This window comes from Pseudomonas sp. AC242 (genome assembly GCF_979258655.1).
This window is the reverse complement of record NZ_OZ409873.1, coordinates 2,868,354-2,983,696: the sequence shown is the minus strand read 5'-3', so window position 1 is coordinate 2,983,696 and position 115,343 is coordinate 2,868,354. Positions and strand designations below refer to the sequence as shown.

General features: G+C 60.4%; 78 protein-coding genes and 2 pseudogenes (2 of these 80 cut by a window edge). 44 read left to right on the top strand and 36 right to left on the bottom strand.

Annotated elements, in window-relative coordinates; translation table 11 throughout:
- The 5 genes from ACZZ0A_RS13295 to ACZZ0A_RS13275 form a co-directional block, all read left to right on the top strand.
- Nucleotides 1–382, top strand: the final stretch of a protein-coding gene (locus ACZZ0A_RS13295) for an amino acid adenylation domain-containing protein (protein ID WP_463543275.1). Its footprint begins 6,029 nt before the window's first position; the window shows 382 of its 6,411 coding nt (coding positions 6,030–6,411); the start codon falls outside the window, past its left edge; it ends in the stop codon at nucleotides 380–382.
- Nucleotides 383–628: 246 nt separating this feature from the next.
- On the top strand, nucleotides 629–13,645 hold the full coding sequence (locus ACZZ0A_RS13290) for an amino acid adenylation domain-containing protein (protein ID WP_463543274.1): 13,017 nt from the start codon (nucleotides 629–631) through the stop codon (nucleotides 13,643–13,645).
- The gene (locus tag ACZZ0A_RS13285) at nucleotides 13,642–31,494 is read left to right on the top strand and encodes a non-ribosomal peptide synthase/polyketide synthase (protein WP_463543273.1); all 17,853 of its coding nucleotides are present in this window, start codon (nucleotides 13,642–13,644) and stop codon (nucleotides 31,492–31,494) included. Before ACZZ0A_RS13290 ends, ACZZ0A_RS13285 begins: the two co-directional genes overlap by 4 nt.
- Before the next feature lie 66 nt (nucleotides 31,495–31,560).
- A complete protein-coding gene (gene macA, locus ACZZ0A_RS13280) occupies nucleotides 31,561–32,709 on the top strand; it encodes a macrolide transporter subunit MacA (protein ID WP_463543272.1) in 1,149 nt (382 codons plus the stop codon).
- 2 nt (nucleotides 32,710–32,711) lie between these two features.
- The gene (locus ACZZ0A_RS13275) at nucleotides 32,712–34,670 is read left to right on the top strand and encodes a MacB family efflux pump subunit (RefSeq protein ID WP_463543271.1); all 1,959 of its coding nucleotides are present in this window, start codon (nucleotides 32,712–32,714) and stop codon (nucleotides 34,668–34,670) included.
- A gap of 190 nt (nucleotides 34,671–34,860) precedes the next feature.
- Here ACZZ0A_RS13275 and ACZZ0A_RS13270 read toward each other — a convergent pair whose 3' ends face one another.
- Nucleotides 34,861–35,607 carry a response regulator transcription factor gene (locus ACZZ0A_RS13270; RefSeq protein ID WP_463543270.1) on the bottom strand — a complete coding sequence of 249 codons (747 nt, stop codon included), beginning with the start codon at nucleotides 35,605–35,607 and terminating at the stop codon, nucleotides 34,861–34,863.
- A gap of 320 nt (nucleotides 35,608–35,927) precedes the next feature.
- Here ACZZ0A_RS13270 and ycaC (ACZZ0A_RS13265) point away from each other — a divergent pair, with 320 nt between their 5' ends.
- A complete protein-coding gene (gene ycaC / locus ACZZ0A_RS13265; RefSeq protein ID WP_463543269.1) occupies nucleotides 35,928–36,560 on the top strand; it encodes an isochorismate family cysteine hydrolase YcaC in 633 nt (210 codons plus the stop codon).
- Nucleotides 36,561–36,648: 88 nt separating this feature from the next.
- On the opposite strand, the gene ACZZ0A_RS13260 is transcribed toward ycaC (ACZZ0A_RS13265), so the two are convergent.
- Entirely contained in the window at nucleotides 36,649–37,671 is a 1,023-nt protein-coding gene (locus tag ACZZ0A_RS13260; RefSeq protein ID WP_250604624.1) for an alpha/beta hydrolase, read from the bottom strand.
- A 210-nt stretch (nucleotides 37,672–37,881) separates the two neighbouring features.
- On the bottom strand, nucleotides 37,882–39,138 hold the full coding sequence (locus ACZZ0A_RS13255) for an MFS transporter (protein WP_463543268.1): 1,257 nt from the start codon (nucleotides 39,136–39,138) through the stop codon (nucleotides 37,882–37,884).
- A 265-nt stretch (nucleotides 39,139–39,403) separates the two neighbouring features.
- Here ACZZ0A_RS13255 and ACZZ0A_RS13250 point away from each other — a divergent pair, with 265 nt between their 5' ends.
- Nucleotides 39,404–40,951, top strand: a complete 1,548-nt coding sequence (locus ACZZ0A_RS13250) for a sensor domain-containing diguanylate cyclase (protein WP_095111871.1) — start codon at nucleotides 39,404–39,406, stop codon at nucleotides 40,949–40,951.
- On the opposite strand, the gene ACZZ0A_RS13245 is transcribed toward ACZZ0A_RS13250, so the two are convergent.
- From ACZZ0A_RS13245 to ACZZ0A_RS13230, 4 genes are all read right to left on the bottom strand, one after another.
- Nucleotides 40,913–43,375: a PAS domain-containing protein gene (locus ACZZ0A_RS13245; protein ID WP_463543267.1), complete on the bottom strand. Its 2,463-nt coding sequence runs from the start codon at nucleotides 43,373–43,375 to the stop codon at nucleotides 40,913–40,915. The genes ACZZ0A_RS13250 and ACZZ0A_RS13245 overlap by 39 nt on opposite strands.
- Nucleotides 43,376–43,503: 128 nt before the next feature.
- Nucleotides 43,504–45,042 carry a cryptochrome/photolyase family protein gene (locus tag ACZZ0A_RS13240; protein ID WP_463543266.1) on the bottom strand — a complete coding sequence of 513 codons (1,539 nt, stop codon included), beginning with the start codon at nucleotides 45,040–45,042 and terminating at the stop codon, nucleotides 43,504–43,506.
- Between the two features lie 277 nt (nucleotides 45,043–45,319).
- Nucleotides 45,320–46,444, bottom strand: coding sequence for an alkene reductase (locus tag ACZZ0A_RS13235; protein ID WP_463543265.1), 1,125 nt, complete (start codon nucleotides 46,442–46,444; stop codon nucleotides 45,320–45,322).
- Nucleotides 46,445–46,549: 105 nt separating this feature from the next.
- The gene (locus ACZZ0A_RS13230) at nucleotides 46,550–47,227 is read right to left on the bottom strand and encodes a type 1 glutamine amidotransferase domain-containing protein (protein ID WP_463543264.1); all 678 of its coding nucleotides are present in this window, start codon (nucleotides 47,225–47,227) and stop codon (nucleotides 46,550–46,552) included.
- Between the two features lie 212 nt (nucleotides 47,228–47,439).
- Between ACZZ0A_RS13230 and ACZZ0A_RS13225 the strand changes: the two genes are divergently transcribed.
- Together ACZZ0A_RS13225 and ACZZ0A_RS13220 are read left to right on the top strand one after the other, a co-directional pair.
- Nucleotides 47,440–48,024, top strand: coding sequence for a TetR/AcrR family transcriptional regulator (locus ACZZ0A_RS13225; protein WP_007916004.1), 585 nt, complete (start codon nucleotides 47,440–47,442; stop codon nucleotides 48,022–48,024).
- A gap of 167 nt (nucleotides 48,025–48,191) precedes the next feature.
- On the top strand, nucleotides 48,192–50,318 hold the full coding sequence (locus tag ACZZ0A_RS13220; protein ID WP_463543263.1) for a TonB-dependent siderophore receptor: 2,127 nt from the start codon (nucleotides 48,192–48,194) through the stop codon (nucleotides 50,316–50,318).
- Nucleotides 50,319–50,956: 638 nt separating this feature from the next.
- Here ACZZ0A_RS13220 and ACZZ0A_RS13215 read toward each other — a convergent pair.
- From ACZZ0A_RS13215 to ACZZ0A_RS13205, 3 genes and pseudogenes are all read right to left on the bottom strand, one after another.
- The gene (locus ACZZ0A_RS13215; protein ID WP_463543262.1) at nucleotides 50,957–51,955 is read right to left on the bottom strand and encodes an NADP-dependent oxidoreductase; all 999 of its coding nucleotides are present in this window, start codon (nucleotides 51,953–51,955) and stop codon (nucleotides 50,957–50,959) included.
- A gap of 58 nt (nucleotides 51,956–52,013) precedes the next feature.
- Nucleotides 52,014–52,151: pseudogene (locus tag ACZZ0A_RS13210) on the bottom strand (alpha/beta fold hydrolase); the annotation flags it as partial.
- A gap of 5 nt (nucleotides 52,152–52,156) precedes the next feature.
- Nucleotides 52,157–52,939: an SDR family NAD(P)-dependent oxidoreductase gene (locus ACZZ0A_RS13205; RefSeq protein ID WP_007916009.1), complete on the bottom strand. Its 783-nt coding sequence runs from the start codon at nucleotides 52,937–52,939 to the stop codon at nucleotides 52,157–52,159.
- 216 nt (nucleotides 52,940–53,155) lie between these two features.
- On the opposite strand from ACZZ0A_RS13205, the gene ACZZ0A_RS13200 reads away from it, so the two are divergent.
- The gene (locus ACZZ0A_RS13200) at nucleotides 53,156–53,752 is read left to right on the top strand and encodes a TetR family transcriptional regulator (RefSeq protein ID WP_007916010.1); all 597 of its coding nucleotides are present in this window, start codon (nucleotides 53,156–53,158) and stop codon (nucleotides 53,750–53,752) included.
- A gap of 128 nt (nucleotides 53,753–53,880) precedes the next feature.
- Entirely contained in the window at nucleotides 53,881–54,513 is a 633-nt protein-coding gene (ycaC, locus tag ACZZ0A_RS13195) for an isochorismate family cysteine hydrolase YcaC (RefSeq protein WP_007916011.1), read from the top strand.
- Between the two features lie 82 nt (nucleotides 54,514–54,595).
- Here ycaC (ACZZ0A_RS13195) and ACZZ0A_RS13190 read toward each other — a convergent pair whose 3' ends face one another.
- The 3 genes from ACZZ0A_RS13190 to ACZZ0A_RS13180 are packed head-to-tail and all read right to left on the bottom strand — an operon-like array spanning nucleotide 54,596 to nucleotide 58,139.
- A complete protein-coding gene (locus ACZZ0A_RS13190) occupies nucleotides 54,596–55,834 on the bottom strand; it encodes a nucleoside permease (RefSeq protein WP_463543261.1) in 1,239 nt (412 codons plus the stop codon).
- 42 nt (nucleotides 55,835–55,876) lie between these two features.
- Nucleotides 55,877–56,959: a sugar phosphate isomerase/epimerase family protein gene (locus tag ACZZ0A_RS13185; protein ID WP_463543260.1), complete on the bottom strand. Its 1,083-nt coding sequence runs from the start codon at nucleotides 56,957–56,959 to the stop codon at nucleotides 55,877–55,879.
- Nucleotides 56,949–58,139, bottom strand: coding sequence for a Gfo/Idh/MocA family protein (locus ACZZ0A_RS13180; RefSeq protein ID WP_414893661.1), 1,191 nt, complete (start codon nucleotides 58,137–58,139; stop codon nucleotides 56,949–56,951). Before ACZZ0A_RS13180 ends, ACZZ0A_RS13185 begins: the two co-directional genes overlap by 11 nt.
- A 177-nt stretch (nucleotides 58,140–58,316) precedes the next feature.
- Between ACZZ0A_RS13180 and ACZZ0A_RS13175 the strand changes: the two genes are divergently transcribed.
- A complete protein-coding gene (locus ACZZ0A_RS13175; RefSeq protein ID WP_463543259.1) occupies nucleotides 58,317–59,327 on the top strand; it encodes a LacI family DNA-binding transcriptional regulator in 1,011 nt (336 codons plus the stop codon).
- Between the two features lie 189 nt (nucleotides 59,328–59,516).
- Nucleotides 59,517–60,149 (top strand): isochorismate family cysteine hydrolase YcaC, encoded by a 633-nt coding sequence (gene ycaC / locus ACZZ0A_RS13170; RefSeq protein WP_007916011.1) that lies wholly within the window; start codon nucleotides 59,517–59,519, stop codon nucleotides 60,147–60,149.
- Between the two features lie 57 nt (nucleotides 60,150–60,206).
- Here the strand turns inward: ycaC (ACZZ0A_RS13170) and ACZZ0A_RS13165 are convergent, their stop codons facing one another.
- The 6 genes from ACZZ0A_RS13165 to ACZZ0A_RS13140 form a co-directional block, all read right to left on the bottom strand.
- Nucleotides 60,207–61,136 carry a LysR family transcriptional regulator gene (locus ACZZ0A_RS13165; RefSeq protein WP_463543258.1) on the bottom strand — a complete coding sequence of 310 codons (930 nt, stop codon included), beginning with the start codon at nucleotides 61,134–61,136 and terminating at the stop codon, nucleotides 60,207–60,209.
- A 93-nt stretch (nucleotides 61,137–61,229) separates the two neighbouring features.
- Nucleotides 61,230–61,940, bottom strand: a complete 711-nt coding sequence (locus tag ACZZ0A_RS13160; RefSeq protein ID WP_463543257.1) for an SDR family NAD(P)-dependent oxidoreductase — start codon at nucleotides 61,938–61,940, stop codon at nucleotides 61,230–61,232.
- A 49-nt stretch (nucleotides 61,941–61,989) separates the two neighbouring features.
- Complete coding sequence (locus ACZZ0A_RS13155) at nucleotides 61,990–62,646, bottom strand: DsbA family oxidoreductase (RefSeq protein ID WP_463543256.1); 657 nt, start codon at nucleotides 62,644–62,646, stop codon at nucleotides 61,990–61,992.
- Nucleotides 62,643–62,858, bottom strand: a complete 216-nt coding sequence (locus ACZZ0A_RS13150; RefSeq protein WP_463543255.1) for a tautomerase family protein — start codon at nucleotides 62,856–62,858, stop codon at nucleotides 62,643–62,645. Before ACZZ0A_RS13150 ends, ACZZ0A_RS13155 begins: the two co-directional genes overlap by 4 nt.
- Nucleotides 62,859–63,039: 181 nt before the next feature.
- On the bottom strand, nucleotides 63,040–63,735 hold the full coding sequence (locus ACZZ0A_RS13145) for a tRNA (adenine(22)-N(1))-methyltransferase (protein ID WP_463544094.1): 696 nt from the start codon (nucleotides 63,733–63,735) through the stop codon (nucleotides 63,040–63,042).
- Nucleotides 63,736–63,858: 123 nt separating this feature from the next.
- The gene (locus tag ACZZ0A_RS13140) at nucleotides 63,859–64,908 is read right to left on the bottom strand and encodes an NAD(P)-dependent alcohol dehydrogenase (protein ID WP_007916032.1); all 1,050 of its coding nucleotides are present in this window, start codon (nucleotides 64,906–64,908) and stop codon (nucleotides 63,859–63,861) included.
- Nucleotides 64,909–65,096: 188 nt separating this feature from the next.
- On the opposite strand from ACZZ0A_RS13140, the gene ACZZ0A_RS13135 reads away from it, so the two are divergent.
- The 3 genes from ACZZ0A_RS13135 to ACZZ0A_RS13125 all read left to right on the top strand — a co-directional run bounded on the left by ACZZ0A_RS13135 (nucleotide 65,097) and on the right by ACZZ0A_RS13125 (nucleotide 66,632).
- Nucleotides 65,097–66,023, top strand: a complete 927-nt coding sequence (locus ACZZ0A_RS13135) for a Gfo/Idh/MocA family protein (RefSeq protein ID WP_463543254.1) — start codon at nucleotides 65,097–65,099, stop codon at nucleotides 66,021–66,023.
- Nucleotides 66,024–66,190: 167 nt separating this feature from the next.
- The gene (locus ACZZ0A_RS13130; RefSeq protein ID WP_463543253.1) at nucleotides 66,191–66,391 is read left to right on the top strand and encodes a hypothetical protein; all 201 of its coding nucleotides are present in this window, start codon (nucleotides 66,191–66,193) and stop codon (nucleotides 66,389–66,391) included.
- A gap of 28 nt (nucleotides 66,392–66,419) precedes the next feature.
- Nucleotides 66,420–66,632, top strand: a complete 213-nt coding sequence (locus ACZZ0A_RS13125; RefSeq protein ID WP_095111899.1) for a hypervirulence associated TUDOR domain-containing protein — start codon at nucleotides 66,420–66,422, stop codon at nucleotides 66,630–66,632.
- 5 nt (nucleotides 66,633–66,637) lie between these two features.
- Here the strand turns inward: ACZZ0A_RS13125 and ACZZ0A_RS13120 are convergent, their stop codons facing one another.
- From ACZZ0A_RS13120 to ACZZ0A_RS13090, 7 genes are all read right to left on the bottom strand, one after another.
- Nucleotides 66,638–67,576 carry an AraC family transcriptional regulator gene (locus ACZZ0A_RS13120; RefSeq protein ID WP_463543252.1) on the bottom strand — a complete coding sequence of 313 codons (939 nt, stop codon included), beginning with the start codon at nucleotides 67,574–67,576 and terminating at the stop codon, nucleotides 66,638–66,640.
- An 11-nt stretch (nucleotides 67,577–67,587) separates the two neighbouring features.
- Nucleotides 67,588–68,421 carry an oxidoreductase gene (locus ACZZ0A_RS13115; protein WP_095111901.1) on the bottom strand — a complete coding sequence of 278 codons (834 nt, stop codon included), beginning with the start codon at nucleotides 68,419–68,421 and terminating at the stop codon, nucleotides 67,588–67,590.
- 171 nt (nucleotides 68,422–68,592) lie between these two features.
- Entirely contained in the window at nucleotides 68,593–69,855 is a 1,263-nt protein-coding gene (locus ACZZ0A_RS13110; RefSeq protein WP_007916048.1) for an NAD(P)/FAD-dependent oxidoreductase, read from the bottom strand.
- Nucleotides 69,845–71,437 carry an aldehyde dehydrogenase (NADP(+)) gene (locus ACZZ0A_RS13105; protein ID WP_463543251.1) on the bottom strand — a complete coding sequence of 531 codons (1,593 nt, stop codon included), beginning with the start codon at nucleotides 71,435–71,437 and terminating at the stop codon, nucleotides 69,845–69,847. The genes ACZZ0A_RS13110 and ACZZ0A_RS13105 overlap by 11 nt, the downstream gene beginning before the upstream one ends.
- A gap of 70 nt (nucleotides 71,438–71,507) precedes the next feature.
- Nucleotides 71,508–72,455: a dihydrodipicolinate synthase family protein gene (locus tag ACZZ0A_RS13100; RefSeq protein ID WP_007916052.1), complete on the bottom strand. Its 948-nt coding sequence runs from the start codon at nucleotides 72,453–72,455 to the stop codon at nucleotides 71,508–71,510.
- A 55-nt stretch (nucleotides 72,456–72,510) separates the two neighbouring features.
- Nucleotides 72,511–73,437 (bottom strand): 4-hydroxyproline epimerase, encoded by a 927-nt coding sequence (locus ACZZ0A_RS13095; protein WP_007916054.1) that lies wholly within the window; start codon nucleotides 73,435–73,437, stop codon nucleotides 72,511–72,513.
- A 22-nt stretch (nucleotides 73,438–73,459) separates the two neighbouring features.
- Nucleotides 73,460–75,085 carry an APC family permease gene (locus tag ACZZ0A_RS13090; protein ID WP_463543250.1) on the bottom strand — a complete coding sequence of 542 codons (1,626 nt, stop codon included), beginning with the start codon at nucleotides 75,083–75,085 and terminating at the stop codon, nucleotides 73,460–73,462.
- Between the two features lie 231 nt (nucleotides 75,086–75,316).
- Here ACZZ0A_RS13090 and ACZZ0A_RS13085 point away from each other — a divergent pair, with 231 nt between their 5' ends.
- Nucleotides 75,317–76,087 (top strand): AraC family transcriptional regulator, encoded by a 771-nt coding sequence (locus ACZZ0A_RS13085; protein ID WP_093430807.1) that lies wholly within the window; start codon nucleotides 75,317–75,319, stop codon nucleotides 76,085–76,087.
- Nucleotides 76,088–76,199: 112 nt separating this feature from the next.
- Here ACZZ0A_RS13085 and ACZZ0A_RS13080 read toward each other — a convergent pair whose 3' ends face one another.
- Entirely contained in the window at nucleotides 76,200–76,796 is a 597-nt protein-coding gene (locus tag ACZZ0A_RS13080; RefSeq protein WP_007916057.1) for a LysE family translocator, read from the bottom strand.
- Nucleotides 76,797–76,850: 54 nt separating this feature from the next.
- Entirely contained in the window at nucleotides 76,851–77,687 is an 837-nt protein-coding gene (locus ACZZ0A_RS13075; RefSeq protein WP_463543249.1) for an AraC family transcriptional regulator, read from the bottom strand.
- Between the two features lie 137 nt (nucleotides 77,688–77,824).
- Here ACZZ0A_RS13075 and ACZZ0A_RS13070 point away from each other — a divergent pair, with 137 nt between their 5' ends.
- The 20 genes from ACZZ0A_RS13070 to ACZZ0A_RS12975 all read left to right on the top strand — a co-directional run bounded on the left by ACZZ0A_RS13070 (nucleotide 77,825) and on the right by ACZZ0A_RS12975 (nucleotide 99,680).
- Entirely contained in the window at nucleotides 77,825–78,100 is a 276-nt protein-coding gene (locus tag ACZZ0A_RS13070; protein WP_123376786.1) for a hypothetical protein, read from the top strand.
- A gap of 67 nt (nucleotides 78,101–78,167) precedes the next feature.
- Nucleotides 78,168–79,091 (top strand): bifunctional helix-turn-helix transcriptional regulator/GNAT family N-acetyltransferase, encoded by a 924-nt coding sequence (locus ACZZ0A_RS13065; protein ID WP_463543248.1) that lies wholly within the window; start codon nucleotides 78,168–78,170, stop codon nucleotides 79,089–79,091.
- Between the two features lie 881 nt (nucleotides 79,092–79,972).
- Complete coding sequence (locus ACZZ0A_RS13060) at nucleotides 79,973–80,929, top strand: helix-turn-helix domain-containing protein (RefSeq protein WP_463543247.1); 957 nt, start codon at nucleotides 79,973–79,975, stop codon at nucleotides 80,927–80,929.
- Nucleotides 80,930–81,080: 151 nt separating this feature from the next.
- Entirely contained in the window at nucleotides 81,081–82,436 is a 1,356-nt protein-coding gene (benA, locus tag ACZZ0A_RS13055) for a benzoate 1,2-dioxygenase large subunit (protein ID WP_463543246.1), read from the top strand.
- Entirely contained in the window at nucleotides 82,436–82,924 is a 489-nt protein-coding gene (gene benB, locus ACZZ0A_RS13050) for a benzoate 1,2-dioxygenase small subunit (RefSeq protein ID WP_447785850.1), read from the top strand. The genes benA and benB overlap by 1 nt, the downstream gene beginning before the upstream one ends.
- A gap of 20 nt (nucleotides 82,925–82,944) precedes the next feature.
- Complete coding sequence (gene benC / locus ACZZ0A_RS13045; RefSeq protein WP_463543245.1) at nucleotides 82,945–83,958, top strand: benzoate 1,2-dioxygenase electron transfer component BenC; 1,014 nt, start codon at nucleotides 82,945–82,947, stop codon at nucleotides 83,956–83,958.
- A 20-nt stretch (nucleotides 83,959–83,978) separates the two neighbouring features.
- Entirely contained in the window at nucleotides 83,979–84,740 is a 762-nt protein-coding gene (locus ACZZ0A_RS13040; RefSeq protein ID WP_463543244.1) for a 1,6-dihydroxycyclohexa-2,4-diene-1-carboxylate dehydrogenase, read from the top strand.
- A 22-nt stretch (nucleotides 84,741–84,762) separates the two neighbouring features.
- Nucleotides 84,763–85,884, top strand: coding sequence for a muconate cycloisomerase family protein (locus ACZZ0A_RS13035; RefSeq protein ID WP_463543243.1), 1,122 nt, complete (start codon nucleotides 84,763–84,765; stop codon nucleotides 85,882–85,884).
- 15 nt (nucleotides 85,885–85,899) lie between these two features.
- Nucleotides 85,900–86,190, top strand: a complete 291-nt coding sequence (gene catC / locus ACZZ0A_RS13030) for a muconolactone Delta-isomerase (protein WP_007916075.1) — start codon at nucleotides 85,900–85,902, stop codon at nucleotides 86,188–86,190.
- Between the two features lie 182 nt (nucleotides 86,191–86,372).
- Nucleotides 86,373–87,290: a catechol 1,2-dioxygenase gene (gene catA, locus ACZZ0A_RS13025; RefSeq protein WP_463543242.1), complete on the top strand. Its 918-nt coding sequence runs from the start codon at nucleotides 86,373–86,375 to the stop codon at nucleotides 87,288–87,290.
- A 359-nt stretch (nucleotides 87,291–87,649) separates the two neighbouring features.
- Nucleotides 87,650–88,696 (top strand): isopenicillin N synthase family dioxygenase, encoded by a 1,047-nt coding sequence (locus ACZZ0A_RS13020; RefSeq protein ID WP_463543241.1) that lies wholly within the window; start codon nucleotides 87,650–87,652, stop codon nucleotides 88,694–88,696.
- A 27-nt stretch (nucleotides 88,697–88,723) separates the two neighbouring features.
- Complete coding sequence (locus ACZZ0A_RS13015; RefSeq protein ID WP_463543240.1) at nucleotides 88,724–89,533, top strand: MetQ/NlpA family ABC transporter substrate-binding protein; 810 nt, start codon at nucleotides 88,724–88,726, stop codon at nucleotides 89,531–89,533.
- Entirely contained in the window at nucleotides 89,530–90,330 is an 801-nt protein-coding gene (locus tag ACZZ0A_RS13010; protein ID WP_095111919.1) for a methionine ABC transporter ATP-binding protein, read from the top strand. The genes ACZZ0A_RS13015 and ACZZ0A_RS13010 overlap by 4 nt, the downstream gene beginning before the upstream one ends.
- Nucleotides 90,327–90,998 (top strand): methionine ABC transporter permease, encoded by a 672-nt coding sequence (locus tag ACZZ0A_RS13005; protein WP_007950374.1) that lies wholly within the window; start codon nucleotides 90,327–90,329, stop codon nucleotides 90,996–90,998. Before ACZZ0A_RS13010 ends, ACZZ0A_RS13005 begins: the two co-directional genes overlap by 4 nt.
- 8 nt (nucleotides 90,999–91,006) lie before the next feature.
- The gene (locus ACZZ0A_RS13000; protein WP_414915972.1) at nucleotides 91,007–92,563 is read left to right on the top strand and encodes a sugar ABC transporter ATP-binding protein; all 1,557 of its coding nucleotides are present in this window, start codon (nucleotides 91,007–91,009) and stop codon (nucleotides 92,561–92,563) included.
- A complete protein-coding gene (locus tag ACZZ0A_RS12995; protein ID WP_463543239.1) occupies nucleotides 92,556–93,581 on the top strand; it encodes an ABC transporter permease in 1,026 nt (341 codons plus the stop codon). Before ACZZ0A_RS13000 ends, ACZZ0A_RS12995 begins: the two co-directional genes overlap by 8 nt.
- Nucleotides 93,582–93,604: 23 nt before the next feature.
- Nucleotides 93,605–94,660: a substrate-binding domain-containing protein gene (locus ACZZ0A_RS12990; protein ID WP_447785837.1), complete on the top strand. Its 1,056-nt coding sequence runs from the start codon at nucleotides 93,605–93,607 to the stop codon at nucleotides 94,658–94,660.
- Nucleotides 94,661–94,808: 148 nt separating this feature from the next.
- Complete coding sequence (locus ACZZ0A_RS12985; RefSeq protein ID WP_463543238.1) at nucleotides 94,809–95,474, top strand: sulfite oxidase-like oxidoreductase; 666 nt, start codon at nucleotides 94,809–94,811, stop codon at nucleotides 95,472–95,474.
- A gap of 428 nt (nucleotides 95,475–95,902) precedes the next feature.
- Nucleotides 95,903–98,290 carry a TonB-dependent receptor plug domain-containing protein gene (locus ACZZ0A_RS12980; RefSeq protein WP_007916091.1) on the top strand — a complete coding sequence of 796 codons (2,388 nt, stop codon included), beginning with the start codon at nucleotides 95,903–95,905 and terminating at the stop codon, nucleotides 98,288–98,290.
- Nucleotides 98,280–99,680: an APC family permease gene (locus tag ACZZ0A_RS12975; protein WP_463543237.1), complete on the top strand. Its 1,401-nt coding sequence runs from the start codon at nucleotides 98,280–98,282 to the stop codon at nucleotides 99,678–99,680. Before ACZZ0A_RS12980 ends, ACZZ0A_RS12975 begins: the two co-directional genes overlap by 11 nt.
- Before the next feature lie 125 nt (nucleotides 99,681–99,805).
- Here ACZZ0A_RS12975 and ACZZ0A_RS12970 read toward each other — a convergent pair whose 3' ends face one another.
- From ACZZ0A_RS12970 to ACZZ0A_RS12960, 3 genes are all read right to left on the bottom strand, one after another.
- Entirely contained in the window at nucleotides 99,806–100,267 is a 462-nt protein-coding gene (locus tag ACZZ0A_RS12970; protein WP_463543236.1) for a DUF3574 domain-containing protein, read from the bottom strand.
- Between the two features lie 196 nt (nucleotides 100,268–100,463).
- Nucleotides 100,464–102,848: a DUF3772 domain-containing protein gene (locus ACZZ0A_RS12965; protein WP_463543235.1), complete on the bottom strand. Its 2,385-nt coding sequence runs from the start codon at nucleotides 102,846–102,848 to the stop codon at nucleotides 100,464–100,466.
- Nucleotides 102,849–103,016: 168 nt separating this feature from the next.
- Complete coding sequence (locus tag ACZZ0A_RS12960; protein ID WP_463543234.1) at nucleotides 103,017–103,250, bottom strand: hypothetical protein; 234 nt, start codon at nucleotides 103,248–103,250, stop codon at nucleotides 103,017–103,019.
- Between the two features lie 215 nt (nucleotides 103,251–103,465).
- On the opposite strand from ACZZ0A_RS12960, the gene ACZZ0A_RS12955 reads away from it, so the two are divergent.
- On the top strand, nucleotides 103,466–104,170 hold the full coding sequence (locus ACZZ0A_RS12955) for a class I SAM-dependent methyltransferase (RefSeq protein ID WP_463543233.1): 705 nt from the start codon (nucleotides 103,466–103,468) through the stop codon (nucleotides 104,168–104,170).
- 131 nt (nucleotides 104,171–104,301) lie between these two features.
- On the opposite strand, the gene ACZZ0A_RS12950 is transcribed toward ACZZ0A_RS12955, so the two are convergent.
- Entirely contained in the window at nucleotides 104,302–105,069 is a 768-nt protein-coding gene (locus ACZZ0A_RS12950) for a YopT-type cysteine protease domain-containing protein (protein WP_007916102.1), read from the bottom strand.
- 391 nt (nucleotides 105,070–105,460) lie between these two features.
- On the opposite strand from ACZZ0A_RS12950, the gene ACZZ0A_RS12945 reads away from it, so the two are divergent.
- From ACZZ0A_RS12945 to ACZZ0A_RS12935, 3 genes are all read left to right on the top strand, one after another.
- Nucleotides 105,461–106,306 (top strand): hypothetical protein, encoded by an 846-nt coding sequence (locus ACZZ0A_RS12945; RefSeq protein ID WP_463543232.1) that lies wholly within the window; start codon nucleotides 105,461–105,463, stop codon nucleotides 106,304–106,306.
- Nucleotides 106,307–107,419: 1,113 nt separating this feature from the next.
- Nucleotides 107,420–108,403: a hypothetical protein gene (locus ACZZ0A_RS12940; RefSeq protein WP_463543231.1), complete on the top strand. Its 984-nt coding sequence runs from the start codon at nucleotides 107,420–107,422 to the stop codon at nucleotides 108,401–108,403.
- 57 nt (nucleotides 108,404–108,460) lie between these two features.
- Nucleotides 108,461–109,486, top strand: coding sequence for a hypothetical protein (locus ACZZ0A_RS12935; RefSeq protein ID WP_463543230.1), 1,026 nt, complete (start codon nucleotides 108,461–108,463; stop codon nucleotides 109,484–109,486).
- Nucleotides 109,487–109,929: 443 nt separating this feature from the next.
- On the opposite strand, the gene ACZZ0A_RS12930 is transcribed toward ACZZ0A_RS12935, so the two are convergent.
- The 3 genes and pseudogenes from ACZZ0A_RS12930 to ACZZ0A_RS12920 form a co-directional block, all read right to left on the bottom strand.
- The gene (locus ACZZ0A_RS12930; protein WP_007916107.1) at nucleotides 109,930–110,088 is read right to left on the bottom strand and encodes a DUF2986 domain-containing protein; all 159 of its coding nucleotides are present in this window, start codon (nucleotides 110,086–110,088) and stop codon (nucleotides 109,930–109,932) included.
- Nucleotides 110,089–110,233: 145 nt separating this feature from the next.
- A pseudogene (locus tag ACZZ0A_RS12925) lies at nucleotides 110,234–110,572 on the bottom strand (alpha/beta fold hydrolase); the annotation flags it as partial.
- Nucleotides 110,573–110,768: 196 nt separating this feature from the next.
- A complete protein-coding gene (locus tag ACZZ0A_RS12920) occupies nucleotides 110,769–111,230 on the bottom strand; it encodes a VOC family protein (RefSeq protein WP_007916108.1) in 462 nt (153 codons plus the stop codon).
- Between the two features lie 126 nt (nucleotides 111,231–111,356).
- Between ACZZ0A_RS12920 and ACZZ0A_RS12915 the strand changes: the two genes are divergently transcribed.
- From ACZZ0A_RS12915 to ACZZ0A_RS12905, 3 genes are all read left to right on the top strand, one after another.
- Nucleotides 111,357–111,830, top strand: coding sequence for an anti-virulence regulator CigR family protein (locus ACZZ0A_RS12915; RefSeq protein ID WP_447787565.1), 474 nt, complete (start codon nucleotides 111,357–111,359; stop codon nucleotides 111,828–111,830).
- A 167-nt stretch (nucleotides 111,831–111,997) separates the two neighbouring features.
- Nucleotides 111,998–112,972, top strand: a complete 975-nt coding sequence (locus ACZZ0A_RS12910; RefSeq protein WP_463543229.1) for a quinone oxidoreductase family protein — start codon at nucleotides 111,998–112,000, stop codon at nucleotides 112,970–112,972.
- A complete protein-coding gene (locus tag ACZZ0A_RS12905) occupies nucleotides 112,969–113,895 on the top strand; it encodes a LysR family transcriptional regulator (RefSeq protein ID WP_463543228.1) in 927 nt (308 codons plus the stop codon). Before ACZZ0A_RS12910 ends, ACZZ0A_RS12905 begins: the two co-directional genes overlap by 4 nt.
- A 73-nt stretch (nucleotides 113,896–113,968) precedes the next feature.
- Here ACZZ0A_RS12905 and ACZZ0A_RS12900 read toward each other — a convergent pair whose 3' ends face one another.
- Nucleotides 113,969–115,343, bottom strand: the 3' portion of a protein-coding gene (locus ACZZ0A_RS12900) for a class I SAM-dependent methyltransferase (RefSeq protein WP_007916114.1). 167 nt of this gene lie beyond the right edge of the window; the window shows 1,375 of its 1,542 coding nt (coding positions 168–1,542); its start codon lies beyond the right edge, outside the window; it ends in the stop codon at nucleotides 113,969–113,971.

Genomic DNA, 115,343 nt, shown 5'->3' with positions numbered 1-115,343 from the left:
GATGCTGGCCGCATTGCCGTTGACGCCTAACGACAAAATCGACCGCAAGGCCTTGCCGGAACCGGGGGCGGAGGCGCTGCTCAGCCGTCCTTACGAGGCACCTGAGGGTGACGTGGAAACGGCCTTGGCGCAGATCTGGGCGCAGGTGCTCAAGGTCGAGCAGGTGGGCCGGCACGACAACTTCTTCGAGCTGGGCGGGCATTCGCTGTTGGCGGTCAGTCTGGTGGCGCGCATGCGTCTGGCCGGGCTGCATGTCGACGCGCGGACGCTGTTCAGCCAGCCGACGTTGGCCGCGCTGGCGGCACAGACCTCGCGGCAGGCCAAGCAGGTCGAAATCGCCCAGACCACCATCCCGAGCCTCAACCGCAAACGCCGCCTCTGACGGCGACCACAATCCCTGTAGGAGCTGCCGAAGGCTGCGATCTGTTGATCTTGTTTTTAAAAGCAAAATCAAAAGATCGCAGCCTTCGGCAGCTCCTACAGAGACGAACAGCGAGCAGGGCGGCTTGTCCCCGCTTCCCATGTCAGACACCCACGCCCCGATGTTTTAGTTTTTCCAGGCTGCGCGCCGCGTGCACGGACTCGCTGCTGCGCGCTCCTTTTTTCCGTATTTACAGCAGGTTACCTCATGCATTTCAGCGAACTGATGGCTGTTATTTCCACCCATGCGATCCGCCTTCAACAGGAAGATGAAGACCTGGTCATTCTGGGCAGCGACGACGCGCTGGATGACGCGTTGTGGGACAGCCTCGCGGCGCACAAGGCGCAATTGCTGGAATTGGTTGCCCAACACGGCGGCGACTGGCTGAGTCCTGCGTTTCGCATCACCCCGGACATGCTGCCGCTGGTGAATCTGCAGCAGGACACCCTTGACCGCATCGTCGCCACGGTGCCCGGTGGCGCGGCTAACGTACAGGACATTTATCCGTTGTCCGCGTTGCAGGAAGGCATGCTCTATCACCATCTCTCGGCTGCTGCCGGTGACCCTTACATCTCGCAAGCGCGCTTCGTGTTCGACAGCCAGCAACGGCTGGACGCTTTCGCCGACGCGCTGCGTTGGGTGGTCAAACGTCACGACATTCTGCGCACCTCGTTCGTTTGGGAATACCTCGACGAAGCGGTGCAAGTGGTCTGGCGCGAAGCGCCGCTGGTGTGTGAGGCAATCCGCGTCGACAGCGGTGCCGACGTGCTCACGCAATTACTCGCACGCCACGACCCGCAGCACTTCCGTCTCGACATGCAGCAAGCGCCGTTGCTGCGCATGGTCTATGCGCAGGATCCTGCTCAGGGTCGCGTCGTTGCGCTGTTGCTGTTTCATCACATGATCATGGATCACGTGGCGCTGGATGTACTGCGTCGGGAAATTCAGGCCTGCCTGCTCGGGCAGACCGCGCAAGTGGCCGCGCCGGTGCCGTATCGCGATCACTTGGCCAAGGCGCGCAGTGCCGGCAATGAACCGGCGCAGGAGGCGTTTTTCCGCGACATGCTCGCCGACATCGACGAGCCGACGCTGCCCTGCGGTCTGCAGGATGTGCAGGGCGACGGCCACGCCATCGAGGAAGCCGCGTTGATGCTCGACAGCCGCTTGAGCCGGCAGTTGCGCGAGCAGGCGCGGCAGTTGGGCGTGAGTGTCGCGAGCCTGACGCACCTGGCGCTGGCGCGCGTACTGGGGCAATTGTCGGGGCGCACGGCGGTGGTGTTCGGCACCGTATTGCTGGGGCGGATGGACGCGGGCGAGGGCGGTGAGCAGGCGTTGGGGATGTTCATCAACACCTTGCCGCTGCGCGTTGATGTCGGTGCACAAAGCGTGCGTGCCGGCGTGCGGGCGACCCATCAGCGCCTGACGGCGTTGCTGGCGCACGAGCAAGCTTCGCTGGCCCTGGCCCAACGCTGCAGCGCCGTCGCGGTGCCGACGCCGCTGTTCAGCGCGATTCTCAACTACCGGCACAGCAGCGTCGAAGAAGTCGCTGACGTGGTCGACATAGCCCCCGGTGTGCAGGTACTCGGCGCCCGCGAGCGCACCAACTACCCGCTGACCATCAACATCGATGACCTCGGCGTGGACTTGCGCATCACCGCGCTGGCGGATGTAGCACTGGGCGCCGAGCGCATGGCGGCTTATTTGAACACCGCGCTGGAGAGTCTGGCGGCGGCCCTGCAATCCAGTGCCGATGTGGCGCTGCAAGAGCTGAAAATCCTCCCCGCCAGCGAACGCGAACACCTGCTACACGACAGCAATTTGCCGCTGTCGCAGTGCCCCGACACCCCGCTGATCCACCAGCAATTCGAAGCCCGGGCACAGGCCCGCCCGGACGCTACGGCGCTGATCTTCGAAGGGCAAACGCTCAGTTACGGCGAACTCAATCATCGCGCCAATCAGGTCGCCCACCATTTGCTGGCGCTGAACATTCGCCCTGACGACCGTGTCGCCATCTGCGTCGAGCGCGGCCCACAAATGATCATCGGTCTGCTTGGCGTGCTCAAGGCGGGCGCCGGTTATGTGCCGATCGATCCGGCCTATCCGCTGGACCGAATCAGCTTCACCTTACAGGACAGTGCACCGGTGGCGGTGCTGATGCAGGCGGCGACACGCGATCGTGTGGCCGATCTCGAGGTGCCGCAGATCGACCTCGACAGCGCTCACCTCAAGGCCGAACTCGACAGCAATCCGCAGATCCCCGAACTGACCCCGGCGCATCTGGCGTACGTGATCTACACCTCCGGCTCCACCGGTCTGCCCAAAGGCGTGATGGTCGAGCACCGCAACGTGGCGCGGCTGTTTTCTGCCACCCACGACTGGTTCCAGTTCAACCAGCAAGACATCGGCGTGCTGTTCCATTCCTTCGCCTTCGACTTTTCGGTGTGGGAGATCTGGGCCGCGCTGGCGTTCGGCGGGCAATTGCTGTTGATCCCGCAAGCCGTCAGCCGCTCGCCGGACGACTGCTATGCATTGCTCTGCGAAACCGGCGTGACCGTGCTCAACCAGACGCCGAGCGCATTCCGCCAACTGATCGCCGCGCAGGGCCGCAGTCAGCTTCAACACTCGTTGCGGGAAGTGATTTTTGGCGGTGAAGCGCTGGAGCCGGGCTTGCTCAAGCCGTGGTATGCGCGGGTCGGCAATGCCGGCACGCGGCTGGTGAACATGTACGGCATCACCGAAACCACGGTGCACGTGACCTATCGGCCGTTGCAGGCTGCCGACGCGCAGTTGCTCGGCGTCAGCCCGATTGGCGTGCGCATTCCCGACCTGCATCTCTATGTCCTCGATGCGCAGCGCGAACCGGTCCCTGCCGGCGTGATTGGCGAGTTGTACGTCGGTGGCGCGGGTGTGGCGCGCGGTTATCTGAATCGCGAAGCACTGACCGCCGAGCGTTTTATCAATGATCCGTTCAGCGAAAACGCCCAGGCGCGGTTGTATAAAACCGGTGACCTCGCGCGCTGGGCCGCCGATGGCAGCCTCGAATACCTGGGGCGCAATGACGATCAGGTGAAGATTCGCGGTTTCCGCATCGAACTGGGCGAAATCGAAGCACGCCTGTGCGCTTGCGAAGGCGTGCGCGAAGCCGTGGTCATCGCCCGTGAGGAAAGCCCCGGTGATCAGCGTCTGGTTGCCTACTGGCTGGCCGACGAAGGCGCCGCGCCGGATGTGGCGCAATTGCGCGATCAACTGCTGGTTTCGCTGGCTGAGTACATGGTGCCGAGCGCCTTCGTGCGTCTCGAGAATTTCCCGTTGACCGCCAATGGCAAGCTCGACCGCAAAGCCTTGCCGGCACCGGACAGCGAAGCGTTTGCCCGACGGGGTTTCCAAGCGCCGGTCGGTGCCGTGGAAAATCTGATTGCCGAACTCTGGCAGACGTTACTCGGTGTCGAGCAGGTCGGTCGCCACGACAATTTCTTCGAACTTGGCGGTCATTCGCTGTTGGCGGTGAAGCTGATCGAACGCATGCGCCAACAGGATCTGCATTGCGACGTACGCGTGTTGTTCGGTCAACCGAGCGTAGCAGCGCTGGCGGCGACCTTGAGCAGCGAACGGGTCATCGTCGTTCCCGACAACCTGATCGAACCGGGTTGCACGCGCATTACTCCGGCGATGCTGCCGCTAGCCAATCTCGATCAGGCCGCGATCGATCGTGTCGTTGCAACTGTGCCGGGCGGCATCGCCAATGTGCAGGACATCTATGGGTTGGCGCCGTTGCAGGCGGGGATTCTCTATCACCATCTGGCCACCAGCGCCGGTGATCCGTATGTGTTGCAGGCGCAATTTGCCTTCGACGGTCTGGCGCAGATCAAAACCTTCGTCCGCGCCTTGAACGGCGTGATCAAACGCCATGACATTCTGCGCACCGGCATTGTCTGGGAAGGGCTGGAAGAGGCGGTACAAGTGGTCTGGCGTGAGGCACCACTGGCGCTGGAACGCGTTGATGCCGATGAACTCGACGGCGACGTGCTGGAGCAGATGCAGGCGCGTTTCGATCCACGCCACTATCGTCTGGACCTCAATCGCGCGCCGCTGATGCGCTTTGTCTACACCGAAGATCAGCCGCACAACCGTTGGATCGGCATCCTCCTGATGCACCATATCGTCCTCGACCACACCGCACTGGAAGTGCTGGTCGCGGAAATGAGCGATGTGATGCTCGGCCATAGCGTCGATCTGCCGCTGCCGGTGCAGTACCGCCACTTTGTCGCGCAGGCGCGGCTCGGCGCCGATGATCGGGTCCACGAAGCTTTCTTCCGCGAGATGCTCGCCGACATTGACGAGCCGACCGTGGCCTTCGGTTTGCAGGACGTGCACGGCGACGGCAGCGCGATCCTCGACAGTCATGCCGAGCTGGACGCAGGCCTCGGCCAGCGTCTGCGCGAGCAGGCGCGGCGGCTGGGTGTCAGCGTTGCCAGCCTGGTGCATCAGGCCTGGGCTCAGGTGTTGGCGCAGGTTTCCGGCCAGCAAGACGTGGTGTTCGGCACCGTATTACTGGGGCGCATGCAGGGCGGAGAAGGTGCAGATCGGGCGCTGGGCATGTTCATCAACACCTTGCCGTTACGCGTCAGCGTCGCTGCTGATGCGGTAGAACACGGCGTGCGTGCCACGCATGCGCGTCTGGCGCAGTTGCTCGGCCATGAGCAGGCGTCATTGGCGCTAGCCCAGCGTTGCAGCGGTGTCGGCGGTGCGCAGACGCTGTTCAGCACCTTGCTCAATTACCGCCACAGTGCGCCCGAGTCGGCCGCCGTAGCGTGGGATGGCGTGCAGATTCTCAGCTCGCGCGAGCGCAGCAATTATCCGCTGGTGGTCAGTGTCGACGACCTCGGCGAGGGGTTTCGCCTGAACGTGCAAGCCGTGCCGCAGGTGGACGGTGCGCGAGTCTGCGATTTCTTGCAAACCGCGTTGCACAGTCTGGTGACGGCGCTGGAGTACACGCCGCAGGCGCCGTTGCAGCAGCTGTCGATTGTGTCGCCGGGCGAGCGGCAACGGGTGCTGGTCGGCTTCAACATCAGCGGTCGTGACTACCCGCCCGCACAAACAGTGCCGCGTCTGTTCGAAGCACAAGTGGCGGCGCATCCCGAGGCGCTGGCGGTGGTGCAGGGCGAGCAACAGCTCAGCTACCGCGAACTGAATCAGCGCGCCAATCGCCTCGCCCATCACTTGATTGGCCTCGGCGTGCAAGTCGATGACCGTGTCGCGCTGTGCCTGCGTCGTGGCCCGGACATGCTCGTCGCACTGCTGGCGATTCTCAAGGCCGGCGCCGGTTACGTGCCGATCGATGCGGATTATCCGGCAGAGCGCATCGCTTACTTGTTGCAGGACAGCGACCCGATCGCGGTGCTGGCGCAGGCCTCAACGCGCGACCTGCTCGGCAGGGTGCCGGTGATTGATCTGGACGCCAGCGACTGGCAGAACTTGCCTGACCACAATCCGCTGCGGCCAAATCTGACCCCGGAAAATCTGGCCTACGTGATCTATACGTCGGGCTCTACCGGGCAGCCGAAAGGCGTGATGGTCGAGCACCGCACTCTGGAAAACCTCGTGCACTGGCACGCCGAAGCCTTCGATCTGCACGCCGGCAGCCACACCGCCAGCGTCGCCGGTTGCGGTTTCGATGCCATGGCCTGGGAAGTCTGGCCGGCGTTGTGCGTCGGCGCGACTTTGCACCTGCCACCGCCTTCAATCGGCAACGAACACCTCGATGAATTGCTCGAGTGGTGGCGTGCTCAGCCGTTGCAAGTGAGTTTCCTGCCGACCCCGGTGGCCGAATACGCATTCAGTCGCGAGCTGGGCCATCCGACCCTGCGCACGCTGCTGATTGGGGGCGACAAGTTGCGCCAGTTCCCATGTGAGCAGACGTTCGCTGTGATCAATAACTACGGCCCGACCGAAGCCACGGTGGTCGCGACTTCCGGGCGCATCGAACCCGGACGGGTTCTGCACATTGGCCGGCCGATTGCCAATGCCAAGATCTATCTGCTGGACCGTCAGCAACAGCCCGTGCCGACCGGTGTGCAGGGCGAGTTGTATGTCGGCGGCGCCGGGGTTGCACGCGGTTATCTGAATCGCCCGGAACTGACGGCTGCACAATTTCTCGACGACCCGTTCAGCGACGAGCCGCACGCGCGGATGTACCGCACCGGTGACCTTGCGCGCTGGCTGGACGACGGCAATATCGAATACCTGGGACGCAACGACGATCAGGTGAAACTGCGCGGCGTGCGTATAGAACTCGGGGAAATCGAAGCGGCGCTGAGTGCTCACGAGGCGGTTCGCGAATGCGTGGTGCTGGTGCGTGACGGGCGTCTGGTCGCCTGGTTCACCGAAATCAAATCGGTCGAGATCGGCGACCTGCACCGCCATCTGCAAGCGCGGCTGCCGGACACTTTGGTGCCGGCCGCCTATGTGCGACTGGACAGCCTGCCGCTCACGGCCCACGGCAAACTTGACCGTAAGGCCTTGCCCGAGCCGGATCAGGATGCGTGGCTCAGTCGTGAATACGAAGCACCGCAAGGCCCGGTCGAAACGGCGTTGGCGCAGATCTGGGCCGACGTTCTGAACATCGAACAGATCGGCCGTCACGACAACTTCTTCCAACTCGGCGGCCATTCGCTGTTGGCGGTGAGCCTGATCGAACGCATGCGTCAGGCCGGTCTGAGCGCCGATGTGCGCGTGCTGTTCAACCAGCCGAACCTGGCCGCGCTGGCGCGGGCCTTGGGCAGTGGCCGGGAAATCGCGGTGCCGGCCAATCTGATTGCGGCCGATTGCACGCACATCACTCCCGACATGCTGACCCTGACCACACTCGATCAGGCCAGCATCGAGCGCATCGTCGCCACGGTGCCGGGCGGCGCTGCAAACGTGCAGGATATCTATCCGCTGGCACCGTTGCAGGAAGGCATTCTTTATCACCATCTGAGCGCCGAACAGGGCGATCCGTACCTGCTGCAATCGCGTCTGGCTTTCGACAGTCTCGAACGTTTACAGACCTTCGCCGCACACTTGCAGCAGGTCATCGCGCGCCACGACATTCTGCGCACCAGCGTGATCTGGGAAGGCTTGCCGAGCCCGCAGCAAGTGGTCTGGCGCGAGGCGCAGATGGTTGTGCAGCAGGTGCCGCTGGATGCGCAGGACGGCGATATTCTCGAACAGTTGCACGCGCGCTTCGATGCGCGGCATTACCGCCTCGATCTGACCCTCGCGCCGCTGATCCGCATGGTCTACGCCGAGGATCCGGCGCAACAGCAAGTCGTCGCCATCGTGCTGTTCCATCACTCGATTCTCGACCACACCGCCATGGACGTGATCGGTCGGGAAATGCACGCGTTGATGTTCGATCAACTCGACACGCTAACGCCACCGATGCCTTACCGCAATTACGTGGCGCAGGCCCGCCTGGGCGCCGATGAGCAGGCGCACGAAGCGTTCTTCCGCGAGATGCTCGGCGATATCGACGAGCCGACCTTGCCGTTCGGGCTGCAGGATGTGCAGGGCGACGGGCGCGGCATCGAAGAAGCGCTGCACCCGGTGGATGCCGCGCTCAATCTGCGTTTGCGGGAACAGGCCAGGCAGTTGGGCGTCAGCCCGGCGAGCCTGATGCACATGGCCTGGGCGCAGGTGTTGGGCGTGGTCTCCGGGCGCCGCGACGTGGTGTTCGGCACGGTGTTGATGGGGCGCATGCAGGGTGGTGAGGGCGCCGACCGCACGCTCGGGGTATTCATCAACACCTTGCCGCTGCGCGTCGATCTCGCTGAAGGCGTGCGCGCCGGGGTGAAAACCACCCATGCGCGGCTGACAGCGCTGCTCGGCCATGAACACGCGTCACTGGCGCTGGCCCAGCGTTGCACTGCAATGGGCGGTTCCGCACCGCTGTTCAGCGCCTTGCTCAACTATCGACACAGTGCCGCCGAGCAGCAGCCGCACGACGGTCAGGGCATCTGGCAAGGCGTGCGCATGCTCGGTGGCGAGGAGCGCAGCAATTATCCGTTGACCTTGTCGGTGGATGATCTGGGCGAAGGTTTTGCCTTGGATGTGCTGGCGGTTGCAGAGATCGGTGCGCAACGGATTTGCAGTTACATGCACACCGCACTGGAACATCTGGTGACGGCACTGGAAGAGACGCCGCAGCGTCCGCTCAACCGTTTGCCGGTGCTTTCGGTGGCGGAATACGAACACTTGCTGGTCGGCTTCAACCAACATTCAGCGGCCTATCCACGTGGCGCGACGATTCAACGCTTGGTCGAGGTTCAGGCTGAGCAGCAGCCGAATGCACTGGCCGTGGTGCAGGGCGCGCAGCACCTGACCTACGCTGAGCTCAATCAGCGCGCCAATCGCCTGGCCCATCACTTGCTCGGGCTCGGCGTGCAGCCCGATGACCGCATTGCCGTGTGTCTGCGCCGTGGCCCGGACATGCTCGTCGCGTTGCTGGCGATCCTCAAGGCCGGCGCCGCTTATGTGCCGGTCGATCCAGCGTATCCGGCGGAACGCATCGCCTATCTGTTGCAGGACAGCGTGCCGATGGCGGTGCTGGCGCAGGCTGCGACGGTTGATTTGCTCGGCGCCGTGCCGCTGATTGATCTGGACAATCCCACCTGGCAACAGTTGTCCGAGAGCAATCCGCAACTGTCCGCGTTGATTCCGGCGCATCTTGCCTACGTGATCTACACCTCCGGCTCCACCGGCCAACCGAAGGGCGTGATGGTCGAACACGCGACGCTGGAGAACCTGGTGCACTGGCACTGCGAGGCCTTTGACCTGCGCGCCGGCAGCCACACGTCGAGTGTCGCCGGTTTCGGCTTCGACGCCATGGCGTGGGAGGTCTGGCCGGCGTTGTGCGTGGGCGCGACCCTGCACCTGCCGCCGGAGTCGGTGAACAACGAGCACCTCGATGAGTTGCTGGAATGGTGGTGCGCGCAGCCGTTACAGGTGAGTTTCCTGCCGACGCCGGTTGCCGAATATGCGTTCAGTCGCGACCTCGGCCACCCGACCTTGCGCACGCTGTTGATCGGTGGTGACAAGCTGCGCCAGTTCCCCCGCGAGCAGACCTTCGCGGTGATCAATAACTACGGCCCGACTGAAGCCACGGTGGTTGCCACCTCCGGCGCGGTCGAGGCCGGGCAGATGCTGCACATCGGTCAGCCGATGGCCAACGCGAAGATTTATTTGCTCGACGACCAGCAGCGCCCCGTACCGGTCGGTGTTGCAGGCGAGTTGTATGTCGGCGGTGCCGGTGTGGCGCGTGGTTATCTGCATCGGCCCGAGCTGACTGCCGAACGCTTCCTCGACGACCCGTTCAGCGACGAACCGCAGGCGCGTATGTATCGCACCGGCGATCTCGCACGCTGGCTCGCCGACGGCAGCATCGAATATCTGGGGCGTAACGATGATCAGATCAAACTGCGCGGCGTGCGCATCGAGCTGGGCGAAATCGAAGCGGCGTTGAGCGCTCACGCGGCCGTGCAGGATTGCGTGGTGCTGGTGCGCGACGGCCAGTTGCTGGCCTGGTTTACCGAGCGCCTGAGCGTCGACATCGAGGATTTGCGCAGTCATCTGCAAGCGCAGTTGCCGCAAGCCCTGGTGCCTGCCGCTTACGTGCGCCTGCAAGCACTGCCGCTGACCGCCAATGGCAAACTCGACCGCAAGGCGTTGCCGGAGCCTGATCAGACGGCGTGGCTGAGCCGCGAGTATGCCGCGCCACAAGGTTCGGTGGAAATCGTGCTGGCACAGATCTGGTCCGAAGTCCTCAATGTCGAGCAGGTCGGCCGTCACGACAACTTCTTCGAAATGGGCGGGCATTCCCTGCTGGCGGTGACGCTGATCGAACGCATGCGTCAGGTCGATCTGAGCACCGACGTGCGCGTGCTGTTCAGCCAACCGACTCTGGCCGCGCTGGCGGCGGCGGTGGGCAGCGGCCGCGAGGTTGCAGTGCCGGACAATCTGATTCCCGCCGATTGCACACAGATCACCCCTGACATGCTGCCATTGGTGGAACTGGATCAGGTGAGCATCGAGCGCATCGTCGCCACGGTGCCGGGTGGCGCGGCCAACGTGCAGGATATTTATCCGCTGGCGCCGTTGCAGGAAGGGATTCTCTATCACCACCTCAGCGCCGTGAAAGGCGATCCGTACCTGCTGCAATCGTGTCTGGCGTTCGACAGCGTCGAGCGTGTTCAAGCGTTCGCGGCGGCGCTGCGCCAGGTCATGACCCGCCACGACATACTGCGCACTGCGATTGTCTGGCAAGGCCTGCCGGCGCCGGTGCAAGTGGTCTGGCGGCATGCGGAGCTACCGGTCCAAGCCGTGGCGCTGGAGCCTGCGCAGGGTGAAGCCATCGATCAACTACGGGCGCGCTTCGATGCGCGGCACTGGCGTCTGGACTTGGGTCAGGCACCGCTGTTGCGTCTGGTGTATGCCCTCGATCCGGAACATCAGCGCGTCGTCGCTATGCTGTTGTTCCACCACATCGCCATGGACCACACCGCGCTGGCGGTGGTCAGCGCGGAAATGCAGGCGATTTTGCAGGGCGATGAGCAACTGCCGGTGGCCGCTGTGCCGTACCGCAATTATGTTGCGCAGACTCGTCTTGGTGTCAGCGAACAAGAGCACGAAGTGTTTTTCCGCGAAATGCTCGGCGACATCGACGAACCGACTCTGCCGTTCGGCCTGCACGATGTGCATGGCGACGGTAATGACATCGAGGAGGTCTGCCAGCCGCTGCCCGCCGTGGTGGCGCAGCGACTGCGCAGTCAGGCGCGCTTGCTCGGTGTCAGTGTCGCCAGTCTTTTTCATCTCGCCTGGGCGCGGGTGCTGGCGGCAACGTCCGGTCAGGAACGCGTGGTCTTTGGCACCGTGCTGCTTGGCCGGATGCAGGGCGGGGCGGGCGCGGATCGCGGGTTGGGCATGTTCATCAACACCTTGCCATTGCGTGTGGATGTTGACGAAAGTAACGTGCGCGCCGGGGTCAAGGCCACGCATGCGCGGCTCAGTGCGCTGTTGGCGCACGAACATGCTTCGCTGGCGCTGGCCCAGCGTTGCAGCGGTGTCGCGGCGCCGTCGCCGCTGTTCAGTGCAATGCTCAACTACCGGCATAGCGACAGTGAGGCCCGTCAGAACGCCAAGCGTGAATCCTTGCAGGGCATCGAATCCCTGGCCGGCGAGGAGCGCACCAATTACCCGTTGACCCTCAACGTCGACGATCTCGGCAGTGGCTTCCAACTGACGGTGATGACCCCGTCGCGCATCGGCGCAGCACGCATCGGCCAGTTCATGCAGAACGCGCTGGTTGCGCTGGCCAAGGCGTTGGAGCAGACACCACAGCAACCGTTGAATCGTTTGACGGTGTTGCCGGACGAGGAGCGACAGGCGTTGTTGTTCGGCCTCAACGCCACCGACGTCGATTACGATTTGCAGCAGACGCTGCACGGCTCGTTCGAGGCGCAGGTGCGACGTACGCCAGAGGCTGTGGCCGTCGTCGCCGGCGATCAGGCATTGAGCTACACGCAGCTGAACGAGCGCGCCAACCGCCTGGCCCGGTACTTGATCAGCCTCGGCGTGCAAGTGGATTCACGGGTGGCGATCTGCGTCGAACGCAGCCTGGAAATGGTCATCGGTCTGCTGGCGATCAACAAGGCCGGTGCCGCGTATGTGCCGCTGGACCCGGCCTATCCGCCGGAGCGCCTGACCTACATGCTCGAGGACAGCGCGCCAGCCGTGGTGCTGGTGCACGGCGCGACCCGCGCGTCGCTGGGTGAGACCTCGGCAGCGATGGTCGATCTCGACCAGACCACTTGGCAATCGCTGTCTGCCGACAATCCGCAAATCCCGGCGCTGACACCTCAACACAGCGCGTACGTGATCTACACCTCCGGTTCGACCGGCCAACCGAAAGGCGTGGTCAACGAACACGCCGGTGTGGTCAACCGCTTGCTATGGATGCAGGACGCCTATCAGCTGACGGCGGCCGATTCGGTGCTGCAGAAAACCCCGTTCAGTTTCGATGTGTCGGTGTGGGAGTTCTTCTGGCCGCTGATGACCGGCGCGCGACTGGTCATGGCGCAGCCCGGCGGGCACAAGGATACGCAGTATCTGAGCGAAGTGATCGAGCGCGAGCACATCACTACGCTGCACTTTGTGCCATCGATGCTCGATGTGTTTCTCGCCAACAGCGATACCACACGCTGCGACAGCGTGCGCCAGGTGATGTGCAGCGGTGAGGCGTTGCCGGGCAGTCTGGTGCGGCGCTTCAAGCTGCAACTGCCGGGCAGCGGTTTGCACAACCTGTATGGCCCGACCGAAGCGGCCGTCGACGTCACCGCGTGGGATTGCACCGGTTCCATCGAGCAGACGCCGGACAACACGCCAATCGGCAAACCGATTGCCAACACCCGCATGTACATCCTCGATGCGCAACAACAGCCGGTGCCGCAAGGCGTAGTCGGCGAGCTGTACATCGCTGGTGTGCAGGTGGCGCGCGGGTATCTGAACCGGCCTGAGCTGAGTGCCGAGCGCTTCCTCGACGATCCGTTCCAGCCTGGTGGGCGCATGTACCGCACCGGCGACGTCGCGCGGTATCGGCCGGACGGCAATATCGAGTACCTGGGGCGTAACGATGATCAGGTGAAGATCCGCGGTCTGCGTATTGAACTGGGTGAAATTCAGGCACGCCTGACCCAGGTCGACGGTGTGCAGGAGGCCGTGGTGCTGGCCCGCGAAGACGTGCCGGGCGACAAGCGTCTGGTCGCGTATTACACCGGCGAGCGCTTGGACATCGACCTGCTGCGCAGTCATTTGCTCGAGCACTTGCCGGACTACATGGTGCCCGCCGTGTTCGTGCATCTCGCCGCTTTGCCGCTAAGTCCCAACGGCAAACTCGACCGCAAAGCACTGCCGGCGCCGGATCAGCAATCGCTGAAAACCCGCGAATACGAAGCCCCGGTCGGCGAAGTGGAAATCACCCTCGCACGGCTCTGGGCCGAGCTGCTCAACGTCGAACGAGTAGGGCGCCACGATCACTTCTTTGAATTGGGTGGTCACTCATTACTGGCGGTCAGCCTGATCGGCCGGTTACGTCAGGAAGGCATGGAAGCCGATGTCAGGGCGTTGTTCGAACAACCGACCCTGGCCGGCTACGCCGCAATTACCGAAAGAATGGAGATCGTCCTGTGAATGTGCTCGAACTGTTGGCAACCCTGAAGGCAAAAGACATTCAGTTGGCGGTGACCGATGAGCAATTGCGCGTCAATGGCAACAAGCAGGCGTTGAGCGATCCGGCGTTGCTGGCCGCGCTGCGCGAGCACAAACCGGCGCTGATTGAACTGATCAAGGCCGGCCAATACTCGGCCACCCGCGTCGGCCAGATCGATGTTCCGGCCAACGGCATTCTCCCCGGCAGCACGCACATCACGCCAGCGATGGTGACCCTCGCTGAAGTGGATCAGTCGACCCTCGACCGCTTGCTTACCGAGGTACCGGGCGGCGCCGCCAATGTGCAGGACATCTATCCACTGGCGCCGTTGCAGGAAGGCATTCTCTATCACCACGCGAGCAACGAGCAGGGCGATCCGTACGTCATGCAATCGTACTTTGCGTTCAGCAGTCGTGAGCGTTTGCAGGATTTCGCCCAGGCGTTGCAAAAGGTCATTGATCGCCACGACATCCTGCGCACTGCCGTGCATTGGGAAGGGCTGGACGTGCCACTGCAAGTGGTCTGGCGTCAGGCGCAGCTGCCGATGGAAGAAGTTGTGGTGCACGACGGCGAAAGCGCTGTGCAGCAGCAATTGCACGAGCGTTTCGATGCGCGGCATTTCCGTCTGGACGTCCGGTGCGCACCGATGATGCGTCTGGCCTACGCATGGGACGGGGCCGGTCAGCGCGTGGTCGCGACGTTGTTGTTCCATCACATGGCGCTGGATCACTCGGCGCTCGATGTGGTGCGTCACGAACTGCTCGCCTGCCTCACCGGCGAGGATCAATCGCTCGGCCGGCCGGTGCCGTTTCGCAATTACGTGGCGCAGGCGCGTCTGGGCATCAGCGAAGCCGAACACGAGACGTTTTTCCGCGACATGCTCGCTGACATCGCCGAGCCAACGCTGCCCTACGGTTTGCAGGACGTGCAGGGTGACGGCCTCGGCATCGCCGAGCTGAGCCTGCCGATCAATGCGCTGCTCGGTCAGCGTCTGCGGGCGCAGGCGCGGCAGCTCGGCGTGAGTGCCGCGAGCCTGTTTCATCTAGGCTGGGCGCAGGTACTGGCGGTGCTCACCGGCAAGCAGAATGTGGTCTTCGGCACGGTGCTGATGGGCCGTATGCAGGGCGCCGAAGCCACCGAACGGGCGCTGGGGATTTTCATCAACACCTTGCCGCTGCGGGTCGATGTCGATGCGCAGGGCGTGCGCGCCGCGGTGGAGGCGACGCACAAACGTCTGACCACATTGATGCGCCACGAACACGCGCCGCTGGCACTGGCCCAGCGTTGCAGCGGCGTGATCGCGCCGACGCCGTTGTTCAGTGCCTTGCTCAATTACCGCCACAGTCACACGGCGGCGACGGCGAGTGCCGAGACCCTGGCCGCTTGGGAAGGCATCAGCACGATCAGCTCCGAAGAACGCACCAACTATCCGCTGACCCTGAGCGTCGATGATTTCGGCGATGCCTTCAGCCTGACGTTGCTGGCCACCACCGAGGTCGATCCACAGCGCATCTGCGATTACTTGCAATGCGCCCTCGAAAGTCTGGTGCTGGCGCTGGAACAGGCGCCCGATACCGCGCTCAACCAATTGCCCATTCTTCCGGCGGCGGAGCGCGAGCAGCTGTTGTTGGCGTTCAACGGCACTCACGCCGACTTCCCGGCGACGTTGACCATTGGCCAACGTTTCGAAGCGCAAGTGGTGCAGCGGCCCGAAGCCGTAGCCGCGCAATACCTCGGTGAGCAACTGAGTTATGCCGAGCTCAACCGGCATGCCAACGCGCTGGCCCATCATTTGATTGCGCTGGGAGTGAAGCCTGATGATCGCGTCGCCATCGTCGCCCGCCGTGGCCTCGATACGCTGGTCGGGCTGGTCGCCATTTTGAAGGCGGGCGCCGGTTATGTGCCGGTCGACCCGGCGCACCCGGCCGAGCGTCTGCACTACTTGCTCAGCGACAGCGCCCCCGTTGCCGTGCTGATCCAAAACACTCTGCGGGATCGCCTGCCGGCGCTGGCGGTGCCGGTGATCGATCTCGACCCGCGCACCTGGCCATTGAGCGAGACCTTTGATCCGCAGGTGCCGGGCCTGACCACCGCACATCTGGCCTACGTGATCTACACCTCCGGTTCCACCGGCCTGCCCAAAGGCGTGATGGTCGAACACCGCACCTTGTCGAATCTGGTCGACTGGCATTGCAGCGCGTTTGATCTGTGCGCCGGTCGCCATACGTCCAGTCTTGCCGGGTTCGGTTTTGACGCCATGGCCTGGGAAGTCTGGCCGGCGTTGTGTGCTGGCGCGACTTTGCATCTGGCACCGACGCACGAGGGCAGCGAGGACATCGATGCGCTGCTCGAGTGGTGGCGCGCGCAGCCACTGGACGTCAGTTTCCTGCCGACACCGGTCGCCGAATACGCCTTCAGCCAGAACCTTGAACACCCGACGCTGCGCACGCTGCTGATCGGTGGCGACCGCTTGCGCCAGTTCAGCCGCAACCAGCAATTCGAGGTGATCAACAACTACGGCCCGACCGAAGCCACCGTGGTCGCCACCTCTGGACGCATCGAGGCGGGCGACGCCTTGCACATCGGTAAACCGGTGGCCAACGCCACGGTGTACTTGCTCGATGAACAGCAGCGTCCGGTGCCGATTGGCGTCATGGGCGAATTGTATGTTGGCGGAGCCGGGGTCGCTCGCGGTTATTTGAACCGTGCCGATCTGAGCGCCGAGCGCTTCCTGCATGACCCGTTCAGCTCCTTGCCGAATGCGCGCATGTATCGCAGCGGCGACCTCGCGCGCTGGCGTGCCGACGGTACGATCGAGTACCTGGGGCGTAACGACGATCAGGTGAAAATCCGTGGTGTGCGTATCGAACTCGGCGAAATCGAAACCCGCCTCAATCAGTTGCCCGGCATTCAGGAAGCCGTGCTGCTGGCCCGCGAAGATGAACCGGGCCAACCGCGCCTGGTGGCGTATTTCACCGAGCAGAGTCAGGTTGAACCGCTGGCGGTGGCCGAGTTGCGCGCGCACCTGTTGACCCAATTACCGGATTACATGGTGCCGGTGGCCTTCGTCAGACTCGACGCACTGCCGTTGACCGCCAATGGCAAGGTCGACCGCAAGGCCTTGCCGAAACCTGAGCGTGCGGCGCTGTTCACCCGCGAATACGAGGCGCCGCACAACGAACTGGAAAGCGCCTTGGCGCAGATCTGGGCGCAGGTGTTGCAGGTCGAGCGAGTAGGGCGTCAGGATCATTTCTTTGAACTCGGCGGCCATTCGCTGTTGGCCATGCGCATGGTGTCCCAGGTTCGCCAGCGCCTTGGCGTGGAGCTAGCACTGGGCGATCTGTTTGCCAACGCCGAACTGGCAGCGGTCGCCGAGGCGGTGGCGCAGGCCGGGCGCAGCACGCAACCGGAGATTGTCGCGGTGGCCCGTGACGGCGCCTTGCCGCTGTCGTTCGCTCAGCAACGCTTGTGGTTTCTCGCACAAATGGAAGGCGCCAACACCGCGTACAACATCCCCATCGGCCTGCGCCTGCGTGGGCAATTGAATGAACAAGCGTTGCAACAGGCCTTGGCGCGCATCGTCGCGCGGCATGAAACCCTGCGCAGCCGTTTTGCCCAGTTCAATGACGAGGCGCAAGTGCTGATCACCCCGGTCGACAGCGGTCTGCTGCTGCGCGTTGAAGACCTGCGCCAGCACCCGCAACCCGATGAAACCTTGCAGGCGCTGATTCAGGGCGAAGCGTCCGGGCCATTCGACTTGCAGGACGATGCGCTGATTCGCGGTCGGTTGGTGCGCCTCGCCGACGATCATCACGTGTTGTTGCTGACCCTGCACCACATCATCTCCGATGGCTGGTCGATGGGGGTTCTGACCCGCGAACTGATGGCGTTGTATCAGGCCTTCAGTCATGGCCAGCCGGATCCACTGCCACCGCTGGCGCTGCAATACACCGATTACGCGGTGTGGCAGCGGCGCTGGCTCAGTGGTGAGGTGCTGCAGCGCCAAAGTGAATACTGGCAACAGACTTTGGCCGGCGCTCCGGCGCTGTTGACGCTGCCGACTGACCGCGTGCGCCCGGCACAGCAGGATTACGCCGGCAACACCGTCGACGTGGTGCTCGACGAACGCCTGAGTGCCGGGCTCAAGGCTTTGGCCCAGCGTCACGGCGTGACGATGTACATGCTCATGCTCAGTGCCTGGGCGAGTCTGTTGAGTCGTTTGTCCGGGCAAGCCGAAGTGGTCATCGGCTCACCGGTGGCCAACCGCACGCGGGCCGAGATCGAAGGCCTGATCGGCATGTTCGTCAACACCCTGGCCTTGCGTATCGATACCTCGGGCGAGTTGAGCTGCGAAGCGCTGCTGGCGCGGGTCAAGGCGCGGACGCTGGACGCGCAGGCGCACCAGGACCTGCCGTTCGAACAAGTGGTGGAAATCACCAAACCGGCGCGGAGCATGGCGCACAGCCCGTTGTTCCAGGCGATGTTCAGTTGGGACAGCGGCCATGGCGCGAGCCTGAGTCTGGGCGAGCTGACGCTGGAAAGCGTCGCCGAGCCGAGCCACTTTGCCAAATTCGATCTGTCACTGACGCTGGCAGAGGCGCCGGGCGGGATTCGCGGTGTGCTGGAGTACGCCGTTGCCTTGTTCGATGAGTCGACTATTCAACGGTACGTCGGCTACTTCCAGCGCCTGTTGCAGGCGATGGTCAGCAACGATCAAGCGGTGCTTGAACACGTGGCGTTGTTGGCGGACGACGAGCGTCAGCACCTGCTGGTCGATCTGAACGCCACCGCCGTCGCCCACGATCTCGAACAGACCGTTCATGGCCGCTTCGAAGCGCAGGTGTTGCGCACGCCAGACGCTGACGCCGTGGTCGCCGGTGAGCTGCGTTTGAGTTACGCCGAGTTGAACCGCCGCGCCAACCAACTCGCCTATCACCTGCGCCAGTGCGGTGTCGATCGCGATTCGCGGGTGGCGATCTGCGTCGAGCGCGGGCCGCAGTTGTTGGTCGGTCTGCTGGCGATTCTCAAGGCCGGCGGCGCTTATGTGCCGCTCGATCCCGGTTATCCCGCCGAACGTCTGGCCTACATGCTTGAGGACAGCGCGCCCGTGGCGGTGCTGGTGCATGCGCCGACGCGTGCGCTGATCGGCGAGTGCGCCGGCGTGTTGGTCGATTTCGACGAGTGCAACTGGCAAGACCTTGCGCAGAGCAATCCGCAGGTGCCGGACTTGAGCGCGGCAAATCTGGCCTATGTGATTTACACCTCCGGCTCCACCGGCACGCCGAAAGGCGTAATGGTCGAGCACCGTAACCTGGGCAATCTGCTGCACTGGAGCGCCGGGCTGTGCCCGCTTTCTAGCGGCGCCGCGCTGTTGCAGAAAACCCCGTTCAGTTTCGACGCCTCGGTGTGGGAGCTGTTCTGGCCGTTGAGCTGCGGCATGCGCCTGGTGCTCGCCGGCCCGGACGATCATCGTGATCCGGCGGCGCTGGTGCAGCTGATTCGTGAGCAACAGGTCAACGTCGTGCAGTTTGTGCCGGCACTGTTGCAGCAATTCCTTGAAGTGGCAGAGGTCGGCGAGTGCAGCAGCCTCAGCGATGTGTTCTGTGGTGGCGGTGAGCTGACCGCCGCGTTGGTGCGTAGCGTCCGCGAGCGTCTGCCGCAGGTGCGCCTGCACAACGTGTATGGCCCCACCGAAGCCACCGTCGACAGCACCGTGTGGACGCTGGAGGCGGATTCGCCGGTACCGCAAGGCGCGCCGCCGATTGGCAAACCGCTGTGCAATACCCGTGCGTATATCCTCGACGCTCATCAGCAACCGGTGCCATTCGGCGTAGTCGGCGAGATGTATCTGGGCGGGGTGCAGGTGGCGCGGGGTTATCTGAATCGGCCTGAGCTGACAGCCGAACGCTTCCTCGACGATCCGTTCAATGATCAGCCAGGCGCGCGTTTGTATCGCACCGGCGACGTCGCACGGTATCTGGCCGATGGCAACATCGAGTACCTGGGGCGCAACGACGATCAGGTCAAGATCCGTGGTCTGCGCATTGAACTGGGTGAGATCCAGGCGCATCTGGCGCACATCGACGGCGTGCGTGAAGCTGCCGTGCTCGCTCGCGAAGACGTGCCGGGCGATCAGCGCCTGGTGGCGTACTACAGCGGCGAACCGCTGGACATCGATCAACTGCGTAGCCAACTGCTCAAACACTTGCCGGATTACATGGTGCCTGCCGTGTTTGTGCATTTGCCGGCCTTGCCACTGAGCCCCAACGGCAAGCTGGATCGTCAGGCCTTGCCGGCCCCTGACCAGTCGGCGCTGCTGACCCGCGATTACGAAGCCCCGGTCGGTGAAGTCGAAACCGTCATTGCCGGTATCTGGGCCGAGTTGCTGAAAGTCGAGCGAGTAGGGCGCTTTGATCACTTCTTCGAACTGGGCGGCCATTCATTGCTGGCGGTCAATCTGGTTGCGCGCATGCGCCGGGCCGGGCTGTCGGCGGACATTCGCGTGCTGTTCGGCCAACCGACGCTGGCCGCACTGGCGGCGGCAGTAGGCGGGGAACCCGAAGCAGCGGTGCCGGCAAATCTGATTCCAGCCGATTGCCCGCGCATCACGCCCGAACTGCTGCCGCTGGTAGCGCTGGATCAAGCGACGATCGACCGCATCGTCGCGAGTGTCCCCGGCGGTGCGCGCAACGTTCAGGATATCTACCCGCTGGCACCTTTGCAGACCGGCATTCTGTTCCATCATCTTTCGGCTGCGCAGGGTGATCCGTATGTGCTGCAGGCGCAGTTTGCCTTTGCCGACGAGCAGCGTTTACAGGTATTCACCGAGGCACTGCAACGGGTGATCGAGCGCCATGACATTCTGCGCACCTCGCTGTTCTGGGAGGGTCTGGAAGAGCCGGTCCAAGTGGTCTGGCGTGAGGCTTCGCTGAGCTGTGAGGCCTTGCAGCTGGACGCCGAAGCGGGCGATGCGCTGAGCCAGTTGCACAGACGCTTCACCATCGATAACTACCGCATGCCTGTGACCGAGGCGCCGCTGATGCGCGTGGTGTACAGCCGTGATGCCGTCAATCAACGGGTGGTGGCGTTGTTGCTGTTCCATCATTTGGTCATGGATCACGTGGCGCTCGAGGTGTTGCAGCACGAGATGCAGGCGTTTCTGCTGGGCAACGCCGGGCAACTGAGCGAGCCAGTGCCGTATCGCAACTACGTGGCGCACACCCGCGCCGGGCTGAGCACGCAAGAGCACGAAAGCTTCTTCCGCGAAATGCTCGGCGCGATCGATGAGCCGACCTTGCCCTATGGTCAGAATCTGGCCCATGACGGCCCCGCGCAGGAAGCGCAGTTGACGCTGGAAAACACACTCAGCCACAGCGTAAGGCAACAGGCGCGGCGCTTGGGTGTCAGCGCCGCCAGCCTGATGCACCTCGCCTGGGCGCAGGTGCTGGGGCAATTGTCCGGGCGCGACGCCGTGGTTTTTGGCACGGTTTTGCTTGGCAGATTGCAGGGTGGCGAAGGAGCGGAGCGGGCGCTGGGTGTGTTCATCAACACCTTGCCGCTGTGCATCGAGCTCAATGCGCACAGCGTTAAAGGGGCGGCGCTGGCGACCCATCAACGCTTGAGTCAGTTGCTTGCTCACGAGCACGCGCAACTGGCGCAGGTGCAGCAGTGCAGCGCGATGCCGGCGGGTACGCCGCTGTTCAGCACGCTGCTCAACTATCGTCACAGCGCCCCGGTCGGGCCGATATCCGCCGAGGTGCAAGCGGCGTGGCACGGGATGCAATTGCTCGATGCCGAGGAACACACCAACTATCGCCTGACCCTCAGCGTTGACGATCTTGGCGAAGATTTCGGCTTGAAGGTATTGGCCGGGGCGGGGATTGATGCACAGCGAATCTGCGGGTACATGCAGGGTGCATTGATGACTTTGCTGAACGCGCTGGAGCACACGCCGCACGCGGGGTTTGATCGGTTGTCGGTAGTCAGCGCCGAAGAACGTCATCAGTTACTGGTCGAGTTCAACGCCACACAACGCGAGTATCCGCAGGCGCTGACAGTGCACGCGTTGTTTGAGGGGCAAGTGGCGGCGCAACCGCAAGCGGTGGCCGCGGTGCACGGTGAGCAATCGTTGAGTTACTTTGAACTCAATGCGCAGGCCAACCGTCTGGCCCATCAGTTGATCGCGCAAGGCGTCCAGCCGGGCGACCACGTGGCTATATTGTTGCCACGCTCGCTGACGCTGCTGGTCGCACAACTGGCAATCGCCAAGTGCGCGGCGGCCTATGTGCCGCTGGACATCCATGCGCCGAGCGAGCGGCAGTCGTTCATGGTCGATGACTGCCAGGCTGTGGCACTGTTGACCTTGAGCGGTGAAGTCATCGACTACGCCGTCCGGCGCATCGATCTGGATACGTTGTCGCTGGATGAGCAATCAACGCAAAACCCGAACCTTTCGCAAACCTCGGAATCGCTGGCGTACATCATGTACACCTCCGGTTCCACGGGCACACCGAAAGGCGTGATGGTGCCGCACCGAGGCATCGGCCGGTTGGTGATCAACAACGGTTATGCCGATTTCAACCCGCAGGATCGGGTGGTGTTTGCCTCCAATCCAGCGTTCGACGCCAGCACCATGGACATCTGGGGGCCATTGCTCAATGGCGGTCGCGTCGTGGTCATCGACCATCAGACGCTGCTCGACCCGAACGCTTTCGGCCGTGAATTGAGTGCTCGCGGGGCGACGATCCTGTTCGTCACCACCGCGCTGTTCAACCAGTACGTGCAACTGATTCCGCAGGCGCTCAAAGGCTTGCGTATGCTGTTGTGTGGCGGCGAGCGGGGCGATCCAGCGGCGTTCCGGCAGTTACTGGCCGAGGCGCCAGCGCTGCGTATCGTGCACTGCTACGGTCCGACCGAAACCACCACATACGCGACCACTTTTGAGGTGCGCGAAGTCTCGGAAAACGCCGAGAGCGTGCCGATTGGCGGGCCGATCGGCAACACGCAGGTTTACCTGTTGGATGCCCATCAACAACCGGTGCCGATGGGCGTGACCGGTGAGTTGTATATCGGCGGTGAGGGTGTGGCGCTGGGCTATCTGAACCGGCCGGATCTGACTGCCGAGAAATTCCTTCGCGATCCATTCAGCGATAAACCCGGCGCGCTTCTGTACCGTACGGGCGATCTCGCGCGTTGGCTGGCGCCGGGGCAACTCGATTGCATCGGACGGAACGACGATCAGGTGAAGATTCGCGGCTTCCGTATCGAGCTGGGCGAAATCGAAAACCACCTGCTCAGCTGTGCCGGGGTCAAGGAAGCGGTTGTGCTGGCTCGCCAGGACAGTCAACAAACCACGCGTCTGGTGGCGTATTACACCGCTCACGCTGAACAGCTGGACAGCGCCGGGCTACACAAGCAGTTGCAAGCACGACTGCCGGAATACATGGTGCCGTCAGCGTGGGTGCAACTGGATAGGTTGCCGCTGAACAACAATGGCAAGGTTGATCGCAAAGCCTTGCCCAAGCCTGACGACGCTACGTTACTCAGCCGCGAATACACAGCACCACAAGGTGAGCTGGAAACCGCACTGGCGCAGATCTGGGCCGAAGTGCTGCAAGTCGAGCAGGTCGGGCGTCACGATCATTTCTTCGAACTCGGCGGTCATTCGCTGTTGGCGATGCGCATGGTTTCGCTGATCCGTCAGCGCCTCGGCGTCGAACTGGCGCTGAGTGATCTGTTTGCCGATGCGCAATTGAGTGCGGTTGCTGAAGTATTGAGCCGCGCCGGGCGCAGCGCGCTAGCGGACATTGTGCCGGCACCGCGTGATCAACCGCTGCCGATGTCCTTCGCCCAGCAACGTCTGTGGTTCCTCGCGCAAATGGCCGGTGGCAACTCGGCGTACAACATTCCTCTCGGCCTGCGCCTGCGCGGTCACCTCGACGGCGACGCCCTGCAAGCGGCGCTGGCACGGATTGTCGCTCGTCACGAAACCCTGCGCAGCCGTTTCATCCGCCTCGACGACACTGCGCAGGTATCGATTGCCCCGGTCGACAGCGGTTTGCTTTTGCGCGTGGACGACCTGCGCCAAGCCTTGCAAGCCGAGCTCACCTTGCAGGGATTGATGGCGCAGGAAGCCTCGACAGCGTTTGATCTGCAGAATGATTCGCTGATTCGTGGGCGACTGGTGCGCTTGGCCGACGATCATCATGTGCTGTTGCTGACCGTGCACCACATCGTCGCCGATGGCTGGTCGATGGGCGTGCTGACGGCTGAGTTGATGGCGTTGTATCAAGCGTTCAGCCAGGGTCAGCCTGATCCGCTGCCAGCGCTGACGCTGCAATATGGCGACTACGCCGTGTGGCAGCGCCGCTGGCTCAGCGGGGAGGTGCTGCAGCGGCAAAGCGAGTACTGGCAGCAAACCCTCGACGGTGCGCCGGCCGTGTTGACGCTGCCCACCGATCGCCCGCGTCCGGCACAACAGGATTACACCGGCGGCAACGTCGACGTGCTGCTGGACCCGCGCCTGAGCGCGGGGCTCAAGGCCTTGAGCCAACGTCACGGCGTGACCCTGTTCATGACCATGATGAGCGCCTGGGCGCTGCTGATGAGTCGTCTGTCCGGGCAAACCGATGTGGTGATCGGTACGCCGGTGGCCAATCGCACTCGCACAGAAGTCGAAGGCCTGATTGGCATGTTCGTCAATACGCTGGCCTTGCGCATCGACACCTCGGGCGCGGTGAACGTCGAAGCGCTGCTGGCGCGGGTCAAGGCGCAGACACTGGCGGCGCAGGCGCATCAGGATCTACCGTTCGAGCAAGTGGTGGAAATCGCCCGGCCGCTGCGCAGCCTGGCGCACAGCCCGCTGTTCCAGACCACGCTGAACTGGGACAGCAGCGTCGGCCCGCAACTGGCGTTGGCTGATCTGACGCTGGAGGGCGTGGCCGGGCCGGGCGAGGTCGCCAAGTTTGACCTGACGCTGACACTGGGCGAGGTCAATGGAGCGATTCGCGGCACGCTGAACTACGCCACGGCGCTGTTCGATGCGCTGACGATCAAGCGTTACATCGGCTACTTTGAACGCCTGCTTGAAGCAATGATCAGCGGTGAGCAAACGGTACTGGAACAGGTGCCGTTGCTGGCGGCGGATGAGCGCCAGCGTTTGCTGTACGACTTCAACGCCACGGTGCGTGACTACCCGCAAACACTGACCGTGCACGGGATTTTCCAGCAGCAGGCGGCTGCGCATCCCAAAGCGGTGGCGGCGGTACATGGCGCGCATTCGCTGAGTTACTTTGAGCTGAATGCCCAAGCCAACCGCCTGGCCCATCACCTGATCGCCCACGGCGTGCAGCCGGGCGATCACGTGGCGATCCTGCTGCCACGTTCGCTGGAGTTGCTGGTCGCGCAACTGGCCATTGCCAAATGCGCGGCGGCCTACGTGCCGCTGGACATCAACGCACCGAGCGAGCGCCAGGCGTTCATGGTTGAGGATTGCCGAGCGGTGGCGCTGTTGACCCTCAGCAGCGAAATCATCGACTACACCGCACCGCGCATCGATCTGGACACGCTGACCCTCAACGGCCAGCCGACGCATAACCCGAACCTGCTGCAGTCGTCCGAGGCGCTGGCGTACATCATGTACACCTCCGGCTCTACCGGCACGCCGAAAGGGGTGATGGTGCCGCACCGGGGCATCGGCCGCTTGGTGCTTAATAACGGTTACGCCGATTTCAATGCGCAGGATCGTGTGGTCTTCGCCTCGAACCCGGCGTTCGATGCGAGCACCATGGACATCTGGGGGCCGCTGCTCAATGGCGGTCGCGTGGTGATCATCGACCATCAAACGCTGCTCGATCCGAATGCCTTCGGCCGTGAACTGAGTGCCAGTGGCGCGACGATCCTGTTCGTCACCACCGCGCTGTTCAACCAATACGTGCAACTGATCCCGCAGGCGCTCAAGGGCCTGCGGATGCTGCTGTGCGGCGGTGAGCGTGGCGATCCGGCGGCGTTCCGGCGACTGCTGGCCGAGGCCCCGGCATTGCGCATCGTGCATTGCTACGGCCCGACCGAAACCACCACGTACGCCACGACATTCGAAGTGCGTGAAGTGGCGGAAAACGCCGAGAGCGTGCCGATTGGCGGACCGATCGGCAACACGCAGGTGTACGTGCTCGACGCGTATCAGCAACCGGTGCCGATGGGCGTGACCGGCGAGCTGTACATCGGCGGGCAGGGCGTGGCGCTGGGTTACCTGAACCGGCCGGATCTGACCGCCGAGAAATTCCTCCGCGATCCGTTCATCGAGACGCCGGGCGCGTTGCTTTATCGCACCGGTGACCTCGCGCGCTGGCTGGCGCCGGGACAACTCGATTGCATCGGCCGCAACGATGATCAGGTGAAGATTCGTGGTTTCCGCATCGAGCTGGGAGAAATCGAGAGTCGCCTGCTGAACTGCGCGGGGATCAGGGAAGCCGTGGTGCTGGCGCGCCGCGACGGCCAGGACGCCACGCGTCTGGTGGCGTATTACACGGCGCACGATGGCGTCTTGGACAGCGCTGAACTGCACGCTCAGTTGCACGCACGCCTGCCGGAATACATGGTGCCCACCGCGTGGGTGCAACTCGATGTGTTACCACTGAATAACAACGGCAAGGTTGACCGCAAGGCACTGCCGGCACCGACGCAGGAGGCGCTGCTCTGTCGGGTCTACGAGGCGCCGGCCAATCCACTGGAAATCAGCCTCGCACAGGTCTGGGCCGAGGTGTTGCAGGTCGAACAGGTCGGCCGTCACGACAACTTCTTCGAACTCGGCGGCCATTCATTGCTGGCCATGCGCATGCTCTCCCAGGTGCGCCAGCAATTGGGCGTGGAGCTGGCGCTGGCTGATCTGTTTGCCAATCCGGAACTGGCGGCGGTCGCCAACGTATTGAGTCAGGCCGAACGCAGCAGCTTGCCGCCGATTCTGCCGGCGTCGCGCGATCAGGCGCTGCCGCTGTCGTTCGCCCAGCAACGCTTGTGGTTCCTCGCGCAGATGGACGGCGGCAACACCGCTTACAACATTCCCTTGGGCCTGCATTTGCGTGGACGACTCGACGCAGAGGCGCTGCACCGGGCATTGGCGCGGATCGTCGCGCGTCACGAAACCCTGCGCAGTCGTTTCGCACAATTGAACGACGAAGCACAGGTGCTGATTGCCCCGGTCGACAGTGGCCTGTCGCTGATTGAGGAGGATTGGCGACAACAGCCGCAGACCGACGAGGCCTTGCGCGCGCTGATCGAAACTGAAGCACGCGGACCGTTCAACTTGCAGGACGGTCCGTTGATTCGCGGACGGTTGCTGCGTCTGGCCGATGAGCACCATGTGCTGTTGTTGACGATGCACCACATCATCTCCGATGGCTGGTCGATGGGCGTGCTGACCCGTGAATTGATGGCGCTGTATCAGGCGTTCAGCCATGGCGAGGCAGATCCACTGCCAGCGCTGGCCTTGCAATACGCCGACTACGCGGTGTGGCAGCGGCGCTGGCTCAGCGGTGAGGTGCTGCAGCGTCAAAGCGACTATTGGCAGCAGACGTTGGCCGGCGCTCCGGCGTTGCTGAGCCTGCCAACCGACCGTCCACGTCCGGCGCAACAGGATCACCACGGCGGCAGTGTCGAGATCGTGCTGGACGAGCAGACCAGCGCCGGCCTGAAGACGTTGTGTCAGCGTCATGCCGTGACACCGTACATGGTGCTCATGAGCGCCTGGGCAATGTTGCTCGCGCGCCTCTCCGGGCAGTCCGATGTGGTCATTGGCTCGCCGGTGGCCAACCGTACCCGCGCCGAGATCGAAGGGCTGATCGGCATGTTCGTCAACACTCTCGCGCTGCGCATCGATACCTCGGGCGATCTGACCGGTGCAGCGTTGCTGGTGCGGGTCAAGGCGCAGACTCTGGCCGCGCAGGCGCATCAGGATCTGCCGTTCGAACACGTGGTGGAAATCACCCGGCCGCTGCGCAGCCTTTCCCACACACCGTTGTTCCAGACCCTGGTGAGCTGGGACAGCAGCGTGGCGCCCGCCCTGGCACTGGACGGTCTCACGCTGGAAGGCGTGGCCGGGGAAAATCACTTTGTGAAGTTCGACCTGTCGCTGAGCCTCGGTGAGAACCCGCAAGGCATCCGTGGCGCGCTGCGCTACGCCACGGCGTTGTTCGATGAGTCGACCGTGCGGCGTTTTGTCGGTTACTTGCAGCGCTTGCTGGCGGCGCTGGTCAGTGATGATCAGGCGCTGTTGGCGCAGGTCAACCTGCTTGCGGCGGAAGAGCAGCAGCGCTTGCTCGGCGATTTCAACGCAACGGCGGTTGATTGCCCGGTCGAGCAACCGATCCAGAGCCTGTTTGAAGCACAGGTACGTCGTCAGCCGGACGCCATCGCCGTGCAGTCGGGCGAACACAGCCTGACCTATCGCGAGTTGAATGCCCGTGCCAACCGTCTTGCGCACCATTTGCGCGAGCAGGGCGTGGGGCCGGATGCGCGAGTGGCGCTGTGTGTAGAGCGTGGGCTTGATCTGGTGGTGGGGTTGCTCGGCATTCTCAAGGCCGGTGGTGCTTATGTGCCGCTGGATCCGGCTTATCCGGCGGAGCGCCTGGACTTTATGCTCAGGGACTGCGCGCCGGTGGCGGTGCTGGTGCAGACGGCCACCCGTGCGCTGTTTGCCGGGACCGACGTGGCCGTGATCGACTTTGACCAATGCAGCTGGCACGAACAATCGGCAAGCAATCCGCAAGTGCCCGGTCTGAACGCCTCGAATCTGGCGTACATGATCTACACCTCAGGTTCGACCGGTACGCCAAAAGGCGTGATGCTCGAACATCGGGGCTTGTGCAATCTGGTGCATTGGGGCTCGCAGATTTGCCCGCCGACCCCAGACGGCGCGCTGTTGCAGAAAGCGCCGTTCAGTTTCGATGGTTCGGTGTGGGAGTTCTTCTGGCCGCTGACCGCCGGTGTGCGTCTGGTGCTGGCACGGCCGGGTGGTCATCGTGAACCGGCGTATCTGGCGCAAGTGATTCGTCAGCAACGTGTGACGGTGGTCAAGTTTGTGCCGGCGCTGTTGCAGCAGTTTGTTGAACTGCAGGATGTCAGTGAATGCACCAGCCTCACCGATGTGTTCTGCGGTGGCGGCGAACTCACCGCGGCGCTGGCCGCTGCTGTGCGTCAGCACCTGCCGTGGGTGCGCCTGCATAACGTGTATGGCCCGACCGAAGCCACGGTTGACAGCACGGCGTGGACCCTGGAACCGCACATGCCGTTGCCAACGTCTGAATTGCCGATCGGCAAAGCCATCTGCAACACGCGTCTGTATGTACTCGATGCCCATGACCAACCGGTGCCGCTCGGCGTCATTGGCCAGTTGCACATCGGCGGCATCGGCGTGGCGCGCGGTTACATGGGGCTGCCGCAGATGCAGGCCGAGCGCTTTATCGACAGTCCGTTTGTGGCCGGTGATCGCCTGTACCGCACCGGCGATCTGGTGCGATACCGCGCTGACGGCAACCTCGAATTCCTCGGGCGCGACGACTTCCAGGTCAAGCTGCATGGCTTGCGTCTGGAACTCGGTGAAATCGAAGCGCGGTTGATCCAGCACCCGGATGTGCGCGAGGTGGTCGTGCTGATGCGCGACGAGCGTCTGGTCGCGTATTTCACGGTGCGCGAGGGCAGTGCAGCGCCCACGATCGACACGCTGCGCGCGTTCATCCTCGAACAATTACCCGAGTACATGGTGCCGGGCGCGTTTGTTGCGCTCGACGTTTTACCGTTGAGTCCCAACGGCAAGATCGACCGTCAGGCGCTGCCGGCACCGGGCATCGACGCGGTGCTCAGCCGCCACTACGAAGCGCCGCAAGGCGAGGTCGAAAGCTTGCTCGCGCAGGTCTGGGGTGAAGTGTTGAATGTCGAGCGGGTCGGACGTCACGACAACTTCTTTGAATTGGGCGGGCATTCGCTGTTGGCGATTCGTTTGGTCAACCTGCTGCAACGTGCGGGGCAGGAGGTGACGCTGGCGCAGTTGTTCCAGCGGCCGAGTGTCGAGTCGCTGGCGGCGCTGCTCAGTCAGCACCATGCCGTGCCCGCGCAGCCGGAAGGACTGGTCGTGGTGCGACCGGGCGAGGGCGGCAATGCGCTGTTCCTGATCCATGAATTCAGCGGGCGGGACGTGTATTTCCCGGCATTGGGCCTGCATATCGAGGGCGAGTTTCCGATTTACGGTTTGCCCGGTGTGCCGCTGGGGCAGCCGCAACTGCGTACCCTCGAGTGCATGGCCGCGCGGATGGTCGGGATCATCCGCTCGGTGCAGCCGCATGGGCCGTATCGTCTGGCCGGGTGGTCGTTTGGCGGCTTGCTGGCGTATGAAATCGCCCAGCAATTGCTCGGTCTCGATGAGGCGGTAGCGTTTGTCGGCCTGCTCGATACCTACGCGCCACATCCGGCCAGTCAGGATAAAACCCGCTGGAGCGGCGCGCATCGCGACAAGCGTCAATTGCTTGAACACTGCCGCGCGCGTTCGCAGATGCGGGGGGCAGAAGGGCTGCCAGCGTTGGCTGACGTAGAGAAATTTGAGGCTGAAGTCGAACTGATCGCCTTCGACGAGCTGTTCCAGCGCTGCTGCGAACAGCAATTGCCTGACCCGGAACTGGCCGCACTGAGCGCAGCGGATGCCTGGAGTTACTTTGATCGTGAGGCCGCTCATGGCCTGGCGCTGGCGCATTACCGGGTCAGCCCGGCCAGCCAGCCGGTGCACTTGTTCCGCGCTCAGGCACTGATGCCAGGGCAGGCACAGCCGAGTCCGACCCGTGGCTGGGAGAACAAGGTCGGTACAGGTTTGCTGCGCTGCATCGATGTGCCGGGGGATCACCGCAGCATGATGAAAAACCCGGATGTCCAGGCACTCGGCCAGGCCTTGAGTCAGGCTATGGCCGCTGCGCAGGCCCCGCAACCACAGGTTTATCAACCCGTGTTGACGATCCAGAGCGGGCACGCCGGGCATGCGCCGATCTTTTGCGTGCCGGGGGCGGGCGACAGTGTCACCGGGTTCATTCACCTGACCGAAGCACTGGGGCCGGAATGGCCGATTTTCGGTCTGCAGCCGCGCGGGCTTGATGGCAGCGGCGTACCGCACAGCCAGGTGGAAGCGGCGGCGAGGTGTTATCTGCAAGCCGTCGAGCAGTTTTATCCGCAAGGTCCGGTGCACTTGATCGGCCATTCGTTCGGCGGTTGGGTCGCGCATGCCATGGCCGCGCAGTTGCAGGCGACCGGGCGTGAGGTAGCGTCGTTGACCCTGATCGACAGCGAAGCCCCCGGTGGCAATGGCACGGCGGGCAAACCGTATACGACGACCGCCGCGCTGGAACGCTTGATCGAGACGCTGCAACTGTCCAGCGGCAAGTCGTTGGGCATCGATCCGCTGGCGTTCGCCGAGGCTGACGACACCACGCAAATGCGCCTGTTGCACGAGGGCATGGTGCGCGCCGGTGTGTTGTCTGCGCGTTCGTCAGCGCAGGCCATGCACGGCCCGGTGCGCACCTTCGCCACAGCCTTGCGCACGGTCTATCAACCGCAACTGGCCTACAGCGGGGCGGTGCGGCTGGCGCTGGTCGATGATCCGACGCTGGATGCGTGGGGCAATCAGCGCGAGCAAGCGGCGATGGTCGAAGGCTGGCAGCGTCAGGTGACGGATCTGGTGGTGTGGTACGGGCCGGGCAACCACTTCACGATTCTCAAGGCGCCCAACGTCTTCAGTCTCGCGGCGTGGTGGCATGACGGCCTGAAAGTGCCGGCCGGCCAAGTGGTTTCCTGATTGTTGTTTATCTACCAGAGCCCGGCCGCTGGCCGGGCTCACCCCTGAACGGACTTGTGGTCATTTATGGAAAAGTCGAAGTTGCGCAAAGTCGGTATGGGTCTGGCGTTGGTTGCGGTGGCGGGATTGGCGTTCTACGCGGTGCAGGCACCGGCCGAGGCGCCGCAATACCTGACCGCGCCTGTGGAGCGCGGTGATATTGAAAACGCGGTGCTGGCCACCGGGTTGCTCGAAGGCATCAAACAAGTGGACGTCGGTGCGCAGGTGTCCGGGCAATTGAAGTCGCTCAAGGTCAAGGTTGGCGACAAGGTAAAGAAGGGGCAGTGGCTGGCGGAAATCGATCCGCTGGTGCTGCAGAACACCCTGCGTCAGGCCCAGGTCGATGAGGAGAACCTGCAAGCGCAGAAACGCGCCACTCAGGCTCAACTGAGGCAGACCAAAGCGATTTACGAGCGCTACAAGAACTTGCAGGACGACGCGTCGATCTCGCGCCAGGATTTCGAAAATGCCGAGTCGAACTATCAGGTACAACAGGCCAACCTGATGTCGCTGGACGCGCAGATCAAAAGTGCGCACATCCAGATCGACACGGCCAAGGTCAATCTGGCGTATACGCGGATTGTCGCGCCGATCGATGGCGATGTGGTCGGCGTGGTCACTCAGGAAGGCCAGACGGTGATCGCCAGCCAACTGGCGCCGGTCCTGCTGAAACTGGCGGATCTGGACACCATGACGGTCAAGGCGCAGGTGTCCGAAGCCGATGTGATTCACATTGCCCCGGGGCAGGAGGTGTATTTCACCATTCTCGGTGAGGACAAACGCTACTACGCGAAACTGCGCGGCACCGACCCGGCGCCGCAGAACTTTCTCGAAACGCCGCCCGCCGGCACGCCAAAGCAAAGCAGCGCGGTGTTCTACAACGCCTTGTTCGAGGTCCCGAACCCCGACCATCGTTTGCGCATATCGATGACCGCGCAGGTGCGCATCGTCCTCGACACCGCCAAATCGGTGCTGACCGTGCCGGTCGCGGCGCTTGGCCCGCGCAACGCCGATGGCAGTTTTCCGGTACGGGTGCTCGACGCCAAGGGCCACGCGCAATCGCGCAATGTGCAAACCGGGATCAACAACAACGTCAAAGTGCAGATCAATGCCGGGCTGGCGGAAGGCGATCGCGTAGTCATCGGTGATCCGCTGACGAATGTGGCGGGGGCCTGAGCATGACCGAGCCACTGCTACAGCTCACCGGTATCACCCGCAGTTTCACCGCCGGTGACCGCGAATTTCTCGCGCTGAACAACATCAATCTGACGATCAATGCCGGGGAAATGGTCGCGATCATTGGCGCCTCGGGCTCGGGCAAATCGACCCTGATGAACATCCTCGGTTGCCTCGATTACGCCACTGCCGGCAGCTATAAGATCAACGGCCAGGAAACCCGCGATCTGGACAATCAGGCCCTGGCCGAACTGCGCCGCGACTACTTCGGTTTCATATTCCAGCGCTACCACTTGCTGCCGCATTTGAGCGCGATGCACAACGTCGAGATGCCGGCGATTTACGCCGGGACGCCGCAGCTTCAGCGCTACGCCCGCGCCCGCGAGTTGTTGGCGCGACTGGGTCTGGAAGGGCATTTGACGCATCGGCCGAGCCAGCTCTCCGGCGGTCAGCAGCAGCGGGTGAGTATCGCCCGCGCCTTGATGAACGGCGGCGAAGTGATCCTCGCCGACGAGCCGACCGGCGCACTCGACACGGCCAGCGGCAAGGAGGTCATGCGCATCCTGCTGGAGCTGCACGCGGCGGGGCATACGGTGATTCTGGTGACCCACGACCCGAAAGTCGCCGCCAACGCCGAGCGCATCATCGAAGTCAGCGACGGCGAAATCCTCAGCGACCGCACCAACGAGCGCGACACCACGCACCTGCTCAGCGAAGAACCGGTGGCACCGAAAGCGGCTGCGTCACGGCGCCTGGTCGCCAGCCTCGGGCTGTTCAAAGAAGCGTTCGCCATGGCCTGGGTGGCGTTGATTTCCCATCGCATGCGCACCTTGCTGACCATGCTCGGCATCGTCATCGGCATTACTTCCGTGGTGTCGATCTCGGCGGTCGGCGAGGGCGCGAAGAACTACGTGCTCAAGGACATCGCCGCAATTGGCAGCAACACCATCGATGTCTATCCCGGCAGCAGTTACGGCGACAAACGTGCAGCGGCCATCGAAACCCTGACGCCGGCCGATGTCACGGCGCTGAATCAGCTGTACTACGTCGACAGCGCCACGCCGATGATCGGCCGCAGCCTGTTGTTGCGCTATCGCAATATTGACCTGGATGCGCAGGTCAACGGCGTCAGCGATCAGTACTTCAAGGTGCGCGGGATCAAGATGGCCGCAGGCATCCCGTTCAGCGAAAGCGATGCGCGGCGCCAGGCGCAGGTGGTGGTCATCGATCACAACACCCGGCAACGTTTGTTCGGGCAGGATGTTGACCCGTTGGGTCAGGTGATTTTGATCGGCAACCTGCCGTGCACGGTGATCGGCGTGGCCGCGCAGGATAAAAGCCTCTTCGCTTCGGGCAAAACCCTCAACGTCTGGGTGCCCTACGAAACGGCGGCCGGGCGGGTCTTGGGCCAGCGCTATCTGGACAGCATCAGCGTGCGCATGAAGGACGGCCAGCCGAGCAAAGTGGTGGAAGAACACGTCACGCAACTACTGCTGCAACGTCACGGCACCAAGGATTTTTTCACCAACAACCTCGACAGCGTCTTGCAGACCGTGCAGAAAACCAGTCGCTCACTGGCGTTGCTGCTGTCGCTGATTGCGGTGATTTCCCTGGTGGTCGGCGGCATCGGCGTGATGAACATCATGCTGGTGTCGGTGACCGAGCGTACCCGCGAGATTGGCATTCGCATGGCGGTGGGCGCGCGGCAGTCGGACATCCGTCAGCAGTTTCTGGTGGAGGCGGTGATGGTCTGTTTGTTGGGCGGGGCGATCGGCATTTCCTTGTCGTATGCCATCGGGCATTTGTTTTCGGTGTTTATCAAGGAGTGGCAGATGGTGTTTTCGCTGGCGTCGGTGTTGACGGCGGTGGTGTGCTCGACGTTGATCGGGATTGTGTTCGGGTTTGTGCCGGCACGGAATGCTTCGCGGCTTGATCCGATTGAGGCGTTGGCGCGGGATTGAGAGCGGACCCTCTCCCAGAGGGAGAGGCGACTGACCGCGGTGTTCTTTCGAGGTGCGCCGACCTGGAATATCGCGTCGAACTCAGGCTCGAAAACTACACAAATCTGCTCCCTTTCCCCCTCGCCCCCTTGGGGGAGAGGGCTGGGGTGAGGGGGTAGCGATCCAGAGCCGTGCACAAAACCCACGTTTATCACGCCGCACTCGATCCCAACGCCTCCAACGGCGAATACATCCAGCGCATCAACGAATGCCGCCCGCTGATCCCCAATTTGATCGCCGCGCGTTTCAGATAGCTCTCCACGGTGTTGACCTTCAACGCCAACTGCTCGGCCAGTTCCGGCGCCGTGCGGCCGGCGAGCAGGCCGACGCACACTTCGGTTTCGCGATTCGACAGGCTCAGCCCCAGTTGCTCCAGGCGCTCGTCAAAGCGCAGGCGCAAGGTTTCCAGGCCGCTGCCTTCGGCTGCTTCGGACGGGGTTTGCGGTTCAAGGGTGGCCGGTTGCAGGGCGTTGATGTGTTTTTCCACCATCGGCAGCAGTACCGGGGAGATGTCCTGCAACAGGCTGCGCTCCTGCGCGGAAAAGCGCTGCGACTCGCCGTTGCGGTATACCGAAATCACGTAGCGGTAGCCATCCTTGCGCCGGGTCAGGTGCAGTTGCGAGGCGTCCGCGCTGGTCGCAGCCGGCGGATTCTGTAAGTGGTGGGCCGCCGCACTGTGTTCGGAAAACACCGTTTCGGCGAGCAGGGCCGGCTCTTTCAGTGGCTCCGGCTCACTGCGGCTCGACGCGCGGCTCACCGGTTCGACACGCATCTGCCGGATGTGCGTGGCGTCTACCGCCAGTTGCGTCAGGATCAGGTCATGCAGCATGCGCGGAAAGTGCCGGCTGCCGGTGCTGGCGATGACCTTGCCGATGTGGGGGAACAAGTGTGAATTCATATGCGTGTCATCCCTGAGAGGCGTTAATTCAAAAACGTCTGCAGCACTGTCGACGATCTCCTTGGTCGACGAAATACCGCAGACTTGGATCCTATCCTAGTACAACGTTTGAGCTTCTGTTTAATGAAGGTGTTATTAGCTAATAACCCTGATTTTGCTGGCTTCAATACGGGAGCGAAGAGAACACCGTCGCTGAATTGTCCTGTTCAGGTTGACGGTGAAACGCGTTTGAACCGATTTATCCCCTTTCGATGCGTCAGTAACCTGTACACAACTTGAACGCAACAACAACTTTCCAACATTGAAAAGGGACGCCCATCATGACCACTCCAACCTACAACCGCCTGAACAAAGACGACGCTATCGTGCTGCTGGTCGACCACCAGACCGGCCTGATTTCCCTGGTGCAGGACTTCTCGCCAAACGAGTTCAAGAACAACGTGCTGGCCCTGGCCGATCTGGCCAAGTTCTTCGAACTGCCGACCATCCTCACCACCAGTTTCGAACAAGGCCCGAACGGCCCGCTGGTGCCGGAATTGAAAGAGATGTTCCCGGATGCGCCGTACATCGCTCGCCCAGGTCAGATCAACGCCTGGGACAACGAAGACTTTGTGACGGCGATCAAAGCCACCGGCCGCAAGCAGATCATCATTGCCGGTGTGGTGACGGATGTGTGTGTAGCGTTCCCGACCTTGTCGGCGCTGGCGGAAGGGTTTGATGTGTTTGTGGTGACTGATGCGTCCGGCACCTTCAACACCACCGTGCAACAAGCCGCGTGGAGCCGCATGACTCAGGCTGGTGCGCAGATGATGAACTGGTTCTCGGTGGCCTGTGAGCTGCACCGCGACTGGCGCAACGACATTGAAGGCTTGGGCAATCTGCTGTCGCAGCGCATCCCCAACTACCGCAACCTGATGAACAGCTACTCGGCGCTGACCGCACAGCAGAAGTAAGCCGACGTGCTGCAAACGAAAAGCCTGCCCTGAAAAGCAGGCTTTTGGCGTGTCTGCACTTTAAAGCGCTGGCAGCGTTGCGATGGCGTTACTTCAGGTTATGGCTGAAGAACTCGGTCAATTTGGCGAAGGGAATCAGGTTGACCCGGTCGTACAAGTCGACATGGCCGGCCCCTGGAATGATCAGCAGCTCTTTGGGTTCGGCCGCGCGCTGGTACGCGTCTTCACTGAACTCGCGGGAGTGCGCCTGAGCACCGGCGATGAACAGCAGCGGGCGCGGGGAGATGCTCTCGATGTCATTGAACGGGTAGAAGTTCATGAACTTCACATTGCTGATCAGCGTCGGCATGGTAGTGGTCTGCGGCGAAGCACCGGCCGGGGTGACCTGGCCACGCGGGGTGCGGTAGAAATCGTAGAACTCGTCCCCCACGGCATTACCGGTGAGTTTGAGCGGTGTGCCGCCGGTGTAGCGGACCGGGCCGCCCCAGGACTGCGCGTCACGCTGCTGCGCCGCCTGTTCAATGATCGATTGGCGTTGAGCTGGCGTGAGCGAATGTTTGAGGCCGTTGCGGTTGGCAGCACCCATGTCGTACATGCTGACGGTGGCAATCGCCTTCAAACGTGGGTCGATCTTGGCGGCGCTGATGGCGAAACTGCCGCTGCCGCAAATACCGATAACACCGATACGCTCGCGATCGACCAGTGGGCGAGTACCGAGAAAGTCCACCGCCGCGCTGAAGTCTTCGGCATAAATGTCCGGCGCAACCGACTGGCGTGGCAGGCCTTCGCTTTCGCCCCAGAAGGACAAGTCGAACGACAGCGTGACGAAACCCTGTTCCGCCATTTTGGTCGCGTAGAGATTGGCGCTTTGCTCTTTCACTGCGCCCATCGGGTGGCCGACGATGATCGCGGCATTTTTTGACTGTGGGTCAAGGTTCTTCAGGCTGAACAGATTGCCAGCGACCTTCATTCCGTACTGGTTCTTGAAGGTGACCTTTTCCACGGTCACTTTATCGCTGGTGTAGAAGTTGTCTGCGCCGTTCGACATATCGGCTCCCATGGCTGAAAAAGTACTGAAGAGCAGCCCGAAGGCCAAGCAAAAACCTTTCACTGGAATGTCCTTGCGATTGAGGGTTTATTCGTCTGAGCCTGTGCACGAACATTCTCTCGATCAGCGCCTCGGCGCCGAAGTGCATTCCTCTGGATTGCTTGCCTGATCCACTGAATCTGGATTTTTAACGCCACGCGCATCCGCCGCGGCCGTTTGGCGCGGCGCGCAGAGTAGATATGGCGGCGATGAGAGGGCGGGATGGGATATGGATTACGCAGAGGATTCAGTGCTGGCCTCGACCAACCCGCTTTCAGCCTGACGACCGCTGCGCTGGGTTTCCGGAACCCCGACCCCAAGCAACACAACTGCTACTGCCGCAATAGCGGCCAGGGTCAGAAACGCCGCGCTGTAACCAGCCTCCTGCACAACGAACCCGGCGATGCCGTTGCTCAACGCCGCGCCCAGCCCGAAGGCCGTGGTCAGTGCGCCGAGGCTGACGTTGAAGTGTCCGGTGCCCTGTGTAAGGTCTTTGACCATGATCGGAAACAAAGCGCCGAACAGACCGGCGCCGACGCCGTCGAGCATCTGCACAGCGACCAGCCAATAAGCATCGTCCGACAGCGTATAGAGCACACCGCGCAATGGCAGGATCAGAAAACCGGCCAGCAGCAGCGGTTTTCGTCCCCACAGATCGGCTTTCGCCCCGACCAGTAACGCCGCCGGCACCATCACCAATTGCGCCGCGACGATGCAGGCCGAGGTCAGCGGCGTGGCCATCTGCAGATTGGCTTGCGCGAGTTTTTGACTCACCAACGGCAACATCGCCGCATTGGCGAGATGGAACAGTGCACAGCAAATGGCGAACAGCAACAGCGGCCGGTTGCTCAGCAGCACCGACAAACCGGAAGGCTGACGATGCCCAGCGTCGGCCGGATCCAGTCCGCGGGCCAGATCATGGTCGATGGCTGCTGGCGAAACGCAGGCGATGGCAATGACACTGGCCAGGGCCATGGCCGCCATCAGATAAAACACCGCCACCGGGCCGAACAGATACGCGAACACCCCGGCCAGCAGGGCGGCGCAGGCATTGCCGGCATGATTGAAGGTTTCGTTGCGCCCGGTTCGCCGCGTGAACGCTCGTGGCCCGGTCATGCCCAGGGTAATTGCGCAAATGGCCGGGGCGAATATCGAAGCGGCCATCGCACTCAGGGTTTGCGTCAACGCCACCCACGTGAAGGACGTCACGAACGGCAGCAGCAGGCAACTGCCGGTCACCAGCAGCGCGGCGATCGCAATCAACGCACGTTTGCGCCGGCTGTTGTCGACCCAGGCGCCGGCCGGCGTCTGGGTGATCAGTGCAGCGACCCCGGCAATGGTCATCACCAGGCCAATGCTGGCCGGCTCCCAGTGATGCACCGCCAGTAAGTAAATGGCCAGATAGGGACCGAGACCGTCGCGCACGTCGGCGAGGAAAAAATTCAGGCTGTCCAGTGACAGGTTGTTGCGGCGATCGAGGTCAGCGGCCACGGCGGTGTCTTCAATGTTAGAGGTTTGCGGATGGATTCAACCTCAGCAAGCCTAATGACCTGCGGCCGTGAATATAAGTTGCAAGCTGCTGCCGTGTCGTTGCGAAACAACGCCTAAGGCCTGAAAACGACGTTCCGTCATACGGTTGCTGCACGTTCGACGCGCTACTTGTATCCTTGCGCCGGTCGAGGACATACGACCGCTGTTATTGCCTTGAATCAGTAACGGCCGGAACCGGAAACCGGACTTTCCATTAGGTACTTTCGTGAAGCGTGATACCCACCTCGTCATTCTCTTGTTGCTGGTCATCGGCTGCTCCCTGGCGTCGCTGACCATCTGGAAAGTGCTGTCTTCGCGCGATCGCGCGCTGGAGGAAGTCAACGTGCACGGGTTGAACCTGACCCAGGCACTCGAGACCTATTCCGAAGGCATTGTCCGGCAAAGTTCGCTGCTGTTGCTCGGGCTGGTCGAGCGCCTGGAAACCGAGGGCAGTGGCCCCGCGCAGATCCAGCGCCTGAGTGCGCTGGTCAACCGCCAGCAACCGCTGATGCCACAGCTGAGCGGTATCACTATCTATGACCGCGATGGTCATTGGCTGATGTCGTCGAACCGGCCGATTCCGGTGGGTGCCAGCAGCGTTGATCGGGCCTACTTCATTCATCATCGCGACGATCCGAGCCGCGAACCCTTTATCGGGCCTCCGATCCGCAGCCGTTCCAATCAGGAATGGGTGATCACCGTCAGCCGCCGTTTCAATGATGATCGCGGCGAGTTTGCCGGGGTCGTGGCCGTGACCCTGGGCGTGGAAAACTTTCTGCGTCTGTTCGGCAAACTCGACATCGGCCAGGACGGGGCCATCGGCCTGTCCTATACCGACGGTACGTTGCTGGTGCGCTATCCCTTCCGCGAGCAGGACATGGGCCGCAACTTTTCCAAGTCGCCGATCTACGCCAAATACCTGGTCGATCAATCGGTCGGCACCGCCTCTTATACCTCCAGCCTGGATGGCGTCGAACGCCTCTACGCCTTCCGCAAAAGTGAAAAATTGCCCCTGATCACCACGGTCGCCATCGGCAAGCGTGAAGCCCTCGCGGCCTGGCGAACCGAGGCGCTGCTGTCGGCGGTGGTGGTGGCGGGGCTGTTGGGGCTTACCGGTCTGATTGGCTGGTTCTTGATTCTCGATATCCGACGCCGGACCCAGGTGGAAGGCGAACTGCGCATCGCTCAGCAGCAATTGCTCGGCTCGAACCGACAGTTGGAGTTGTTGGCCATGAAAGATGCGCTGACCGGTTTGGCTAATCGGCGTTGCTTTGATCAGACCCTGGCCACAGAGGCGCGGCGGGCACAGCGCGACGGCTCGTCGCTGGCCTTGTTGATGATCGATATCGACTATTTCAAGCGCTTCAATGATGCGCTCGGGCACGTTGCCGGCGACGCCTGTCTGCAAGCCGTCGCCAGGGTGCTGGATGAATGTGTGCGGCGACCGTCAGACCTGGTCGCGCGCTACGGCGGCGAGGAGTTCGCGGTCATCATGCCCGCCACCGACATCGACGGTGCCGCCGTGGTAGCACAGTTGATCATTGAGCGTTTACAGCAAGCAAACATTGCTCACCCCTCCAGTCCCGTGGCCCGCGTGAGCCTGAGTATCGGCATCGCCGCCGCGCGCGCTTCACGCCTGGACCCTGCGCACGGTTTGATCGAGTCAGCCGATCAGGCGCTGTATCAAGCGAAAACCGCGGGGCGCAACCGGTTCATGGCATCCCGAGCGCAGCGCTTACTCGACGTCGATGGACAGCAGGCCACTGACGCGTGACACCAGCGTGTCGACGACAAAGGGTTTGGTCAGTACCTGCATGCCCGGACCGAGTTGACCGTTGCCGATCACTGAGCTTTCCGCATATCCGGTGATAAACAACGTCTTCAGTTTCGGCCTGATCTGCCTGCCTGCATCGGCCATTTGTCGGCCGTTCATGCCGCCGGGCAAGCCGACATCGGTGATGAGCAAATCGATGTGCGCGCTGGAGCGCAATACTTCCAGGCCCTCAACGCTGTCGCACGCTTCGAGCAGGTTGTAGCCAAGGTCGTTCAGCACGTCTTTGAGCAGCGTGCGAACGGTGGGCTCGTCGTCGACAATCAGGATGGTCTCGCCGGCCTTGGTTTGAGGCGTTGCCAAGCTTTGCGCGTCATCGTGATTGCGCTGCGTTTCGCCGGGGTAGCGCGGCAGGTAAACGCACATGGTGGTGCCTTGACCCACGGTCGATTGCACCCGCACCTGTCCGCCAGATTGCTTGGTGAAACCGTAGATCATCGACAGCCCGAGCCCCGTGCCCTGGCCCAGCGGTTTGGTGGTGAAAAACGGGTCGAAGGCCTTGGCCATCACTTCCGCACTCATACCGGTTCCGGTGTCGGCGACAGACAGGCACAAGTATTGCCCTTCGGGCATTTCCCTTACGCGCGCCGCTTCAGCATCCAGGGTGCGATTGGCGGTTTCGACGGTGATGCTGCCGCCGTCGGGCATCGCGTCGCGAGCGTTGATGCACAGGTTGAGCAGGGCGTTTTCCAGTTGACTGGCATCGACCAGCGCCGGCCACAGGTCGGCGGCGGCGACCGTCTTCAGGCGAATGCTCGGGCCAACGGTGCGCTGGATCAGTTCGGTCATGCCGGCAATCAGCGCGTTGACTTCCGTTGGCCGGGGATCGAGTGTCTGCCGCCTGGAGAAGGCCAGCAGGCGATGGGTCAGGGCCGTTGCGCGTTTGGCGGCGTCTTGTGCGATCAGCATGTATTTGTCGATGTCGCTCAGACGCCCTTGGGCGATGCGTTTGTCCATCAGCTCAAGGGATGCGCAGATACCCGCCAGCAGGTTGTTGAAGTCATGCGCCAGACCGCCGGTGAGTTGCCCGACCGCTTCCATTTTCTGCGATTGCCGCAGCTTCTCCTCGGCCTGCATCAGCTCTGCGGTGCGCGCCGAGACCCGTTGTTCCAGTGTGTCATTGAGGGCCTTTAACGCAGCGGTGACCCGGTCGCGCTCGGCTTCGACGTTGCGCCGGTCTTCGACATCGATGAGCACGCCGGGAAAGCGCAAAGGCGTGCCGTCTTCGGCGCACTCGACGCGGCCGTTGGCTTCAATCCAGGTGTATTTGCCATCCGCGCCGCGCACTCGGTACTGGTGCGAATAGGCCCCGCCGCGGGCTTTGACTTCGTTGATGGCGGCTATCAGTCCCTCCCGGTCGTCCGGGTGAACGGTCATTACTACTTGTTCCAGGCTCAGACCGTCGAGCCCCCAGGCGGGGTCGAGGTCGAACACCCGCGCGAAGGCTTCATCGACGCTGAAGCGATCGCTGGGCAGGTGCCAATGCCAGGTACCGATAATGGCGCCAGCGGCGAGGGCCAGTTGCACGCGTTCGACGTTCTCCCGAGCGACCGCCTCGCTGATGCGCAAACGCTCCTGCGCGTCGCGGCGCTCGGTGACATCGCTGAAGAAGATCGCGATCTGCCGATCGGCCGGGTCGCCGACGCGCACGGCACGCACATCGAACCAGCGTTCGAAGGTATTGGCGTAGTTCTCGAAGTTGGCCGGCTCGCCGGTCTTGGCCACATGGCCGTAGGTTTCGAACCAGAACTTCTCCAGGTTGGGCGCAAACTCGGTGACCCATTTGCCCCGCAGGTTGACCCCCGCCTGACGCTCGAACGCCGGGTTGGCCTCGACAAAGCAATAGTCGATCGGGTGGTCGTCGGCGTCGAATTTGACTTTGACGATGGCGAACGCGGCTTCGATGGTTTCCAGAATGGTGATGAAACGTTCTTCGCTACGACGCAATGCCGTTTCGGCACTGCGCGAGCGGGTCAGGTCGAGCATCGCCCCGATCATGCGTTCGGCCTGGCCATCGGCATTGCGAATCAGGTGTCCGCGATCCAGCACTTCGGCGTACGAACCATCGTGGCAGAGGAAGCGGTACTCAGCGCTCCAGGTCGTCCCGGAGCCGTCAATCGCCGAGCGAATCGAGGTCGTCACGCGTGCGCGATCCTGCGTGTGAATCTGCGCAAACCGCCAGTCACACGTCGGCTCGATGGCTGCTGACGCGTAGCCATACGCCTGTTGCAGCGAGTCGTTCCAGATGACCTGATTGGTTTTCAGATCCCAGTCCCAGACGGCGTCGCAGGTCGCTTTGACGGCCAGACGCAGGCGCGTGACTTCGGACTCAAGCTCCTCGCGAGTAAGCTGTTTCAGGGTATCCACTCCTCATGCCTTTATTGTTGCTCTGCGTTTAATTGGCGTGTTTCAAGCCATCGACTTTGCAAGCTTTGTGAGCCATTGACCCGGGGTGTCACGTTTAAGTTGCACGCGAGCCAAGGGGGCACGCGTTTTCATAGCGATTCGCCGCGATCCAGTCTGTCGAGCAAGCTCTGCCCGCGCTGCCACAAGGCCTGCTGCTTTTCCGGCGGCATGCGGTCGAGGTTTTTGTACATCATGCCCATGCGCTGATTGCCGCGCAGAAGGTCGCCGTGGCGCATCAGAAAATGCCAGTACAACGCGTTGAACGGGCACGCGTTGTCAGCCGTGGTTTCGCGCACCGAGTAGGCACAGTCGCGACAGTAGTCGGACATCCGGTTGATGTACTGGCCGCTGGCGCAATAAGGCTTGGAGCCGAGGTAACCGCCATCGGCGTGCATGACCATGCCGAGGGTGTTGGGCAGCTCGACCCAGTCGAACGCGTCCATGTAAATGGCCAGATACCATTCACAGATCTGGCTCGGCGCGATACCGGCGAGCAGGGCGAAATTGCCTGTCACCATCAGGCGCTGAATGTGATGGGCGTAGGCGTGTTTGAGGCTTTGGCCGATGGCCTGGCGCATGCAGTTCATCTGCGTTGCGCCGGTCCAGTAAAACTCTGGCAACCGCCGCGTATTACCGAAGGCATTGCCCTCGGCGTACTCCGGCATGTGCAGCCAGTAAACGCCACGGACGTATTCGCGCCAGCCGATCAGTTGGCGAATGAAACCTTCGGCGGAGTTCAGGGCAATGCTGCCGGACCAGTAGGCAGACTCCACATCACTGCAGAGTTGGCGCAGGTCCAGCAAGCCAATATTGAGCGCAGCGCTGATGCGGGCATGGAACAGAAACGGTTCGTCGCGGGCCATGGCGTCCTGATAATCGCCGAAGCCCGCCAGACCATAGTCGAGAAAGTAGGCCCACAATGCCTGGGCGTCGGCGTGCGTCACCGGATAGTTGAAATCGTCCAGGCTGCCGTAGTGACTGGCGAAGCGATCCTTGACCAGTGCGAGGACATCGAGGGTGATTGCATCGTTGGTAAAACCCGTCGGGTAGGGCGCCTTGACGGTTTTCGGCAGGGCTTTGCGATTGTCGGCATCAAAGTTCCACGCGCCGCCGACGGGCGTGCCATCGCCATTGAGCAACAGGCGACTTTTGCGGCGCATCTCGCGGTAGAAAAATTCCATGCGCAGTTGCTTTTTGTCTGCGGCCCACGCGCGGAATTCGTCGCGGCTGCACAGGAACCGGTTGTCCGCATGCCAGTGGATCGGCAAGCCACAATCCTTCAGTGATTGCTCCAGACGCCAGTCGCCGCATTCGGTCAGGTGCAATTCGTTGGCCTGCAGCAGTGTCTGCCAGCGCTTTAACTCGCCGGGCACCGAGCCGCTGTTTTGCGGGTCGTCGAGGGTCACGTAATGCACACGGATGCCCTGATCTTTCAGGGCTTTAGCGAAGTGACGCATGGCGCTGAAGATCAGGGCGATCTTCTGCGGGTGATGGGCAACATGGGTGGCTTCCTCCATGACCTCGACCAGCAGCACACGATCCTGTTCGCGATCCAGACCTGCCAATGAAGCCAGATCAAACGATAACTGGTCACCCAGAACTAGGCACAGCCGATGGGTTTTGTTCATTTCACGGATTCAGCGTAGTGAGCAGCGAGCTGCCGAATGGACGTTTACATGTTAAGTCCAGATAGTTGTACAGATTGTAGTCTGTGTATAGGTTTTGTGCGGTGAATATTCACATCTCCTGTGGGAGCGAGCCTGCTCGCGAAGGCGTCGTCACATTCAACATTGTGAGTGACTGACACGCCGCATTCGCGAGCAGGCTCGCTCCCACAAGGGCTTGCACTCCGACTCGGATAAACGCTCCCGATATTTCGCGAGCGTTTACTGTGTCTTGAAAGGCTTAGGCGGGATAAACGGGGTAGTCGATATAGCCCTCGGCGTTGCCGCCATACACCGTTGCCGGGTTCAGTGCATTCAACGGCCAGTCATTGGCAATGCGCGCCGGCAGATCGGGGTTGGCCATGAACGGGCGGCCAAAAGCGACCAAGTCTGCCAGCCCGGAATCGAGCAGTTGCGCGCCGGATTCTGCGGTGTAGCGCCCGGCATAAATGATCGCGCCGCTGAAGGTGTCGCGCACGGCCTGACGAAACGTGAGGGGCATCGCCGGCGCGTTGTCCCAGTCGGCTTCGGCGATGGACAGATAGGCGATGCCCACGTCCTGCAGCACCTTGATCGCTTCGATGTAAGTGGTGTGCGGATCCTCTTCGACCATGCCCAAATAGGTCCGCGCTTCATCGGTGGTGGTGAACAGCGGCGCAAACCGCACGCCGACTTTTTCCTTGCCGATGCACTCGGCGACACCGGCGACCACTTCCTTGAGAAAGCGCAGACGATTGTGCAACGAACCACCGTACTGATCGTTGCGCAAATTGCTGTGGGCGGAGATGAACTGGTTCACCAGATACCCGTTGGCGCAGTGCAATTCGATGCCGTCAAAACCGGCGTCCATGGCGTTGCGCGCCGCCTGGATGTACAGCTGAACCAACTCCTGAACTTCATCGGTGCTCAGCGCACGAGGTGCCGACGGGGTGACCAGTTCACCGACGCCGGGCGCAGTTTCGATAAACACACTGACCCGGTCGGAGGCCACGGCAGAGGCAGAAACCGGCGCCGCGCCGTCGGGCTGCAGTGCGGTGTGGGAGACGCGGCCGACGTGCCACAACTGGGCGAAAATCACCCCGTCCACGGCATGCACGGCCTCGGTGACTTTGCGCCAACCGGCGATTTGCTCAGGCGTATGAATGCCCGGCGTCCACGCATAACCCTGGCCACGGGGTTCGATCTGCGTGCCTTCGGTGACCAGCAGACCGGCGCCGGCACGTTGTTGGTAATACTCGGCCATCAACTCATTGGCGATGTTGCCCGGTTGGGTGCTGCGCTGGCGGGTGAGAGGCGGCAGGACGATACGGTTTTTCAGGGTGTGGTTGCCGAGTTTGGCGGGTGTGAAGAACGTGCTGCTATTCATGGATTACCTTGTCTTGGTGTTTATTAGACCAGTCGACTATTGATTGGGTGAAAAAATAACGCCGAGCAAGACGCACTCGGCGTTAGGAAGGTTGGAAGCGAAGTTTTAGCCCAGCATCTTCAGCAGTTTTTCAGCGACAGCGGCGGAGCTGGCTGGATTCTGGCCGGTGACCAATTGCCCGTCGGCGACCACATGAACCTGCCAGTCAGCGACTTTCGAATAATGGCCGCCGAGGCGCTGGAACTCGTCCTCGATCAGGAACGGCACCACGTCCGTCAGGCCAACGGCCGCTTCCTCGGCATTGGTGAAACCGGTGACCTGGCGGTGCTGCACCAGCGGTTTGCCGTCAGCGGTGAGGGCGTGACGCAACACACCCGGTGCATGGCAGACAAAACCGTGGGGTTTGTTGGCGCGGTCGAAGGCTTCGATCAATGCGATCGACTGCTTGTCTTCGGCCAGGTCCCACAGTGGGCCGTGGCCGCCCGGATAAAACACGGCATCGAAATCATTGGCGCTGACGTCAGCCAGGCGTCCGGTGTTTGCCAGTGCCTGTTGCGCGGCGGAGTCTTTGCGGAAGCGATCAGTCTCGGCGGTCTGCGCATCGGGCTCATCGCTTTTCGGGTCCAGCGGCGGCTGGCCACCGGCGGGCGAGACCAGAGTGACGTCGGCGCCGGCGTCCTTGAAGGCGTAGTAGGGCGCGGCGAACTCTTCCAGCCAGAAACCGGTTTTCTTGCCGGTGTCGCCGAGTTGATCGTGGGAAGTCAAAACCATCAGGATTTTCATAGAGCACCTTGAGTCGATCAGGTGTCTTCGATTGAGCGAAGGATTCGCACATCGGCCACACCGGTCAGAAAACGTTTGTCGGGGCGCAGCATAGATTCCTATTAGACCAGTCGTCTAGTAATTTTTTATCCTGCGGTTTTTCATCGACAGGTGTGGCAAACTTCCGTTCCTCCCAATATACGACTGGTCTATTGCCTGGTAACTTGCGCCCCATGAAAGCGACCTACGACGACACCCGCCAACACTTGCTCGACACCGGCCACCGGATGATGGCCGAGAAGGGCTTCACCAGTGTCGGCCTCAACGAAATCCTGCAAACCGCCGGTGTGCCCAAGGGTTCGTTCTATCACTACTTCAAATCCAAAGAGTTGTACGGCCAGGCGTTGCTCGCGGATTATTTCGTCGGCTACCTCGCCGACATGGAACGCCGCCTGACGCTGCCGGGGCTGAGCGCCTATGAGCGGCTGATGGATTACTGGCAGGGCTGGCAGAACCGCTGCACCCTCGAAGGGCATGGCGATGAGTGTCTGGTAGTCAAGCTCAGCGCCGAAGTCGCCGACCTGTCGGAGTCGATGCGCCTGACCTTGCGCGATGGCGCCGAGCAAGTGGTGGCTCGCATTGCCCTGTGCATCGAGCAGGGCCAGGCTGAAAAATGCCTGCCCGCAGGCGACGCCCGGCATCTGGCGGAAACCCTTTATCAGCTGTGGTTGGGCGCCAGTCTGCTGAACAAATTGCAGCGTACCGGGCAGTCGCTGGAGACATCGATGGCGATGACGAAACAGCTTTTGCACGTTTGACCAAGGTTTTTTGTGCGATGCAATGCATGACACGCGTACTGGCACGCGGTCGGCTCAAACATACGAATGGGAATAAGTTTCAATAACGGAACGCTTGGTATACCATCCGCGGCGCTTTGCTGGCGGTTTTACCCCTCGTTCTGGCCTATTCGTAAGGTTTTCATTTCATGCGTCGAACTCTGCTTTCCGTGTGTGTGCTGCAAGCGTTGTCTTCTACCTCGTGGGCCGAGCCGGCCGACTCGACCTCTTCTGCGCTGGAGCTGGAGGCGACCGACGTGGTCGGTACGGCAGATTACGAACGGGCAGACGGCCCGGTGCAGGGTTATCGCGCGACGCGTTCTGCCAGTGCTACCCGTACCGACACCTCGATCCATGAAACCCCGCAATCGATCAGCGTAGTGACCAAGGATGCGGTCGAAGACCTCGGCGCCACGCGACTGCAAGACGCACTGGACTACGCCGGCGGCGTGGGCCGGGCGAACAATTTCGGCGGGCAGGGCCTGACCACATTCACCGTGCGCGGCTTCACCACCGGCGAGTTCTACCGCAACGGTTTTCCGATCAATCGCGGCTACCCGAACATGCCGGACGCCAACACTATCGAGCGTCTGGAAGTGCTGCGCGGGCCGGCGACAATGCTCTATGGCCGTGGTGATCCCGGCGGTACCTTCAACGTTGTTTCCAAGCAGCCGTTGGCCGAGCGCACAGTCACCTTGGGCAGTCAGTTGAATGATCAAGGCATGAAGCGCGGCACCCTCGACGCTTCCGGCCCGCTGGATGAAGAGGGGCGCCTGGCTTATCGACTGAACGTGGTGGGCGAGGGCGGCGATACCTTCCGCGATCATGTCGAGACCGAGCGCTACGGCGTAACGCCCGTGCTGACCTGGCAGGCCAGCGATGCCACCCGGGTGATCTTCGAGGGTGATTTCATGCGCAACAATCATCCGCTGGATCGCGGCGTGACGCGTTACGCCAAGCAGATCGGCACCGCCTCGCGGGACACGTTCTTCGGCGAGAAAGACGCCGGCAAATTGCACAACGACAACAACATGGCGCAACTGCGCTTCGAACATCTGCTCAATGATGACTGGACGCTGGGCGGTGGCTTCCAGTGGCTCGACGGCTCGCTTGAGGGCAATGCCATCGAAGCCAACGGCATTGCCGATGACGGTCGAACCCTGGGACGCAATTTCAACTACCGCAAACTGGAGTGGACCGACAAGGACACTCAGCTCAATCTGACCGGGCATTTCAGCACCGGCGGCCTGCAGCACACCTTGCTGACGGGCATCGAGTATGAAGATTACGACTACAAGTCGATCATTCAGCGTTCCAGCGGCGCGGTAGGTGCCTACCCGATCGACATCTTCGATCCGGTCTACGGTCAGCCGCGTCCGGCGCTGACGCGCACGCCGACCCACGACAAGGAAAACCTCAAGACCTATGCCGCGTTCGTGCAGGACCAGGTGGCGTTGACCGAGCGTTTGAAGGTGCTGGCCGGGGCGCGTTTTGAGCGTTTCGAACACGACTATGAAACCTACGTGCCGGGCGGTAAAAACTGGCAGGCCAGTGATAACGCGGTGACCCCGCGCCTCGGCGTGACCTACGACCTGACCGAGACCCTGGCGGTTTATGCGGACACTGCGCGCTCGTTCAAGCCCAATACCGGTGCGAGCCGCGTGGGTGGAGGTTTTGCACCGGAGAAAGGCAAGTCTTATGAAATGGGCATCAAGTGGGAGGCGCTGGATCATCAGTTGAGCGTCGACGCGGCGATCTATCAGATCGAAAAACGCAACGTGCTGACCACCGACCCGGTGGACTCGACCTTCAGTGTGGCGGCCGGGGAAGTGCGCAGCCGTGGTTTCGACCTGAACGTCGCCGGCAACCTGACACCCGAATGGCGCGTCATCGGCGGCTACGCCTACGTGGATGCCGAAGTGACCAAAGACAATGTGATCCGTTCGGGCACGCGACTGATGAACATTCCGCAAACCAGCTTCAGCCTGCTCAACGTCTACGAATTTCAGGACGGCACGCTTAAAGGCCTGGGCCTGGGTACCGGACTCAAGTACGTCGACGAACGCGCCGGGCAAACCGCCAATACTGCGTTCTCGATGGACAGCTACACCGTTGTCGATTTGCTCGGCTTTTATAAGGTCAACGAGAAGGTGCGGCTCAATCTTGACGTGAAGAATCTGTTTGACCGGGATTATGAAGAGGGCGCGTTTGGTAATGTCTACGCCTATCCGGGCGCGCCGCGAACGGTGCAGGTTGGGATTTCCTACACCTTGTAAGCCGAGCTCGACGCTGCAACGGCTGCCCCTCACCCCAGCCCTCTCCCGGGGGAGAGGGAGCCGACCGAGGTGTCTTGCGCTATGCATCGACCTGACAGATCGCGTCGATTACGGGTTCATCCGCAATGCTTGGTGGTATTGGATTCACAGCCGTTATTGCACGTCGGCGCTCATCGCCAATATTCCCCAATCGGTTCCCTCTCCTTGGGGGAGAGGGAGCCTATGCATCGCGTCGATGATGGGTTCATCCGCAATGCTTGGCGATATTGGATTCACAGGCGCTATTGCACGTCGGCGTTCATCGCCAATATCCCCCAATCGGTTCCCTCTCCTGGGGGAGAGGGCTAGGGTGAGGGCAGCTGTTTCGGCCCTCGCCACTTAGCCAGTGACACTACCTTCCGGTGTTTTTCCAGCAAACTCATGCGCGTTGAACACTTAGGGCTCAAGCATCAAGGGCCGCCATACGATCGGAGCAACTCCAAGTATCGCGTTGTGCTGCTTGGGGTCGGGCGTCTCGTGGTTCGCAGATTCAGGTGAGTGTTTGTTCTCCGTGTCTTGCGGTTCGTCGGCGGGGGGCTTTTCGGTGTCGCAGGCAACGTTATCCATGGGTCTTTCGCCAGATGATTACAGGCAGGCAACTATTTGATCTGCACGATTACCTTGCCTTTCGCACGGCCCTGTTCGACGTAAGTCAGGGCTTGGCCCGCTGACTCGAAGGCGAAGGTGCGGTCAAGCACGGGCCTTATTTTGCCGGCTTCAATCAGCGTGGTGATTTCCTGCAGTTGTGTACCGCTCGCCCGCATAAAAAGAAAGCTGTAACGGACATCCCGCTTGCGCGCCTTGCGCCGAATACCCAGGCTCAACAGGCGCATGACTTGCCGCAACGGCCACGCCAAGCCCTGCGCGTTGGCGAACTCGGCAGTTGGCGGGCCGGATATGGAAATCAGCTGACCACCCGGTTTGAGTACCTTGAGCGAGTTTTCCAGAACGTCGGAGCCGAGGCTGTTCAGCACCACGTCGTAGTCGCGCAATTCGCGCTCGAAGTGCTGCTGTTTGTAATCAATCACCACGTCTGCGCCCAACGCTTTAACCCATTCGACATTCGCGGTGCTGGTGGTGGTCGCGACAACAGCGCCGAGGTGCTTGGCCAGTTGAATGGCGATTGTTCCGACACCGCCGGAACCGGCGTGAATCAAGACCTTCTGACCCTTTTGCAAACGGGCGATGTCGACCAGCGCTTGCCAGGCTGTCAGGGCAACCAAGGGAATGCCGGCGGCTTGCTCCATACTGAGGTTGGCGGGCTTCAACGCCACGGCGTTTTGCTCAACGGCGATTCGCTCGGCGAAGGTGCCGATTCGCTGTTCGGGCACGCGTGCATACACCGCGTCGCCGGGCTTGAAACCCTTGACCGCTGCGCCAACCTCAATCACCACGCCGGCACAATCGTTGCCCAGCACCAAGGGCAATGAGTACGGCAGAATCAGTTTGAATTCGCCGCTGCGAATCTTTGAATCCAGCACATTGACGCTGGCCGCATGTACATCAATCAGCACGTCATGGGCGCCGGGTACAGGCTCGGAGACATCGCCCATACGCCCGTTCTGCTTGCCGTAGCGATCGATAAAATAAGCTTTCATGGTGGGGACGGCTCTCACTGTTTCGGGAAGGGCTGCATTGCCTGAGCGGATTGCCTCAGTGGTCGAGTACCGCGCCCCAATGATTGAGCAGGATCAGCGGCTCCGCCGATTTCGGCCCGAGGTCTCGATAGGCGAAGGCCGTGCCGCCAACCAAAATCGATTGGTTGGCGGCGTTGACGAAAAGCGTCTGCGCCATTGCACTCACGCCAGATAGCGCTGGGCGACCGCCGACTGGCGAATCTGCGCCAGCAGGCCCTGCCGCGCGGTTTGCAAGGCATCCCAGCGCTCACCTTCATGCAGCGGCGGAATGGTCACCGGCTCGCGACGATCGAAACCGACCAGCGCCGCATCGACCAGATCGGTGACCTCCATGATCTCGCTCAAGGTGTTGATGTCGATGCCCGCGCGATCCCAGATCTCGGTACGCGTCGCGGCCGGCAGCACGGCTTGCACGTAGACGCCCAGTGGCGACAGTTCCAGGCTCAGCCCCTGAGACAGGAACAGGACAAACGCCTTGGTCGCGCCGTAGACCGACATGCCGAACTCCGGGGCCAGACCGACCACCGAGCCGATGTTGATAATCGCGCCGTCACCGGCCTTCGCCAGACGGGGAGCGATGGCACTGGAGAGCCGCACCAGTGCCGTGGTGTTGAGGGCGACCAGATTGGCCACTTTGTCGGTGCTCTGCTCGATGAAGTTGCCGGACTGCGCGGCGCCCGCGTTATTGACGAGGATGCCAATGCGCGCATCGTCGCGCAGGCGCGTTTCGACGGTGTGCAGATCGCTGAGTTGGGTCAGGTCGGCCTGAAGCACATCCACGGCGACGCTGTGTTCGCTACGCAGCTTCGCGGCGAGTGTTTCCAGACGCACAAGGTCGCGGGCGACCAGCACCAGATCATGTCCGCGTTGAGCGAAACGTTCGGCGTAAACCGCGCCAATGCCGGTAGAGGCGCCAGTGATGAGAACAGCAGGGCGGGTAGTCATGGGATCATCTCTTTTTCAAAAAATCGATTAGGGTTGATGCAGGAGGCAGAAATTACGGCGGAGTTCAACCTACTGAGCAACAGCGCTTTGTGTCTGTGTGTGCAGCCGTAACCTCTGCATTTAGGATGATGATCGAAATCTAAGCTGTCAACGATTTTGATTATGGCCGACATCTATGTATCATCGGCGCATGATTTTTCAGCGGAGGTATTGCACGTGAGAGTCACCAAAGCCCAGGCGCAGGCAAACCGCGAGCACATCGTCGAGACCGCTTCGGTGTTGTTTCGTGAGCGAGGTTTTGACGGTGTCGGCGTCGCGGATCTCATGGCGGCGGCCGGATTCACCCACGGCGGTTTCTACAAACACTTTGGCTCGAAGGCCGACCTGATGTCCGAAGCCTCGGCCAACAGCCTTGCGCGCTCGTTGGCCAGTGCCGAAATGGTCGATGTTCAAGGCTTCATCGACGCTTATGTGTCGAAAGACCATCGGGACGGGCGGGGCAGTGGCTGCACCATGGCGGCGCTGTGCGGCGACGCCGCGCGCCAGTCTGACGACGTGAAAAAGGCGTTTGCCGACGGCATCGAGCGCACGCTGCAGACGCTCGGTGACAAGTACCCGACAGGGCCAGACGCGGCGCCTGACGCGGGGCGAGTGAAAATGATCGACATGCTGGCGCGGGCGGTGGGCGCGATTGTTCTGTCGCGTGCCTGCCCGGATGACTCAGCGCTGGCCGATGAAATACTTGCGGTATGCCACGCTGAAATGACCGCGTCATTGCTGATATCTGCCGACAGTGCAGAAGTGGCTGGTTGATCGGTATTGTCCTTTTTGAGTTGACGGTGAAACGCTTTTCAGCCGATTTATCCCGTCCCTGTGCGTCAGTAATCTGTACCCAACTTGAACGCAACAACAACTTCAAAAACTCAAAAGGGACGCAGACCATGACCACTCCAACCTACAACCGCCTCAACAAAGACGACGCCATCGTGTTGCTGGTCGACCACCAGACCGGCCTGATTTCTCTGGTGCAGGACTTCTCGCCCAACGAATTCAAGAATAACGTGCTGGCCCTGGCCGATCTGGCCAAGTTCTTCGAACTGCCGACCATCCTCACCACCAGTTTCGAACAAGGCCCGAACGGCCCGCTGGTGCCGGAACTGAAAGAGATGTTCCCGGACGCGCCGTACATCGCTCGTCCAGGTCAGATCAACGCCTGGGACAACGAAGACTTCGTCAAAGCGATCAAAGCCACCGGGCGCAAGCAGATCATCATTGCCGGTGTAGTAACGGATGTCTGCGTAGCGTTCCCGACCTTGTCGGCGCTGGCGGAAGGGTTTGATGTGTTTGTGGTGACTGATGCGTCCGGCACCTTCAACACCACCGTGCAACAAGCCGCGTGGAGCCGCATGACTCAAGCCGGTGCACAGATGATGAACTGGTTCTCGGTGGCCTGTGAGCTGCACCGCGACTGGCGCAACGACATTGAAGGCTTGGGCAATCTGCTGTCGCAGCGAATCCCCAACTATCGCAACCTGATGAACAGCTATTCAGCGCTGACGGCTCAACAGAAGTAAGCCGACGCGATTCAAACGAAAGCCTGCCCTGAAAAGCAGGCTTTTTGTGTTTTCTGCCGCTGCACCTATCAGAACGGCGTTTTTAGACGGTCGACGGCATCCCCTCCTTTTCGCCGACACGGCCTTTGAACGCCAGTGCGAAACACAGCAGAACCACCACCGAAAATCCTGCCGGGAACAGCCATATACTTCTCCAGTCGTGGCCGTTTTGCGCGGTGAAGTGGTCAGTGATCTGACCCGCCACCCAGAATCCGATCAGCATGCCCACACCGTAAGTGGCCAAGGTGATCAGGCCCTGAGCCGAGCTGCGGAAGCGCTCGGGCGCTTTGGCATCAGTGTAGATCTGCCCACAGACGAAGAAAAAGTCATAACACACGCCGTGCAGTGCAATACCGATCAGCAGCATGAACGCTTGGTCACCATTGTTACCGTAGGCGAACAACACATAGCGCAAGGCCCAGGCCAGCATCCCGACCAGTAAGGCAATCTTGATGCCGAAACGCTGGATGAACAGGGGTAGCAGAAGCATGAACAGCACTTCGGAGACCTGACCCAGAGCCATCTTCGCGGTGGGATTGGTGACACCGATTTCGGCCAGAAACGGATTGGCATTCTGGTAATAGAACGCCAGAGGAATGCAGATCAGGATGGATGCAAGAAAGAACACCAGATAGCTGCGATCCTTGAGCAAGCCCAATGCGTCCACACCCAGCATCTGCTTGATGCCTGGCGAATCGCCCGTCGACTTCAGCGGCGCCGTGTTCGGCAGGCTGAAACTGTAGAGGCCCAACACCAGCGAAGCCACGGCAGACATCAGGAACGTGTTGCGCAAACCGCCTGCAGCAATCGTCTGTTGAGCGTCCCAGGCAAAGCCGAAACTGATCACGATGCCAGCGACGATCCAGCCAATGGTGCCCCATACGCGGATGCGGGAAAACTCCCGGGCCGGGTCTTTGATCTGTCGGAAGGCTACCGCGTTTACCAGGGCCAGCGTTGGCATGTAGACCAGCATGTAGGCCAGTACGTAGGGATAAAACGCACTGAAATCAGGTGCGCGATAAAGCTGAAAGAGCAGCACCGCGCCCAGCAGGTGCAACACCGCCAGAATGCGTTCGGCATTGAAAAATCGATCTGCAACAAGCCCAACGACAAACGGCGCAATGATCGCGCCCCACGACTGCGTGGAAAAAGCCATACCCACCTGGCCGCCGCTTGCTGCCAGTGTCGTGGTGAGAAAGGTGCCGAGGGTGACAAACCAGCCACCCCAGATAAAAAACTGCAGAAACATCATGACGCTGAGTCGCGCATTCATTACGTTCATTTCAATCACCGTATTATTTTTATGTCGGTAACAGCGTGGTAATCAGCGTTCGCCAAGGCCCAGCAGACGCCGGTTGGATTGCTCGTCAGCGCTCACACTGGCGAAATCGTCGAATGCCTTGCGGGTTCGGGTGATCATGTGTCGCTCGATGAAGGTCGCCCCTTCGGCAGCGCCTTGTGCCGCGTCTTTCAGGCAGCATTCCCACTCCAGCACGGCCCAACCGTTGAAGTCGTATTGGGTCAGTTTGCTGAAGATCGCTTTGAAGTCGATCTGGCCATCACCCAGTGAACGAAACCGACCCGGACGATCAACCCAACCCTGATAGCCGCCGTATACACCGGACCTAGCGCTGGCGTGGAACTCCGCGTCCTTGACGTGGAACATGCGGATGCGCGCGTGGTAGCGATCGATGAAGCCCAGGTAGTCCATTTGCTGCAGCAACAGATGGCTCGGGTCATACAGAATTGCCGCGCGCGGATGATGATTCACCGCTTCGAGGAATCGCTCGAAAGAGGCGCCATCGTGCAGGTCCTCGCCGGGGTGGATCTCGTAGCAGAGGTCGACACCGGCCTCATCGAAGCACTCGAGGATCGGCAACCAGCGTTTCGCCAATTCGGCAAAGCCCTGTTCCACCAGACCGGCAGGGCGTTGCGGCCAGGGGTAGACGTAGGGCCAGAGCAGGGCGCCGGAAAAGGTAGCGTGGGCCGGCAGCCCCAAGCGCTGACTGGCGCGCGCCGCCAGTTTCAACTGGTTGATCGCCCATTCGGTGCGTGCTTGCGGATTGCCACGCAGCGCTGCCGGGGCGAAGTCATCGAAGAGTGAGTCGAACGCCGGATGGACCGCGACCAGTTGGCCTTGCAGGTGTGTCGACAGCTCGCTGATCACCACACCGGCCTTGGCGCATACGGCGATGAGTTCGTCGCAGTAATCCTGACTGTCGGCGGCGCGTTCAAGGTCGATGAAGCGCGTGCCGAGGGTCGGCAATTGAATGGCTTTGTAGCCTTGAGAAGCGGCCCATTGCGCGATGTTGGCCAAGGTATCGAAAGGTGCTTCGTCGGCGATGAATTGGGCGAGAAAGATGCCGGGGCCGCGCATCCCGCTCGGGGGCTGTTGATCAACGCTCATTAGCGGGTGCTCCATTCGCAAGGTCGGGTATTTGAGTCCATTTGGCTTCTCCACGATGGTTGGCGATGGCAGTCTCGATAAAGGCCATACCGCGCAGCCCGGTGGCAATGCCTGGAACGCCGGGTGCGTCAGGGCCGCTCGCACCCTGGAAAATGGCTTGCGCGAGGTCGCCATAGAGATTGGCCATCGCCTCGAGGTAGCCTTCCGGGTGTCCGGCGGGCAAGCGCATGCGCCGCGTGGCGTTTGCGCACAGCCAAGGTTGACCAAGGCCCGAGCGCAGCACGCGCATCGGCTCATTCAAGGGGCGATGGATCAGACTGGCGGGCTCTTCCTGACGCCATTCCAGCCCGCCCTTGTCGCCATACAGGCGAATCTTCAGCGGATTCTCTTCGCCCGCGCACACTTGGCTGGCGATCAATACACCGCTGGCGCCGTCGGCCATTTTGAACAGCATCGAGGCGTCGTCATCCAGTTGGCGACTGCTCAAATGTGACCCGAGCATCGCGCTGATGAACTGGATGGATTGACCGGCGACAAACTCCGCGAGGGAAAACGCGTGCGTGCCGATGTCACCGATGCAGCCACCGATGCCGGACTGTTCAGGATTGTCGCGCCAGCCCGCCTGTTTGTTGCCTTGGCCAGCCACGTCGCTGCTGAGCCAGCCTTGGGGATATTCGACGAGGACTTTGCGCAGGCGCCCGATTTCACCGTTGGCGACCATCTCGCGTGCCTGCCAGACCATCGCATACCCCAGGTAGGTATGTGCCAAGGCGTAGATCCGCTGGCTGTTGTTGACCACGCGGGCCAAGTCCTGCACTTGCGCCAGATTGAGCGCTGCAGGCTTTTCACTGAACACATGGAAACCCGCACTCAGTGCTGCACTGGCGATAGGGGCGTGCAGGTGATTGGGCGTGACGATCACCAGCAGTTCCATGCGCTGATCGGCCGGCAGTGCGTGTTCGGCGGCCAGCATGTCTTGCCAGGCGTCATAGCAGCGTTGTGCGGGAAGGCCCAAGGCCTCGCCACTGCGTCGATTGTTGTTGGCGTCGCGGCTGAACGCACCGCAGACCAGTTCGAAGCGTCCATCGAGGCCGGCAGCTTGCCGGTGTGCCTGGGCGATGAAGGCGCCTTCACCGCCACCGACGAAGCCCATTCTTATTTTGCGACCTGCAGCAATCATGGCAATTGTCTCAGTGGATTCATGCGGAACATTGATGATGTAACCGGTTACATCGTCGGCGAAATCTAGGCCCGAAATCAGCGAGTGTCAAACCGTGTCTGACGAATGCCAACGTTTCGGCCCGTGACGCTGTGCGGTAAGCTCGACGGCCGATTTGATTGAAAGAGCGAGGCAGTCTTGTCCAATATCCGCGAAGTGGCACGGCTGGCGGGTGTCTCGGTGGCAACGGTGTCGAGAACATTGAAGTCCCCCGAGCGAGTGCTGCCCGATACCCGCGAACGGGTCATGGCCGCCGTCCAGCAAACCGGCTATCGACCGAATTTGATGGCGGTACAGTTTCGCTCGCGCAGAACGGGAAACCTGGTGATTCTGGTCCCGACCATTGCCAACACCTTTTTCGCCAGAGTGATCAGCGGCGCACAAAAAGCCGCGCAGGCCGCCGGATACCGGTTGCTGTTGTGCGACACCCAGGGCCAGGAATCGCTTGAGCGACAGTTCGCCCATCTGGTGTACGCCCATCAAGCCGATGGCGTCATTCAGTTGCGTGCCTATGATCCATTCGATGAATCCGCCGCCGAGCCAGTGCTGACCCCGATCGTCAATGCCTGCGAAGTCGTCCGGCACGGACGGCATCCAACGATCAGTCTGGATAACGTTGCGGCGGCCAAAGCCATGACCGAGTACCTGATCGCGATGGGGCATCAGCGCATCGGACTGATCAAAGGACCCAAAGGCAGCCCGCTCACGCGTGATCGTCTGGCGGGGTATGAAGCGGCCCTGCGCGATGCCGGTCTCGCGCTCGATCACACGCTTATCTGTCACGGCGATTTCACGCTCGACGCGGGCTATTCGGGTGCCGGGAAACTACTCGCGCTCGACAGCCGACCGAGCGCGCTGTTTTGTGAAAATGACGAAATGGCCATCGGCGCGCTCAAGCGAATCAAAGAGCAGGGGCTGCGTGTGCCGGAGGATATTTCTCTCGCCGGATTCGACGATATTCCAATGGCCGCGTACTGCGATCCACCGCTGACGACCATTGCCCAACCCGCCGAAATGTTCGGCGAGAAAGCCGTGGAAATGCTGATTGCGCTGATCGAGAAACAGCCGTTGCCGCAACGGCATGTGGTATTGCCGTTCGCGTTGACGCGGCGTGACAGCACGGCGCGGGGACCTGCAGCTGATAAATGACCCCGTGACTGCTCCGCGCAGGTTTGTCAGTGGTGCCAGTTTTTCAGACTCACCGGCAGCCGGAAAATTGTCCCTTTTGAGTTGACGGTGAAACACTTTTCAGCCGATTTATCCCGTCCCTGTGCGTCAGTAATCTGTACCCAACTTGAACGCAACAACAAATTCAAAAACTCAAAAGGGAAGCAGACCATGACCACTCCAACCTACAACCGCCTGAACAAAGACGACGCCATCGTGCTGCTGGTTGATCACCAGACCGGCCTGATTTCTCTGGTACAGGACTTCTCGCCCAACGAATTCAAGAACAACGTGCTGGCCCTGGCCGATCTGGCCAAATTCTTCGAACTGCCGACCATCCTCACCACCAGTTTCGAACAAGGCCCGAACGGCCCGCTGGTGCCGGAATTGAAAGAGATGTTCCCGGATGCGCCGTACATCGCTCGTCCTGGTCAGATCAACGCGTGGGACAACGAAGATTTTGTGAAGGCGATCAAAGCTACCGGTCGCAAGCAAATCATCATTGCTGGTGTGGTCACGGATGTCTGCGTAGCGTTCCCGACCTTGTCGGCGCTGGCGGAAGGATTTGATGTGTTTGTGGTGACCGATGCGTCCGGCACCTTCAACACCACCGTGCAACAAGCCGCGTGGAGTCGCATGACTCAGGCTGGTGCGCAGATGATGAACTGGTTCTCGGTGGCGTGTGAGTTGCACCGCGACTGGCGCAACGACATTGAAGGCTTGGGTAATCTGCTGTCGCAGCGGATCCCGAACTACCGCAACCTGATGAACAGCTACTCGGCGCTGACCGCACAGCAGAAGTAAGCCTGCGCGACCAAACAAAAGCCTGCCATGAAAAGCAGGCTTTTGTGTTGCGCCGATTCAATCAGCGTCAACCGCCCACTCATCACGAAACTGCAACAGAAAGTCGACAAACGCCCTGACCCGTTGCGGCACATACCGCCCGTGCGGGTAGAGCAAGGTGTAAGGTCGCGAGCGCCCGGCGTACGGCTTAAGTACCTCGACCAAGCTGCCGTCCGCCAGCTCCTTTTCGACAATGAACTTGTACGTCTGGAAGACCCCGGCACCATGTCTGGCCAGGGTGACACCGCCGAGCACGTCATCGGAGCAGGAGTAACCGCCGTCGGAAATCACTTCGCGATCGTGGCCATTTTCCTGGAACAGCCAGGAGATCCGCCGCCCGCTGCTCGGCAGTTCGAACTGAATACATTCGTGTTGCACCAGATCCTCAAGCGTCTTCGGTGTGCCAGCCTTTTTCAGATAGTCGGGGGAGGCGACCACCACCAGTTTTGCATCTTCCAGCAGCCGCGCAACCATGGTCGAATCCGGTTGCGCGCGGACGCGGATCGCCAGATCGTAGCCTTCGCCGACGAAGTCGATATTGCGGTTGCCCAAGTGGATGTCGACAGTCACGTCGGGATAGAGCGCACGGAATTTGGGAAGCAGCGGCAGGATGCGGTGATGCCCGTAAGTGGTGGGAAGACTGATGCGCAACTGACCGGACGGTGAGGTCTGTGCGCCCATGACTTCTTGTTGCGCTTCGACCAGTTGCGTCAGCGCCTGGCTGCACTGGACGAAAAAGTTTCTGCCCGCTTCGGTCAAGCGAATGCTGCGTGTGGTTCGGGCAAACAGGCGCGAACCCAAGCGCTGTTCCAGACGCAAAATCGACCGGCTCACCGCTGCGGGTGTCACCCCCGCGAGTTGCGCGGCGGCGGTGAAACTGCCGGCTTCAGCGGCGAGGCAGAAGAGTTCGATACTGCCCAATTGCAAGTCATCAAAGTGGCGCTTCATGTGAGTACACCGAGGATCAACTGACGGTTCATTCTCAGGCTTATCTCATGAAGCGGCACCGCCGGTACACACCGGCGGTGCTGCGGGGAGGTATCAATGGCCAGCGCTCTGACCACCGTCGACATGGAGGATTTCGCCGGTGACGAAGTTCGCGCCGTCCAGGTAGAGGATCGCCTGCACGATGTCATCGATTTCGCCCATATGCCCAACCGGGTGCAGGCTGCCGAGGGCGGCGCGAGTCTCTTCACCGTGCATCGGTGTTTTGATGATGCCCGGCGACACCGCGTTGACCCGAATGCCGCGCTTGGCATACTCGATGGCCAGCGACTTGGTTGCCGCGTTGATGCCACCCTTGGTCAGCGAAGCGAGCACCGACGGCACGCCGTCAATCGCGTGGTCGACCAGACTGGTGGTGACACTGACGATGTGGCCGCTGGCGTTTTTCTCCATTTCGGCAATGGCCAGTTGCGAGATGTGGAAGAAGCCGCTCATGTTGGTCGCCACCACTTGTGCGTAGTCTTCCTTGCTGTATTCGGTGAAAGGCTTGGCGACGAATATCCCGGCGTTATTGACCAGCGTGTCGATGCGCCCGAAACGTGCGACAGCTTCGCGAATCACGCGCTCGGCAGTCTGCGGGTCGGCGATGTCACCGGCGACGGCGAGAACATCCGCGTCAGTGGACGGTTTGATCGAACGGGAGGTCGCGACCACCTGATAGCCGCGCTCACGGAAACCCTTGACCAGGCCTGCGCCAATGCCTTGCGAGGCGCCTGTGATCACTACAACTTTCTTGGACGTGTTCATGATGTTTCCTCATGCAATCTGGATGATTTGAATAAACGGATTTCGGAGGTCAGGCGTGAGCCGCAACCTGTGCTGCCTGACGTAACGCTTGCTCGTAATAAGCGACGGACTGGGAACCGGGGATGACCTGTTTGTCATCAAGGACCATGGCCGGAACCGAATCGATGCCGCGTTGCTGGTAAAACTGTTCAAGTTCGCGCACGACCTGGCTGAACTCAGCGTTGGCCAGAACCTCTTGCGCACGCTGACTGTCGAGCCCGACTGCGCCTGCCAGCATCACCAGCGTGGCGTGGTCATTCGGGTTCTTGCCGTCAGTGAAGTAGGCCTTGAGCAAGGCTTGCTTCAACTCACGCTGACGTCCTTGTGTGGCGGCCCAGAACAGCAGTCGATGGGCATCGAAGGTGTTGTAAAAATGGCTGCGTTTTTCCAGGTCGAAGTGAAAACCGATCTGCTCGCCGCGTTCGATGATCATCGCGTTGCGATCCGCCACTTGCTCAGCGCTGCGCCCGTATTTGCGCATCATGTGCTCGATGGCGTGCTCACCTTCGGCGGGCATGTCGGGGTTCAGTTCGAACGGTTTGTAGGTCAGCTCCACATCGACTTCGCCCGCCAGATTCCGGATCGCTTGCTCCAGAGCGGTGGCGCCCAATGCGCACCAGGGGCAAACGACATCCGAGACGAAATCGATTTTCACTGCCCGGCTCATGACGGCGAGTCCGCCAACTGTTGGCGATATTCGGTGGTGGTGATGCCGGCATAACCCCAGTTATCGGTGTCGACTTCCTCGATCACGATGTGGGTGAGTTTCGGGTCCTTGTGCAGCACCCGCTCCATCGTTTCGGTGATCTCCTTGATGACCTGGGCTTTCTGTTCCCGGGTCACGCCGTCACGGGTGATGCGTACGCTGATGAAAGGCATTTGGGGTATCTCCTGTCGCTGGCCCGTCGGAGTGATGGGCGGCTGTTGGAGAGGACTTTAAGAGGAGGGCGGGAGTTGATAAATGGGGTTTGAGGTACATCATTTGTGATGTGGTGTATCAAATTAGGGCGCGCGAGCAGTCATCCTGTGCACGCGCTGTCTCAGTGCGAAACGCTGGCGCTCAGGCCAGCAGCTCGGTAATCCAGCGTGTCTGTTGTTTGAGGTCTTGCAGCTTTTGTTCTGGCAGGCTTTGTTGCGCATGGGCGAGCTGGCTGAGCGTCTTCTGCTTATGGTGAAGTTTGTGCTGCCATTTGCGCAAAAACTCGGGGCTACGGGCCTGCATCTGCAAGGGGCCGAAGTACAGTTCCTGGTCGGTATAGGTCACCGGTTCAGCGCGTTCGGCCACGATGATTTCGTAGTCGAAGCGGTTTTCCCGCAGAAGCTCTTCGCTGAGGATGCGGTAGCCGTTTTCCATCAGCCACTGGCGCAGCGGTTGTTCGCCACCGTTGGGTTGCAGGATCAGACGCTCCTCGCCGCTGAGGTGGGCCTTGCCGCTGTCGAGAATGTCGCGGATGGTCTCACCGCCCATGCCGCAGATCGTGATGGCGGTGATCCCGTCGGCAGGTTTAATCGCAGCCAGGCCATTGGCCAGGCGCACGCTGATGTGCTGTTGCAGATCATTCTCGCGCACGGTGCGTTCAGCTGCGTGGAACGGCGTTGACGCAACCTCGCCAGCCACCGCCGCAGTGATCAGGCCTCGGCGCATCAGCGCCACCGGCAGATAGCCGTGATCCGAGCCGATATCGGCCAGCCGCGCCCCGGCCGGCACGTGGGCAGCCACGCGCTCAAGGCGCATGGACAATGTCTGTTCGTTCAACGGCAACCCCTTGATGGCAGGCAAAGGGGTGCGACTCTGGCGAGCAACGCCGGGCCTGTCAAATCCCGGCGACGGAATTCAATGGCCCACTGGCCGCGCTGAACGGCCAATGGGCGCTGAGGCTTAGCCGGCCAACGTTGCGTTGTCGATCACGAAACGATACTTCACGTCACCCTTGAGCATGCGCTCGTAGGCGTCGTTGATCTGGTCGGCGCGGATCAGTTCGATGTCGGAGACGATGCCGTGCTCGGCGCAGAAATCCAGCATTTCCTGGGTTTCAGGGATGCCGCCGATCATCGAGCCGGCAATCGTGCGGCGTTTCATGATCAGGTTGAACACGTTCGGCGACGGGTGCGAAGTGGCTGGCGCACCGACCAGCGTCAACGCACCATCACGCTTGAGCAGCACGAGGAATGCATCGAGATCGTGCGGCGCGGCGACGGTGTTGAGGATCAGGTCGAAACTCTTGGCGTGGGCGGCCATTTCTTCGGCATTGCGCGACACCACCACTTCATCGGCGCCCAGCGCTTTCGCCGCTTCGCGTTTGGATTCAGAGGTGGTGAACGCCACCACGTGGGCGCCCAAGGCGTGGGCCAGTTTGATGCCCATGTGGCCGAGGCCACCAATGCCAACCACACCGACTTTTTTGCCGGGGCCGGCGTTCCAGTGGCGCAGCGGCGAGTAAGTGGTGATGCCGGCACACAGCAGCGGCGCGACGGCAGCCAGTTGCGCTTCGGGATGGCGAATACGCAGGACGTAGCGTTCATGCACGACGATGTTTTGCGAATAACCGCCCAGCGTCCAGCCCGGTGCGTCCGGGGTCGGGAAGTTGTAGGTGCCGATCATGCCGTCGCAATAGTTTTCCAGCCCGGTTTCGCAGTCATCGCAATGTTTGCAGCTGTCGACGATGCAACCGACGCCGACCAGATCACCGACCTTGTAGTCCGCGACATGCGCGCCGACGGCCGAAACGCGACCGACGATTTCGTGCCCCGGTACGCACGGGAATTGCGTGCCGGCCCATTCCGCGCGCACCTGGTGCAGATCCGAATGGCAGATGCCACAAAAGGCGATATCGATCTGCACATCATGGGCGGCCGGCGCGCGGCGGTTGATCTGCATTGGCTCAAGGGGTTTGTCGCCCGCGTGGGCACCGTAGGCTTGTACAAGCATGGGAACATCCTCGATCGGTTTGTCGTAAGGCATTGTTTCTGTTCCCGCGCTGCGGGCACTAGCGCATTCCTGTGCAATCCTTGCCTGATCCTGTGCGTTGTTGTGACATTGCGCGGACAGACGCTCGTGGCGTTTGCAGGTAATCTCCCGGTTCACTGACGACAACAAAATCAAAACAGGAGTCATTGATGCAACCAATCCGTCTCGGTCTGGTGGGCTACGGCAAGATTGCCCAGGATCAACACGTCCCGGCAATCCTCGCCAATCCCGCCTTCCACTTGGTCTCCGTCGCTACGCAAGGCAAGCCTTGCGCAGGCGTGGAAAACTTCCAATCCTTAAGTGAATTGCTGGAAAACGGCCCGTCGGTGGATGCGATTGCCTTTTGCACACCGCCGCAAGGGCGTTTCGCCCTGGTGCAGCAAGCACTGGCCGCCGGCAAACACGTGCTGGTGGAAAAGCCACCGTGTGCCACCTTGGGCGAGGCAATGGCGCTGGTCGATCAGGCTGCTGGGCAGGGCGTCAGTGCCTTGTTTGCCTGGCATTCACGCTACGCACCCGGCATCGAAGCCGCCCGCGACTGGCTCGCCTCGCGCACCCTGCAAAGCGTGCAGATCGACTGGAAAGAAGACGTGCGCAAATGGCACCCCGGTCAGGCCTGGATCTGGCAACCCGGCGGCCTCGGCGTGTTCGACCCGGGCATCAATGCCTTATCGATCGTCACCCATCTGCTGAAGCTGCCGCTGTTTGTCGAATCCGCTGAACTGCGTGTACCGAACAACTGCCAGTCGCCGATTGCCGCGTCGATCCAAATGTCTGACGCCCGCCGCCTCGATGTGCGTGCGGAGTTTGATTTTGACCATGGGCACGATGAGCTGTGGAGTATTGAGGTTCGCTGCGCCGAAGGTGTGTTGCGCCTGGATAACGGCGGCGCGTTGTTGAGCATTGACGGTGTGCGCCAGGCTGTGTCGGAGGAGGGTGAGTACGCGGCGGTTTATCGGCATTTTCAGCAGTTGATTGGCGACAAGGCCAGTGACCTGGATGTGCAGCCGTTGCGGTTGGTGGCGGACAGTTTTTTTGTCGGCAGTCGGGTGTTGGTTGAGGCGTTTTACGATTAGCCTTCGGCTGGCCCGGCACGGTTATTTTAATCGCCAAGCGAGAGCCTGCCCTGAACGGCAGGCTTTTTCGTTAGAGCACCGTTCGTCCAGTGCCCGGCACTTGCGCTGTGCCGTTGCCTCTCACGTTTAAGCGCGGATATCCCGCGTACAAGAACGGAGAAACAAGCATGGACATCGATGAAAATGCACCGGGCAACCGGTCACAGCAAGACGTGACACGCACGACGGACAATGAGACGGGGCATGATCCGAAACGCAACCCGGCCGAGGTTCCGTTGCCCACCGATGAAGAGTCGCCGGTCGATGAAGACATGACGGATGTGGCGGCCAACAACTCGGTGTCGAGCGAGCATCCTGGGTCGCAATGACCGGATTGAATCAGTGTGTGGACAGACCATGAGCACGCCATTCAAGGTCGGCGACGCGGTTCACTGGAACAGCGAGGCCGGGGAGATTCGGGGCAAGGTTGTCAAGGTGCACACCCGGGATGTCGAGTTCATGGGCCGCCATCGGCCTGCTTCAAAGGACGAGCCGCAGTACGAAGTCAAAAGTGACAAGACCGGGCATCTGGCGATGCACCACGGCGCGGCGCTTCATCCCGCGAAGTGACCGGTCTAGTGCGACGAAACAAACTCGGAAGGCGTTGTCGGCGGCGGCAATGAGTACGTCGCCTTCATCCATTCAACCTCCGCTTGGGGTGTCCGGCCGAAAAACCGTTTGAACTCGCGACTGAATTGCGAGGCGCTTTCATAACCCACGTCAAACGCTGCTGCCGATGCGCTCATGGCTTGGCGCAGCATCAGCAGCCGCGCCTGATGCAGGCGTGTCGACTTCAGGTATTGCATCGGCGAGGTATCGGTCACGCTGCGAAAGTGCAGGTGAAAACTCGGTACGCTCATGCTCGCTTCGCGGGCCAATTGCTCGACGTCGAGGCGCTGCTGATAGCAGCTGTGAATCTTGCGGATCGCCCGGCTCACCTTGCCGAAATGCCCGCGACGATGCAGCGCCGCACGCATTGATCCACCTTGCTCGCCCGTGAGAATGCGGTAATAGATTTCACGCACCAGCGCCGGCCCGAGAATTTTCGCTTCACTGGCGACGCTCATCGCCTCGAGAAAACGCAAGGTCGTGGTGCGCAGCGCGTCGTCCATCGGCGAGGCATACATGCCCTTCGGCTCAGCATCGCTGACGCCATGCACCTCATCGACTTGCAACATCAACTCGCTGGCCAACTGAAAGTCCAGTTGCATGTAAATCGCGAGCATCGGCTCGGCTGCCGTGGCGTCGGTCTCCATGGTGAAGGGGATGGGCACGGACACCACCAGATAATGCTGCGCGTCATAGACGTAGGTGTCCTCACCCAGATAACCGCGCTTGCGACCTTGGCAGAGGATGACAATGCCGGGGTCGTACAACACTGGTGTGCGGGTCAGTGGGCGATTCGAGCGCAGGAAGCGTACATCATCGAGCACGCTGAGGTTGTAGCCCTCGACCGGTGCGAGGACTTCCATCAGTTGCACCATGCGCGCGGTGCTGCCATCGGCCGGCGTCATTGTTTTCTCTCTCAGTGATCGGTGGAGCAACTCAGCGCTTGCCATTGATCAATCTCGTCGAGCGCCTGTTGCAGGCGGTCACGCACCAGCCCCAACGCATCACTGCCGAGTAACAAATGGGCGGGAGGCTCGGGGCAATCGATGATCTGCAGCATCGCTTGCGCAGCCTTTTGCGGGTCGCCGAGCTGCTTGCCGCTTTTTGCTTCCCGGGCTTGGCGGATCGGGTCGAAACTGGCGTCGTAGTCGGCAATGCTGCGCGCGGTGCGTTGCATCGAACGGCCGGCCCAGTCAGTGCGAAACGAGCCAGGCGCCACCGCCGTGACGAAGACATTGAAGGGCCGCAGCTCTTTGCTCAGGGTATCGGAGATCCCTTCAAGCGCAAATTTGCTGCCGCAGTAATAGGCGATGCCGGGCATCGTGATGGTGCCGCCCATGGAGGTGATGTTGAGGATGCGGCCGGCGCGACGCTGGCGGAAGTAGGGCAGGAAGGCCTTGGTCATGGCGACCGCGCCGAACACATTGACGTCGAACTGACGGCGCATGTCCTCCAGCGGAGATTCTTCAAAAATACCTTCGTGACCGTAACCGGCGTTGTTGATCAGCACGTCGACGGGACCGTGAGTGGCTTCCACTTGCGCAACGACGCTGTCGATCCGCTCAAAATCAGTGACGTCCAGCAGCACCCCGTAAGCGTTGTCCGGGGACAGCGCCTGGAAGTTTTTCAGGTCGGATTCATTGCGCACAGTGCCGATCACGCGGTGGCCGTTGGCAATGGCTTCCTTGGCCAGTGCATGGCCGAAACCGCTGCTGACGCCGGTGATGAACAGGGTTTTGCTTGGTTTCATGACGGTCTCCAATGACTCGGGTGTGACGTCATGGTAGCCATCACCCAAGCGCTCACCTATGCCGGTTTGTCTTGGAGCCTTGCCTATTCCTATCAGGCGCTCGTGATGTTCAGAAAAAACGGTGGCTGCCGGCTAAGCACGCTCACCGTCGATCTTGCTGTTCTGTGGCCGTCAGAAACGTGCCAGTCGATAGGGCGTGCCACTTGGCAAAGCCGTTGCCGGGATTGCATCTGCGCGCGTCATCCTCACCACCATCTCCGCCGTCACCGCCGCCTGTGTCAGCCCCAGATGCTGGTGCCCAAACGCAAGCAACACCTTGCCCCCACAGACCTGATCAATCACCGGCAACGAATCCGGCAACGATGGCCTAAAGCCCATCCACGGCGTCGCTGCTTCAGCACTCAGATCCTGGCGAAACAAGCCCTGACTCAACCGATGCAACTGCCATGCGCGTTCCATGCTCGGTGGCTTCTCCAGACCGGCGAACTCGACGGTGCCGGCCAGGCGCAAGCCTTCGGACATCGGCGTCATGATGAACTTGCGTTCCAGCGAGGTGACGGGGAAGGGCAGTCGATCATGTTCCTGTGGCAGCATCAGGTGGTAACCGCGCTCGGTGTCCAGCGGTACTTTTTTGCCGGTGAGGGCGGCGGTGAGTTTCGCCGAATGTGCGCCGCAGGCAATCAGCACGCGGCTTGCAGTCAGAGCGCCATTGCCGGTGATCAGCGCAACACCATGCTCTTGTACATGGCCGCCCTGAACCTGTTGCTGGACAAAATTCACACCACTGGCCTTGGCCGCCTCGACCAGTTCGCACACCACGCGGTAGGGGTCGATGAAATGCCCGGTGCGCGGGAAGAACAAACCGCCCTGAATCTGTTCGCTGAGTTGCGGCGCGGTTTCGCGTATGGCGCCGGCCTGCCAGTAGTCGACCGGCACTTGCTGCTGGAGCAATCGGCTCTGCAATGCCTGGATTGCCTGACGCGATTCGGGACGTTCGAACACCAGTAACGAGCCATCGATCTTCAACAGGTCGGGCCGCTGAATGTCGGCGAGCAAGCGCTGCCAGGCCTCCAGACTGCTTTCATTGAGCGCGCGCAAGCCTGCTACGGTGTTCTGAAAAGGCGCCGGCCGCAGATTCAGCAGCAACCGGGTGAACCATGGCAGGGCGCGTGGCAGGTATTTCCAGTCCAGCCGCAACGGCCCCATCGGGTCCATCAGCATGGCTGGCAGGCGCTTGAGGATGGACGCGTCGGCAATCGGAAACACCTGCTCGGTCGCCAGATGCCCGGCGTTGCCGAATGAGGCGCCGTGGCCGGGTTGCTGCTGATCGATGACCACCACGCGCAAACCCTGGCGAGCCAGACGCAGCGCGCAGGCGACGCCGATGATGCCGGCGCCGACCACGGCGATGTCGTGGGAGACGTTATTCACCATGGCGCTGCACTTCCCTGTGGCCATCAAGCAGACGCCGTAATTGCAGCGGATTGCCTTGTTTCAATGCGTCAGGCAGCAAGCTGTCCGGGAAGTCCTGATAGCAGACCGGGCGCAGGAAACGCAGGATCGCCGCCGTACCAACGGATGTTGTGCGCGAGTCGGATGTGGCCGGGAACGGCCCGCCGTGAACCATTGCGTCACACACCTCGACCCCGGTGGGCCAGCCGTTGACCAGCAAGCGACCGGCCTTGCGCTCCAGCGTCGGCAGCAATGCACGCGCCTGTTCCAGGTCTTGGTCATCCAGGTGCAACGTGGCGGTCAACTGGCCTTCCAGAAGCTCGGTGACCTGACGGATTTCAGCTTCACTTTCGCATTGTACGATCAGCGCCGCCGCACCGAACGCTTCGGCTTGCAGGCGGTGATCGGCGAGAAAGTCGGCGGCCTCGGTCACGAATACATGGGCCTGGCACTGGTTTGGGCCGCTGCCGGGCTGGCCAACGCCGGCGATGCGCGTATCGGCACTTTCGGCAAGCGCATTCACGCCAGCCTCGTAGGCGCTGAAGATGCCCGGTGTCAGCATCGTCTGCGCCGGGCTGCGCTGAATGGTCTCGGCGGTGGCGGCGATAAATTTGTCCAGCGCCGGTCCTTTCAACGCGATCACTAATCCCGGATTGGTGCAGAACTGGCCCGCGCCCAATGTCAGCGAAGCCACGAATCCTTCAGCCAAAGCTTGCGTGCGATTGTCCAGCGCCGCTGGAAACAACAGCACCGGATTGATCGAACTCATTTCCGCGTACACCGGAATCGGTTCTGGTCTGGCCTGCGCTGCTTGAATCAACGCCAGACCGCCGCTGCGCGAACCGGTGAAACCCACCGCTTTGATCCGTGGATCTGTGACCAGCGCAATGCCCACTTCGCGGCCGGAGCCGTACAACAAGGAAAACACGCCGTCCGGCAAGCCACAGGCTTTTACCGCCCGGGCCACCGCGCGGCCGACCAGTTCGCTGGTGCCGGGATGCGCACTGTGCGCCTTGACGATCACCGGACAACCGGCGGCCAGTGCCGATGCGGTATCACCGCCCGCCACTGAGAACGCCAGCGGAAAGTTGCTTGCGCCAAACACCGCGACCGGTCCTAGCGCAATCTGCCGTTGACGCAGATCGGCGCGCGGCAGCGGTTGACGTTGCGGCAGCGCGCTATCGACACGCACATCCAGCCATTCACCGGCTCGCACCGTGCGGGCGAACATTCTTAATTGCTGGCAAGTACGCCCGCGTTCGCCCAGCAGTCGCGCGTGCGGCAGGCCGGTTTCCGCGTGGGCACGGTCGATCAGCTCATCGCCCAGGGCTTCGATTTCCCCGGCAATGCCTTCAAGGAATTCGGCGCGGACATTCAGGGTTGTCTCGCGATAAACATCGAATGCGGCCCAAGCCAACGCGCAGGCTTGTTCGACATGCCCGGCCGAGCCACCGGCATACGCTGGTTGCAGCGCTTCATCGGTGGCCGGATTGATCCCGCAAATGGCGCTGCGATTGCCGGCAATCGTGTGCTGCCCGATCAGCATGTGGCCCGTCAAAGTCATGGTGTCTTCCTGATAAAAGGGAAATGCCTGCCGCGTAGCAAAACGCATCGCGGCAGGTGAGGCTGAGGTGTCAGGCGAAGTTCTGTTCCGCCGACCAGTTCTCGTACCAGTGACGGAACAGCGAATACTGCTTCTCGGCATACCGCCGCTGCGAATCGCTCAACGCATCGGTTTCGTTGAAGTGCAGGGTGTATTCCTTGTCGCCGTTGAGCACCATCAGGTGTTTGTAATACAGCACCAGGTCGCAGCCTTCATCGAACGACGACAGTACCGCCAGCGCCGATTCCAGTTCCCGCGCCTGGCGCCGGGCCTTGGCATCACCCTTGGCCGCTTGCTTGCTCAGCGCTACCAGTTGCAGTACTTCGCGGGGCAGGGCGTTGCCGATGCCGGTAATGGCGCCGGTGGCGTTGCAGTTGACAAAACCGTGCACCACTTGCGTGTCGACGCCGACCATCAAGGTCACGTCATCGTCCTTGGATGTGATGTTTTCAGCGGCGTAACGCAGGTCGGCGCCACCGCCGAATTCTTTGAAACCGATCAGGTTCGGGTACTCGCGGCGCAATTCGAAGAACAGGTCGGCGCGGGTGGCGAAGCCGTAGTAAGGGCTGTTGTAGATCACCGCCGGCAGATTCGGCGCGGCTTGCAGGATGGCGGCGAAATGGGCCTTTTGCGCCGTGACCGAAGCACCACGGGACAGCACACGCGGAATCACCATCAAACCCTGCGCGCCGACTTTCGCCGCGTGCGCCGCATGGGAGACCGCTTCACGGGAATTCACCGCGCCGGTGCCCACGATCGTCGGGATGCCCGCCGCGACCAGACGCGCCACGCCTTCTTGACGCTCGGCCTCGGTCAGCAGCGGCCAGTCGCCCATGGAACCGCAATAGACCACGGCGCTCATGCCGATATCGATCAGTTCGCGACCCTTGGCCACCAAGGCGTCGAAGTCCGGTTTGCGCTGGGCGGTGCACGGGGTCATCAGGGCCGGCATGCAACCGGTGAAGATGTTGTCGCTCATTGTTTTAACTCCTTGGCACATCGTTCAAATTGAGGTGAAAAGTCTGCGCGGTGGCTCAGATGCCCCACGCGAACGGGTCTGCTTCGTCGATCAGCAAGGTGCTGTCGGCGGTCATGTAAGCGCGGCCGGTGATGAACGGGCGCACTCGCTCGCCGTCCCATTCGAAGCGGCCTTCGAACTGGCTGCCGGTGATACTTGCCTGCACCCAGGTGGCGCCGGGTTGCAGCTTGTCGTCGGCCGCGAGGCAGGCGAGTTTGGCGCTGGTGCCGGTGCCGCACGGAGAGCGGTCGTAGGCTTTGCCAGGGCACATGACGAAGTTGCGGCTGTCGGCAACGGCGTCGTCTGCAAACAGTTCGATGTGATCGATGACGGCGCCGTCCTCGCCGTAAATGCCCTGATCTTCGAGGGCCTTGAGCATTGCCCAGGTGTACGCCGTGAGGTGTTCGACGTTGTCCATCGTCAATGTCTGGCCGTGCTCGGAGACGAGGAAAAACCAGTTGCCGCCGTAGGCGATATCGCCCAATACCTGACCGAATCCCGGCACGTCCACCGGCACCTGTTTGCGATGGCGGTAGGCGGGCACGTTGCCCAATGTCACCGAGCCGTCCTCATGCAACGTGGCGCTGACCGGGCCGACTGGCGTGTCGATTTTGTGGATGCCCGATTGGATTTTTCCCAAGTACTGCAACGAATTGATCAGGCCGATGGTGCCGTGGCCGCACATGCCCAGATAACCGGCGTTGTTGAAGAAAATCACCCCGCACGTGGCGTCCGGCGAGACCGGCTCGCAATACAGCGCGCCGACCAGCACATCGTTGCCACGAGGCTCCAGCAGGCAGGCGCGGCGCCATTGGTCATGCTGAGTGCGCAGCGCATCGCGTTTTTCCACCATGCTGTTGCCGGGCAGGTCGGGGAAGCCTGTCATCACCAGACGCGTGGGCTCACCGCCGGTGTGGGAATCAATGACGTGTACTCGTTTCATGAATAGATTCCTTTAGGTGATTTCAGTAGGCGCCGGCAGGGCGCGCAGCCACGGTCGAGTCGGGGGCGGCGATTTCGCTTTCCTCATCATCGTCTTCCAGACGCAGCAGATGCGCCGGCACACCGGTCGCGGCGCCCCAGTAATAAATGCCGGTGGCGCATGCGGCGACGACGATCGTGTCGAACGGATGAGCGAGGATGCCGAGGCCACCAAAGGTGCCGAGTTTCGACAGCACGATGGTCACCGCGTAGAAGGCGATCAGCCACGCTGAACTACGCACCTGGCGGGCCAGATTGAGGTGGGCGGTCGGCACGAAACGGCCGCACAAGAGATAGACGACGAACATCAGAATCTGCAGGCCAAGTAGCCACGACACGGTGTTCCAGCCCGACCAGTAGACAATCAGCGCGGCGATGATGAACGACACCGGCCCGAGCACGCCCATGCACTTGACCCGGAACGGCCGTGGCATGTCTGGCGCATTGCGGCGCAGCGCGGCCACGGACACGGGGGCCACGGCGTAGCTCAACACCAGCGCAGCGGAGACCACGTTGATCAGCGCCTCCCACGACGGAAACGGCAGGGTCCAGAACACCGACAGGGCGAAGGTCAGCCACAGCGCCGGACGTGGGATGCCGGATTTTTCGTCGATGTGGGTGAAGACCTTGAAGAAGGTGCCGGTCTGCGCCCAACCGTAGATCACGCGCGGTGTGGCGTTCATGTAGATGTTGCCGCAGCCGCTTGGCGAGATCACCGCATCGGCGACCACCAGATAAGCCAGCCAACCCACACCCAGTGCCAGTGCAATGTCGCGGTACGGCAGGGAAAACTCTTTGCTGATCCCGGCCCAGCCATTGGCGAGCATTTCGGTCGGGATGCTGCCAAGAAAGGCCATTTGCAGCAGCACATAAATCAACGTCGACAGCAGCACCGAGAGGATCAGCGCGATGGGAATAGTGCGCTGCGGATTCTTCACTTCACTGGCCACGGAGATGATTGGCGTCAGCCCCAGGTAAGCGAAAATCACGCCACCCGCCGACACCGCCATTTCGATACCGGACAAGCCGAACGGGGCGAAACCCTGCACGTGGAAGTTGGCCGGTTTGAAGAAGATGAACAGCACACCGATCACCAGCAACGGCACGATGAATTTGAATACGCTGACCAGATTATTGGCCTTGGCGAAGGTCTTCACGCTGCGGTAGTTGAGCAGGAAGAAAATGCAGAGCAGACCAAACTGCACCATCCACCCGAGGATCGTCGGATCGCCGCTGCCAGCCTTGGTCAGCTCGGGAAACCATGCCGCCGCGTATTGGCGCGAAGCAACCACTTCGATCGCCACCAGACTGGAAAACGCAATCAGGGTGATAAAACCCATCAAGTAGCCGAGCAACGGCCCGTGGGAGTACACCGGGTAACGCACCACGCCACCGGCACGCGGCAGTGCCGCGCCGAGTTCACAGTAGACGATGCCCAGCAACAACACGGCGAAGCCGCCCAGCAGCCAGGAAAAAATCCCCGCCGGCCCGGCAATCGCGGACACATGACTGGCCGCGAACAACCAGCCGGAACCGAAGATCGCCCCCAGCCCGATAAATGTGAGGTCGATCAGTGAAAGCTGTTTTTTGAATTTGCCTTGGCCTGACATGGCATCGCCTTCTTGTGAGTTATTGGATAGGCAGTTGTGTCACTCGGACGGCCAGACTTTGAACTCATCAACGGTGTGGCGATTGATGTTTTGCCGCGGGTTCGATGACGAAATCAGCACAATGGCACAGATGAAACACGGCCCTCGACACGCCTTGAACGATGCTGCAATCTGCACGCGAACGCCGCATGGCGGGGACTTGGTCGATCCACGTTACGAGGGGAATCTCTGATGCAGCAGGCGTTTTCGATCCTGGCCCAAGGCATGAATGGCCAGCGTCCGCAGACACTGGAGGAACTCTTGGCCGGCGCGGCGCTGTTGTTGCCGATGCTCGATGTGATCCCCAATGCGGCGATTTTCATCAAGGATGTGCAGGCCCGTTACGTGCTCGCCAACCGCACGCTGGTGCAACGCTGTGGCTTGAAGGATTTGCGCCCGTTGCTCGGCAAAACCAGTGCGCAGGTGTTCCCGGCACAACTCGGACCGGGTTACACCGAGCAGGATCGCAAAGTGCTGGAGGAGGGCTTTGTGCTGGAGGATCAGCTGGAACTGCATCTGTACGGCAGTCGCGAACCGGGCTGGTGCCTGACGCACAAGCAGCCGCTGTACAACCGTGACGGCGTGATTATTGGTCTGGCGGGAATCTCGGTTGACCTGCAATCGGCCAGTGAAACGCACCCGGCATTCGAACGGCTGGCGGCGGTCGATGAGCATATTCGCGCGAATTTCAATCGCCGCGTCACCCTCGGTGAACTGACCCGCATCGCCGGTATCTCTGTGGCGCAACTGGAGCGTTATTGCAAACGGGTATTTCACCTGACACCACGGCAGATGATCCAGAAAGTGCGGCTCGAACACGCGCACCGGTTGTTGCATACCGACCTGCCAATTACCGACGTGGCGCTGCAATGCGGCTACACCGATCACAGCGCTTTCACCCGCCAGTTCAAGGCGTCTACCGGGTTTACTCCGCGCGAGTATCGGCAGGCCACCTCACCCTGATGAAGTGGCACTGAGAAGCAATGTAGGAGCTGCCGAAGGCTGCGATCTTTTGATTCTGTTTTTTTAGATCAAGATCAACAGATCGCAGCCTTCGGCAGCTCCTACAGTGGAGTTATTTCAGGACGGTCAGCCAAGCCGAGAGCAGTAACAATAACGCGAGTACTGCGTTCATCCGCTTGAATGCCTTTGGCGATCCCATCAATCGCGCACTGCCCACACCCAGCAACGCCCACAACGTCATGCACGGCAATGACACCAGCAAAAACGCCAGCGACAGCACCAACAATCGCAGCGTCTTGTCACCACCGCCGACAAATACGCTGACCACCGCCACGGCCATCATCCACACCTTGGGATTGACCAGTTGCAGCATGGCCGCGCCCAGCACGCTGAAACTTTCGGCCTGCGTCTCAGCCGGGTCCAGCGATGGCGGCGCGCTGCGAAAGATCTGCCACGCCAGCCAGCTCAACCAGAGCACACCGCCCCAGGCCATGGCTTGCTGCACGCGCGGGTAGCGCAGCAAGGTTTCGCCGGCACCGAGGCCGACCACCAATACAATCAGTGCCGCCGCCGCGCAGGCGCCAAAAATGATCGGCAACGTGGCGAGCAGGCCTTGGCGCGAACTGTGGCTCAACACCAGAATATTGGTCGGCCCCGGCGTAATCGAGGCAACGAAAGCAAATAGCAGGAAGGGCAATAATGACGCCATGGGCGGATTCCTTGGAAGTAAACACAGGAAGCCATGATCGCCAGTCGGTGTACGTCAGTCTGGAAGGTTTGAGCAGCGCTTGCGGTAGTCGGCGGGGGTGAGTTGGTAGGCGCGACGGAACCAGCGACCGAGATGACTCTGGTCGGCAAAACCGAGCACGCTGGCGACCTGCGCCGGCGTTTCCCCCCGAGCCAGCAACTGACGCGCCTTGGCCAGACGCAGCTGGATCAGGTACGCGTGCGGCGCCAGGCCAAAAGCCGACTTGAAGGCGCGGCTAAGACGAAAACGGTCGACCCCGCAGACCCGCGCGAGATCATCGAGGCCAATATCTTCATAGGTATGCGCGTGCAGATAATCCCGCGCCAATTGCGCCACCATCGGCAGGCGAGGATCGAAGTCCTGGCGTTTGCGCCACGCGAGATGGCGCGTGAGCGAGCCGAGCAAGCCATCGATGGCGGTCTGGCGGACAATGCGCAGATCGCCGTCATGCAACGCATGAAAAGCGTGACTGATCGCTGTGGCCAGACGCGGGTCCTGACTCAGCGTATCGGCAAAACCGGGCTGGCTGTCGGACGGTGCATCTTCGAACAGCGCGTGCATTTCACGCTCAAGCCAATGCGGATCGAGGTAGAGCATCGAATAGGTAAAACCCTCCTCGGTAGGCGCTTGCCCATCGTGGATTTCCCCCGGCTCCAGCAGGAACACGTTGCCCGGCGTACTGCGATGGCGCATGCGGCGGCAATTGAACTGCTGCACACCTTGCTCGGTGACGCCGACGAGGAAACTGTCATGCCAGTGCGGATCGTAGGCATGGCCCTCAAAGTGAGCGCGAATCGATTCAATCCCGGTGTCGACATCCTGGGACAGCTCGATCCAGTTGCGTTTATCCACGGAGGCTCCAGAGTTCGCCATTGAAAGGTACGGCCCCATAAAATACCGCGCAATGATCATCGACGTTTAGAAGATTTGTGCAGGTGAGGGGACTAGACTCTGCAGGTCACGACCCCTTTGCCGGCAGGTGGAATGCGATGATTAACCGATGCTCGCTCTGGGGCATGCTCACCCTGATCGGGCTTAGCCTGACGCTTGGCGCAGGCTGCTCCAGCCGAAAACACTATCCACCCTCGGGGGTTGGCGATGCCTGCTACGCCAAAGCCTTGCCGACGGTCGGCGAGGGCGGTCTGGCCTGGGGCTCCAGTCTGAACATGGCCCGGCAGAAATCGATGAACAACTGCATCCGTTATGCCGGGCGCTCCGGGGGCACGCCGGACACCTGTCAGGTGGTGTTGGCCAAATGCCGATAGCTTTCTGTTGACATGGTTGCTTTTGGCAAATATATAGTTGCTTTAAGCAATTATCTGAGTGTTTGCCATGTCCAGCAGCCATCTCCTCGAGCAAGCCGATGTTGTGCGCGGCTTCAATCGTTTTTACACCCATCAGATCGGCGTATTGCAGGAGCATTTGCTGCAAAGCGACTACTCGCTGACTGAGCTGCGCATTTTGTATGAGCTGGCCTCGCGTGGCGACCTGACCAGCGCCGATCTACGCCAGATGCTTGGGCTGGACGCCGGCTACATGAGTCGCATCATCAGTGGTTTCGAGAAGCGTGGCCTGATCCAGAAAGTCCCGTCGCCGACCGACGCCCGCGCCGCGCAATTGCGCCTTACCGAGCTGGGCCGTGAAATTCTGATCCCGTTGGAAAAGGCTTCCCGTGAACAGATCGTCACCATGCTCAAGCGATTACCTGAACCGCAGCAGAAACGTCTGATCGGCGCCATGACGCTGATCCAGACACTGCTGCAAGGCAACAAGGATTCGAACTACGTGTTACGCGATCCGCAGCCCGGTGACATGGGCACGGTGATGCAACAGCAAGCCGCGCTGTATAGCCGCGAATACGGCTGGAATTCGGAGTTCGAAACACTGGTGGCCGAGGTGGTCGCCAAGTACCTGCGTGATTACGACCCGACAAGCGAGCGCTGCTGGATTGCGGAAAAGGACGGCAAGGTTATTGGCTCTGTGTTTATCGTCCGCCAGGATGAAACGACCGCCAAACTGCGCATGCTCTACGTCGACGCCAGCGCGCGGGGCTTGGGCATTGGCAGTCGTCTGGTCGAGGAGTGCCTGCGCTTTGCCCGGCAGATTGGCTACCAGAAAATGACCTTGTGGACGACCAGCAACCTGACGGCTGCGCGCAAGATTTATCAGCAGGCGGGGTTTGAACTGGTGGAAGAGGAGGCGGTTCACAGCTTTGGCAAGGATCTGGTGAGTCAGACGTGGGCGCGGGCGCTGTGATCTGATTTTCATCGGCGGGTGCAGTGAAAAGGCAGACGAAAAAAAACCGCCTTTGCGGGGCGGTTCTTTTGTAAACCTTGGTTTGCGACCGAGGTTTTTTGCTTCACTAGCTGCTTTAACGTTCGCTCATGGTAGGAGTCTTTGTGCCCCCTTGCAAGGTTAAAGTTCGTAAGAAACTGGTTGTTTGCGCTATTTCATTTTCATAAAAAGCTGGCAGAAATAATGGTTAACAAAACAGAAAATTACTTTTCCTGAAAGCCTCTGAATGAAGGTTATGATGCGGGCGCTCACTTGTTCGAGCAGCGGTGAGGCCAGGCTGGTGACCAAACGGTTTCATGCCCTTTGACACGGTTTTGCACCCGTGCCGGAATGATGTTTCGGAGGGATTTCAACCGGCCGCCTCACTAGCTGCTTTAACGTGCAGGCTGAAGGCAAGTATGATCCGGTAAGTTTGCTGGAGGTTTGGCCCCCAGCCCTGGAGGCCAAAACGTATGAAGCTTTTGCTGCGTACGCTGAGCCTTGTATGGAGATTGTTTAAAGCCTTTCGCTTTTACGAGTTCCTGCGAGACCACTTTGACGACCTGAAGTAAGGGCCGTTGAGGTGGGAGAAGCCCGTTTCAGTTTCGACTGGAACGGGCTTTTTTTGTTTTTTTAAAACTGTCATAAGTAGGATTTTTCTGTGTCGGATTTTTTTGCGTGTAGGGCATTTCTTTGGCAAGTGTAGGCCTAGTTCAAACCACCCCGTAATCCACAAAAAAACGTTCGATTATCGAGCACCCAAACCTTCGTCCAATTGCCCACCTCGACACTCCGGCGTACTGTGAGTCGCGATGCCTGAAACCCCGTGATCCCAAAATAACGACAACAACGAGCAACGCCCCATGGACAGCCATCTGCTGAGCGATCGCAGCAGCGTGTTTCGTCACGCTGACCCTTATGCCGTCTCCGACTACGTCAATCAGCACGTCGGCCAGCATTTCATCGGCCTGTCCAGAACCACCCACCCACAAGCCAGCCTCAACCACCGAAAACTGGCCGACCTCGATCTGGCCCGCATCAGCTATGGCGGCAGTGTTCGCGTGACCTCCGTGGCGCTGGAGACCGTGTACCACCTGCAAGTCCTGCTGCAAGGCAATTGCCTGTGGCGCGGGCATAAGCGCGAACAGCATCTGGTGCCGGGCGAGTTGCTGTTGATCAATCCGGATGATCCGGTCGATCTGACGTACTCGGATGATTGCGAAAAATTCATCCTCAAGGTGCCGGTCAGCGTGCTCGAATCGGTGTGCGACGAGCAGCGTTGGCAGCACCCCTCCAGCGGTATCCGTTTCCTGCGCAATCACTATCGGCTGGAGGAGTTGGAAGGCTTCACCAACCTGCTGGCGATGATCTGTCAGGAAGCCGAGGCCAGCGATCCGTTACTGCGGGTGCAGGAGCATTACGCGCAGATCATCGGCAGCAAACTGATTTCGCTGATGAACACCAATGTCAGCCGTGAGTGCCTGAGCACGCCGAACGTCAGCTTCGAGCGCATCATCGATTACATCGAGCGCAATCTGAAACAGGACCTGCCCGCCGAACATCTGGCCGCGCAGGCGAGCATGAGCCCGCGCTCGCTGTATGCTTTGTTCGAACGCCAACTCGGCGTCACGCCGATGCAATACATCCGTCAACGCAAGCTGGCACGCATTCACGCCTGCCTCAGCGACCCAAGCTGCCCGGTGCGCAATCTCACTGAACTGGCGCTGGATTATGGCTTTCTGCACCTGGGCCGCTTCTCCGAAAGCTATCGCCAGCAATTCGGCGAACTGCCGTCGCAGACCTTCAAGCGCCGCCACTGACACTCCGCACTAAACCCTCGCGAAACATGCTGAATCATCTGCCGCGCCATCCTGCACAAAACGGATAGCGATCTGCAGGATTCGGCTATTGCCCCGTGCATCGCCTCCCTAATCTGACCTGGCCTGAACAATAACAATGGAGGCCCCGGCCATGTCCCTGGGAATCGACTACCTCAATGCCATGCTTGAAGAAGACAAGGAGAAGGGCGCCTACCGCTGCAAGCGGGAGATGTTCACCGATCCGCGTCTGTTTGAACTGGAGATGGCGCACATCTTCGAAGGTAACTGGATTTACCTCGCCCATGAAAGCCAGATCCCCAACAACAACGATTTTCTCACCACCACCATGGGGCGCCAGCCGATCTTTATCGCGCGCAACAAGGACGGTGTACTCAATGCGTTCCTCAATGCCTGCAGCCATCGCGGCGCCATGTTGTGCCGGCACAGGTCCGGCAACCGCTCCAGCTACACCTGCCCGTTTCACGGCTGGACGTTCAACAACAGCGGCAAACTGCTCAAGGTCAAAGACCCGAGCGAGGCCGGTTATCCCGAAAATTTCAACTGTGAAGGCTCCCATGACCTGACCAAAGTCGCGCGTTTCGAGTCCTATCGCGGCTTCCTGTTCGGCAGCCTCAATGCCGATGTGAAACCCCTCGCTGAGCATCTGGGCGAATCGGCAAAAATCATCGATATGATCGTCGATCAGTCGCCTGAAGGCCTGGAAGTGCTGCGCGGTTCAAGTTCCTATATCTACGAAGGCAACTGGAAACTCACCGCTGAAAATGGCGCCGATGGCTACCACGTCAGCTCGGTGCACTGGAACTACGCCGCCACCCAGAACCAGCGTCAACAGCGCGAAGCGGGTGAAGCGATCAAAACCATGAGCGCCGGCAGTTGGGCGAAGAAGGGCGGCGGTTTCTACTCCTTCGACCACGGTCATCTGCTGCTCTGGACCCGCTGGGCCAACCCTGAAGACCGCCCGGCCTACGAGCGCCGTGATGAACTCGCCCGTGATTTCGGCCAGGCCCGCGCCGACTGGATGATCGAAAACTCGCGCAACCTGTGCCTGTACCCCAACGTGTACTTGATGGATCAGTTCAGCTCACAGATCCGCATCGCCCGGCCGATCTCGGTCGACAAGACTGAAATCACCATTTACTGCATCGCCCCCAAAGGCGAGAGCGCTGAAGCGCGGGCCAAGCGCATTCGTCAGTACGAAGACTTCTTCAACGTCAGCGGCATGGCCACGCCGGATGACCTGGAAGAGTTCCGCTCGTGCCAGACCGGTTATGGCGCGGGTCGCGGCTGGAACGACATGTCCCGTGGCGCCACCCATTGGGTCGAAGGCGCCGACGCCGCCGCCGAAGAAATCGACCTTAAACCATTGCTTTCTGGCATGCGTACCGAAGACGAAGGTCTGTTTGTGCTGCAACACAAGTACTGGCAAGAAACCATGCTCAAGGCCGCTGCCGCCGAACCTCAACTGATTCCTGTGGAGGCCGTGTGATGAGCAACCTCTACGAAACCGTGCGCGATTTTCTCTACCGCGAAGCGCGCTATCTCGATGACGGCCAGTGGGATCAATGGCTGGAACTGTACGCCGCCGATGCGACCTTCTGGATGCCGGCCTGGGACGACAACGACACCCTCACCGAAGACCCGCAAAGCGAAATCTCGCTGATCTGGTACGGCAACCGTGGCGGCCTCGAAGATCGCATCTTCCGGATCAAGACCGAGCGCTCCAGCGCGACCCTCCCCGACACCCGCACCTCGCACAACCTGAGCAACATCGAAATCGTCGGGCAGAGCGAAGGGCTGTGCCAGGTGCGTTTCAACTGGCACACCCTGAGCTTTCGCTATCAGGTCACCGACAGCTACTTCGGCAGCAGTTTCTACACCCTCGATCTGCGTGGTGAACAGCCGCTGATCAAGGCCAAGAAAGTCGTGCTGAAAAACGATTACGTCCGTCAGGTCATCGACATTTATCACATCTAGTCGACACGGCGAGGTGCACCATGAATTTCCAGATTGCGCTTAATTTTGAAGACGGCGTCACTCGTTTCATCGAGGCGGGTGGCCATGAAACTGTCGCCGATGCGGCGTATCGCCAAGGCATCAACATTCCGCTGGACTGCCGCGACGGCGCCTGCGGCACCTGCAAATGTTTCGCCGAGGCCGGGCGTTACGACATGGGCGACAACTTCATTGAAGACGCCTTGAGCGCCGATGAACTCGCGCAAGGTTATGTGCTGACCTGCCAGATGCGCGCCGCCAGCGATTGCGTCGTCCGCGTGCCGGCCGGCTCGCAGGTGTGCAAGACCGAACAGGCGAACTTCCAGGCATCGATCAGCGCTGTCCGGCAATTGTCCGAGAGCACTATCGCGCTGTCGATCAAGGGCGAAGCGCTGAGCAAACTGGCGTTTCTGCCGGGCCAGTACGTCAATCTGCAAGTGCCCGGCAGCGAGCAGACCCGCGCCTATTCCTTCAGCTCGTTGCAGAAAAACGGTGAGGTCAGTTTCCTGATCCGCAACGTGCCTGGCGGTTTGATGAGCAGCTTTCTCACCGGGTTGGCCAAGGCCGGCGACAGCATGAACCTGGCCGGGCCGTTGGGCAGTTTCTACCTGCGCGAGATCAAGCGGCCGCTGCTGTTGTTGGCGGGCGGCACCGGCCTGGCACCGTTCACCGCGATGCTGGAAAAGATCGCCGAGCAGGGCAGCGATCATCCCGTGCATTTGATCTACGGCGTGACCAACGATTTCGATCTGGTCGAACTCGATCGTCTCGAAGCCTTCGCCGCCCGCATCCCGAACTTCAGTTTCGGCGCCTGCGTGGCCAATCCGCAGAGTGCGCATCCGCTCAAGGGCTACGTCACCCAGCACATCGAGCCGCGCCATCTCAATGAAGGTGACGTCGATGTGTACCTGTGCGGCCCGCCGCCGATGGTTGAAGCGGTCAGCCAATACATTCGTGAACAGGGCATCACTCCCGCGAATTTCTACTACGAAAAATTCGCCGCAGCGGCTGCCTGACCCCTATTTTCGAGGTTGTCATGAACAACAGATTCTCCAACAAGGTCGCGCTGGTCACCGGCGCGGCTCAGGGTATCGGCCGCCGCGTCTGCGAACGCCTACTGAACGAAGGTGCGCAAGTCGTCGCCATTGATCGCTCTGAACTGGTTCACGAACTGCAAGGCGAGGGCGTTCTCGCGTTGACCGCCGACCTTGAGCAATACGCCGATTGCGCGCGGGTCATGGCCGAAGCCATCAACACCTTCGGCCGCCTCGACATCCTGATCAACAACGTTGGCGGCACGATCTGGACCAAACCGTTCGAGCACTACGAAGTCGAGCAGATTGAAGCCGAAGTGCGCCGCTCGCTGTTCCCGACGCTGTGGTGTTGCCACGCCGCGCTGCCGTACATGCTCAAGCAAGGTCGCGGCGCCATCGTCAACGTTTCCTCAATAGCCACCCGCAGCGTCAACCGCGTGCCGTACGGCGCTGCCAAGGGCGGTATCAACGCACTCACGGCTTGCCTGGCATTCGAAAACGCCGAGCGCGGGATTCGCGTCAACGCCACCGCCCCGGGCGGCACCGAAGCACCGTCCCGGCGGATCCCGCGCAATGCAGCCGAACCGTCGGCGCAGGAGCAGGCCTGGTACCAGGAAATCGTCGCGCAAACCCTCGACAGCAGCCTGATGAAACGCTACGGCAGCCTCGACGAACAGGTCGGCGCGATCCTCTTTCTCGCCTCTGACGACGCCTCGTACATCACCGGCGTGACCTTGCCGGTCGGTGGCGGCGATCTCGGTTGAGTACTATTCAAGGGACACAGACATGCAGCAAATTCTGATTGAAAGCCTGACGGCGATCATCGTCGACCTGCCGACCATCCGCCCGCACAAACTGGCGATGCATACGATGCAAAAGCAGACTCTGGTGATCCTGCGCCTGCGTTGCAGCGACGGTATCGAAGGCATCGGTGAAGCGACCACCATCGGCGGCCTCGCCTACGGTTATGAAAGCCCGGAAAGCATCAAAGCCAATATCGACGCGCATTTGGCTCCGGCCTTGGTCGGTATGGAAGCCAATAACATCAACGCGGCGATGCAGCGTCTCGACAAGATCGCCAAGGGCAACACCTTCGCCAAGTCCGGCATCGAAAGTGCACTGCTCGATGCGCAAGGCAAGCGCCTCGGTCTGCCCGTCAGCGAACTGCTCGGCGGCCGCGTACGGGACAGCCTCGAAGTGGCCTGGACCCTGGCCAGCGGCGACACCGCCGGCGACATCGCCGAAGCCGAGCAGATGCTCGAAGCGCGTCGCCATCGCATCTTCAAATTGAAGATCGGTGCCAACCCGCTGGAGCAGGATCTCAAACACGTGGTGGCGATCAAAAAAGCCTTGGGCGAACGCGCCAGTGTGCGGGTCGACGTTAACCAGTACTGGGATGAATCCCAGGCGATTCGCGGCTGTCAGGTACTGGGTGACAACGGCATCGACCTGATTGAACAACCGATCTCGCGGGTCAACCGTTCCGGGCAGATTCGCCTGAATCAGCGCAGCCCGGCGCCGATCATGGCCGACGAATCGATCGAAAGCGTTGAGGATGCCTTCAGCCTCGCCGCTGACGGTGCCGCCAGTGTGTTCGCCCTGAAAATTGCCAAGAACGGTGGCCCGCGAGCCGTGCTCAGAACCGCGCAGATCGCCGAGGCCGCCGGCATCGCGCTGTACGGCGGCACCATGCTCGAAGGCTCCATCGGCACGCTGGCCTCGGCGCACGCCTTCCTCACGCTCAAGCAGCTGACCTGGGACACCGAACTGTTCGGCCCGTTGCTGCTGACCGAAGACATCGTCAGCGAAGCGCCGCAGTACCGCGATTTCCACCTGCATATCCCGCGAACTCCAGGCCTGGGCCTGACGCTGGATGAAGAGCGTCTGGCGCGCTTTCGCCGCCACTGAATCAGGAGAACCAGCATGTTGTTCCACGTAAAAATGACCGTGAAATTGCCCGTCGATATGGACCCGTCATTGGCCACCCGGCTCAAGGCGGACGAAAAGGAACTGGCGCAACGGCTGCAACGCGACGGCGTATGGCGACACCTGTGGCGCATCGCCGGGCATTACGCCAATTACAGCGTGTTTGATGTGCCGAGCGTCGAGGCCCTGCACGACACGCTGATGCGCTTGCCGCTGTTTCCCTACATGGACATTGAGGTCGATGGCCTCTGCCGGCATCCGTCGTCGATCCATACGGACGATCGCTGATCCAGGGTTTCGAATCCATCCCTGAACACTGTGGGAGCTGGCTTGCCAGCGATAGCAATACACCAGCCGCCATCAATGCTGGATGACACACCGCAATCGCTGGCAAGCCAGCTCCCACAGGGGAAGGTGGTCTGTTCTGAAGATTCGCGTAAACCACAAAACAACAAGATGAGGTAACCACTATGACCGTGAAAATTGCCCACACCGCCGAGCTGCAGAAATTCTTCAAGGAAGCCGCCGGTTTTGCCAACGACGACGGTAAATCCCGGCTGAAAACCATCGTCCTGCGCATCTTGCAGGACAGCGCCAAGATCATCGAAGACCTGGAAATCACTGATGGTGAGTTCTGGAAAGCGGTCGACTATCTAAACCGATTGGGTGCTCGTTCGGAGGCGGGATTACTGGTCGCAGGCCTTGGCATCGAGCATTTCCTCGACCTGTTGCAGGACGCCAAGGACGCACAGATTGGCTTGACCGGCGGCACACCGCGTACCATCGAAGGCCCGCTGTACGTGGCCGGCGCGCCGTTGTGTGAAGGCGAGTGCCGCATGGATGATGGCAGCGAAGAGGGCGTCGCCACCGTTATGCACCTCGAAGGCCGGGTGTTCGATCTGCACGGCCAGCCCTTGGCCGGTGCCACCGTTGACCTGTGGCACGCCAACACCAAGGGCACCTACTCGTTTTTCGACCCGAGCCAGTCCGAATACAACTTGCGCCGCCGCATCATTACCGACGCCGAAGGCCGTTACCGCGCTCGCAGTATCGTGCCGTCCGGTTATGGCTGCGACCCACAAGGGCCGACCCAGGAATGCCTGAACCAGCTCGGCCGCCATGGCCAGCGTCCGGCCCATGTGCATTTCTTTATCAGCGCACCGGGGCATCGGCACCTGACGACGCAAATCAATCTGTCGGGTGATCAATACCTGTGGGATGACTTCGCCTATGCGACCCGTGAAGGCTTGGTCGGGGAGGTGGTGTTCCGCGAGGACGCGGTGTCGGGGCGTTATGCCGAGCTGAAGTTCGACTTCCAGTTGCAACCGGCGCCGAATGCCAGTGCTGAACAACGCAGTCAGCGGCCGCGTGCGTTGCAGGAGGCTTGATACCGAGTCGTCTGTGCCCCTCACCCTAACCCTCTCCCGGAGGGAGAGGGGACTGACCGATGTGATCTTGAGCGCTACGCCGACCTGAACGTTTTTTACCGAATCCAACCCGGTTTTTCAGGTCGATGTATAACGCAAGACAACCCGGTCGGCGCCTCTCCCTCCGGGAGAGGGCTGGGGTGAGGGGAAATCGGGCCTAAGGTAATGCGAAAAAGATATTGGCTCTGCATTTTTAAGATCGTTTAGTTTTGTCGCAACGACGAATCAAAACGCATCAAACCGATAGACCCCGATTGCCATGACGGCACACGCTGAATCGATCACAGGTTTTTCAGGTTTGATTCACACGGGAGTGAATCATGCCGCATACCCTCGATATCACCGCATTACCGACGCTGGACCTGTCGCTGTTCGAAGGCACGGCGCAACAGCGTTACGAATTTCTTGAAGACCTGCGCCACGCCGCCCGCGACGTCGGGTTCTTCTACCTGACCGGTCACGGCATCGACAGCGCTTTGCTCAAGCAGGTACAGGCCCACGCCCGCCAGTTTTTCGCTTTGCCCGACAGCGAGAAAAACGCCGTCGGCATGATCAATTCACCGCACTTTCGCGGTTACAACCGGGCCGCCTCGGAGATCACCCGTGGCCAGCCCGATCTGCGTGAACAGTTCGATCTGGGCGCCGAGCGCGAGGCGTTGCCATTAACGGCGGATAGCCCGTTCTGGGCGCGGCTGCAAGGCCCCAACCAATGGCCGGCGTCACTGCCGGAGCTAAAACCTCTGTTACTCGAATGGCAAGAGGCGATGACGCGGATGTCGTTGCGCCTGCTGCGTGCGTTCGCTCAGGCGTTGTCGCTGCGCGCCGATGCGTTTGATCAGCTCTACGGCGACAAACCCAACGAACACATCAAACTGATGCGCTATCCCGGCCAATCCAGCGAGTCGAGTCACCAGGGCGTCGGCGCACACAAGGATTCCGGTTTCCTCAGCTTCCTCCTGCAAGACCAGCAGGCCGGTCTGCAGGTCGAGATCGAAGAGGGGCGCTGGATCGATGCGTTGCCGCGTGAGAACACCCTGGTGGTGAACATCGGCGAACTGCTCGAGCTGGCCAGCAACGGTTATCTGCGGGCCACGGTGCATCGCGTGGTTTCGCCACCGGCGGGAAGTGAACGCCTGTCTGTCGCATTCTTCCTCGGTGCGCAACTGGATGCCGTGGTGCCGCTGTATCCGCTGCCCACCGCACTGTTGCGCGAGGCACGCGGGCCAGCGAGTGATCCGCTCAACCCACTGTTTCGCGATGTCGGCTGGAACTACCTCAAAGGTCGTTTGCGCTCGCATCCCGACGTCGCGCAGCGCTTCTACGCCGATGCGCTACTGCCGCCACCGCCCGTTCGTAAAACCGCCTGACTCATCACTCGCTCAAGGACTCCGCACATGATCAAGAAAGCAGGTTTGACCCTGGCCGTGCTCGGCGCGCTGGTGACGTCGTTCGGTGCGCCGGCGCTGGAGCCGCTGCGCGTGGCTGCCGACCCGGTGCCTCACGCGCAGATTCTGGCGTACATCCAGAAAATCGATCCGCAACTCAATCTCAAAGTCATCGAGATCCCCAACGGTGTGAACTCCAACGAGCTGTTGGTACACGGCGATGTCGACGCCAATTACTTTCAGCATCTGCCGTACCTGAAATCCCAGGAGAAGGCCCTCGGCGAGAAGCTCGCGGTGGCCGCCACGGTGCATATCGAACCCTTGGGCATCTATTCGCACCGGCACAAGAGCTTCGCCGACGTGCCGGTAAAAGGCACCGTCGCCGTGCCCAACAATGTCACCAACCTGAGCCGCGCGCTGTACCTCTTGCAGGACAACGGCCTGATCAAGCTCAAAGCCGGCTTCAACGACCCGGCGGCGGATCAGGCGACGTCCAAGGACATCGCCGAAAACCCGAAACAGCTGAAGATCCTGGAGATCGAATCGCCGCAAATTCCACGCTCGCTGGATGACGTCGATCTGGCCGTGATCAACGGCAACTACGCGCTCGACGCCGGGCTGGTGCCGGCCAAGGACGCTTTGGGTCTGGAGAAAGCCGATCACAATCCTTACGCCAACATTCTGGTGACCACGCCGAAGCTCGAACACGACCCGCGTATCGCGCAACTGGCCAAGGACCTGACGTCGCCCGAGGTCGCCAAATACATCAGTGACAACTTCGCCGGTTCGGTGATTCCAGTGGCGGGCGGCAAGCCATGATCGCCGTCGAGCAGTTGAGCAAGACTTATCCTTCGGCCGCGCAACCGGCACTCGATCAGGTCTCGCTGAGCATTCCCGACGGTGCGGTCTACGGGATTCTCGGGCGTAGCGGGGCGGGCAAGTCGACGCTGCTGCGTTGCCTCAACCTGCTCGAACGTCCGGACAGCGGACGCATTTTGCTCGATGGCATCGATCTGACGACGCTATCGGTCAGCGAACTGCGCCAGCAGCGCCAGCGCATCGGCATGATTTTCCAAGGCTTCAACCTGCTGCATTCGCGCACCGTTTTCGACAACATCGCGGTGCCGCTGGAGATTGCCAATGTCGGCAAGCCGTGGCGCCATGTGCGGGTGCGCGAACTGCTTGAGCTGGTCGGTTTGAGTGACAAGGCGCAGGCCTTTCCCTCGCAATTGTCCGGCGGCCAGAAACAGCGCGTCGGGATTGCCCGCGCTTTGGCCGCTGAGCCGGCGTACTTGCTCTCGGACGAGGCCACCAGTGCGCTCGACCCGGAAACCACCGAATCGATCCTGCAATTGCTGCGCGACATCAATCGGCAATTGGGCGTGACCATCGTGTTGATCACCCATGAGCTGGAGGTGGTCAAGTCGATCTGCGATCACGCCGCGTTCATGGCCAACGGGCGTCTGGTCGAAGCCGGGCCGGTGCCACGGCTGCTGGCCGATGCGCAATCACAGCTGGGCGCTTCGCTGCGGCCGACCTGTGGCTTGCCACTGGGCCACGCTGAGCCGGGCCTGAGTTTTCTCAAGCAATACGGCGTAAGGGCGGCGCACTCATGAACCGCACAGTCAATTGGGATGAAATCCTGCAACTGGTGTTCAACGCCACCGGTGAAACCCTGTATATGGTCCTGCTCGCAGGGCTGTTCACGCTACTGATCGGCTTGCCGCTGGGCGTGTTGCTGTTTATCAGTCGCCGCGACGGGCTGCTGCCGATGCCACGCTTGAATGCCGTGCTGGGTGGCGTGGTCAACCTCGGCCGTTCGCTGCCATTCGTGGTGATGCTGATTGCCCTGATCCCTCTGACGCGGCTGGTGGTCGGCACAACGCTGGGCAGCACCGCCGCCGTGGTGCCGATCACCATCGGCGCCTTTCCGTTCTTCGCGCGTATTGTCGAAAACGCTCTCGACGAAGTCGACAAGGGCCGCATCGAAGCCATCCTCGCCATGGGCGGTGACATCGGCCATGTGATCTTCAAAGTGCTGTTGCCCGAAGCGCTGCCGGCGTTGCTGGCCGGAATCACCCTGACGCTGGTGATGCTGATCGGCTTTTCCTCGATGGCCGGGGTAATCGGCGGCGGTGGACTCGGTGATCTGGCGATCCGTTACGGCTATCAGCGTTTCAACAATGAAGTGATGGTCGCCACGGTGGTGGTGTTGGTGATCCTCGTTCAGGGCGTGCAAAGCCTGGGCGATCGGTTGGTTCGTTCGCTGGCGCATCGCCGCTAAGGAATTGTATGAGTGTGCCGGTCGCTGTGGCCCGTGAGCCGCTGATTCGTGTACGAGAGTTGAGCAAAATATTTGGCGCGAGCCGGGCGCTGGATGCGGTCAGCCTGGACATCTATCCCGCCGAAGTGGTGGCGCTGCTCGGTGCCAATGGCGCGGGCAAGTCGACCCTGGTGAAGATTCTCGCGGGCAGCCAGACCGCCGACGCGGGCGAGATCTGGCTGGAAGGCGCGCCACGGCATTTCAGTTCACCGCTGTCGGCGCGGCGCTTCGGCATTGTCGCGGTGCATCAGCAGATCAATGAAGGCATTGCGCCGGGGTTGAGCGTCGCGGAGAACCTCCTGCTCGATGAACTGTGCAAGCCGGACGCGGACTTCTGGCTCAATCGCAAACGCCTGCTGGAACGCGCCGCGAGCATCGCCGCCGGGCTGGGTTTGACCTTGCCGCTGGAGCAGCCGATCGAACATCTCGGTCAGGCCGAACGGCAATTGGTGGTGCTCGCTCGCGCGTTGGCGTTGCAACCGCGCCTGCTGATTCTGGATGAGCCGACGGCGGCGCTTGCCGATGCCGAGGCGCAGCGCTTGTTTGGTTTGATCGACACCTTGCGCAGTCGTGGAGTGGCGATTCTGTACATCTCCCATCGACTCTCCGATCTGCAACGCGTAGCGGATCGCGCCATTGTGCTGCGTGATGGCCAGTTCGCGGGCGAGTTCACGGCGCGGCAATTATCCGAAGCGGTGAGTGCCATGCTGGGACAGGCGCTGGCCGAACATGTTTACCAGCCGCGCTTGGCCGGGCGCGAGGTGATGAAGCTCAGCGCCATGCAAATCCTGTCGCGCTCCGCCGCGTTCGATCTGAGCCTGCACGAGAATGAAGTCGTGGTGCTGACCGGCCTGTTGGGCGCCGGTAAAAGTGAAATCGCCGAGGTGTTGTTCGGCCTGCGTAAAGCGGCCTCGGGCAGGGTGCAACTGGATGGCGCGGACTGGCGTGCGGACTCACCGCGCCATGCCATTCAAAGCGGGGTGTTCTTCGCGGCCGAAGATCGCGCCAGTCAGTCGCTGGTAGCTGATTTCTCTTTGCGTCGCACCCTGACTTTGCCGTTTCTTGAACGCTTCACCCGCGGCGGTTTCATCCGCAACCGCGCTGAAGCAGCAGCGGTCAACGCGCAAGTAGCAACGCTGGGGATCAAGACTGCCGGCATCGATGTGCCGATGAGCGCACTGTCGGGTGGCAATCAACAGAAAGTCGTACTCGGCCGCTGGCTGCTCGGCGAAGGGCGGGTGTTGATCCTCGATGAACCCTTTCAAGGCGTCGACGTGCGCGCCCGCCGCGACATCGGCCAACTGCTGCGCGACAGCGCCAAGGGCCGGGCGACGCTGGTGATTTGCGCCGATGTCGATGAAGCCCTGGAAATTGCCGACCGCATCCTCCTGGTACGCGATCACGCCGTGGTCGCCGAGTACCCGCGCGCCGGCCTCAATCGTGCTGATCTGGTCGCGGCACTGGCCGGCAGCGACGTCACCGAACATTCCCCTCAAGCCACGCCAAGGAGCAGAGCGAGTGCCTGATTCAAGTTCACTGTTATCGACCGAGCCGGCCCGCGCCGAACGTCTGCTGCATGTGCTGATCCGCTACGGCCTGTTGTGGCTGCTGGCGCTGATCGTGGTGTTTTTCAGTGTTGCCGAGCCGGCATTCCTGCGCGTCGGCAACCTGTTCAGCATCCTGCAATCGGTGTCGATTGTCGCACTGCTGGCGTTGGGCGTGACGCTGACCATGGCCGTCGGCGGCCTCGATCTGTCGATTGGCGCCGTGGCGGCGATGAGCCTGATGATCGCCAGTTACGTGATGGTCGTGCTCTGCTGGGGTGCGGTGCCGGCGGTGTTGATCAGTCTGGCGGGTGGCGCGCTGGTCGGGCTGCTCAACGGCTGGCTGATCGTCAAACTGCGGGTGCCGGACATTCTCGCGACGCTGGGCAGCATGTTCCTAGTGATCGGCGTGCAGTTGATTCCCACGGGCGGACGCTCGATTGCAGTGGGCATGACCTTGCCCAGTGGCGAGGAAACCGAAGGTACGTTCAGTGCCGCGTTTCTTGCGCTGGGGCGCGGGCGGTTGTGGGAGGTGGTGCCGATTCCGGTGCTGATTACCGCTGTGGTCGCTTTAGCCGTGTGGCTGTTTCTCGAACGCACGCGCATTGGTCGTTTGTTCTATGCCATTGGCGGCAACGAGCAAGCGGCGCGACTGGCCGGTGCGCCGGTGCAGCGCTTCAAGTTGTTGGCTTACGTGCTCTCGGCGCTACTTGCATCGCTGGGGGGATTGTTGCTGGCCGCGCGGCTGGGTCGCGGCGACGTCAGTTCGGGCAATGGCCTGGTGCTGGATGCTCTCGGCGCGGCGCTGATCGGTTTTGCCGTACTCGGCGCGAAGAAGCCCAATGCCTTTGGCACTCTGATCGGTGCGCTGCTGGTGGCGGCGCTGCTCAATGGTCTGACCATGCTTAACGCGCCTTACTACGCGCAGGATTTCGTCAAGGGACTGGTGTTGGTGCTGGCCCTGATGTTCACGTTCGGCCTCGCGCATCGGGCGCGTTGAGCCGCTTCATTCAAGGAAGTTGTATGCACGGTTCAATCAAACAATTTGCCCGTCATTGCCTCGCCGGCGCGTTGCTCTCGGCCTTGGCGCTGAGCGCTCAGGCCAAAGCCTTGCCCGGCGCGCCGGCGCCGTTCGACAAAGGTCAGGTGCAGATTGCATTGGTCGGTTATTTGTTCTCTGGGGACTTCCCCGAGGCGTACTTGCGTGGCGTGGAAAAACAGACCGAAGCGCTGGGTGCCAACCTGCGCGTATTCGATGCCCGGCAGCAGGCGGCGAGTCAAGGCGAGATGATCGATCAGGCGATTGATCTGGGCGTCGACGGCATCATCGTTCAGCTCGGCCTGGCCGAAACACTGAAAGCGCCGATTGACCGGGCTATCGCCAAAGGCATCAAAGTCGTCGCTTTCGATGTCGATCTGAACACCCCGCAAGTAACCCAGGTCGAGCAGGATCACCATGCGCTGGCGCGTCTGGCGCTGGATCAAGCCGTCAAGGACAACGGCACAAAGTTCGATGCCGGCTACGTGTACATCAGTGGATTTACGCCGATGGAGCGCCGCGACGAGATCTGGAGTCAGGTCAAGAAAGCCAATCCGGGGATCGTCGAGAAGGCGCGCTTTGGCACGCTGAATCCACCGATTGCCAACTCGGTGGCGGATCAGGCCAGCGCCGTGCTTCGCGCCAACCCGGGCATCAGCGTGATTTTTGCGCCGTTCGATGAGTTTGCCAAAGGCGCGAAAATCGCTGTCGACGAGGCTGGGCTGACGAGCAAGGTGAAGATCTACAGCGCCGATATTTCCACTGCCGATATTCAAATCATGAAAGAGCCGGACAGCGCCTGGGCGGCGACGGCAGCGGTCAATCCGCAAGTGGCCGGGGCAATAAGTGTGCGCAGTCTGGCGATGTTGATTGCCGGGGAAAATCCGGGGCATCAGGTGCTGGTGCCGCCGACGCTGATTACCCGTCAGCAGTTGCTGGATCTGGATGTGAAAAACGTTCGAGATCTGGCGCAGAAACTCCCGGCCTTCGGTGATACCGCCAATGTCGCGCGGGCGCCGTGGATTCCAGTGGCTAACTAGATCTTCCTACTGACAACGATCCCGTGTAGGAGTGAGCCTGCTCGCGATAGCGGATTTGAATCCAACATTGTTGCCGGCTGATCCACCGCTATCGCGAGCAGGCGAAGGCCTACAGGAGATTGGGGGCACCCTTGAAATTGGAGCGACTATGCACAACAAAGCTGCACGCATACGCAAAAGCCGTTCACCGACGACGGATCCGGCGTACGGCAATCGACTACCCCCAGGCCAAGTGCTGACGGAGCGATTCCCAATTCTCCACGAAGGCGCAGTACCGGAATATGACCTTGCCAACTGGTCGCTGCGGGTGTTCGGCACGCTCGCACAACCGATCGAATTACGTTACGCCGACCTGCAGGCACTGCCGCAACGGCAACTTCGCTGCGACATCCATTGCGTGACACGCTGGTCGAAGTTCGACACTGAGTGGAGTGGGGTGCATCTGCAGGATTTGTTGCAGGCGTTCGATCTCCAGCCGACATCGGCGTTCGTCATGGCCCATGCCGATCACGATTACCAGACCAACTTGCGACTGGATGATCTGTTGCACTCCGACAGTCTGCTGGCCACCCATTACGCTGGCCAGCCGCTGACCGCGCAACATGGCTGGCCGCTACGGTTGGTGGTGGCGGGGCGGTATTTCTGGAAGAGCGCAAAGTGGCTGCGCGGGCTGGAATTTGTTGAACAGGAACAGCCGGGGTTCTGGGAGCAGAACGGCTTTCACCTGCACGCCGATCCGTTTGCCGAACAGCGATTCAGTGGTGATGAACTGGATATTGCAGAGGATGCCTGGCTGGAGAAAGCCTTCGACTAAGTAGCGTCTGATGCAGATCAAAACTGTAGGAGTGAGCCTGCTCGCGATAGCGGTGTGTCAGTTGACAACTTTCTTATTGATATACCGCTATCGCGAGCAGGCTCACTCCTACAGGGAACCGTATTTCAGTCTAAAAATTGTTTTTAGTTGGTTGAAGTGTTGGCTCAGCAACACTTCTGCTGAACTAAGAACAATCCTTTAGAGCGATCTAACCTAAGCGTTATTGGTTCTTTTACGAGTTGCGGCAGCTCGTCTAGCATCGGCTTTCAAGGGGAAACGTCTCACGCTGGGGAAACTGCAACTCACCGTAAACAAGCCTTCACTGCCTTCCAGAAATCCAAAACTACAGCAGACATTGCCGCGCATTGCTTGCCGAACTTTATTGTCGGTAACGGCCGGGTATTAACTGCGATTCAAGGAGCTGTTATATGCATCACCGTTCCCGTTCATTATTGGCGGCTGCTGTCGTGTCCGCCATCTGGCAACTTCCGGCCAACGCAGAAGAAACTTCCGCCAGCGCCGACAGCGAATCGCGACTCGGCACCGTGTTGGTCACCGGCACCCGGGGTACTTCGCGCACCGTGCTCGACTCTCCGGTGCCGGTCGACGTGCTCACCGCCGAAGACCTGAAATCCGCCGGCGCCGCTGATGGTGAACTGGGCGCGGCGTTGCAGACGTTATTGCCATCCTTCAGCCTGCCGCGCCAATCCAACTCCGGTGGCGCCGACCACGTGCGCGCGGCGCAACTGCGTGGCATGAGCCCGGATCAGGTGCTGGTACTGGTCAACGGCAAGCGTCGCCATACGTCAGCGGTGGTCAACGACTCGTCGAAGATCGGGCGCGGTACCGCACCCGTGGATTTCAACTCGATCCCGCTCAGCGCGATCAAACGCATCGAAGTGCTGCGCGACGGCGCCGGTGCGCAGTACGGCTCCGACGCGATTGCCGGGGTAATCAATATCATCCTGGATGACGCGCCGGAAGGCGGCGAGGTGTCTACCAGTTATGGCGCCTATCACACCCATCAGGACGCCATCGACAAGACCACCACCGACGGCCAGAACAGCGTGACCACGGCGAAGATCGGCACGCGCCTGGGCGAAGAGGGCGGGTTTATCCGCGGCGGCACCGAATACAAAGATCGCAATCCGACCAACCGCTCCGGTTTCGACGGTTTTGCCGACAGCCCCGGTCAGCGCAACTATGTGATGGGCGACGGCGTTGCGCGTGACGTCAACCTCTGGTTCAACAGTGAACTGCCGCTGGCCGGCGGCAAAGCCTACAGCTTCGGCACCTATAACCAGCGCCATACCACCGGCGCTGAGTTCTATCGTTATCCGTATGAACAGCCGCAGTTCTACCCCAACGGCTACTTGCCGCAATCGCTCGGTGACAACAAAGACGTCTCCGCCACCGCCGGGTTCAAAGGCCTGCTCGGTGACGAGTGGGACTTCGACAGCAGCGTTACCCACGGCCGCAACCGCTTCGATGGCTCGACCCGGCGCACGCTTAACGTCAGTCTCGGCGAAGACTCGCCGACGAAGTTCGACACCGGCGATTACGAGCTGCGCCAGACCACCACCAACCTCGACTTCAGCCGCGAACTGCGCCTCGGCGAGCGCTCCTTTGTATTGGCGGTGGGCGGTGAATACCGCTACGAAAATTACCTGACCTACGCCGGTGACGAGGCCTCGTATATCGGCTCCGGAGCGGACGGCGCCAATGGCCTGCGCCCGAGCGAAGAGTCGGATCTGGATCGCAACGTGTTCGGTACTTACGTCGAGTTGTCCGGCGATCTCACCGAGCGCTTCTTCGTCGACGCCGCCACCCGCTGGGAGCATTACGACGATGCCGGCAGCAAACTGACCGGCAAGCTCAGTGGTCGCTACAAACTCACCGAGCAATGGGCCCTGCGCGGTGCGGTGTCGAACAACTTCCGCGCGCCGTCGCTGGCCCAAAGCGGCTTCCAGAACACCACCAGCAACTTCGGCGATGGCGGCACGCTGACCGACATCCGCGTGCTCTCGGTCAACGACCCGATCGCCCGCGCACTCGGCGCCGAGAAGCTCGATCCGGAAACCTCGAAGAACTTCAGCCTCGGCCTGACCTTTCAGTTGAATGAACGCTTCGATGCATCCCTGGACGTGTTCCGCATCGACGTCAAAGACCGCATCACCCTGTCGCAACGCATTGGCAGCGATGCCCTGGAAAACTACATCAACGACAACTTCGGCGTTGCTGGCGTGCACGACGTCAACTTCTTCACCAACGCCGCCGACACCAGCACCCACGGCGCCGAACTGGTGCTCAACTACCATCAGCCGTTCTACGAAGGGCAATTGGGCCTGACCACCGCGTACACCTACAACCACACCAAAGTCACCAGCACCAAAGGCACGCCGTCGCAATTGACGGCGTTGGGCATCGGCAACGACGCCCTCGTTGGCGTTGAAGAAACCAACACCCTGACTGATGCTGCGCCGAAGGATCGCTTCATCTTTTCCGCCAACTGGGCCAGTGAACACTGGGGCTTGCTCGGTCGCTTGACGCGCCAGGGCGAGACCACCCGGGTGTTCGATTTCGGCGACTCGCAGCCCGAGCAAACCTATGGCGCGGTGTGGCAACTGGACGCCGAAGTGGCTTACAAATTTACGCCGAAATTCAACATTGCCGTAGGCGGCAATAACCTCACCGACAACTACCCGGAACGTTCCGGTTCGGCGATCAACTACGGCGGCAACCTGCCGTACGACGTGCTCTCGCCAATCGGCACCAACGGCGCCTACTACTACGCCCGCGCTACCTATGGTTTCTGACGCGGGGCCGGGGCGGCATCTGCCGGTTTTTCACGCGTTGCTGATCACGCTGGGCATGGTGATCACCACCGACATCCTGAAAACCGCGCCGACCGTGGCGCTCAATGTCGGACCGCAATATTTCTATCTGGTGTGGGTGCTGGGTGGCGTCGCATCAATGATCGGCGCGCTGTGTTTTGCCGAGATGGCCACAGCGTTTCCGCACCCGGGTGGTGACTATCATTTTCTGCGCACGGCGTATGGCGAGCGTATGGGATTCTTGTTCGCCTGGTCGCGGTTTTCGGTGATGCACACCGGGTGGATAGCGTTGTCGGCGTTCATGTTTGCCGATTACGTCGATGCGGTGGTGCCGTTGGGGCAGTACGGCTCGGGGTTGTTTGCCGCAGTGGTGATTGCGGCATTGGTGCTGCTTAATCTCACCGGCAAGCACATTGGCTTTCTCACCCAGACCTTATTGGTGGGACTGTTGGCATTGGGTTTTTTGAGCATTGCCAGTGCCGGCGTTTTTTTGGCCTGGCAAGGTATCGAAGCGACTGCGCCGAGTCTTGCGCCCGTCGCGGAAAACACCGGTATGGCCGGGTTTTCGGCGGCGATGATTTTCGTCTTTCTGGCGTTCGGCGGCTGGAGCGATGCGGCGACATTATCGGCAGAGGTTCGCGATGGGCGACGAGGGATTTTCATTGCCATGCTCGGTGCGCTGAGCGTGTTGATGGCGATCTATCTGGCGCTCAATTGGGCGTTCGTTCAGGGCTTGGGATTCGCTGGACTGGCCGCCAGCAATGCACCGGCGGTTGAGTTGTTGAACCGTGCTTTCGGTGCACCGGGTGTCATGCTGATTTTGCTGATGGTCGGCATCGCGGCGATTGCGACCATCAACTCGACGCTGCTGGTCGGCGCTCGCACCACTTACGCTGCTGCGCGCGATGTGCCACAACTGCGCAGCTTCGGTGCTTGGGACGATCGGCATGGTGTGCCGCGCAAAGCGTTGCTGGCGGAAGGTGCGGTGGCGTTGCTGCTGGTGCTGTTTGGCAGTTTTACCCAGAGCGGTTTCAACACCATGGTTGAATACCTGACCCCGGTTTATTGGTTGTTTTTGAGTTTGAGCAGCGTGGCGCTGATTATTCTGCGGGGGCGTTTTCCCGAGGTGGCGAGGCCGGTCAAGGTGCCGTTGTATCCGCTGTTGCCGTTGCTGTTCTTCGGGTTGTGCCTGTACATGCTGTATTCCAGCGTGACGGTGGTGGGGGTTGGGGCGTTTTTTGGGATTGGAGTGTTGCTGGTTGGTGCCGTGCTATTGGCCGGGTTGAGCCGTTTAAAAGCGATCCCTCACCCCAGCCCTCTCCCGGAGGGAGAGGGGGCCGACCGAGGTGTCTTGCGTGATACATCGACCTGACAGACTGAGTCGATTATGGATTCAGTGAAGCACGTTCAGGTCGGCGTACTTCTTCAATATCCCCGGATCGGTTCCCTCTCCCTTTGGGCGGTCCGACGTTTCGGGAGGGCTAGGGTGAGGGGCTTCTAGAAGGACACCTCCGCCGGCTGCGACAACCGCAGCACCGACAAGTCCCCCGTAATACGCTTGTAAGCCAGACGAATCGCTTCGATGCTGGCCCCATTCTTCGCACTGTTCTCATGCAGGATCACAATCACCTTGGTGCTCAAGCGCTCAGGCTCCTTCGCGCCCTTATCCCGCCACTGCCCGTAGGCATCGAACACACTGAAACCATCAGGAAATCGCGACGTCACCTCCTGATCAAGAAACTCACGCCAGCGCGCCGGACTGACCACACCTTCCTTGCCATCGATCGAACCCACGGAGAAGTACAACTCGGTGCGAATCCACTGCGCCTGCGCCGGCCGCGACGCATCGCCTTGCAGGGTCGAGCTGGCGGGATCATGGGTGTGCACGGACGCAGGAGGAGGGCTGGCACAACCGGCGACGGCGACGAACAGCGCCGCCAGTAAAAGACGTCGAGGCATGGAACATCCTTATTGAACGATGAGTAAGCCGCTCGAGTATAAGGTTGCTGTCTGACCGCCAATAAAGACCTAAAAAGCAGGCATTTAGGCGCTTCGGGAATAACCCTTCAGCGCGCAAAAATGTGGGAGCGAGCCTGCTCGCGAAAGCGATTTTTCAGACAGCGAAAATATTCCATGCCAGAGCCTCACCGATTCATTACGCACTCGCCGGTGGTTTCGCCAACGCAATCTCTGCCGCACCCAGCCGCTTGAGAATCTCGAACAGCAAATCACTTTTGGTCACCCCGACAATCCTCGGGCTGCCCACATACCCGGTCACCGTCAAGGTGATCCCGTCCGGCGACAATTTGCTGAAGCGCACAAACGGCGCCGGTTTATCGAGGATGGTTTCGTTCTCTCGATAGGTGTTGAGCAACAGGTCCTTGACCTCTTCAGGATCGATGTCCAGCGGAAACACCAACTCCAGCGATGCCACGCCTTGCGCGCTGCCGCCCAGGGTCACGTTGCGCAGGTTCTGCGAGATCAGTTGCGAGTTCGGCACGATGACGATCGAGCGGTCGCTGAGCTGGATTTCCGTGGCGCGCACGTTGATGCGGCGGATGTCGCCTTCCACACCACTGATGCTGATCAAGTCGCCGACTTTCACCGGTCGTTCAGTCAACAGAATCAGGCCCGAGACGAAGTTCTTGACGATCTCCTGCAGACCAAAGCCGATACCCACCGACAGCGCACTGACGATCCACGCCAGATTGGTCCACTGCACGCCCAGTGACGACAGCGTCAGCAGAATCACGAACGCGTAACCGATGTTGGAAAACAGCGTGCTCAGCGAGGCGCACATGCCCGGGTCCATGTCGGTCTTGGGCAGAAACTCGTTGTCGAGCCAGCGGCGCAGGGCGCGGATCAGCCAGATGCCGATCATCAGCGCCAGGACGGCATTGAGCAGGTGGCCGGGAACGATGTTCAGCTTGCGCAGCCCGGCGCCGCCGAGGATCGCCATGATGTTGCTCGCCAGTTGCCCGAGCGTGGTGCCGATGCCGCCGACAAACAGGGCGATGACCGCCAGCAACAGCAGCGCTGCCCGACTGAAACCCGACAGCAGAATCTCGATCTGATCAAGCCGTCGATCGCCAATGCCGAGCAGCTGTTTGAGCGCCTTGCCGCTGGCGTGCCGTGGCGAAAAAACATGCTCACAGACGTCCTTGACCAGTTGAATCAGCAGGTAGAAACCCGACAAGACAATGTACGCCCACACCAGCTCATAACTGATGAACCGCGCCAGCGACACATAGCCGGTGAGCAGAGCGATCGCCGAGACGAACATCGAGATGCTCGCGATGGTGTAAATCACCCCGGCAAATGTGCTGTTGGCCGCCGAGGCATCATTGGCCGCGACCAGTGCCTTGCGCACTTTGCCGACGCGCAACAGCAGGACCGTCACGATCGCCAGCACGACGATCGAAATGACCCCGCGCCCGGCGATCACGATCTGGCTGCTCATGCCGGTGGCATTGCTGACCTGCACCAGCGTCACCAGCACCAGTAACGTGCAGGACAGAATGCGCGGGTAGGGTTTGAGCGCCAATGCCACTTGATCGGCAATCGCTGGCAGGCGCCACGAGGGATGCTCGGTCGACAGCAACGCACGGCTCAATCCGGTGAGCAGCACGCAGGCATAGACGACTTTTTCGAACTCTTCGGAGAAGGTTTCCAGCACCGGCGGCAAAGGCTGGTGGCGGGTGCAGGCGTAGAACAGCAATTGCAAAGCAATCGCGGTGGTGGCGATGGTCGCCAGCGCCGAGGCGAACGCCAGCGCACTGCGACGCAGGCGACCCTCGGGCATGCGGTAAATGCACACCCAAGTCAGACCGCGTTCGGCCAGTCTGCGGCCGAATGTCCAGATGATCAGCGCCAACGCCATCAACACACTGGTGTAGAAACGTTCCCCTGGTGCCCACACGGTGGCCCAGGTGTCGCGCACCTGCGCGACGAAAAAGCGTAAACGCTGACGGTCGTCGTCACTCGGGCTCACCAGCGGCGACCAGAAACTCGGGCTCAGCACGCTGTCAGTGCCCAGCGTCAGCTCACTTTCAAGCAGTGTGCGACGGATGCCGGCGATCTGCGTAATCAGATCCGCCGCGCTCTGTTTCAGCGCCGCCAGGCTCTTCAATGTGCCGTCGACCTTGCTCTTCTGCTCGGCCAGCGACGCTCGTTGCGCGACGATGTCTGCTTGCTCAGCTGCCAGATCGGCATCCGGCGCCGCCCCCAGCACCCCCAACTGCACCGCCAGTTGCGCCTGCTGCGGCAACAACGCCGCCGACAACCGATCGACATCCAGAATAAACGCCTGCACCCGATCCTGCGGGCCTTCGAGCTGGTTGTAGTTGTTCGCTGCGGAAATCTGTTGTTTGAGGCCATCGAGGCGTTGTTGCAAGGCCTGCAGATCGCTTTGCGAAATCACCGGCAATGGCGCAGCCGCGGTGGTTACCGGCGCCGGCAAGTCGGCTGCCCATAGCGTCGGACTACCGCCAACCAGCAGCATGAATGCGAGAATAAACAACGACTTCAATGTGTTGCGCATGGGTGCGGCGGCTCGAATTGATCACACAGTCTATGAGGTTAGGTGATCAAGCCGATCGGGGAGGAAAAGTTTCGGGCAGAGCAGGGCAGGTGCGCAGCGCGTCCAGACGAAAAAAGCCCGACGGGTGAGGTCGGGCCTTTCTTCGGTGACTGCGCTGAAACGCTGCATTCAGACGGCGCGGCGTTCGAGCAAACGGTCTGAACCGCCTTCGGCTACTGCGTCGCTGAACAGCGGGTCGGTTTCGGTGGCGGCGGCTACCGCGTCGCTGAACAGTGGGTCAGTCTGAGTAGCGTCGGCCACTGCATCGCTGAACAGCGGATCAGTCTGGGTGGCAGGTTCAGCGGCAAAAGCATTCAGGGCAAAGAGCGAGAAAGCGATGCTGAAAAGGGCTTGGCGTTTCATGAGTGTGTGCTCCGTGGGGTAGTGGTGAGGTCTGGAGCCGATCTTACGCCGCGAGCCTGATAAGAGAACTTCATTGAATCAATGGTTGTTATTGATGCGATTAATGATCTGCGTTGATGTCGCATTCCAGAGGGGAATGCGGGGCATAAAATTAATGAATTTTTCTTATGTGATTTCTCGGCGTAGTTTCTTCTGAAACAGAAAGGAGTCTCGTCGTGCACCCAACATCAGCAGAAAAATTCGACACCTCCCGCGCCAGCGAATATGCCCGACAAAGCCGCATCGCCCTGGCCGGCTACGACGCCTGTCACGATCTGGCGGCCTGCATGTTGGCCGCCAGTCTCGGTTCGCGCCCGGCCAACATACTGGTGGTCGGCGCGGGCGGTACGGCACAGGAAATCATTGCGATGGCGGCGCTGGAACCGCAGTGGCGTTTCATCGCGGTCGATCCTTCCGCGCCGATGCTTGAAGCCGCCGTGCAGCATTTGGAGGCCAACGACTTGCTGCATCGGACGCAGGTTCATCTCGGGCATGTCGAGGACTTGCCGGCCGATGCGCAATTCGACGCGGCGACGCTGATCGGCGTGCTCCATCATCTGAACGGTGATGAACCCAAGCACCAGATCCTGCAATCGATTCAGGCGCGTCTCAAGCCGGGTGCGCCGCTGATTGTCGCGGGCAATCATTACGCCTATGCCAGTCAGCCGTTATTGCTGGAAGCGTGGGGGCAGCGCTGGCGCCAGCAGGGTGCGAGCGCGGAGGAGGTGAAGGCCAAGCTGGGCAAGATTTTGCAAGGCGCCGATCCGCCGCATTCCGAGGCGGCGGTTCAGGCGCTGTTGCATGAGGCGGGATTTGGGGAAGCGACGCGGTTCTTCAGCAGTTTGTTCTGGGGCGCGTGGCTGACGTGTAAACATGTCTGAGCAGTCGCTGAACAAGGTCGCGCCTTATCAGGAAATGCTGGGACGAGGTGCCCCTTCTACATTCTCAGTCTTGCTTTCGAATGAACAGTGGCCGATCAGATCGCGAGATGGAGAGCGCGCTCAGCCATTCACTAGCTGACGACGATGACACTTGCGTGGTGGTAAATGATGACTCTCCTTCCTGCATACTGGGTACCGTAGAGGCTGACCATGTAGTCGGCGAAAAAGGTCGAGAGGGTCGCAAGATCCGGCGACTTCCACTCGCCGGTATTGGCGTCGATAAACAGGCACTCGCCGGCTTGTGCAACGTAGAAGGCAATAGCGTGTGTACCGCCGAGTCCAATGTAGTAGAAACCGTTCCCTGTGAGATGGGTGTGTAGCGCTTGCTCGAAGGCTGTGTAGTCGACATCACTCACCTTATTAACCTCCTGCAATCCGCCCGACATGTATCGATGGAGCATGCTGGCCGATTTGGTGAGGTTTGTGGCGGCTTTCACCGCTGCATCTGAAGCCTCGGCAACTTTTTCCGCAGTCGGCATCCTTTCAAACCAGCCCCTCTCGCTCTTTCCGTTGAAGACTGCGTCGAGCCGTTCGGCCTCGTCCATGAGGGTTCTGAACTGGGTTCTCGAGGTTTCGAATTCTTTGCCAACGGCGTTGAAGGCAGCCTGATATCTGACGAACTCCATATTCACTTTACCGTCAGTGTTGGTCGCGAGTTTGCGAAAGGCGACGATGTTCTGCTCGCCAAGTAATTGGGCGCCAATCCAGCGGCTGGCCATCCCGCGACAAACACCGCCGTCAATGGTCTCGTCGTCACTCTGATAGGTCGGCGTGATCATCTCGAGAGTCGGGTGTCTCGTCAGGAGGGCATCGGTGGTGGTTCGAGCATGATCGGGCATTGAGATCTCCTTGTCCTTCTAGCACGGTCTTCCTGACTCGGTAGAACTAAGATGGGGACCGCGCCGCCCGGACTTGAGGCCGATAGTTCCCAGCGGCAGTCCTGCTCTTTGCCAGGCGAGCCTTACATTCCCAGAGGCTTGGGTTGAACCGATGAGTTCGCTTGGCCGTGCGAGAGTGACCGTACTCCCAGCATAGCTGCCTTCTCACCTTTGAACATGCGCAGGAGCAGAAAGGCTGCCAGTATGGAGTGTCTTATCAATGACATTGTCGCAAATAGTGCTGGAAACCCTGGTCAGACTAAGGGTGCTTAAGCATCGGGGTCGGAGTGCCGATAGGTTAGAAGCAATACTGCGCTGACAATCTCAACCCGGAATCAAGGAACGACTGCATATGCAGGATATTTCCCACCTGAACAAAACAGCTACCCATAGCGAAGGAGAGAGCAAATCACTAACCCCGATAGCGACAGTCAGGGCACTTTGCCTGCTGGCAGTCATCGCTTTCCTCCTCATCGTCGTCGCCGGCTGCGCGGTTCAGTCAAGCACGCCTTATCCCACTCTGTTCGTCCTCGCTTTCGCGGTGTCGATGCTTCTCAGTTTCTACATTCTGATGAGTCTTATCGAGATTAAGCTGGCTCAAAAGCTGATGCACCTAAAGTCGAGCTTACTGATCTGGGCTGTCTTTTTAGGTGGACTAAGCGTTGTTGCCAAGATCGATGCTCAAGTCGAAATCAATCAAATGTTTCACGTTGACCCCTCTCTGCTACCGATGACATTGACCGCAGCGACATTCATGCATGCCGTGGCTAAACTCCAGTGGATTTTCTTTCTGATTTCCATTGTCTCCTTTGCAATGTTAGTGCGGTACTCCTATTTACGTCGAAAACGTATGCGAGCAGGCGGTTATATGCTCTGCCATCTATCAAACAGTCTGGTATTTTTTCTCGCTGGCATATTTGTAACCACTGTTCTGGCATCGGATGAGCGTCGTGGTGAAGTGTTATATCGCTTTGCACATGCTGCTGACTTCAGTAGCTACTTACCGTGCACTAATGTTCATTCTGATGAATTTGACGTGCTTTATCTCGACAGCAGTAGAGCCAAAATACTCATAGCTCCCAAAATCATTGCCAGTGACGAAATAGAGCCTGCGATATACCCTTTACTTAAGTGGGTACAAATACCGCATACATTCAGAACGTTGATGTGTGAATACGGTGTTGGTGGAAGGAGTTGAATTGGGACTGTAATAGCAGCTTAGCGCGCCCACATGTTGGCTTGTCTCAGAGGAACCTTCTACTGCGGCATTCGCCTGAACTTGAAAACCATCTGAGATGGAACCTTCGTCCTTAATTGATCAGCGGCATCGGCCAGCGCTTCCGGAAAGGAATGGCTGGCTTTTCATGTTCCGTAACGGCGGAATTTTTGCCGTACGTTTCGCCTCGCTTTGGCTACGCGTCGTTGTTTTACTGTTTATACGTGAGTGTCTGTTTTTCCCCTGTGATGTTTCTAATACCGGACTTCGGTAACTCGAATGTTTGGAACTAGACACCCATTGAGTCGACGTGGTGCCGCTTTAAAAAGTAAAACATGTCGTTGGATTCTGCGATCTGGCAGCCTTCATATTTTGTCAAGGTTTGCATAAATCACACGACGTAGGTCGCAGTTGGAAGCAAGATCCAGCGCCGCTGCCCGGCCAGTATTTGAGGGGACGCGTACCAAAAGATACCAAGTGGATATCAATAGAAACGTGAGCAAGCAGAGAATTCCAACAACGATGAACCCAATGCGATTTTCTGCGGCACGGTCACGAACGTTGGAAATCCATTTGGGGCTACGAATTCACCAATGTCGCCTCGGGGTTGCTCAAAAAGCAGCATGAGCAGGGTGAAGGTTCCAACAAGAGACATGGCAAACAATAGTGCGCCAAGGAAGGACCCGAATCCGGTTGCACCATAGGCCCAAAACCGCTGTGCACTGATGTTTACTCGCTCAATCGGTATGTCAAGGGTCAGATAAAATTATTCCAAGTGTGCAAAACCGCTAAGAGTAAAAGCACCCACCATGCTGGCTATAAAGAGAACCGCGTCAATGCGGAGATATTTTCTGAGACGTCGAATATTTTCCTCTCGCTTCATAGGTGCGATCATTTTTTTCCTTCAAAAGTCGAGCTATCAGGCTCTGCGGGGATTAGTTAGGGTCAGTCAGTGAGAGATCTTTCAGGTCTTCGATTGAGGATTGAAAAGGCTCTAAAAGACAGTCTACTCACCCGAAGGACTGTTGCGACAATTCTCCAAGGCCTGTAGAACCTCTTCATTCGCACATTCGCGCGACATAACCAAGGACAGCTATGACTTTAAGTACGGAAATCGATAGGGCCATTTCACTTCAATATCAGGGGGCTTCGGGCTTCGGTGAGCTTGCTCAATTGAGGCGACTTTTCTCGCCCGCATTTGTGTCTGATTTGCAGCAAGCGCTCGCTGCAGACCAGGCCAAAGGTGCGGTAACGGTGACACTCGGCTGGATCGACAAAAGACCTTATGCAGATATGACCGTTTCAGGAACAAAAGACGCTCATCAAAACCCAATTACTCGACCTGTCGAGTTAGGCGACGCGGCGATTTTTGTGATGGAAGTTACCAGATTGAAGGATCAGACCATCAGGAGTCGTATCAGAGGTTTGATTGTTCAGGCCAAAGCTGCCCCGACGGCTTCTCTGCCAAAGGTCCCAGTAACAGCCCTCTCACCATCGCATCCCAATTGCTCTACCAATAAAGAACTCGCGTTGCTTTCCAACTGGCCGAAATTTGACTTGTATCTAGCGAACGGCCGACGTGGCCCAATATTGGACACTTTTACTCTGCCTAAATGTTCCAGTCCTCCCTCTTATGGTTGGTACGCCGCTGCTCCGGGAAGCCGAAGTTCGGGATGGGATACCAGTGGTTATTGGAGGTCGAGGTGGATGTGCGCACCCGCCGTTAAGGGTCACCTCTGCGATAGTACGCTGGGTGAGGTCATAGAGGCGTTATTCAAAAGGTCCAGTATTGATAAAGTTCCTGTCGGTGCGGATTGCACTATGACGTATAGTGTTTATCAAATCGGTGCACCTCCAATACTTCCGAATGTAACAGAATGGGATAGGCTCTGCGCCACCCTTGTACAACTAACTGCAAATAATCGACAAGCTACAGCTGGTCCGCCTGGCCTGTTTGTTTCTTTTCCCTATATGCCCGGGTTGACGGCAATGGTGGGTGCTGCGTTTCGCAAGTTGATTGGCTTTTTCAAAGAGACTCGTTTCCCGGTTATTATTATTGAGCGCGAGTGGTTGGGGTAATATTGAGTGGGTCTGGCTTTATCTGTTTTTATCGCTGTTTCTATGGAAAAAAATGTCATGAATGACAAGAAATTGGCTAGGATCTGCTGGAATAGCAACAACTGGCAAAAGCCCTCCGGGAAACTCGGGAAAGTAAAAAACAATAAATCGTACGAAACTGAAACAGGTTATGGTCACGAGGAGTGGCTACTGGATGTTGGGAAGTTGGTGGATGGTTACCACTATGCTTATATTCAGGCGGTCGGGCAGCACCATGCGAAATATCTGGGGTGTACCTACGATATCTCATTTTATACTATAGACGGGGTAACCAAGTTGCGCTGGTGGTTGGGCGAAATACTGAATGTCCAAGTGATCGAAAGCGAAGAGTCGCGAAAGGTCTACAACGTTTATAAAAGAAAGGGGTGGTTAAATGAAATGTACGCGCAGCTCGATGCGGTCGACGCTGACACAGCTCAATTCAAACGCATTTCCGCAGTAAATTTTTGCTGTATAAAATTTTTACCTGAAGATATCAAGCTTCTTGAGGAGCCTCTGCCTTTTTATTCTGGTAATCCGGCGGTGAAGTCTGATTATTACAATTTGAAGAACAGGATTTTGGTTCCAGAATTTGGCAGTTTCGGTGAGTTCATATTTGCCTCTGGTGGGATGGGTGTAAAGGACCGGACCTCTGCGGTTTATCGTGGAAAAATAACAGATATTGACCTAGTGCATAATCAAATTCAGAAGTGTCTGCGTGAGCTGTTCGATGAACAGTATGGAAGTGTCAACGTTTCTGTCGAAAATCTGACAGGTTTTGGGACAAAGATTGACGTTGTTGTTCGGCTGGGCAAGTCGTTCGTGTTCTATGAAATAAAAACAGCCAATACTGCAAAGCAATGCATCAGAGAAGCGCTCTCACAACTCCTTGAGTATTCGTGTTACACAAACCGCAACCTTGCGAAGAGACTAGTAGTGGTGTCGCCGGCAAAACTGACCGATGAGGCGAATACCTATCTGCAAAATATTCGCAAACTGTTCAACATTCCACTGTTCTATCAGAGCATTGATCTGGAAAATAAAACGTTAACCAAAGAAGCATGAATCGATCGATGAAGTGGCCGCGGACTAATGCTTCGACGAACTCGAATCGCTCATTGTTCTCGGCATTCTCAACCGGGTTCAACAACCGGGTTGGGCAGCTTGCCCTGCACGAAAATTTCTCGGCACTCAGTATTCCTGCACCCTCATTCTCGCCAAATTTGACCTGTTGAACGACGTTCCCCCCTGCACCAATCTGATCACCAAATCGTAGGTCGAGGAGGCCGCTGTCGCGGTGCTCGATCAACCGTTTGCGGCCAATGGCAATCTCGCCACTGCAGGTGACTGCGTGGCCTCGAAGTATCTGGCGGCCTGGTTTATCGCGGGCCTTGTCGATGGAGACGTCGCACGCAATGCGCTTTTTATTACGGCGCGCCGGTGGCGGTGAGAGATCTCTACATCGGGCGGGCGCTGGAGAACATTTCAACGTTCCTGTAAGACAGGGATCAGCTCTCGCTGGTATCGACAGATTCCGGAACCGCCTCTGCCTCCAATCTCGCCCGATCAGCCTTGCTGATGTATTTAGGCTTTTTCGGCGCCAGTTTAGCGCTGGCCTTTTTGGCCTTTTCCTTGAACAACTGCTTGAGTTTCTTTTGGCGATTCATGTGTTCTACCCGGTCTGCAAGTTTGAATATCGGTTAGCGAAGGGCGTAAACGTACGCATCAATGGACGAGCCACAAGATATGCACGTTGCCCTCGAAAAGGGGCGAATCCTGACGTAAGCCTCGGGCCAAGGCAATGCCAATTCCTCACATGGCGATAAAGTCACGTACAGCCTTGATGGTCGGCGCGGGGGCTTCTTCCATCAACCAATGTCCTGCCGCCGGAATCACCACCTCGGTGACGTTGTCCGCAGCATTGCGCATGACGATCGCTTCGTTGTTGCCGAAGGACTTTTAACCGCTCACGGCCAGCACCGGCATGCTCAAGTGTTTCTGCAGGACCGGAGCGTTGTCGAGGGCGTCCTGACGAATGCTGCGGAACTGCGCGAACGCGGCGTGCATGGCGCCGGGACGGGCGTAGAGCTTGGCGTAATGCTGGCGGGTGCCTTCATCGACTTTGGCCGGGTTGCCGGCGAACTCGTTCCACGCACATGCATGGTGGCACCTTCGACCTTGATGTCCTGAGTGTGGAAGGTCGGCGGGAAGGGGACGACCTCGGCAAAAGCCTGGAAACTCAGGGTCAAAAGGGCGAGGGCGGCCAGTAGCGGGCGGTTATGGCGAAGTCTCCAAGCGTGGGGGCGATGGAGAGAGCGTAGACGTATCGATCAGGGCCGGCGGAGTTTCATCCAGAAGCGAACGCCGCCTCGATAAACGCCCCCAGCGCCTGCTCTTCAAGAATCTCGATAGAGAAATGTCCGAAGCGTTTCGGCAGCCAGATGATGCGCGTTCCGGACGGCGATTGCAGGTTTTCGCGAGTCAGTGGTTGGCCGTTTTCGTCTTCCGGCTGAACACCGCTGGCGAGCAGTTCGTCGTAAGCCAACTCGATATCCGGGGTCGTGTAGCAATGGCGGTAAATCATGCCTTCGCCCACTGTATCCAACAGCTCCTTGAGATTCCCCGCCAGCGGCTGGACCAGCATGAAGCGTTCCTGACCGATCAATGCGACGGCATAGCGCACGTGCAGGCCCCCGCGATTCCAGATCTGCGTTGTGGAGATCCGCGCCTGCAGTATCTGCGCGTAGTAGGCACAAGCTTGTTCAAGGTCTTTGACCAGTACGTCGATGTGGCTGAACTTCAAGTCCATGAAATAGCTCCTGTCAGGCCGTGTTGATGGGCTGGGCTGTAATCGACGACCGGCCAGTTGGATTAAACTAAGCTGATGTGTAACGTCAAGATGACACAGGAGCATCCCCCCATGAAGGCGCGCCGCATGATCAAGTCACGTAAGTTGATTGCAACGATTTCTTCCTTGGCCCTGGTCTTCAGTTCGGCGATGGCATTGGCTGACCCCGGTAATGGAAAGGGCCAGGGCCAAGGCAATGGCAAGGGTAATTCGCAGAATGTGCAGGGCCACGGCAACCAGAAAGGTAACGGCAACAAGGGCAACAACGCTGGCGGTGACTGGAATGATGGCCCAAGCATCAATCGCGGCAATGTGCTCGGAATTGTCGGAGGCTATCGCGACTACTGGAGCCCGGGCCCCTCGCTGCCACCGGGCATTCAAAAGAATCTTGCACGCGGCAAGCCATTGCCGCCCGGTATCGCGAAAAAGCTCGATGGACGTCTGCTCGGTCATTTGCCGCATTACGATGGCTACGAATGGCAGCAGGCGGGCACCGATCTGATCCTCGTCGCGCTGGCAACCGGCCTGATTTATGAGGTGCTCAACGGGGCATTTGATTAAGCGTTATCGCGCCGCTGATGTCGCCGCTGGCCAAGGTTGAAGTGTGGCTGCATTGCTGCAAGGCACGCAGCAATGATCTGCAAATGGAGGGTCTTGTTCGTCCGCTCATCGGTTATCAGACTGGAACCACTTACGTTGAAGCAGCTTCCAGATAAGGAGAGATAACGATGGTTTCTGTGATCCGGTTTGAGCAGTTTGGCAATCACGACGTACTGCAAATGCAGGCAACCGACAAGCAAGCGCCGGGGCACGGTGAGGTTTGGCTTGAGCAAGAAGCGGTAGGGGTCAACTTTCTTGATGTGACCCAACGCAAAGGCGCGGTCGCGGTTGCGTTGCCTTCCGGCTTGGGACTGGAAGGCGCGGGGCGGGTGGCCGCAGTGGGCACAGGTGTCAGTAGCATCGTTGTGGGTGATCGCGTGGCTTACGCCACCGGGCCATTGGGGGCTTATGCCTCGGCGCGGCTTTTCCCGGCAGAGCGCCTGGTCAGAATTCCTGATGCCTTGTCTTGCGATGAGGCGGCGGCGGTGATGTTCAAGGGCATCACCGCGCAGTATTTATTGAAATCCACCTATCCCGTAGGGCCGGGCACCACCCTGTTGCTTTACGGGGTGGCGGGCGGTTTGGGGGCGATCATGGCGTCATGGGCAAGGCATCTGGGCGCGACGGTGATCGGTGTCGTTTCGAAACAGGCCAGTGTCGAAAAGGCCCGGGCGTCGGGTTGTAACGAGGTGCTGGTGTTCGACGCCGAGACCCTGGCAGCGGACGTCGCACGACTCACCGATGGGCAGAAGGTCGATGTGGTGTATGACCCGATCGGGCGGGTGTCTTTTCAGGCGTCACTGGACAGCTTGCGCCCGCGTGGTTTGATGGTGTCGTTCGGCGCCTCATCCGGTGCGCCGGCAGCCGTGGAACTGGCGACACTCAACAGCAAGGGTTCGCTGTTTTTGACCCGTCCCTCACTGGCTGCGCACACTGCGACGGCTGCTGAGTATCAGGCGCGTGCGCAGGATGTTCTGGCCGCTGTCGCAGCCGGTATCATCCAGCCACATATCTGGGCGAGCTATCCATTGGCCGATGCCGCACTGGCGCATGCCGACCTGGAAACGGGCCGATCTTCTGGGGCGATTATTCTGAAACCATGAATCTTGATGTCTTGAGCAATCAACACGGCGATGAGATCGCTGCATTCCTGGCCGTCGCCTCGCAAGGTTCCTTTGTCGCGGCGGGTCGGCTGCTGCAACGCCATCCGACGATTATCTCCAAGCGCCTTGCCGCGATGGAGAAGCGTCTGGGCGTTCGCCTTGTCGAGCGCTCGACCCGTCAGGTCCGCATTACCGAGGCCGGCGCCCAATTGGAGCAGCGTCTGCGTTCGGCCGTCGAACTGATGAACGATGCGCAGCAGCAAGCGGCGCAGGGGGCCGGCGAACTTCGCGGCACGTTGCGCCTCGCGTTGCCGGCCGCCATGGGCCGACTCTGGCTGGGGCCGATGTTGCCGGAGTTTCTCAAAGCTCATCCGCAAGTTTCGATTTTTGCCGACTACAGCGAGGGGTTGGTCGACATCATCGAGCAGGGGTTTGACGCCGCCATTCGTATCGGCGAGCTGGAGGATAATCGGCTGATCGCGACGAAGCTCAGCAACCACCGGCGGATTCTGTGCGCCTCGCCAGCCTATCTCCAGGTGCATGGCGTGCCCGCAACACCTGAGGATTTGCTTCAACACAACTGTCTGCGTTTCAGCGGGTTGGCGTCTTTTCCGCTGTGGCGCCTTCATCGTGGCCATGAGCTGCAAACCGTTAGCGTCAAAGGCAACCTGACGGCCAGCGACAGCGAGTCGCTGCTGGCCGCTGCCCGGGCGGATGCCGGCATCTTGGGCGCGGGCGACTGGTTGATGAGTCGCGATATCGCCGCCGGAAAGCTGATTCATGTCCTGCCTGACTGGCAACTGGATAGCGCGGGAGGTGTGTATCTGGTCAGACCCTCGGCGCGGTTTCCGACGGCGGTGGTCGTCGCGTTCAAGCAATGGCTCGAAGCGATGTTCGCGCCCGCGCCACCGTGGGCTTTTTGATGGCTGGCAGTGGTCTGCGGATGGCGCGAGTGACAGCAGATTTGCCTGCAACACTGCGCGCCATCCACCTCGATCAAACGATTTTCAAAGCACTCAGCACGATCAGTGATTGCTCGGCAAAAGCCTGGGCCTGTTCGGTCAGTGCGGCGATGTTGGCTTCGGCGGTGGTCAGCGTTTTGCCGTCCTTGACCAGCACTTCGTTTTGTTCGGCAATGACGCTCCACGCCAGTTGTGCCCACTCTGCCGGGTGCTGTTTGCCCTGGCGGATTGCAATCAGGAACAGTTGCTGGAAGCGGCTGACCGTGACGCCACCCCCGGTGACCGGGCTGCTCAGCACTTGAATGTCGGCGTTGAACAGCGCGCGCTTGCACAGTTGCAGGTTGAACGCAGCGCAGCGTTCGTACACCCGCGCCTCGGCGGCTTCGCTCTGGCACGGGGCTACCGCGCCCATGCTGACCAGGATGGCGATGGCCTGTTCCAGATCGTCGTAGGCCATTGGCGACACCGCATCGAGCAACTGCTGCATCGTTTTGGCTTCATACATCTGGTCCGCGAGGGCATTGAGGAGCGGACGGTAAATTTCCGCTTGCAGCGTCGCTGCGCCAGCGGGGCCGGTGACGCTGGAGGCTACGTTTTCTGTCGGCTGCATCAACACAAATCGCGTATTGAGCATGCGCGAGCGGCGCTCGGTCGCGCTGAGTCGGTTGGCACCGCGCACGTACAGGTCGCGACGGAAAGCCTGGTTGACGAAGTAGTCACGCGCCTGCTCGCGCATCACCGGGTGTTCGATACCGTCGAGAAAGGCCAAGCCTTCGGCGCTCAGGTTGAGTGCGTCAACCGAATCCATCGGCACCGCCGTCGTGACGTAATCGAGCTTGGCCGGGGCCAGTGCATCAACCATGTCGGCGAAATACATGCAGTTCCAGTCGCGATTGAAATATTCATGGGCGACGTACTGACGGTCCTGGCCTTTGATGGTTTGCAGCCTGGCCCCCAAGTGCGGCGCGGCAATGGCGTATTTGGGGTTGGCCGCCAGCAGCGCTTCGGAAAACTGCAACGCGGCATCGATGCGCTGATCCGCTCGCGTCGAGTGACTGGCAAAGCGGTCGTGCAGGCTGAACAATTGGCGCAACGGCGCAGCAGGCGACCAGCCCGGGAATGCGTTGTAGCTGACGTAGAGATGACCACCCGGTTTGAGGTGGCGTCGGGCGAATTCGACAATCAGCTTCTGGTTGTCACGGCTGACCCAGGTCCAGATGCCATGCAGGCTGATGCTGTCGAATTGCGGCAAATCATGGCGCGCCAGCAGTTGCTCGAAGCTGTCGTCGTACAGCCGCGCACCGTTATTGCCAAGCGCCGCGAGTTCAATCGCATGGGCCGCCTGACCGGGGTGGAAGTCCGTACCGACGAAGCCGGCCGGGTTGGCCGTGGCGTGAATATTGATTGAC

Bases quoted from the DNA above. Each gene is read 5' to 3' on its own strand.
- ACZZ0A_RS13290 (WP_463543274.1), top strand. From the start codon at position 629: ATGCATTTCAGCGAACTGATGGCTGTTATTTCCACCCATGCGATCCGC.
- macA (WP_463543272.1), top strand. From the start codon at position 31,561: ATGGAAAAGTCGAAGTTGCGCAAAGTCGGTATGGGTCTGGCGTTGGTT.
- ACZZ0A_RS13275 (WP_463543271.1), top strand. From the start codon at position 32,712: ATGACCGAGCCACTGCTACAGCTCACCGGTATCACCCGCAGTTTCACC.
- ACZZ0A_RS13270 (WP_463543270.1), bottom strand. From the start codon at position 35,607: ATGAATTCACACTTGTTCCCCCACATCGGCAAGGTCATCGCCAGCACC.
- ycaC (WP_463543269.1), top strand. From the start codon at position 35,928: ATGACCACTCCAACCTACAACCGCCTGAACAAAGACGACGCTATCGTG.
- ACZZ0A_RS13240 (WP_463543266.1), bottom strand. From the start codon at position 45,042: ATGAACAAAACCCATCGGCTGTGCCTAGTTCTGGGTGACCAGTTATCG.
- ACZZ0A_RS13235 (WP_463543265.1), bottom strand. From the start codon at position 46,444: ATGAATAGCAGCACGTTCTTCACACCCGCCAAACTCGGCAACCACACC.
- ACZZ0A_RS13230 (WP_463543264.1), bottom strand. From the start codon at position 47,227: ATGAAAATCCTGATGGTTTTGACTTCCCACGATCAACTCGGCGACACC.
- ACZZ0A_RS13225 (WP_007916004.1), top strand. From the start codon at position 47,440: ATGAAAGCGACCTACGACGACACCCGCCAACACTTGCTCGACACCGGC.
- ACZZ0A_RS13220 (WP_463543263.1), top strand. From the start codon at position 48,192: ATGCGTCGAACTCTGCTTTCCGTGTGTGTGCTGCAAGCGTTGTCTTCT.
- ACZZ0A_RS13215 (WP_463543262.1), bottom strand. From the start codon at position 51,955: ATGAAAGCTTATTTTATCGATCGCTACGGCAAGCAGAACGGGCGTATG.
- ACZZ0A_RS13205 (WP_007916009.1), bottom strand. From the start codon at position 52,939: ATGACTACCCGCCCTGCTGTTCTCATCACTGGCGCCTCTACCGGCATT.
- ycaC (WP_007916011.1), top strand. From the start codon at position 53,881: ATGACCACTCCAACCTACAACCGCCTCAACAAAGACGACGCCATCGTG.
- ACZZ0A_RS13190 (WP_463543261.1), bottom strand. From the start codon at position 55,834: ATGAACGTAATGAATGCGCGACTCAGCGTCATGATGTTTCTGCAGTTT.
- ACZZ0A_RS13185 (WP_463543260.1), bottom strand. From the start codon at position 56,959: ATGAGCGTTGATCAACAGCCCCCGAGCGGGATGCGCGGCCCCGGCATC.
- ACZZ0A_RS13180 (WP_414893661.1), bottom strand. From the start codon at position 58,139: ATGATTGCTGCAGGTCGCAAAATAAGAATGGGCTTCGTCGGTGGCGGT.
- ycaC (WP_007916011.1), top strand. From the start codon at position 59,517: ATGACCACTCCAACCTACAACCGCCTGAACAAAGACGACGCCATCGTG.
- ACZZ0A_RS13165 (WP_463543258.1), bottom strand. From the start codon at position 61,136: ATGAAGCGCCACTTTGATGACTTGCAATTGGGCAGTATCGAACTCTTC.
- ACZZ0A_RS13160 (WP_463543257.1), bottom strand. From the start codon at position 61,940: ATGAACACGTCCAAGAAAGTTGTAGTGATCACAGGCGCCTCGCAAGGC.
- ACZZ0A_RS13155 (WP_463543256.1), bottom strand. From the start codon at position 62,646: ATGAGCCGGGCAGTGAAAATCGATTTCGTCTCGGATGTCGTTTGCCCC.
- ACZZ0A_RS13150 (WP_463543255.1), bottom strand. From the start codon at position 62,858: ATGCCTTTCATCAGCGTACGCATCACCCGTGACGGCGTGACCCGGGAA.
- ACZZ0A_RS13140 (WP_007916032.1), bottom strand. From the start codon at position 64,908: ATGCTTGTACAAGCCTACGGTGCCCACGCGGGCGACAAACCCCTTGAG.
- ACZZ0A_RS13135 (WP_463543254.1), top strand. From the start codon at position 65,097: ATGCAACCAATCCGTCTCGGTCTGGTGGGCTACGGCAAGATTGCCCAG.
- ACZZ0A_RS13130 (WP_463543253.1), top strand. From the start codon at position 66,191: ATGGACATCGATGAAAATGCACCGGGCAACCGGTCACAGCAAGACGTG.
- ACZZ0A_RS13125 (WP_095111899.1), top strand. From the start codon at position 66,420: ATGAGCACGCCATTCAAGGTCGGCGACGCGGTTCACTGGAACAGCGAG.
- ACZZ0A_RS13120 (WP_463543252.1), bottom strand. From the start codon at position 67,576: ATGACGCCGGCCGATGGCAGCACCGCGCGCATGGTGCAACTGATGGAA.
- ACZZ0A_RS13115 (WP_095111901.1), bottom strand. From the start codon at position 68,421: ATGAAACCAAGCAAAACCCTGTTCATCACCGGCGTCAGCAGCGGTTTC.
- ACZZ0A_RS13110 (WP_007916048.1), bottom strand. From the start codon at position 69,855: ATGGTGAATAACGTCTCCCACGACATCGCCGTGGTCGGCGCCGGCATC.
- ACZZ0A_RS13105 (WP_463543251.1), bottom strand. From the start codon at position 71,437: ATGACTTTGACGGGCCACATGCTGATCGGGCAGCACACGATTGCCGGC.
- ACZZ0A_RS13100 (WP_007916052.1), bottom strand. From the start codon at position 72,455: ATGAGCGACAACATCTTCACCGGTTGCATGCCGGCCCTGATGACCCCG.
- ACZZ0A_RS13095 (WP_007916054.1), bottom strand. From the start codon at position 73,437: ATGAAACGAGTACACGTCATTGATTCCCACACCGGCGGTGAGCCCACG.
- ACZZ0A_RS13090 (WP_463543250.1), bottom strand. From the start codon at position 75,085: ATGTCAGGCCAAGGCAAATTCAAAAAACAGCTTTCACTGATCGACCTC.
- ACZZ0A_RS13085 (WP_093430807.1), top strand. From the start codon at position 75,317: ATGCAGCAGGCGTTTTCGATCCTGGCCCAAGGCATGAATGGCCAGCGT.
- ACZZ0A_RS13080 (WP_007916057.1), bottom strand. From the start codon at position 76,796: ATGGCGTCATTATTGCCCTTCCTGCTATTTGCTTTCGTTGCCTCGATT.
- ACZZ0A_RS13070 (WP_123376786.1), top strand. From the start codon at position 77,825: ATGATTAACCGATGCTCGCTCTGGGGCATGCTCACCCTGATCGGGCTT.
- ACZZ0A_RS13065 (WP_463543248.1), top strand. From the start codon at position 78,168: ATGTCCAGCAGCCATCTCCTCGAGCAAGCCGATGTTGTGCGCGGCTTC.
- ACZZ0A_RS13060 (WP_463543247.1), top strand. From the start codon at position 79,973: ATGGACAGCCATCTGCTGAGCGATCGCAGCAGCGTGTTTCGTCACGCT.
- benA (WP_463543246.1), top strand. From the start codon at position 81,081: ATGTCCCTGGGAATCGACTACCTCAATGCCATGCTTGAAGAAGACAAG.
- benB (WP_447785850.1), top strand. From the start codon at position 82,436: ATGAGCAACCTCTACGAAACCGTGCGCGATTTTCTCTACCGCGAAGCG.
- benC (WP_463543245.1), top strand. From the start codon at position 82,945: ATGAATTTCCAGATTGCGCTTAATTTTGAAGACGGCGTCACTCGTTTC.
- ACZZ0A_RS13040 (WP_463543244.1), top strand. From the start codon at position 83,979: ATGAACAACAGATTCTCCAACAAGGTCGCGCTGGTCACCGGCGCGGCT.
- ACZZ0A_RS13035 (WP_463543243.1), top strand. From the start codon at position 84,763: ATGCAGCAAATTCTGATTGAAAGCCTGACGGCGATCATCGTCGACCTG.
- catC (WP_007916075.1), top strand. From the start codon at position 85,900: ATGTTGTTCCACGTAAAAATGACCGTGAAATTGCCCGTCGATATGGAC.
- catA (WP_463543242.1), top strand. From the start codon at position 86,373: ATGACCGTGAAAATTGCCCACACCGCCGAGCTGCAGAAATTCTTCAAG.
- ACZZ0A_RS13020 (WP_463543241.1), top strand. From the start codon at position 87,650: ATGCCGCATACCCTCGATATCACCGCATTACCGACGCTGGACCTGTCG.
- ACZZ0A_RS13015 (WP_463543240.1), top strand. From the start codon at position 88,724: ATGATCAAGAAAGCAGGTTTGACCCTGGCCGTGCTCGGCGCGCTGGTG.
- ACZZ0A_RS13010 (WP_095111919.1), top strand. From the start codon at position 89,530: ATGATCGCCGTCGAGCAGTTGAGCAAGACTTATCCTTCGGCCGCGCAA.
- ACZZ0A_RS13005 (WP_007950374.1), top strand. From the start codon at position 90,327: ATGAACCGCACAGTCAATTGGGATGAAATCCTGCAACTGGTGTTCAAC.
- ACZZ0A_RS13000 (WP_414915972.1), top strand. From the start codon at position 91,007: ATGAGTGTGCCGGTCGCTGTGGCCCGTGAGCCGCTGATTCGTGTACGA.
- ACZZ0A_RS12990 (WP_447785837.1), top strand. From the start codon at position 93,605: ATGCACGGTTCAATCAAACAATTTGCCCGTCATTGCCTCGCCGGCGCG.
- ACZZ0A_RS12985 (WP_463543238.1), top strand. From the start codon at position 94,809: ATGCACAACAAAGCTGCACGCATACGCAAAAGCCGTTCACCGACGACG.
- ACZZ0A_RS12980 (WP_007916091.1), top strand. From the start codon at position 95,903: ATGCATCACCGTTCCCGTTCATTATTGGCGGCTGCTGTCGTGTCCGCC.
- ACZZ0A_RS12975 (WP_463543237.1), top strand. From the start codon at position 98,280: ATGGTTTCTGACGCGGGGCCGGGGCGGCATCTGCCGGTTTTTCACGCG.
- ACZZ0A_RS12970 (WP_463543236.1), bottom strand. From the start codon at position 100,267: ATGCCTCGACGTCTTTTACTGGCGGCGCTGTTCGTCGCCGTCGCCGGT.
- ACZZ0A_RS12965 (WP_463543235.1), bottom strand. From the start codon at position 102,848: ATGCGCAACACATTGAAGTCGTTGTTTATTCTCGCATTCATGCTGCTG.
- ACZZ0A_RS12960 (WP_463543234.1), bottom strand. From the start codon at position 103,250: ATGAAACGCCAAGCCCTTTTCAGCATCGCTTTCTCGCTCTTTGCCCTG.
- ACZZ0A_RS12950 (WP_007916102.1), bottom strand. From the start codon at position 105,069: ATGCCCGATCATGCTCGAACCACCACCGATGCCCTCCTGACGAGACAC.
- ACZZ0A_RS12945 (WP_463543232.1), top strand. From the start codon at position 105,461: ATGCAGGATATTTCCCACCTGAACAAAACAGCTACCCATAGCGAAGGA.
- ACZZ0A_RS12940 (WP_463543231.1), top strand. From the start codon at position 107,420: ATGACTTTAAGTACGGAAATCGATAGGGCCATTTCACTTCAATATCAG.
- ACZZ0A_RS12935 (WP_463543230.1), top strand. From the start codon at position 108,461: ATGAATGACAAGAAATTGGCTAGGATCTGCTGGAATAGCAACAACTGG.
- ACZZ0A_RS12930 (WP_007916107.1), bottom strand. From the start codon at position 110,088: ATGAATCGCCAAAAGAAACTCAAGCAGTTGTTCAAGGAAAAGGCCAAA.
- ACZZ0A_RS12920 (WP_007916108.1), bottom strand. From the start codon at position 111,230: ATGGACTTGAAGTTCAGCCACATCGACGTACTGGTCAAAGACCTTGAA.
- ACZZ0A_RS12915 (WP_447787565.1), top strand. From the start codon at position 111,357: ATGATCAAGTCACGTAAGTTGATTGCAACGATTTCTTCCTTGGCCCTG.
- ACZZ0A_RS12910 (WP_463543229.1), top strand. From the start codon at position 111,998: ATGGTTTCTGTGATCCGGTTTGAGCAGTTTGGCAATCACGACGTACTG.
- ACZZ0A_RS12905 (WP_463543228.1), top strand. From the start codon at position 112,969: ATGAATCTTGATGTCTTGAGCAATCAACACGGCGATGAGATCGCTGCA.